This window comes from Mesorhizobium ciceri biovar biserrulae WSM1271 (assembly GCF_000185905.1).
Taxonomy (GTDB): domain Bacteria; phylum Pseudomonadota; class Alphaproteobacteria; order Rhizobiales; family Rhizobiaceae; genus Mesorhizobium; species Mesorhizobium ciceri.
The window spans coordinates 1-112,659 of record NC_014918.1; the positions used below are offsets into that span (position 1 = coordinate 1).

Below are 112,659 nucleotides of genomic sequence, written 5' to 3' on the forward strand. Positions count from 1 at the left end.
CGATCTGAGGGGATGATGTGACGCTGCCCCACAAGCTCAGACAACTGTGAGGCTAAAACTATAATCCGGACGAGGGACGTGGCCGGTGCCTCCACGAGGCGAGGGCCGCGGACGGCTGTTCGACGTCCCCATCGCCTTACAAATGCGTAAGGTTGCAGCCACAATTCCGGGAGGATTCGAGCCAAATTATGTCGATGTTCCCTGGCTATTCAGTATCGCGATCACGCAGCTGTTAAACGTCAGGAAAAATCAAATGGCGGAAACCAGAATTGGCTACTCAACTTCCCAGATTGCGCTTCATTGGATCATAGCTGCGCTGGTGTTATTCCAACTGTTCTTTGGCGAGAGCATGACAACCGTGGTCGATGCTGCCGAAGATGGAGCCGCCGTCTCGTCAGCCGATCAGGCATTGGGCTCTGCCCATTACTGGATAGGAATTTCGACCCTGGCACTCGTGCTGATCCGGTTGCTAATGCGTGTAGTTTCCGGTGCGCCTGAGCCTGCAGAAAGCGGACCTGGCTGGATGCGGATCGCCGCACGTGGTTCACACGGCCTTTTCTATCTGCTCTTGCTTTTAACGCCCATTGTGGGACTGCTCGCTTTCTACATTGGCGACCCATGGGGCGACATCCATTCCCTCAACAAGCCAGTGTTTGTCGTCCTGATTTCGGTCCATGCCGTGGCGGCACTGTTCCACCAGTACTGGCTTCGCGATGGCACACTGAAGCGGATGCTGTCGCCCGGTCGATAAGCGGGTCCGTCACGTTTGTAGCCGCCGCCGATACTAAGATCCGACGGCGCTGACGGTCAGATTATTCTCAGGTGAGAGAGCAGATCGCTCGCCCAGCCAGAGCGGTCTCGCACCAGCCTGAATCCCAGATTGTCGGGAGGCGTACCGACGGCACAGCCTCCGCTTTTTCCGTCACTGACGAAGTTCGACATGTAGGCTCTGTGAAGCCCTTCAAGGACGTGGACACCGCAATTGTCGACCGAACTCGCAACACCGCTTCCATCCGCAGCCAACGTGGTGCGGACATAGCAGGTCGAAGTCCACTCCCAGACGTTGCCAGAAAAGTCGGCAAGGCCCAGGGAATTGAAACCAAACGAGCCACGGCTCTTGGGCATCGGGTCCGGTTTGCGATTGAGGTCCACCTCGGCCTTGTAGCTGGTGAGCCATCGTCTGGCGGGGTTGGTGGCGTCGTTTTCGACACCCTCGAATTCGCCTGCGAACCGCTCAGCAGCGGCAAAGGCCCACTCTTCGTCGGATGGCAGTCGCCATTGGTCGCCGGTCACTTCCGAATACCACCGGGCGTAGGCATTCGCATCGAGATAGCTTACTCCGGTGACGGGAGCTTTGCTTGGGATCGCGCGCGTCTCCTGAGCTGGCTGACAGCCGCCAGCCGACACGCAGTCCGCATAGTCGGCCGCGCCGACCTGGTAGGCCATGATTTCGAGAGGTCTGTCGAGTTGCCGCTCGAGGCGGGGGTTGCCTTGCGGGCGTCCCTCTTTCAGGAACTCGCCCGGAGTCGGATAGATGATCGAACCGGAAAGCAAGACAACCGTCATAGCGATGGGGTGGGATTGTCGATCTCCAAAGACCGCCTCTAGCGAGAGCCCTACCGGAACAGCAGCGGCGGCCAGGGCGACCGGCAGGACCTTCAGGATGAAAAGAGACATGGCTTTTGTCCTTGCCCGGACAGCGGCGCCGTCCGGGCATTTTCGAGTGCCGTCAGTTGGTGGCTATGGGTTTGGGCGCCTCGACCTGCGTCATCAGGTCGGCATCCCACTCGCCTTCGACCATGAAGTGAGCGGTCGCTCCGAGTTCCACGGCCTCAATCAGATTGTGATTCACGTAGGCGTAGACACCTGGCTGCAGGAACGTATACAGCGCCGAGCCCGCCGAGCCGCCACGGATGAACCAGGTTTCCAGGTCCTTGGCCGGCGGGTTGGCGAATTTGCCCTGTTCCCAGACATAGTCGCCGTGACCGCCTATCAGATGCGGCCGGGTATCGCGGTTGGCCTGTGAATGGACGATCAACACGGTCTCGCCGACTTTCGCCTTCATGGCGTTGTCGCCGGTCAGGGAACCTACCTTGCCGTTGAACAAGACATGCGTCGGGATCAGCCCGCGCATGACCTTGACGATGTCATCGTAACCGTCGCCGGCAGATTCGTAGCTCTTGAAATTGCCCTTCTCGTCGCGCGGAATATAGAAGTCGTTCTCGCCGATGTAGAAGATCTTGTCGTATCTGGCCGGCTCGCCCTTGTCGTTCCTGAGCCCATCGCGCGGCAACACCATGATTGCGCCGCTCATGCCGGAGACGACATGCCAAGGGATCATCGCGCCACCAGGTGCGCAGTGGTAGACGAACGTTCCCGTCCGCGTCGCCTTGAAGCGCAAGGTCACCTGTTCGCCGGGATTGATCAGCGTGAGACCGCCACCACCCAGAGCGCCAGTCGCGGCGTGGAAGTCGATGTTGTGGGCGAGTGAGTTGGTGTCGGGATTGATGAGCGTCAGCTCGAGATAGTCGTCCTGATGAACGACCATCAGCGGGCCGGGGATCGAGCCGTTGTAGGTCATCGCATTGAGCGTCGTGCCGTCGGCGTCGATGACAAGAGGCTTTTCCTCGATCGTGATGGTGAACTCGACGATCTTGGGTCCACCCTTGGCAACCTGATCGTGCGGATGGACGAACGGCGGTGCCACGAGCTTGATCTTTTCGCGGGCGAGCCCTCGAATGTCCGCCTTTGTCACAGGTGCCGAAAATGCAGGTAGTGCTGCCACGGCGGCAGCGCCGATCGCTGCCCCGAACAGAGCTTCACGTCGCGTGATCATGTCAGTCTCCTATCTCTCAACCGTTGCGGATGAGCAGAACCTAGCTGACCTGACGCAGCGTTTCTTTGCGCTGGCGCAAATTGGTGGAGTTCATTTTGGAGACCTAAGATTCTCGGACACCGATCTGGCGCGTCATAGTCAAGGTGGAGACGGTCGTGGTCCGGTTATTTTGCCAGCACTTCGCTATCTGCCGATCTTGTCTTCCCGATCGATAAGGATCCGCTCGGCGGCGCCGTCGAGATCTTCGTACTGGCCACTCTTCAAAGCCCACAGGAACCCCCCCAGGCCAAGCGCGCCAAGAAAGAGGGCCACAGGTATGAGGTAGGCAAGGGTTGTCATGAGGATTAGGCCAATTTGGTGATATCGGAACGCCTGTCGCGCCGAACATTTTTCACCGGCGAACTTGGCCTGGAACTCTGCAGACGCAGCGCATTTCCGATCACGAGCAGCGATGAAGCGGACATGGCGATCGCTGCGATAAGAGGCGTGACGTGGCCCAGGATGGCGATCGGCACGGCGACGGCATTGTAGACGATCGCAATCGCGATGTTCTGGCGGATCAGGTGTCCCGCCTTGCGCGAGACATCCAGCGCGAGAGGCACAGCCAGAAGGCTTTCGCGCAGGAATACGAAGTCGGCCGCATAGCGGCCAATGTCGGCGGCGGTGGCCGGTGCGATCGAGACATGCGCCGCGCTCAGTGCAGGCGTGTCGTTGAGGCCGTCACCAACCATCAGAACCTTGTGTCCGTCTTTCGCCAGGGTCTCGATGCGCTCGACCTTGCCGGATGGCAACAGGCACGGAACGAAGTCCTCGATACCCAGCATCTCGGCGGCTTCACCGCAGGCACCCGCAGTATCGCCCGACAGCATCTGCACCGACACCCCGGCGTCGCTCAATAGCTTGATCGCCAAGCCGGCGTCGGCGCGCAGCGCATCCTCGAAATTGAAGGTCGCGACAATGAGCCCGTCTTTTGTCAGCACCGTTCCGCCATAGCCATGTTTGCCTTCACCACCGGTCCGGGCCTTCCATCCAGCCCATCCGCGTCGACCTAGCCGCCAAGTGCTTCCGGCGTCGGTGGCTTCGATGCCAAACCCTGGATGCTCGGTCACGGTATCGAATTTGTGCCGCGCGCCAGGAGCGGCAAAGCCGGCTATGGCCCTTGAAAACGGATGGCGGGAATGCGCGGCCATGTCTCCCGCGACTGCCAGCATGCCCGGATCCATCGAGCCCGCATTGACCAGCCGGGGCTGGCCGAGCGTGAGGGTCCCGGTCTTGTCGAACACTGCTGTATCAATCGTCGCCAGGCGCTCCATGGCCGAACCGTCCTTGACCATGATGCCGTTCTCGAACAGGCGCCGCGCGGCGACCACCTGCACGATCGGCACGGCGAGGCCGAGCGCGCACGGGCAGGTGATGATCAGAACGGCAATGGCGATGGTTGTCGCCCGGTGCCAGTCGCCCGTCGCCGCCATCCAGCCAAGGAAAGTCACGAAGGCGGTGAGATGAACCACCGGAGCATAGAGCGCTGAAACGCGATCGGCGATCCGGCGATAATGCGCGCGACCGCCCTCAGCGGCTTCCATGAGCCGAACCATTTCCGCCAGAAACGAATCTTTCGCGGCGGCTGTCGCCCCAATCGTCAGCGGGCCGGTCAGGTTGAGGACTCCAGCCTGTACGGCTTCGCCTGGCGCTACGCTTCGGGGCGTGCTCTCGCCCGAGACAAGCGAACAGTCCAGGTCCGACGTCCCTCGAGAGACCTTGCCGTCGACGGGTATCCTTTCACCGGCTGCGATCAACAGCAGCATGCCGGGTTCGATCTCGCCAACCGGCAGATAGTCGCGTGCGCCGTCGCCGCGCAGCACCATGGCGCCACGTACGGCCAACTGGGACAGGCCTTTCACGGCGGTCCGGGCACGTTCGCGCATCACGTGATCCAACGTGCGGCCGATCAACAGGAAGAACAGCAGCGACACCGACGCATCGAAATAGGCGTGGTCGCCATGGTTGATCGTCTCGTAGAGGCTCATGGCGTAGGCGAGGGACACCCCGACCGCGATCGGCACGTCCATGTTCATGCGGCCGTGACGCAGCGCGTTCCAGGCCGAGCGGAAGAAGATGCCGCCCGCGAAGGCAAGTGCCGGGATCGCGATCAGCGCCGAGAGCCAATGAAACAGGTCCCGCGTTGCGCCTTCGGCGCCAGACCAGACCGACACTGAAAGCAGCATGATGTTGCCCGCCGCAAAGCCGGCGACAGCAACGGCGCGGATCAGCTCCGAAAGCGTTTTGTCCTTGTTGTCGACCTCGGGGTCGAACAGATGCGCCTCGTAGCCTAGCCGTCCCAGCGCGGCGACGAACGGTGGCACCTGGTTTCCACGCCAGCGGACCGCGACCCGCTTCGTCGACAGGTTGACCCGAGTGCTCTCCACTTGATCGAGCATTCCCAATGCCGTCTCGATCGCCTCGATGCAGGCCGCGCAATGAACCGTGGGGACTGAAAGATCGGTCTGGCGGAGATCATCGCCGAGCGATCGGCTCGCCAGCCTGATCTCCTGGCTGGACGGCAGGACCGATCCGGTGTTGACCAGATCAAGCGCCATTTCGGCGCCCGGTGCACAACAACTCATTGCAGCGCTCCATTGGAAATCATGATCCTGCGGACGTCGCGATACGGCTTTTCCAGACCGGCGTCGGCGTCGACTTCCACAATCCAGACGCCGTCCTTCGGCATGTGCTGGGCTGCGAATTCCTGGTCCGAGGCGGGCGCGAGGATGACCGACTTGTCCTCTTTCTCGTAGGCGGGATGGCGAAACAGCACCTTGACGCCATGCAAGGGAACCGGCTTGCCGGCGGCGTCGGTGAGGCCATAGCGAACTTCGCCCCATGCGATGGTCAGCCTGCCGGTCCAGCCAAGGGCTGCTTGCGCGCGACCCTCCTCGGCCTTCTTGTTGAATTGCTGGCTCGCCACATAGGTGTTCTCGACGACAAGGCCGGTCCAACTGGTGTTGGCGAGCGTGGCCATCGTCAGATTGACCGCGATGACCACGCCGAAGAAGGCAAGGATGGTGAACAGCATGTGCCTGCCGGTGAATTCGCGGGTTTTTTCAGCGTTAGCGGTCATCTGGCGATCTCCGGCGCGTTGAAGGTGGCGGTGTATTCGTCCGCCTCGAAGCTCGACTTGTCCTCGACACGGAACGTGAAGGTTTGCGCTGCGCCACGGATTTGGTCGGCCGGCTGGCGCACGAAGACCTTCAGCATTTTCAGGCGATCGGGCTCGACCGGGATGGCAAAGGAGCGGCCCGCCTTGATGTCGTCTCCGACCACGCTCATTTCGCCTCCTTGCAAGCCCTGCATGGTGACAACAATGATCCGCGGCTCGGGGATCATGTTGAGCAGTTTGACGGTGTAGCCGTTGCGGATGGAGCCGTCGGACAACGTTACGAATTGCGGATTGCGGTCGTGCAGCACATTGACTTGGAGCCTGTCGCGCGTCAGCAGCGAATAGAGCAGACCCAGGCCGATCAGCGACCACAGACCCATGTAGACGTAGGTGCGTGGCCGGAAGATCTTGCTGACATGGAAATGCGCCACCTTGTCGGAGAACAGGCCATCAGCGGTCCTGACCAGCGACGGGTTGACTGAACTGGAGCCGCCCGCGGTCGCCAGCATCATGTTGGCGTTGTAATCGGAGAGCGTTGCGTAGGAAATCAGTCCGCGTTCCCTGCCGAGCTTGCCCATGACGCCGTCGCAGGCGTCGATGCAAAGCGCGCAGGTGATGCATTCGAGCTGCTGGCCGTCGCGAATGTCGATCCCCATCGGGCAGACCGCGACACAGGCATTGCAGTCGACGCAGTCGCCGACCGACTGTCCCGCGGCTTGCACCTTCTTGGCATGACGCGAACGCGGTTCGCCGCGCCAGTCATTGTAGGTGACGGTGAGCGAACTTTCGTCGAGCATGGCCGCCTGGATGCGTGGCCATGGACACATGTAGGTGCAGACCTGTTCGCGCATCAGCCCGCCGAACGTATAGGTCGTGGCCGTCAGCACGGCGACGGTGATGTAGGCAACGGGTGCCGCGGTGCCGGTGAAGAGTTCGCCAACCAGCGTCGGCGCATCGGCAAAATAGAAGATCCAGGCGCCGCCCGTCGCCGCCCCTATGCCCAGCCAGATGGCGTGTTTCGATGCCCGCAGCGCAAGCTTGCGGGCGGTCCATGGGCCGGCATCGAGTTTCATGCGTGCGTTGCGATCACCCTCGATGGCGCGCTCGACGACCAGAAACAGATCGACCCATACAGTCTGCGGACATGTATAGCCGCACCAGGCGCGACCGATAGTCGACGTGATCAGGAAAAGACCGACGCCGGCCATGATCAGAAGGCCGGCCACATAGTAGAATTCCTGCGGCCAGATCTCGATGAAGAAGAAGTAGAAGCGCCGGTTGGCGAGATCGAGCAGCACGGCCTGGTCCGGGGCGAACGGGCCGCGGTCCCATCGCAACCACGGTGTCAGGTAGTAGATACCGAGTGTGATCGCCATCACCAGCCACTTGAACCGACGAAAGTTCCCTGTTGCCCGTTTCGGGAATATCTTCTTGCGCGCGGCATACATCGGCTGGCGCACCTTGGCGGAATTGACCGCTTCGGCTTCGAGCCGCTCTACCTGCGTATTGTCCAGCACATGCATCTCCACTCGCGCAGGCGACAATCTGCCCATGCCCAGGCTGCCAGCGTAGGCAAGTCTTGGCGCGGGGCGGGGGCAGGCGCGTTGATGCAAGTCAATTGCCGGTGCCGAATACAGGTCGAGGCCCGGCATGGCCGGGCCTCTTCGCTTGGCTGGCGAAGGGCCGGGAACAGGTCCCCGCTTCCTATTCCCCACCACCAAGCGAATGGATGTAGACGGCGAGCTCCTTGACCTTGGTCTCGCCCAGGCGTGCGCCCCAGGCTGGCATGACGCCCTGTTTTGGCGCACGGACCTGGGTGGCGATGGCTGTCTCACCGGATCCATAGAGCCAGATCGCATCGGTCAGATCGGGGGCGCCCAGCTCCTTGTTGCCCTTTGCATTGTCGCCATGACAGGCCACGCAATTTTCAGCAAAGACCTTGGCGCCGGGCTCGACGAGGCCGGCATGCTGGACCTTTCCCGACAGGCTGGCGACATAGGTGCCGACCTGAGCGATCTGGTCAGCGGTTATGATGTCGCCAAAGGCAGGCATTTCCGACAGGCGCGTGTCCGGATCGGACGCGAAGCGGATGCCGTGCGTAATCGTCTGCTGGATCTGCTCGGCCTTGCCGCCCCACAGCCAGTCGTCGTCGTTGAGATTGGGAAAGCCCTTGGAACCTTGGGCGCCGGAGCCATGGCATTGTACGCAATTGACCTTGAAGGCGGCACCACCGGCCGCGATTGCGAATTCGCGCAGGCCATCGTCCGCGGCGATCTCCGAGACGCTCTTGGACGCCACCGCCGAGATGTATTTGCCCTTGGCGGCTTCAGCCGCAGTCAGCTCGTTCCTGACTTCGTTGCGGCTGGAATAGCCGAGCAAACCCTTCGTCGCCGAGTGCAGCAGGGGCCATGCCGGATAGGCGATGGTGTAGCCGATGGCCCAGACAATGGTGATGTAAAACGTGATGACCCACCATCTGGGAAGCGGGTTGTTCAGTTCCCGGATGCCATCCCATTCGTGGCCGGTGGTCGAGACGCCGGAGATTTCATCGATATGCTCGTCGCTCATGATCACTCGTCCTCAAGGGGAATCCGGGCAGCTTCGTCGGCCAGCTTGCGGCTGCCGGGGCGGAGCGCGAAGGCAGTCGCGCCGACAAAGAAAAGCGCCATGGCGACCAGGCCCCAGCTGTCGGCAAACTCTCGCATCAAATTGTAATCCATGGGTAGAACTCCCTCAGCGATAGCCCGCGGCTTCGTCGTAGTTCTTGAAATCGACCAGCGTGCCGAGCATCTGGAGATAAGCGACAAGGGCATCCATTTCGGTGACCTGTTGCGGGTTGCCGTCGAAGTCGCCGATCTTGGCTTTGGGGTAGCGGGCTTCGAGGCCGGACGTGTCGGCGTTGGGATCGGCTTGCGCCATCAGGTCGGCATTGGCGCGGGCGATCATGTCATCGCTGTAGGGGACACCGACACGCCTGTTGGCAACCAGATGCGTCGAGAAGTCCTCCACCTCGATCGGCGTGTCTTTGAGGAACGCGTAGCTCGGCATGATGGATTCCGGCACCACCGAACGCGGATCCGTGAGATGCTCGACATGCCACAGATTCGAGTAGCGGTCGCCAACTCTGGCGAGGTCCGGCCCGGTACGCTTCGATCCCCACTGGAAAGGATGATCGTACATCGACTCGGCAGCCAGGCTGTAGTGACCGTAGCGCTCGACTTCGTCGCGGAACGGCCTGATCATCTGGCTGTGGCAGAGGTAGCAGCCCTCGCGCACATAGATGTTGCGCCCGACAAGTTCGAGCGGCGAATAGGGGCGCATGCCTTCCACCTTCTCGATCGTGTTGTCGAGATAGAAGAGCGGTGCGATCTCGACGATGCCGCCGACGGTCACCACAAGAAGAGAGCCAACGAGAAGAAGCGTGGCGTTCTTCTCGATGAGTGCGTGTCTGTCCATCAAGCCCATTGTCTGGCTCCTTATTCGGCAGGCTGAAGGGCGGGAACAGAGCCGGGCATCGGCTCCTCCTCGCGCTGGTATCCGAGGATGGTCATGGCGATGTTCCAGGCCATGATCAGGGCGCCGGAGAGATACATTGCCCCGCCAATGGCGCGCATGAGATAGTAGGGATGCATGGCGGCCACGGTTTCGGCGAAGGAATAGACCAGGAAACCCTGCTCGTCGTATTCACGCCACATCAGGCCCTGCATGACGCCGGAAACCCACATGACGGCGGCGTAGACGACGATCCCCAGGGTCGCCAGCCAGAAGTGCCAGGTGACGAGCCTCAGCGAGTAGAGCCGCTCACGGTTCCAGAGCTTCGGCACCATGAAGTAGATTGCGCCGAACGAGATCATGCCGACCCAGCCGAGCGCACCGGAGTGCACGTGGCCAATGGTCCAGTCGGTGTAATGCGACAGCGAGTTGACCGTCTTGATCGACATCATCGGACCTTCGAAGGTCGACATGCCGTAGAAGGCGATGGCCATCACCATCATACGGATGATGGGGTCTGTGCGCAGCTTGTCCCAGGCGCCGGACAGCGTCATCAGGCCGTTGATCATGCCACCCCATGACGGCATCCACAGCATGATCGAGAACACCATGCCGAGCGTCTGCGCCCAATCGGGCAGGGCGGTGTAGTGCAGGTGATGCGGCCCGGCCCAGATGTAGAGAAAGATGATCGCCCAGAAATGGATGATCGACAGCCGATAGGAATAGACCGGCCGGTTCGCCTGCTTGGGCACGAAGTAATACATCATGCCGAGGAAGCCGGCAGTGAGGAAGAAGCCGACGGCGTTGTGGCCATACCACCATTGCGTCAGGGCGTCCTGGACCCCGGAAAAGGCGGAGTAACTCTTTGAGCCCAGGAACGAGGCCGGCATCGACAGGTTGTTGATCACATGCAGCATCGCGATGGTCACGATGAAGGAGAGGTAAAACCAGTTGGCGACGTAGATGTGCGGTTCCTTGCGCTTGAAGATCGTGCCGAGGAACAAGATGAGATAGGCGACCCAGACGATGGTCAGCCAGATGTCCACGTACCATTCGGGTTCGGCGTATTCCCGGCTCTCGGTGATGCCGAGCAGATAGCCGGTCGCGGCCATGACAATGAAAAGCTGGTAACCCCAGAACACGAACCAGGCGAGATCGCCGCCGAACAGGCGCGCGCGACAGGTGCGTTGCACGACGTACAATGACGTGCAAAGCAATGCGTTGCCGCCGAATGCGAAGACCACTCCGGACGTATGCAGCGGCCGCAAACGGCCGAAGTTGAACCAGGGCTGGATGTTGAGATCGGGGTAGGCAAGCTGCAGCGCGATGACCACGCCGACAAGCATGCCGACGACACCCCAGAACATGGTGGCGATGGCGCCGTAGCGGATTGGACCATCCATGTAAGCGGATGGGTCAATCGGAGCGGCCACCTCGAAATTCGTGTTGCGGATGAGGATGGCGACAAAACCAAGCAACACAAAAAACAGCACCCACATATGCTGTCGAAAGGGCTGGTCCACGCCGAAGCCCGCGGCCACCAGGGCTGCAAATGTGAAAAGGCTCAAAACGAAGATTTGCGTGCCGAACTTCATGAGCTATCCCCGACCTCGGATTCCGATGCGCGGACGCCAATCCGCATAGACACCAATTCAGCAGTCGCGTTGTCGCCGCCTTGATCCATGTCAAAGCCCAGCCCCTTCTGAGTGGGCAGCGTGGTCTTGCACTCGGAGGCCGCCCTTGAGCCGGAAGAAGGGGCTGGGATCGTCGCTGTTCGAAGCAGGCGATGAAAATCCCGCACCGACTGATCGATCCAGCAGGGAAGTGGTCCAGCCGCGGTGATGAAGCGCGCGCACAGGGAAAAGCTGCAGCTCTGCGACGCCCTGGAAAGAATGGCGGGCGCCTTGCCCGGCGTCGATCGCCTGGAGTGTCTCGGCGCGGCCAACGCGATCGTTCCGCTGCTGCGCAACATTGATCAATACGAAGAGACGGTCATCTTTCCCGCCTACGAGGATGCCGTGGTCAGCAGCAATGCGAACCTTGCCTCAACCCGGCGATTGCGGGCCGAACATATGGAAGACGAATGCGTTGGCGGTGAGGTGACCGAAATTCTGCTGGCCATCGGTCATGGCGAGGCGGTCGAAAACCCCGAAGCCCTCGGGTTCATGTTGCGCGGCCTGTTCGAGAATCTGCGCCGGCACATCGTGTTTGAACGCGAGCATGTCCTGCCGATGATCGGGATCGTCGATCGAGACTAGAGTTGACGCAATTCCGGACGGAAAACTGTTTCAGCCTTTTCCTGGAATTACTCTAGGCTCCGGAGCGGCTCGCCAACCGGGCAAGGCTGTCCACAGTCACATGGCGGTTGTTGTCGATCCGGATCACGCCGTCTGTCCGCAGCCGGGTCAACTGGCGGCTCACCGTCTCGATTGTCAGGCCGAGGAAATCGGCGATGTCGGCACGTGTGAGAGGCAGTTCGAAGCTCGTCGGATTGGTGTTTGGATCGAGCGTGGGATCGATGTTTCTGGCAATCATCAGCAGAAAGCTCGCCACTTTTTCCGCAGCGGTCTTGCGTCCCAGCGTGACCATCCAGTCGCGTGCATCGTCGAGTTCGTTCAGCGTCTGCTTGAGCAGGCGGTGCTCGAGATCCGGCGACTCCCTCATCATCCTTTCGACGGAAGCCCTTGGAAACGAACACAGGGAGACGGCCGTTGCCGCTTCCGCGTTGATCACGCTTTCCACCTTGAACGGCCGTCCCAGAAAATCGGGGGCAAACTGAAGCGCGACAATCTGCTGGCGCCCGTCCGAAAGGCTCTTCGTCAGCTTCACGACGCCGGAAAGCACGTTGGAATAGCTGTCGACGGTTTCGGCGTCGCCCATCAGTTCTGACCCCGGTTCAACGGTGTGCTTTGACGAGGTCTTGGCGAGCCCGACCAATTGATCGGGATCAAGGGCACCGCAAATGCCGCGATGCCTTGCCTCGCAGGATTGGCAAAGCACGGGAATACCGGCACTATGAACATCCTGACGCACTGTCATCACGATCGTCCGAGGATCCAGGGTATCGGCAAGATAAGCATCGGCCATTGAAAAAGCCTTGTGGCAGTTTGTCCGGTGCAAAGGCTTTGACCGAAATCAAGGTATCGGCGTGCCGTTGCGGTCATTTTCCGGGCCATGCAACCACAGGAATGGCGAGATGCGACCGGAACTAGCTGCCAGACTTGGCGAGAACGTGCCGCGCTACACGAGCTATCCGACCGCGCCGCATTTCCATCCGGGGGTCGATGCCACTATCTGTCGAGGCTGGCTGGAGGCGCTGGAGAACGGCGACGAGATTTCACTCTATCTGCATATTCCCTACTGCGACAGACTCTGCTGGTTCTGTGCCTGCCACACCAAGCAAACACGTCACTATGAGCCGGTAACTGCCTATCTCCGCTCGTTGCACGCCGAGATCGCCACCGTTGCCCGTATTGTCGGCGGCAAGGCTGGCGTGCGCGCCGTCCACTTCGGTGGCGGCTCTCCGACGATGCTGAAGTCCGAGGACATGGTGGTGCTGGGGAAAGCATTGCGGTCCAGCTTCGATTTCCTTCCGGACGCCAAGATCAGCGTCGAAATCGATCCCAATGATATGGACGACGCCCGTCTTGATGCGCTGGCCGAGATCGGCATGACCCGGGCGAGCCTCGGCGTCCAGGACTTTGACCTGAAGGTACAAAAGGCAATTAACCGCGAGCAAAGCTTTTTGCAGACCAAAGCGGTCATCGATGGCGTTCGTTCGCGCGGCGTCGAATCGGTCAATCTGGACCTGCTCTACGGCTTGCCGCACCAGACCAGGGAGAGCGTCTCCTCAACCGTCGCGCAGGCACTGACCCTGGAACCGGATCGGATGGCGTTGTTTGGCTACGCGCATGTACCCTGGTTCAAGAAGCATCAGACGATGATCGACGAGGCATGGTTGCCTGGTCCGGCACAGCGCCTTGCTCAATCACAACTGGCCGCGTGTCTTATGCTGAACGCGGGGTATGAGCCCGTCGGCTTCGACCATTTCGCCAAGCCCAACGATGCGTTGGCTGTAGCGGCCCGAACCGGCTGCTTGCGCCGGAATTTCCAAGGCTATACCGAGGATCGCTGCGAAACCTTGATCGGCCTCGGCCCATCGTCCATCAGTCAATTTCGCCAAGGCTATGTGCAGAATATGCCATCGAACACGGAGTATGGACGCATGGTCTCAGACGGTGGGCTGGCGGCTGTCCGCGGCATCGCGCTTTCCGACGACGACCGCGTCCGCGGCTGGATCATCGAGAGGCTGATGTGTGATTTCGCCTTCTCAGCCATCGAGCTGGTGGAGCGTTTTGGCAAAGCCGGCCAGAGGCTTCTGCTGAAGGCAAGTTCCACGGTCCTTCATGATCCGGCGCGGTTGCTTGAACTTGATGGTGACCGCTTCGTCGTGCCGGCGGAAAGCCGGCCCTTTGTCAGAAGCATCGCAGCGAAGTTCGACAAATATCTTGAAACCGGCAAAGCCAGGCACTCGGTGGCGGTCTGAGCCGCTCAGAAATGCTCCCACGTCTGAATTGTAGACCGGTTCGCGCGTTCCCATGACGGTTCGATGGCCCCGTTGTTTGTTTTCATGCTGGCGCCCATCATCACCGCCATCGGCTTCTCGGTCGACTATACCAGGGCGGTCCAGACCCGGTCCAACGAGCAGCAGGCGCTGGATGCCGCGGTCCTATCGATCACCGGTATGGACACAACCTCAACGTTGGCGCAGCGCCAGACTATGCTGCAGGATACCTTCATCGCCAACCATGGCCTGGGTACCCCGACACTGAACAGCTTTGTGGTTTCCGCCAATGGCACCGCCACCGCGCAGGCCATGGCAAGTTACTCCATGCCCACCGTGTTCATGCAGATCGCCAGGATCAACACGGTGCCGGTCGCCGTTGGGTCGGCGGCGAGCAAGACGCCGGCCCTGGTGCAGACTACCTTCAAGGTTTCCAAGGTGTCGGGCTGGTGGAACAAGACGATGACGCTCTACGGCACGACATTTGGAGCGACGGTGGCCAAGCCGCTGATGTCGATCGAGTATACCTATAACGGCTTCGGTGATCCGAAGGGCTACGGCACAACGAATGTGTACACAATCACCAACAACGGCGGGGCCGACATCAAGACGCTTGTCCAGTCGCAAGTTTGCACCACCGCCGGCGTGAGCACCTTCACGGGTCTGACCGCAGACGCGATACTCCAGACCAGCGGCACCAAGAAATATTCAACCACTTGCCTCAACACCATGTACCCAGCCAACAGCGCCGGCGCGTCGATCGACGTCAACCAGATGGCTGGCCTCTCGCTGCAGATGTACGTACCATCGGGCAACCCGAAGTACCTAAAGTCGGATGATCCGACCACCTCCAACCGACTCTACAGCGGCGTGGACGCGAACAACCTGACCGAGACCCCGACTGGGCAGAAGGTCGACATCTTCACCATCGTGCCTTGTGGTGTAACCAGCTATCAAGCCTGGGAGGACGGCGGCACAACCGTGCCGACGCCGTCTTCAAATGCCGACTTCTTCTACAGCGTCACCGGCAAGTGCGACTTCAACAAGCGCCCCTCGATAACGGCCCTGACACAGTAGGAGGTGCATCTCTTGCCTTTGGAAAGCGGCACGTGCTGCGCGTGTGACAAGACTTGATACCGGGATCACGCTCATCGGGCAAAGTCTGCCGCGTCCGATAATCCTGGCCCGATAGCATATCAGCGGCTGGTGCATCCGGAAGGCGAGGTGGCGGCGGCGCGCGGCTCCGGAGTGGCGCAAGCGGTGTTCACTTTGGGTACCACGGCGACGGCAGCGATCGAGGATGGCGTGGCGGTGAGCTAGTCTCCAGTCTGGTTCCTGCTCTATCGGCAAAGCAATCGCGGTTTTAATGGCACGGCACTTGGCCAAGCGATCTGTGTAGCGGTCGACATGCCGAAGCCAGGCGATCGCCGTAGGCAGTTCCGGGCAGGATTCAAAATTCCCGACGGCCTCGCAACGCCATACTTCAAGGACCGGAACACCGGCGTGCTCAAAGTTGGCACTGCGCAGCGTCGGCCATGCCGACCTGGGCGGATATTGCCTGGCTGCGTTCGCTTCAACCCTGCCGCTTATCCTGAAGAGCATCCTCGATCCTGAGGATGCTGAGCAGGCGATCGGAACGGGTGTCGATGCCATCGCGGTCTCGAACCACGGTGCGCGTAACCTCGACACCCTCCCGGCAACCATCGACTCCCTGCCCGCCATCGCGGACCGGTGGCCGGACGGATTCCCATCATCCTTGCTGGAAGCGTGAGCCGTCGCGCCGACGTTGAAGATGCTTGCCCTGGTGCAACCGCAGTCATGATTGGCCGCCCCTATGTCTACGCCCTGGCAACCGATGGTGCCGAGGGCGCAACCTGCTTCGCCGAGACTTGGAGATGGCAATGGCGCTGACAGGCCGGGCGCGCATCGGCGAGATCGACCGGCTGGTAATCTGGTCAAGCCCGAAACTATTTTTCAGCAAGTTCAGCATTGCACTTTTCGCTTCACCTCCGTCGCGCCCTTTGTCCGGCCGAGCGCCGACTACCTGGATGTCCGATTAGATTTACAGCTGGCGGTCTGCTGTCGGCCACAATCGTGCCTTCGCATTTTGACTACTGGCGTCGAACTTGCCGTGAGGATGACTCGGACGGAGGACAGGAGCGCGATGCAACTGACTGCCTTTACCGGCTTCGTAGCCGTTTACCGGCCGTTATAGCACAATCGATGCCGGACCGAAGTGCACGGACAATGGCACCGTCGTGTACAATGTCGCACAATGGTATAGAAAGGCGGTGGTTCGCGAGCCGAACGAAACTGCGAACCATGGTGTTGCCGGTCGCTACTTCTGGTGCTGAGTTGCGCCAACTTCCCGCCGCCAAGGCGGGTTTTTTGTTTCTGCCCTTCGTTACGATCAAGGCTCCGATCAGGCAGGCTTCGAGACGATGATGGCCAGCGATGCCAATCTGCCTTCGCTCAGGCTACGGATGTAGTTCTTGCGTCGCTGCACGAATTCGGTGCCGAGCACGATTTCATTGACCTGACGTTGCACAGGCGAAGGAATGATGCCGGAACTGGCCCTTTGCATCGCCAGTTCGACATGTTCGCCGGTCTCGTCGATGACTTCGTCAATATGGAAGCCCGCGTCGGCGAACAGGGTCTTCAGGGTATCCCGGTCAACAAGGTGGCTGGTTTCCGGCGCAACCGCCCAGGGCAAGGGATAATTCGGCTCGCCGGCAGCCAGCACGGCTTCGGTCCAGATCAGTTTGCCGCCCGGCTTCAGAACGCGAAAAGCCTGCCCGATGACGGCGGCCTTGTCGGCGATGTTCATCCCGACATAGAAGCAGATTGCCGCGTTGAATGTGTTGTCGGCGAAGGGCAGTTTCGCCGCGTCGGCTTCGTGGAAGCGAACCTTGTCGCCAAGGCCGCTGAGCATGGTCAGTCGGCCGGATGCCTCGACAAAGACTGGTGTGAGGTCGACACCGTCGACCTGGCAGCCATAGGTGGCGGCCAGGAAGCGCGCCGGGCCGCCAATGCCGCTGCCGACATCAAGGATCCGGTCGGTGGGCGAGGGGGCAAGACGACCTCCATGGTCTCGCGTGGCGATGAGCTCGCGGCCGTGAAGCTGGTCGAACGGATAGAGCTGCGCGGCATTGATTTTATCGGGCTTCGCATCGGAAATCGCGGCCAATATACGCTCGACGATGCCGTCGCTGCCGTAATGCGTGGTGACGTTGCTCATTGCTGTCCTCCTCGAACAGCCAGCTTCCCATCAATAGGTTGTCTCCGCAACGCGCGCTGATTCAGGAGTGTGATTCATGACCCGCTACGCCACCGTCATCACCGATGCTGACGGCCGGGAAATCGTCAGCGCCATCGGCGAATTCGCAGGCACTGCGCCGCACCCACACCTGGGGCGTGGCGAGCAGGTCGCATCCGGCGTAGAAATCGGCATGGTGCAGGATGGGGCCGGGCCGATAGCAAGTTGCGCGGCTACAATCTCGTCGAGCTCAAAATCGGTAACCTGGTTTTAGGGCTGGAACCCCAGACTAGCTTATAGCGCAAGGTCGGCACTCTGTCAGGCGGCGCCGGACTCCTGGCCGCGCTCAGAGCGGGCAAAGTCGCGGGCTGCGGCAGTGCCTGCGGGAAAGCCGCTGCGATCGCTGTAGTCGCGCGGCTTGGTCCCCCTGCGAGAGTGGCGCGCGGTGACGCCTTTCGCACCGATGATGTCGAGCAAAGCGATTCCGGCGACCACGGCAAGCGCAATGCCCACGTTGTCGCGCTTTGGATTGTCATGCCGATAAGCTGACAGCAACGTCGCGATGTCCAGGCCGTCGCCAGCCACCCGGCTCCAAAGCCCAGCCTGCTTGTCCACGGAAAGCGAGAGTATGCCGCTGCTTATCTCCCGCGCCCCATAGGCTCGGATGAGATCTTGCTTGCCGCTCATGCCGAGCGCACCGGCAATCCGCTCGGCACCAACCAGTTCGACGACGCCCAGCGCGATGCTGAACCAGCCGAGCTTGCGGGCAAGGCCATCGAAGGCACCGGCCACACTCGGCCCGGCCTGCAGCACTTTGGGATCGCCAGGCGATCGGGTGATGTTGGTGAGTTTAGCGACCACGTTCATGACGATTCCCTACGGTTTCAAAACTACCTTGATGCAGCTGTCCTGCTTGTCGCGGAACACCTTGTACATCTCGGGTCCCTGCTCGAGCCCGACGGTGTGGGTGATGACGAAGGAAGGGTCGATCTGGCCGTCCACGATGCGGCGCAGCAGATCCTCGGTCCAACGGGTGACATGGGTCTGCCCCATGCGGAAGGTGAGGCCCTTGTTCATCGCCTGTCCCATCGGAATCTTGTCGACCAGCCCGCTGTAGACGCCGGGGATCGAGATCACGCCGGCCGGCCGGCAGACATAGATCATCTCGCGCAACACATGCGGTCGATCATTTTCCATCAGCATCAACTGCTTTGCGCGATCGTAGACGGTGTCGGGCTGGGCCAGCGAGACATGGCTTTCCATGCCGACGCAATCGATGCACTTCTCCGGGCCATTTGCGCCGGTGAGTTCCTGCAGCCGTTCGACGACACTTTCCTCGGCGAAATTAATGGTGATGGCACCGCCGGCCGCCCCCATGGAAAGCCGTTCCGGCAGGCAATCGATCGCCACCACCTGTTTGGCGCCGAGCAGCAGGGCGCTGCGTATTGCCATCTGCCCGACTGGGCCGCAGCCCCACACCGCAACCGTATCCGTAGGCTCTATGTCGCACTGTGCCGCGGCCTGCCATCCGGTGGGAAAAATATCGCCGAGGAAGAGAACCTGCTCGTCGGTAAGGTTGTCAGGCACCTTTACGTGCGTGGCGTCGGCGAACGGCACCCGCAGGTATTCCGCCTGTCCCCCGGGATAGCCGCCCGTCAAATGGGTGTAGCCAAACAGACCAGCGGTGGTGTGCCCGAACACCTTGTCGCCGAGGTTCTTCTTGCGGTTCGTACGTTCGCAAACCGAAAAGTTCTGTCTCTTGCACTGGTCGCACTCACCGCAGATTATGGTGAACGGTACGACAATGCGGTCTCCCTTCTTCAGAGCGCCGTTGACGCCCCTGCCGACCTCCACGACCTCTCCCATCATCTCGTGGCCCATAATGTCGCCTGGCAGCATGGCTGGCACGTAGTTGTGGTAAAGGTGAAGGTCGGAGCCGCAGATGGCACAACTCGTCACCTTGATAATCGCGTCCCGTTCATCCTCAATTTCTGGATCGGAGACCTGATCGCAGCGTATGTCTTCCTTACCGTGCCAGACCAACGCACGCATAGCCCGCTCCTCTGTTGGCAAGGTCGATCGGGACCCGCGCTTGGCAAGCGGGCCATGCTATTCATCGACCGTGCCCGCCGCCTGTCGAACCGCAATGGCCGATCTATGTTCCGGGAGCTTGAGAGAATATTTTGGGCCATTCCAAACGGCGCCTTCGCCTGACCGCGACTCGCTTGCCGCTCCGTCTGAAGTCGGCTCCTCAGTCTTGATGCAGCTACGGCATGTCTTCGTTGTTTGTGCCATGCACGTTGGAGCCGTGCAGGAGGGACTGGATTTCGTCTAGATCGATGTTGCCGTCACCATTCTCGTCGATGCTATTGAACATCCTGCCGACCGCGCTTTGAACCTCAATGACCTGTCCCCATCCGTGTCCAACAGGCCAAACATAAGTCGCATGCCGGCACCGCGCATCATTTGGTGCCCCCGGTGTCGAGCCATTCTGTGTCCTCTGCCCCAGTCACCACGATTTCGCCAATGGTCGCCATGACGGCTAGCTTCATCGGGACGGTCAGCATGCCCGTTGCGGTCGCCCTGGTCGTTGCGGCTATCTTCGTCACGGAAAGCTTCTTCAGAACCGCGATCCTGGTGCATTCTCTCCCGGACAGCTTGCTCAACCATCTCATGGCATGCCTCCATCGAACCATCGGCCGTGTTTGTTTGGGTCAAACTGGGGCTCGGTCAGATTGTTCCCTCAAGGGGATGAGGTCACGGCGAAGTTACAGGCCATGTGCCCGTGGGCGCAGGGCGACCACAACCAGAATGGTGGAGATGGTGTTTGCATTCATGTCGTCGTAGCCGCCTTCTGGAATGGCGGAACGTGCCAAGGTGTTGCAGCGCTGTGGTGAAGCTTGCTTCGCTGCCGCGGCCTGCAGGGCGAGAGATCGCGCATCTCGATCTGCATCCACACGACTGGAAGCCAGAACAGGCCGGTAATGAGGTAAAGCAGGATCGAAAAGCGCAATCCACCTCTCGGTCGGCGAATAGGCGGAATGCCAGGCGAGGGCATGAGCCTCCACCGCGGTTGCAGTGAACACGAATTCAGCGATCACGGCGATGCGTGCGACCGCTACGATGGTCGCGGAATTTGCGGTCTGATGGGCGAGCAGCATGAAGAAGGCGATGCCGGCCGGACGGCGAGTTGTTCGCAGACCGCCTCGGACGGTTCAGTGCAAGGATCAATCCCCCTGCGCCGCTCATGGACGCAGCGCCAGCTCAGGGACCTGATCGGCGGGATCCGCGATGGTCATGGACCCGATTCCCGGCGGAAGTGCGGCATGTGGGCTGGATCGTTTGACAAGCGATCGGAATGTCAGGAAATCAGAGCGAGGCGGCGCGGCACAACCGGCGGCCAGCGCCTTGGCGAAGGTGACGCATGTCGACCTGCTGACCGCACGTCGGACAGATGTAGGAATATCCTTTTTGGGCTCGCCGCTGTAGAGCTTGCCGGGAATTGATCCACCAAGATCAGATAGCTCGTCATATCCATCGACTTGTCTCAAATGTTACCGAACTGTTCTGCGCATATTCCCGTCCGCTCGGTCAAAGTCTAACGATCAGGGAAGCACATTGGAAAGCACATGCGGTAACGGTTGATTCAACCATTGCTGGTATGTTGGTGTGGGTGGCGACTCCGACAGTTGGGCGGGCGCTTCAGTGCCGGAGCCGCCTGCGCAGTCCGGTTGGGGTTTGACCGCGCCGTCCTATAATGGGACAGCGCGGTCAACGATTCGTTAAAATGCTCCGGAGCTAATTAAACGTGTGCTAAGTTGAATCGCAGTGTTGCGAGTCAGCTCATGCGTTTGAAGGTCATCAGGCTATCGCGCAGGAAGGACGAGGCGGTGTTAGCCGTCAGTCATTCTATCTCACGCGCTGACGACCTCTGGCGCCTTCCAAGTCATCACTTGTGACATCAGCCGTTGAATCGAAGCCGGTCCAACCGCCTGCTTCGTATTCGTTTCGCCGGAACCACCGATAGCTTCGCCCGTTGCTAAGCTGCCCCGTGACACACGGAATCATCGATCACTGCTTGATGTATGGCTAGCGACGGTGACTCACCAGAGACATGAACTCAGAAAAGAACCAACGAAGCTGGACCGCGTTTAACGTGTTGACTGGGCAGCCAGCAGACCCGTGGGCGCTACGGCTAAGCTATGCCCGGACTCTTGTTCGCCTTTTGAACGCTGTCGAGTTGAAGCGAAAGGTCACATGCGGCGAAAGATTGAATAAAGAAGCCGGGGTACCGCTTCAGCGGTGCCGACGGGAACCGTCATTATCCAAAGCAGTCCCAGTGCAGCCGCCCATGGCGCGCTCCAGTAGACCGCGAAAAGCCACATCGACGGAAGAAAGATCGGCAGCCATTCGATCGAGTTTGAATTAGCGCGGATTGTCCGCTCAAGCAGCGGATCCCCAGTCATGGTCGGGGCGAGAACGCCCGTCCTCTTGTGGGTTCTGGCGACTGTCAGCGCTATGCCAAAAATCATTAGGCTGCAAAGCAGCGTCACAATAGCCACCGAGAAATACCGTTCCATGCCTGCCTCCTCTCGTCGCGGAACAGGCAGGCAAGCAAAGGTTGTCGCCAGTGGCAAGCTGCATGTGCGTCATCCTGACAACCAATCGCCAGGATTTTGCGGCCGGCTTGAGCCGCGAGCTCTTGTCTCCCCTATGGCGACAGGGTCTTTGCCGAAGGACGCTTAGAGCCGCTTATGCTAAGCTGCTTTCACTGCTATATCTGAAATGCAGGCAGGACGTCCGCAACCCCGGAAAGCCAAGGGATGGATTGGGATCGAGAACGCGACGATCGCGATCACCGTCGAAGGCATTGATCGCGCCGATTCCAATGTGCGCCCTGTCGGACTTCCGGCTTTTAGACCATGCGACAGCTCCCTGACTCGAGAGGCGAACCCACTACGGCCGCACTAGACGCGGAAAGGGAGAATGCTGGTTCAGTGGGGGCCTTTGGGCCCAACGGACCGCACCGGCCACTACGGAAGAGATTTGGACAGCCCGCGGTGCTCAAGCCATAGTTCGATGTGTTCATGGCGCGAGGGGGCGCCTGCTATCTTGACAAGTACGCGGTCACAGTGTGGACCTCCTGAATGGCGAGGACCCGAAACATGGATGGCCAGGCAATTCGCTCGTGTAGCAACGCGTCCGGGGCAACCGAGCCACAGTTGTTCTTAAGCATTTTAATAAAATATCAGCATTGTCCTATATCCGCAGGACACTATACCGCCGGATCATACCGGCTATTGTGCAACTCGGTGGCGCCTTAGCGCGTACTAATATGAGCGGCAGGCGAAGCTTGCTGCACATCGTAAGGCAACCACAGGAGAGTGTCATGGCTAGTATCTTCGCGAGAACTGCCAAAACATTGGCGAGTGGCGTGATCATTTCAGTTTTGTGCATGCCGGCAAATGCCGCCGGAATTGGCGCCGGTGCGGGCGCATCCGTTGGGGGTAGCGGCGGCATCAATGCCGGTGCTGGTGCCTCTATCGGCGGCTCGGGCGGCGTGGACGCCGGAGCGGGTGCGTCTATCGGGGGTTCGAGCGGCGGCAATGCTGGCGCAGGCGCCTCAGTCGGTGGCTCCAGCGGCGTCAATGCCGGTCTGGGCGCCTCCGTCGGCGGCTCTAGTGGCATCAATGCTGGGGCAGGTGCGACGGTTGGTGGCACTAACGGCGTGACGGCAGGTGTTGGCGCAACTTTGGGCGGCACGAGCGGCATTGGTGTTGGTGCTGGACTGGGCGTTGGCAATGGTGTCAATGCCGGTGTTGGCGTTGAAACAAGCCCCTCCAACCCTTCCAATCCGAGCAATCCTTCTAATCCCAGCAATCGTAGACTGGTCAACGTCGTAGCTGACCTGTCGGATACGCAACTCGCACGGATGAAGAAACGTTGTGTGGACGTGCTCGGCAGTCAGGGGACCTACGATCGCGACTTACGCCAGCTTTGCCTGCTGATCTCCCGCCGCTAAAAAGAACAGCCGGGACGGAAGTGCGAACCAGCCGCAAGGCGGTGTGACACTCTCCTGCCTTTGGCCAGTCAGAAAGCCCGTTTCCGCAAGTGACGGGCTTTTTGCCGCCATTAGTTTAAATTGACGCTGCATCATTTCTTCCAATTATTTGGCGCCATGTGAAGAAAACGTGAACGACGTGCTAATATCGAGTGTGCTCCAAATTATTTGATTTGCCGTGAGCGCTGGAGAAATACCATTCCAATGGCGTCAAAAACATTGGAAAGTGACCGACATATCATTGGCGCTAATGTGGAGATTTAAACTAAACTTTAAGACGAAAACCCGACTTCGATTTCTGTCGGGATATCTTACCATGTGAATTGAAGATTAGTATATTTCCAGGAATGTATAATACCTGTGATGATTGGATCGTCATTTCCGGCAATACTTCCTAACTGAATTGCGGATACCATTAGCAACAGCAAATATCCCTTTACGCGTTGAGCTCAGCGGTGTCTGAGATGTTAGTTGAATCTTAACGCAATTTGTGCCAAATGCATTTTGGGTCGGGAGCTTTCGACGGTTATCGCCATTGGCGAGCAGCCGAAAGATAAGGAGCACACTGAATGCGTGCCTGCCTCGCGGCCTTTTTGGCTCTCATTTCCGCGGCATCCCTGACCGACCCAGCCCTTGCGGCGGTCGCGACAGGCAACATGACGGTTCGCATTACCATTACCGCCGAATGCAAGGTTCAGACCGCCAGCGATCTGGATTTCGGCTCAAAAGGCGTAATCGACGCCAATGCCGATCAAACCAGTACCATCGGCGTGCAGTGCACTTCCGGTCAGACCTACAATGTGGGTCTGAGCGCAGGCGCGGGTGCTGGTGCGACCGTAGCAGTTCGCAAAATGACCGGCCCTGGTGCCGCTACGGTTAACTACATGCTGTACAGGGACACTGGGCGCACCCAGCCGTGGGGGATCACAGTCGGCACCGATACGGTTGCAGGAACCGGAAACGGCAACGTGCAAAACCTGACTGTCTATGGGCGAGTCCCGCCGCAAACAACGCCGGCGCAGGCGTCTACACGGATACCGTCGCGATCACCGTGACATATTGAACTTCCCAAACGGAGGATACGACATGCGACCCATGCAGTCATGCATAGGGGCGGCAGCGCTCCTTTTGCTGTGCGTCAGCCTTTCGGCAGCCGCTTCCCTTAGAGTGGCCCCAACCAGCCTGGAGTTGATTGCGCCCGACAGCGCGGCAGTTTTGAATCTGCACAATGATGCCAAGCGGCCGATAAACGTGCAGATACGCGTATTCCGTTGGCGCCAGGCTGACGGCGTAGAGCAGTTGGAGCCGACCACCGACGTGGTTGCCAGCCCGCCATCGACCCAGGTCGGGCCGAATGCCGACTATTCCGTTCGCGTGCTCCGCGTCAGCAAGGCGCGAGTGAAGACCGAGGAAAGCTATCGCCTGCTTGTAGACGAGCTGCCCGACCCATCGCGCAGGAAGGCTGGGACCGTGACGCTGGTGCTGCGCTATTCCGTGCCGGTCTTTTTTCGCAATCCCGACTCCAAGGCACCTGACGTGTCCTTCAGCATGTCGCGGAAGGGCCGCAGCCTTGTTCTGACGGCGCGTAACAATGGTGAAAGCCGGCTGAGGTTATCCAACATCGATCTGACGCAAGGCGGCAAGAAGGTCGCCAGTCGCAGCGGACTTGTCGGCTACATTCTTGGCGGAGCCACCATGCAATGGCCGATCGGCAGCAGCAAATCGCTGGCCGCAAGCTCTGTGGTGCTGAAGGCACAGAGCGATTTTGGACCATTTGATGCTCCGGTTGCGATCAAAGGGCGGTAGAATCGCGGTCGTCGCTGCAGGCACCTTTCTAACTTTCCTGCCGGCGAACGCGCAGGCTCCGCAGACTCAAATTGCGGAACCCGCCCCGGACCAAACAGGACGTCGCGACCTTTATCTCGAGGTGTTCATCAATGACGTTTCGACGGAGCTGATAGGGACCTTCACGCAGTTCCCCGACGGGCGCCTGGCGGCGACGCCGGACGAATTGAAGCAGGTCGGCCTGAAGCCCGTAGATAGCGCAAACGCGGACGGGCTGGTCAGGCTGGACCAACTGCCCGATGTTGCCTTTCGTATTGATGAGCCGACGCAGCGCCTCTTTGTCACGACCACGAACGAGGGGCGCGCCGCCCGCGTCGTCGATGTTCAGGCCGCTGAGAAGGGAGATCGTATTCAGGCGCAGTCGGGTTATGGCGGCGTATTCAACTACTCTCTCTTCGCAAGTTCCAACTCCCTGGTTGAGAACAGGGTTGACCTGTTTCAGGGAATTTCAGGAGCCTTTGATGCGCGCGTGTTCAGCCCCTACGGCACGCTCAACCAATCCTTCATTGCCGGCTATTCCGATGGCGAGTTCGGTGGCTTCACACGGCTTAATACGACGTGGAGCTATTCAGACCCTGAACGGATGATGACCTACAGGGCGGGGGACTTCATTTCCGGCGGGCTGGCCTGGACGCGGCCGGTCTATCTCGGTGGCATCCAAGCACAGCGCAACTTCGCGCTCCGGTCGGACCTGGTCACGCTGCCGCTGCCGTCCTTCGGCGGAACCGCTGCGGTTCCTTCCACCCTCGAAGTCTATGCCCAGAACGTCCGCACCTATACCGGAGAGATTCCCGCCGGGCCTTTTCAGGTCACCAATTTGCCAGTCTTTGCCGGAGCCGGTGAAGCGCAGGTCGTGTTGAGGGATAGCCTCGGTCGCGAGACCACAACGAGGCTCCCCTTCTATACCTCCAGCGACATGCTGGGACAGGGCTTGCTCGATTTCTCGGCGGAGATCGGGTTTCCACGGCGTAACTTCGGCACCGAGTCCAACGATTACGCCAACGGGGTGTTTGGGGTCGCCACCGCACGCTACGGTCTCACCAATTGGCTGACGCTTGAGGGCCATGCCGAGGGCGGCGAAGGATTGATCAACGGTGGTGTAGGCGCCGCCTTTCCGCTTGGACCATATGGCGCAGCCTCAGTCGCCGTCGCCGGCAGCCATCAGGACGGTCGCACGGGTTCGCTTGTCAACGCGTCTCTGGAAATGAGCTACGAAGGGTGGTCGATCTACGGTCGCATCCAACGCGCCTTCGGCGACTATGATGACATCGCCGCGGTGACGGCAGAGCCGACGTTGTCAGAGCCCGGTGACGTGCCGATCTTCAGCACGGGCGTGCCTCGCGCAATAGACCAGCTCACGCTCAGCATCCCGGCGCCGATAGATTTTTCCAGCCTCAATCTCTCCTATACGCATCTTGAAAGTGACGAAGGCCAGAAGAGCCAGATCGTTGGCCTTTCCTACAGCCAAGAGATATTCAAGCGAAGCAGCCTCTATGCCACTGCCTTCACCGACCTTGAGGATAGCGGCAGCTTTGGAGTCTTCGCCGGCCTATCGGTTCCGTTCGGTGACGATATCACCGCTTCCACGGGAATAGAGCAGGGACCGGACGGCCCGAATGTCGTCGCCGACATCGCCAAGTCGCAGCGGTTGGAAGACGGCAGCATTGGCTGGCGAGCACGAACCTCGGAAGGCGACACGCCCAACCGGTCGGCCGCAGCAAGCTATCGCGCGCGCTTCGCCCGCTTCGAGGCTGGCGTCCAACAATACGGGAAGGACGTGCGGGCAACTGCGCAAATGGATGGCGCGATTGCCGTGGCAGGCGGCGGGGTCTTTGCCACAAATCGCATAGACGATGCTTTCGCCGTGGTCGAAGTCGGCGCTCCTGATGTCGACGTCCAGTTCCAGAACAGGCCGGTGGGAAAGACCAATCGGCAAGGGCGCATCCTGGTCCCCGGGCTTAACTCCTACGAACCGAACACGGTCTCCATCGATCCAAAGAATCTGCCAGTGAATGCGGACGTTCCGGCAACCAAGGAAGTCGTGATGCCAGCCGATCGCAGCGGGGTCGTGGTGAAGTTCGGCGTTTCGGAAGCGCCCGAAGCAGCGGTCGTCACTCTGGTCGACAGCACAGGGACCCCTTTGGAAGCCGGCCTGAAGGGGCGCATGGAGGCTGGCTCCGAAGAGTTTGTCATCGGCTACGATGGTGAGGCGTACATTCGAGGCTTAAGCGCACAGAACACGGTCGTGATCGATCGTCTGGATGGCACCTCCTGCAAGGCCGATTTTTTCTACACGCCCGCACCCGGTCAGCAAGTCGCAATCAAGGACGTGGCATGCAGGTGAACATGGGAGAACGAATGCTCCGTCTTGTCATCTTCATGGCCTTTGCCATGTTTCCGTTGTCCGCTTTAGCGCAAAGCTGCAGCTTCAGCGTCTCGAACATGAATTTCGGGTTGGTTGACACTCTCTCGGGCAGTCAGACCAACACGACCGCGACCATCAACATGAATTGCAGCGGCATTGTCGGTCAGCGCATCCTGATCTGTGCGCATCTTGCGGCCGGCACAGGCGGCGCGTCGTCGGCGACGGCCCGCCAGATGTTTAGCGGAGCCAACGCACTCAACTATCAGCTCTATTCCGACTCGGCACGCAGCGTGGTTTGGGGTTCTTATGCCTGGGCCCACGCTTCCCGCCCTCCGGCACTGGCATTGACCCCAAATGTATTGGGCTCAGCCACTGGAACGGCGACTATCTATGGCGCCGTGGCCGGAGGGCAGGGAACCGTTCCACCTGGAACCTACCTTTCGACATTCTCCGGTGCGCAGGTCGAATTTCGCTATCGCTATACCTCCGGCAGCAGTTGCAGTACCGCCTCCGGTACGGTGGCGGCTGATCCGACTTTCACCATCAATGCGACGGTCGCCGCCAACTGCCTTGTATCGACGCAGAACATCGATTTTGGATCAAAGGGGGTACTTGACGGCAATGTTGATGCCACCGGCCAGGTGTCAGTCACCTGCACACCAGCAGCGGCCTACACGGTCTCGCTGAATGGCGGCACGACAGGATCGCCGCCGACAACTCGCAAGATGTCGAAAGGCGTGGAAACAGTGACCTATGGCCTCTACAAGAATGCTGATCGAACTCAGCCTTGGGGCGACGCTTCCGTGCCCGGCAGCACAGTGCCGGGAACTGGAACTGGGGTCCCGCAAGTCTTCACGGTTTATGGTCGCGTCCCGCCGCAGGCCACTCCTTCCGCAGGCGTATACACCGACACGGTTGTCGTCACTGTGACCTATTGAGCGATGAAGGCCTTTCCGACAAGACCTTGGTCCGAATTGACATTTAGCTGACCCGCTCGAATGATCCGGCCAATGCAGGGGCAGGGATCATGCTGGTAACAAGCATCGCGAACGGCACCTTCGAGCCGGAGGAACTGTCTCTTCTCCAGGGGCTGTTCGATATGCTTTGTGAGCTGCGCGGCATTAACCGCGAAAGCCCCGAAGCTACGACGGCTGCCGAAAGCCTGATTGCACGTTACAAAGCCGGCCTTCGCGGCGATGAACTTTTTTCTATCGGTCGCGCCGGAGTAGCTGCTGCTCCAACTCTCTTCAGGCAATCCATCGGGAACCATTAAGGTCACAAAGGGGTTGGGCTCGGTCAAACCGTGCGGGCCAACCATGCAAGAGCTTTCTCCCGAGCAACAGCAGGCTACATCGCGTCTCATTCGGTCGTGGATTACTTCAGAGACGCTGCGCCATCAAATCCGCCAACTGCTGGGAGGTCCAGCAGATTGGGATGTGACCGAGCAGCATCGGTCCATGCTTGACGAGCTGGATCGGAAGCTGAACGAATGACCCATGGCACAGCAGCGGTACGACTTAAGGCAAGAGCCAGGTGGAAGCTGGACGGTGTTCGACGTGTTCACCGGCCTGGCGGCTGATGCGTGGGGCGCGCCGGCTGAAGGTCTGGACATGGGACATGCCGACGATCTGGTTGGCCTGCGAACGGCATTGACCTGAAGCGTAGGGTCGCCCGAGGTGACTTCTAACCGTTGCTTCAATCTTCCCGCCGACCGCATCGACAGATGGTGATTTGGCAGGCTCGCCTATCGTGCTCTCTACCCGCTGCAGGATCGTATCGAGGGGCTCCGCGACCAGGATCTCGGCGAGCGGTCGATAGACGAATCCCAGGGACTCGGCGCGAGCAGACAGCTGAAGGCCCTTGCGATCCTCGGATTTAACTTCGCCGCGTGGGGAGTAACCCGTCCTTTCAGCGTGCGCAGCCCAATGGTAACTCCTGGGCGTCTTGCTCCCAGCGCTACAGCTCGAACCGCAGTTGACGTTGATCCGGCGGCAACACATCGCCTAGCGACGAAGCGTGACGCCATTCGGATGAGTTTCATGCCGCCCGTTCGCCAGTAGCTTCAATTGCCAAAGGGGGTGCGGTTCTATGTCAAAAGGGTAGGTCGGCACGACCAGTTTACCAAGCAAGGGTGACGGTGACCGTGCCGACCGGCACTGGTCATAAGGAGGGACCCAAACAACCAGATCTACAAACTACGCGCAAAACGGTAATCCCGCAACTAAGCCCCATGGCCTAGGCTGCCCGTCAGGGCCATTGCGCGATAGCACCATAGGCACCAGAGTTGGGTATATATTAGCTTGTGCTTGCGGCGGCCCACCCCCGCCCGCCCGGCCGGCGCCTAACGTCCCAACAAACCCGCCACAGGCGCCGGCCACCCCTCCAATCGCTTACCGAGATGTGGATTGTGGGGGATGCGCACCATGTGTCGGCGATGACCAGTCGATGCCCGTCCGCGTGAACGTCTGCGCCCGCCGTCCTCTCGAGTCAACCTGGGGAGAATTCGACCATGGAACACAGTTTGGCTGAAAATAGCGGGTGCAGTGAAGGCCTGTGTTCGGCTTGGGCTGCAATCGGCGGCTGCGGCTTGCAAATGTGAAAGGCTCTTTGCTCATCGGGGTTGGCAGCGGGAGGGCGATCGTCCGCACCCCCCGAATACGATAGCGCGAGTTGCCGGCGCAGCCCGTCCGTCATCTGGTCAACCGAGCCTCTCCTCCTCGTGAGCGCGTGGCAGATTGTTTGCTGCGGCGGCGTGATTGCCGCCGCAGAGAGTTTTAACGGTTAGTTCGTGTGCACTGCCAATCTTCGGCCCTGTCATCCAAGACGGCGCCAAGGGAACGTCTTCGATCACACCCACCCTGCGTGCCCAGGTCGCAAACGCCTTGTGCGCGGCCTCGACCGACTTGCGACCATCATACGCCGAGTAGCATGTATCACAGGCCGCTCCGTAGAGAAGGCCGCGCCTTTCGACCGGCCATTCTTCCAGAAATTCTATGGCATCCATGACGCAACCGATCTTTTTGAGGACGAAACTGTCATCTCGCACGAAAATCGGCTGTTTGAACGTAGCGCTCTCCATCGTGACCTCCCTTCAAGCCCTAAAGCGGCGCTTGTGTCTCTTCGGGTGACGCAGGATGATTCCTCGGCAAAACATGCCGGTCTGCGTGACGCCTTCGGCACAGAGAGGATATTGGAAATGCCTCTTTTCAGTTCAAGAGAGAATTGGCCGGCCGAGCCCAGCAGCCTCTTGGCAATTGGCACCTCATCCCGCTGCCAGCGCGTCTGTCCGCGAGGCCCTCGGCCCACCAACCTGCACGTCGGCGATTTGCCGTCGCGTAGCAAGGCTCTAACCGGCTATTTGGATTTGCGTCACGAGCTGCGTAGCTGGAAGAGCATCAGCGCAGCGAAGGCGGCGTTGTGTTTTCCTTTTTACTCATGTCCATTGCGGCCACTCCACACAGCGCGGGATATAGGTCGTCAAACCGGAGGGCATCGATTTTGGTCTCGCGAAAAAAAGAGCGGGCCCGGAAGGTTCGGACCCGCCAGCGGCTATGATCAGGCTGCAGAGAGCGGTCGGTCATTCGTGAGCCAAAGGCTGGCTGCTGCCAGGGCAGCAACCACAGCGCCAGCGATGGCGTGCGACCACATTGCTGCCGCCAGGCCGGCAAAGCCAAGCACCCAAGATGCGGCCACAATCCACAGGCCGACGACAAGGTTCGCCCATTCCTCATATTTGTGGAACGCCACCAAGGCGCGCGCTGCGATCAGAACGGTGATTACGCCCGCGATGAAGGCGTGCCAGACGGCAACAGCATCGGCAGCATAGCCAAGGAGCCAAGGCGAGAGCGCCAGCGCGATGCCGGCAAGGATGTTTACGACATCAAGCGCCCGCCTGCTGCTGTCGGAAGCGAGATTCTTCAACATCGTCATTCTCCTTTCCTGCGTTTCAGTACGTCAATGTACCGCCCTTGAGTCGAGGGCGGGTGCGGCAGCGGGCCTGTTCGGCCCGATGCCGCAAAGCTTCTTTGGTCCGGATCTGAAACGGACGCCGTCCTTCGGCGAGATCGGCTCAGTCAGGAGGAAGGGTTCGATCTGCCGAGGTTCGAACGCATTGCCGGCGATCTCACTCAGTGCGAGATGCGGCCGGCTCTTCGGGCTGGCCGCCAGCCGGGGCGCTGCGCCGCGCGCCAGTGCGCGCGCCCGCCCTGCTGCCGCGACCGCAAGCGCGAAGGGGTTCGGGATGGTCCGTTGGGCGTCGAAGACGATCAGTGGGTCCATTCTTGCCTCCAATCATGCGGCTATCCGGGATCGTACCGGGCTGAGCCGAGTCTGGAATCTCTGGGTACTGCCTTCCAAGGCCAGCAGAGCGAGCTCAACCTCGCCCAATCGCGTCGGACGTGCATTTTCCGGCATGCCTTCAGCGGTGGCCAAGTCGATCAGGTACTCGTTCCAGGCCCAGTTCTTGAGCACGGCACGTTTCTCGTCGGGTGCGAGTACCGGGTCATCCACCACCTCCATCGGACAGGCGTAGAATGTCTCGGGCTCGGAAAGCGCCGTCTGTATGTGCGCTGCCTGTGCACCAGCGCCATAGTTGTTGCTTGCCTGGAGCCATGCCAATTGTAGCCGTTGCCAAACCACGTCGGAAAAGGCGTGCCTCTCCTCCGATGCTTGCCTGTTGCTGACCTTGGCCTGAGAGCCAGAAGATGGAGCCTGCACCACGTAGCTGAGGCCTTGGCGCTCCGCATAACGGATCGCCGCCTCCAGCGTCGGAAAATCAAGTTGAACCTGGGTCAGGGTGTCCCGGCCGCCCGTATAGCCCATCAGCGGCTCGATGAACGGGGCTGTGCGAGGTTCGAAGATCAATCGCCAGTCCTTGCGGGGCTTTGCCGAGGTCGTGGCCGAGCGGCATGGCTGGTAGATCCGTGCCGTCACGCCGTCCGGAAACACTGACCGCCCCATTGACAAAGCCGGCTCGTCGACACGAGGCCGATTGTCATTGTCCGGCCGGCCGGAGGTCCTGGTTGGGCTTCTGATGTCGCTGCTTTGAACTGTCTCCATTGTCTGTCCCTCCCATCATGAAGGGTGGTATGAGCAGCGGCCGTGACGGCCGCTGCTCATACTGCCGTGCGTCAGTTCTTGCCGTTGATTGCGATCCGCTTGGCCTTCGCCTGCGCCCGCTCGGTCTTGGGCAAGGTCACGGTCAGCACCCCGTTCTTGAAGGCGGCGTTGACCTTGTCTTCCTCGACCTCGTAGCCGAGCGGAATGAGGCGCTCGAAGCGACCGTAGAAGCGCTCGGAGAACTGCCGGTCTTTGTCCTCGGTCTCGGAACGCTTCTCGCCTTTAAGCTTGAGCGCCCCGTTGTCCAGCAGGACTTCTATGTCGCTCTCGTCCAGGCCGGGTATTTCCGCCGTGACGCGGACTTCCTTGTCCGTGTCGGAAATTTCGACGCTGGGCCAAGTGGCGGCAAAAGAGGGACTGAAGGCCGGCAGTCTGGCGCCGAAGCTGCGGAAGGCGTCATCGAACAGCCGGTTTACCTCCCGGTGGAGGGAGACGAAGGGGTCTCGATCTCCATCAGGGAAGAGACTGGGCGCCGAGTTTCCGTTGCCCCGGCCCCATGGGATCAAATCACGTACGCTCATTGTCTTTCTCCTTTCGTAGGTCTGTGAGCCGGGCCGGACGCCCGGCTCAAGCGATGCCTTCATCGTGGATTCTCAGGCCGCCAGCTTCTCGGTCTCGACCTTGGGGGCTTCGATCTTCGGCATGGGAGCCCCGCTGGAGATCTCGACCTTGCGCGGTTTCATCTCCTCGGGAACCTCGCGCTTGAGATCGATGCTCAGCAGCCCGTTCTCAAGGCTGGCGCCAGCAACTTTGACATGATCGGCCAGTTCGAACCGACGCTCGAAAGCGCGCCCGTTGATGCCGCGGTAGAGATACTGGCCGTTCTCATCGCCGGATTGCGACCCGCTCACGACCAGCATGTTGGGCTGGTGAGTGATGGTCAGCTGGTCCTGCGAGAAACCGGCGACCGCCATCGTGATGCGATAGTCATCATCATCAACCTTGGCGATATCGTAGGGCGGCCAGTTGTCGAACGAGGCCACACGGCTCGCATTTTCAAGCATGTCGACCATGCGGTCGAAGCCGATGCTGGACCGGTACAGGGGGGTAAAATCGAGGTTCATAACCACATCCTCCTTTGAGCAACATGGATCATAGGAGGCGCCAAGAGCCTTGCCGCCTCCTGGTCTTGCCGGCCCCATCAGGCGACCGGCGACCATCAATTTAGAATCGCGACTTGCACCTTCAAGAGGTATTAGGAAAATTTTCAGCGGCAATCCGGGCGAAACGCACCCATGCCACCCCCCGCCGGCGGGGTCACTCGCCGACGGGATGGTTCACGAACAATCAGGTCGCGCTTAAATCCGATCGATGAATGGCACGAACCCGGCCACCACCGCGCTGTCACTGCCATCAGGACCGGCAAGCTCGTCCGATTGATCCAATTGTTGCAAGGCATCCATGATCGCATCGAAGCTGACTGGTTCACCCGCCCCCGGCAGCATGCGAAGCGCTGGCACGGATTCTACCGCGCAGGCATCCGACGCCCATGACGAAAGGATGGCGCGCTTCTCCTGACCGTCCAGGGCAACGTCGGCCAAAACGTCGTGGGGATGTTTGAAATGCCGTGCCGGATGCAGCAAGCGGTCCAGAAAAACATCGGGGGCCACGGGTTCAATCGAGGCAAGATGGGTCGAAATGGCTGCTTCCATTGATGGTCCTCCGCTTCAGACAATCTCCTGCGTGTTTGAGTTTGGCGGCTCTCGCGATTCCCGCCAGACGAAATTTTGGGACGTCTCAAGCAAGTTTCAATGGCTTGGCACGGGTCACATTTCCCGTGGTCAACGCCTTAGAACCATTTTATCCAGCCGGTGAAACAATCGGCGAGAATCTCAGTTCTGACGTCGGGCGAAAATCAAGGACCCGAATCCGGCAGGAGAACCAGTCATGTCTTACCTCTCTAGGAACTTGTGCATTGGCTTGATCACAGGAGCCCTGATGCTCTCGACTGGCGGCCTTGCTCCGGCCACCGCACAGGAAATTCCGAACGACTTCAGCGCAATCGTGCGTCAGAAGCTGCCCGCGGTTGTCGCCATCACGACCAGGCAGATCATCCAGGATCAAACGACGCTCAACGACTTTCTCAATCCCTTCGACGGAGGAGGGCGTATCCAGCCCCAGGTGCGGGAAGCACTCGGCTCCGGCTTTGTGATCAGTCCCGAAGGCTACATCGTCACCAATAACCATGTCGTCGCCGACGCAACTGAGATTCACGTCGTGTTCTCCGACAAGGAGACGGCGCCCGCCCGGGTGGTGGGCCGCGATCCGGCAACCGACATCGCGGTATTGAAAGTCGATCCTCGGCCCAACATGACGGCGACGGCCTGGGGGGATTCGGACGCGATGCAACCAGGGGCCTGGACCATCGCCATCGGCAGTCCCTTCGGCCTCGGGGGCACGGTCACTGTCGGCGTCCTTTCTGCACGCTCTCGCGATATCCAGGCCGGTCCTTACGACGATTTCCTGCAGACTGACGCCTCGATCAACAGAGGTAACTCGGGAGGTCCTTTGTTCAACGCGCGCGGCGAAGTCATCGGAGTCAACACGGCAATCGTGTCGCCGTCAGGCGGTAGCATAGGCATTGGGTTCGCGGTGCCCTCGCGCACAGCTCGGACTATCGTCGACCAACTGATCAGCACTGGCCGCATCGAGCGCGGCTTCATCGGCGTGCGTCTTCAGGAGATCACGCCCTCCATCGCCGAGGCGCTCGGAATGCCGGGCGCCAAGGGCGCGCTGGTTGCCTCGGTCGAGGCTGGCAGCCCGGCGCAGAAAGCGGGAATCCAGGCCGGCGACGTGATAACCCGGTTCAACGACAAGGACATCCAAGGCGTCCATGACCTGACGCTGGCGGCAGCAAGCCAGAAGCCGGGATCGAAAGTGACCGTAACAACGAACCGGGGCGGCACAAACCAGGAATTGTCGCTGACTGTCGATCGACGCAGGGACCAGGAGGAACAGACCGGTGCCATTCCAAGCCTGGGGACTGAGGACCAGCGCCTTGGTATGTCGCTGAGCGCCATTCCGGACGAAGCGCGCCAGCAACTCGGCCTGCAGGCCGACACCACGGGCGTGTTCGTCCAGGATGTCGCTCCCAACAGTCTTGCGGCCGAAAGCGGCATCCGGCCCGGCGACGTCATCGTGTCGGCCAACAACCGAAACATGACCCAGCCGTCTGACGTCCGCGAGGAATGGGCGAAATCCCGTCAGCAGAAAAAGCCAGTGCTGTTCCGTATCGACCGGCAGGGACAATCGCTTTTCGTTGCTGTGGCAAACTCCTGACTGACAGGCCAGAGACGGCGTCGCGATCTGTGCTGCTGGGCTGGCCCCCTACCGGAGCGCACCAGAGTTGTGAAGCCGATGAGCGGTATGTTTGAAGTGGCGGTCCGGCTCAACATGCGGCTGCGGGAACTGCTCTGCGGCTTTGCGCGCACGGTCGGCGACTCCGGTCGGCGAGGCGAAAGTCCTTGCGTTTCGGCGCATCCGGCGACCACACAGGTGGACAACAAAAGCCTGCGATCCGCTTCTGAGCGCGTGTGCTTTTATCGATGTAAGGAACTTCGCGCCGCAGGTTTAGACTAGCGATCTCTGGCGTGTCAACGCAAGAGAAGTCGGCGATCTCCGAAATCGGTTGAGTGATCAATGCTGTAGCGTTGTCCAGTGGCCGGCTGAGCCGCACGAGGCCTGTGATGCCTGCTACTCGGCTACGATGGTCGGGAGTCTGGAGCCCACGCGCAAGACCGACTGAACTGAAACGGGCACAAAAGTCGGTTTCACCGAGAAAGTGTCTGCAACGCTGCCGTGGATGACAGGGCCAAATTGCACATTCGATGGGTTTGCTGATTTATTCCAGACGGGTGCCCGGTTCAGCCGGGTCGTCTTCGTCGGGCTTAAGCAGGTCGATAAGCGCGGCCGCTCGTGTTCCCGGAAGCGGGCGCCCCTGTCCCATTAACGCCTCGTCAGCAAAAGCCCATGCCCATGCCTCTCTCAATTCCTCGATCGACGCACCCGTTGCGATGATCTCCGCAACCGTAATATCGTCGGCTGATCCAATGACGGAGAGAACTTCTTGCCGTGTCATCGTTTGACCGCGTTCTGACTACAACTGAACTAGATGGAGATTTCATGGAGCACTTGCAACCGATCTAATGAGGGCTGTCGCAGGATTCCCTTGCGCAAGATCAGGGGCTGCGCAATGGGCGCCATTCACCTAGCCAAACGCGCGCCACATAGGGCGCAGGGCGCAGAAATCGACGGAGCCCATGCGCTCGGCATTTGCGAAGACCCGGCAAGTCATCCAGATGATCGCCCATCACTGAGGCCATTTGGTGGAACTCCCCCTGTATCACCCACGCAGCCGGAATCGGCCATGGGTGTTCTGAACAACCCGGAAACTCGTTTCAGGGGATTATTCTCGAAATCGTAGTCTGCCGGGCGCGATGTGGAGATTACAGGGGAACCCTTCGTCTCGGTGGTCCAAAGTCCCTGAACTAACCTGTTATCGTCGACGCACGGGAAACCCCGTGATTCAGAAGAGCAGATCTCGGGCCACGCACGGCCTATGCCCCGAGGCTGCCCGGCCGAATCTGTTTGCGCGCGGATAACTCCGGTCTGTGAAGCAGCACCCTGTTGCGGCCCGTCTGCTTGGCAAGGTAAAGTGCGGCATCCGCTCGCTGCTGTAACTGCTCCGGCGAGATCGCCTCAGAGGTCTGAACGGCAACTCCAATGCTCAGGGTGACCCAGCGCGACACACGGGATCCAGGGTTGGGCAAAGCGGCAGCCTCGACGCTCTTACGCATTCGTTCAGCCACAGCGGCGGCCTCTTCCTCGTTCACCCCGGGCAGGAGCACGAGGAATTCTTCGCCGCCATAACGGGCAACGTGATCGCGATCACGCCTCACGTTTTCCTTCAAGATAGTTGCGACCCTTACCAAACACCGATCTCCCTCCGCATGGCCGAGGTGGTCGTTTAGCTTCTTGAAGTTGTCAATGTCGCACATCAGCATCGCGGCACCGGCAAGGCAACGTTTGTCACTTCCCCATAGGCGCTCGAGTGTTTCCGTCATCCAGCGACGGTTGGAGATGCCGGTGAGTGGATCGGTCCTCGCCAGGAGTACCAGTCGATCATTCGCTTTCGCCAGTTCGGCGACCCTGCGTCGGTCGCGAAGCTCAAAGAGGAAAGTCTTTTGAGCAAGAATTGTCATGATGCGCCGCGCGGCCACCGTTGCAAAGATACCGCTGGCGAAGAACAGCGTTCCAGCCACTGCACTCCCATGCGCGATGGCCGGGTTCTGCAGTTGAAGCATGAGATAGAGTCCGAGCGCCAGCGCAGCGATCGTCATCGTCCACGCCAGGGGGATCCCGAAGATTATGATGGCTGTGATGGCCACGAACAACATGACGTTCAATTGCCGTTCGTAGAACTCGCCACCAGCGCTTGCTCCGACCAATGCGACTGACAACAAGATCAGGAACATGCCTGCGATCAGCGAAGCTCCTTGGAGCCAAGGCGCCTGCGGTTTACGCCAGGCTAGGACCACGGCCAACGCGACGGGCGGGATGATGGCGCCGGGCAGGAGCATGGACTGCGCTACGCCCCATGGAAGCAACGCCGCGTTCAGTGCCAACGTCAGCACATCCAAAAATGCCACCCAGATCATCCACGCGCGGATGATTTTCGCCGTTTGCGACCAGACACGTGCTCGAAATAGGCGTTCGATCTCGCCACGCAGGCTGATTTCGCGCGTACGGCGCGCCAGAAACCGGTCGACCTCAGCGGCTAGGGCAGGATCATCCTGCACATCGGGGGGCATCAGATCTGACAAGTCGATAGGCCCTACGCTGCTTTCTCCTGAACATCTATCCAAGCCATAGGCGGTCGGCGGTGGGCAAGCATGTCAACTTACCCTGAAGATTTGATTTATAGCTGCGATTTGCGAACACTCAGTCCCAAACCATCCGATGCTCGATGCGCGTTACCCGAATTAACCTTTGTAATTGCGGTGGCGCTGCACCGCTGTTATCCACGCCCCGCCGCCGGGCTCGGCGAAATGTCCCGAGAGCTTCTGAAGTTGACCGCGTGAAGGAACGGGTGATGCCGATTCTTGTCATGTCGACCTTTCGAGTATTGCCTGCAGACCAACAGGATGGATTTGGCCATGAAAGGAAGCCGACCGGTTATTTCGTTGTTGGATTTCGACATACTCTCCCGGGCTCTTACGTCAGCCATCAGGGAGAGCCCGGAATCCGATTCGACGGTCCAGGCCCGCGAGCTTGTGTGCCTATACACCGGGAAAAAGTCAGCCGACCAAAATTTGATCGCGGCCTTGCTTCACGCCAGTCGCGCCCAGCTGGACGTGGAAGCATCCAAGGCCAATCGCCCGGCCAGAATTGACTGAGTGCCTGCATCTGCTCGACGTGACCTCTCACCGGGTTGTCTCCTCGACGGAGCTACGTCCGAGACGAAGCCCAAAGGCGCGACCGACTGAGACGCAGAGCAGAATTCCCGCAGGCGACAGGACGAATATCCTGACCGCGACACGATAGCCAGCAGGTCACCGAATGGACCTTTGGAAGTCATGGCAGCGGGTTGGACTTCGATCGAGATAGCCGAGGCCATCGAGCATCCGGCCGTGGCCGACCGTCGTGGGCGCGAGGAAAACGCTGCTCTAGATCCTGCTGCTCGCACGAGCATTTTTACCCCAGGGCCATAAATTTTGCACTGACCTGAGGAACACGCATCTGCAGTCGAAGTTCGGGATGTGCTTGGTGAGGACGACTCCCTCCTTGAAACGACCAAGCTCTGGTGCGAGGGCCCGCCTCCGGTTCCGAGACCCGGTGGCGGGCCTGTGCAATGCAAGCAAGCGTTAAGTTTTTTCTGCAGGCCTGGACCTCTCTCTGAAATCGAAGTTGGGTCTGCAGCTTGGCTCCCGGGCCAGGTCTCAAAGCAGGGCCCGCCGCTGTTTGTGTCCTCAGTGGCGGGCCCACTTCGTTTCCGCTCAACGCTACATTGCGATTGACTAAAGCAACGAACATCCAATGAACGCAATCTCACATGCATCGATCCATGGCCAGGTCGGCACGATCATTTTTTGGGTGACGGTGACCACGCCGACCAGTTGGTCACAAGGAGAACCAAACGACGAGACCTATAGCTACGGGCACAACGGCAATCCGGCCCTCCGCGATTTGTCGCGTCGGGTGTTCTTTCCTCCCGATTGCCGCAGCGTCGCAGTGCGACGAGCCGGTGAGATTGGCCGAAGGCCTGACGCCGGAAACGCGCGAGCGCGCCAAAACTACTGGATGATGCGCGGTGATGGTGGGATTGCTATCTTTAACTATGCCGATTTGCGGCTCTTGGCCTTTGGCCGGTCTTGGCCGATGCCTTCCTTGGCGAGGCTCTTTCGCAAAACCGAGGCCAGGTCGACCACGTTCTCCTGAGGCTTTGGCGCTGGTTTCGGCGGTTTTTTGCCCTTGCGCTTGGCGTCGATCATGGCAATCAACGCATCCTCGTAAGTATCCTCGAATTTCGAAGGATCGAACTTTGTCACCTTCTTGTCGATGAGAAGCCCCGCGATTTCGAGCAAATCCGAATCGTAATTTGGGCTTTTCACGTCATTAAAGACGGTGTCTTCCGATGTCATCTCATTGTGGGTGCGCAACTCGGTCAGCAGCATTCCTTTTTCAAGCGGCTGTATCAATACTTCGCGGCCGCGCTGATAGAGTACGACGCAGGAACGTGCCGCGACGCGCTTCTTGGCCATCGCATCGCGCAGGACGGCAAAGGCCTCAAGGGAAGCGCCATCTGCCGGGATCAAGTAGTAGGGCTTTTCGAGATAGCGCGTGTCGATCTCGGCAACCGGAACAAAGGAATCGACGTCGAGTGTATGCTGCGACGTCAGTTTCAGTTTTTTGATCTCGTCCGGCTCGACTTGTATGAACTCGCCCTTGTCCGCCTCGTAGCCTTTGATCTGATCCGCGACTTCGACAACATCGCCGGTCCCTTCATCGACATAGGCGCTCTTGACGGGCAAGCCGTTCTTGCGGTTCAGAATCTTGAAGTGGATCTTGGATGCCTCGCTTGTAGCACCAACTATCTTCACCCCGCACGACACGGAACCGACCCTCAGAAAACCCTTCCAGACCGCGCGCGGCGCCACCATGCCGTTTCTCCTAGACGTGCCGATGTCGGCACAACGTCAGCCACACGGTTCTGTTCCGCAATGTGGGCAGCACTCCTTGCCAAGCCCAAGAATTATTCCTCCCGGTAATCCAGCAGCTTCGCATGGCGAAGCTTCTCCTCGCCTTTCAGGAACCGCACGCGACCGACCAGACCAGGCTTGAGCCATTCGGCCTTTTCTTTCTTGAGACCGATCGGCACTGGTCCCCCGACCTTCCCTTGCACGCGATCCCAAAGTCGCTGGCGCTTGTCAGCTTTAAACGCAACGAAAGCGCCGCCGGCATATCGGCCTTTGTCGGCCATGAGCACCATTGAGGGCTTTCCGGCCTCGCGCTGCACGCCAATAATGTCCATTTCCTTTTCGGCATAGCACTTGATCTTGCGCCAGTTCATCGTCGGTCCGCTGCGATAGACGCTGTCCTTGCGCTTCGAGACCATGCCCTCCAACCCTGCCCTGTCGACCAGGTGATAAACCGCGTCACCGGTGCCGGGCATCGCTTTGCTGACCTGAATGCGGCCGACGGCTGGAATCAGTTCCTGCAGGATCTCGCGGCGGTCTTCCACCGGCATGTTGCGCAAATCATGCCCGTTCAGGTGCAGGAGGTCGAATGCCACCAAATACAGATCGCGCGACGGCTCACGACGGGTGACGGCTGACTGCAGGGCCTGGAAGTCGGACAGGCCGGCCTCGTTGACCGTGATTGTCTCGCCATCGATGATGAAACTTTCCGCCTCGATCGCCTCCGCCTCTCCGGCAAGTTCGATATAGCGGCCTGTCCAGTCGTATCCGTTCTTGGTGAACAGCCGGATCCCGTTTTCATCCTTCATGATTTGGGTCCGATACCCGTCGAATTTGATCTCATGGAGCCATTCGTCGCCCTGCGGTGGCGTTTCGACCAGCTCGGGCTCCATGGGCTTGATGAACTTCAGACGCATGCGCTGACTCGCATAGTGCGATTCAATTACCGCACGCTAAAATGGTTCCGGAACATTTTAGGCGAATTGAATGTTTGATGGTTATGACGAAGCTATCCGACCTTGGACCGCCGATTCCCGGCACGCAGCACGGCGGCGAGCCTGCCGACGAGCGCGACAATTTCATGACCTGTCCGGTCTGCGGCCAGCCGTTCGACATGCGCGATTTCCGCCAGGTCGCTTGGCACAATCTGCCTCAGCATGAACCGCTGGAATCGGAGGTTGCCACGGGCCGGAACGCGAACTGGTTGCGGATCCGACCATTGAAATAGCGGCCCTTGGCAAAGGCAGATTTGAAATCGGCGACAATCTCCGGCGGTACATCCAGAAAGTCGTACTTCCTGCCACTCGCTACAAACCACACTGAGAGAACCCTGGTTTCCGGGTCGTATTCGAACTTGCGTATTGAGGTCGACGGCATGGTGCACCAGGTCATTGCCGGTGAGCGACCCGCGAGATGGCCCGCCCAGTGAGGAAGCAGAGAGCGGGCCGACCACGGCTGTACGTCCATGGCCATCATCGCCTCCACGGAAGGACGGTGACAGCATTCCAACTCCCATTGGATTTCGGTGTTCCACACATAAACAAAAAGGCCCGCCACCTCTCGGCAGCGGGCAGTGTAGGTCGCTAGGATCACCCAGCGGTACCTAAAGTACACCCCGCCTCGCCAAAAGGGAAATGTTAGGTATCTCTAATGGATGATTCGGACCCTGGAGCTGACCGTGGGGTATCAAATCCGAGAATATCCTGCGGGCCAGGTGATGGCGGAATACCGAGCTGGGGCCCCGACATCCTATTGGGCCGCCGCACAGGCAACGAAAATGCCCGTGACGCTACACCGATCCGGAAACTACTTTCTTGAGGCGACCGATGCGAGCACGGGAGGGTGTTCGCCTACCAATACACCGATTTGCTCTACTGAGTGGCTTTGAGCAGCGGCTGCTGCTTCACCTCCGGGCCAAACCGGCCGCTCCATTCATAGCCGCAGCGGGCTGTCCTAGGGATAGTTGGACTGGACGGTGTGTTGATTCACCCCTGCTGGATGGCTGAGGTGCAAAACCATGCAAACCACAATGCCCCGATACGCGACAGAAAAGCCGTTGCATCGTCGACTTTATTCAAGCCGGAATTCAACCGCATGCTTGTCGGACTCACGAATGAGGCCACTGTCCATGGCGGCTTCGAACGCCTTGGTGAAATACTGATCATCGGAGGCCTCGTGATCCTGCTGCGCAAGATCGATCGGCAGCGCTCCGATCACGCGGCCCGTTGTCTTCTCGATAACCGTGACGGTCCTCTGCATCATGGTTTGTTGCCCGTGTCGTCGACTGCGTTGGCCGTTGCCTTGACGTCCCGGCCGACGCCTCGGACGGTGTTGGCGCAGGCCGCAAGGGCAAAGGCACAGGCAAGAATGACAATCGGTGTGATGCGTAGCAGTTTCATGGACGGGTTCTCCTATTTGTGATTATCAAGTCCGCTTTGCCGTATCGCACCTGTAACCGCCATCACCTTGTTGTGGGCGGCCGCTTCATCTGCGGTGTCAAAGGGCGTTGCGATGGTCGTCCCATCCAGAGCCAGTATCACAGCCAGGAACGGAAGGCCGATCAGCGGTGGTGCGTAGACAACGTACGCTGGGCGGGCATTCTTCATCGCCCATGTAGCACCATTTGTCGGTCAGGACCTAATCCACCTTAAAATGCCGAAGCGCCTCTATTCTTCACATCGCCGACTTCCTGCACCACCGTGGCAAGCGATTCCTCCTATAGGAAACAGCCATGATTTTCCTTCCGGGTAGTGATTGGGGTATGGTCGTGGAGAAATCTGCTGACAGCAAGTCGGCGACCTGGCCCCAAGTCCTATGCGTGCGAGGATGGCCATGGATCAGAAGCAGAGGCGGCTCAGATCCGCCATGCCGAAGCCTTATCGGCCGCCCTCGGTTTCCAACATTTCAAGCACGAAGTTGTCGAACATCTGCCATCCTCAAAAAGGGCGGTTGTCGGCTTGAAGAACTCCATGAGCATGGATTGGTTCGGGACGTGCCAATCGCGACTGCAGATCGTTTCGGCTCCCGGTTAGCTTTCGCTCAGGGCTCATTCTGGACGCGAATGGCTAGACGGATTTAACGGAGCAGGCCCTCGTCGTCGAACGCGTTCCAGCCCTTCAACTTGGGCCGGGGAGCGTCATCTCTGGGGTTATTCCCGGCACCGCGACCCTTCTCGCTACCCTTTCCCGCCCGCGTCAGGGCAGCCTTGCCGGCGCCACGTCGCCTGTTCTCTGTAACTTGCTGCGCGTCCTCTTCACGCCAAAGGCTTGGCAGATCACGATCAAGGATGTCTTCGATGTGCTTGGGATCGAACACGTGGAAGGTGACGGCCTTGGATCGACCGCGCATCTTCACGGTGCGGGTGCCAATGCTTTGCAGCCGTCCGTTTTTCAGCCACTTGTGACGCTCACGCGAAGAGATCGCAAGGATGTCTTCGGCCTCGCGCGGCAGGACCGGGAGTACTGCGATGGTTTCCAGTGCCTTGGCGATCTTGTTCGAGGCGGCCTCGAACTCTTCGGCATCGTCTTCGCGCATCCGCAATGTCATGCGACCAGTCTCGGCTTTGACGTACTTCCTCACCGCCCAAGGCAGGCGGGCACGTATTTCACGCTCGATACCTTTCGTGCGCACCGACGAGCCAAGCGTCGCTGATGGCGGAAGGGGCCACTCGGTAATCAGTGACAACGAGGTGCTGACGCTTTGGCGAGAGCCGCGATCTCGAGGGGCCACAATTGCCGCAGCCAAGCCGCCAAGAATCTTTCGTGTTTGCGCAAAACGCACCGGCATCTGAGCTAGTCGCTTCCTTGTCGCACGGTTTCTACCGCCAACGACCCGGCCGGCAGGGCCTTCAACAGCTCCACCTCGGGTTTCGTGAGGTGGATCCATGCCGCCCAATCATCCGGGCGCAGAACCACAATCTGGCGATTGTGGATGGGCGCCACGTCCAGGCCGGGTTCCGTCGTCAGCATTGCGAATGTCGGGGGCTTGTTGCCTTCGCCATCGCGCCACAGGCCGGCGATCGCCATGAACGAGGCGCCGTTGAGCGTGAAGCGATGCTTAGCCTTTGGAGACTTCTTTCCCGTGAATTCGAAGAAAGCCGACGCCGGAATAAGGCAGCGCTTGCTGTTGGAGAAGTTCCGTCCTTCCGAGCGGAAGTTGAAGATCGGCCCGCCTTTGGGCCCGGAGGGTGGAAAGGCAAAGGTCATGCGCGTGAGTTCGATCGTGTCGCCGGCGGCGCGCATGATCGGGGCGGGATCACTGATGCGGATGTCATCCGCCTGCGGCAGATCCAGTTCGGTTTGATAAGTGGGAATGTCGAGCGCCAGCAATTGCCTCATCCTGCAATATTCGGCCCAGGCGATATGCTGCTCATAGTCGTTGCACATAGCTGCCCACGCTTTCAGTCAGTTGATGACTTATAACAGATAACGCGGCTTGGCTGCGGCGCCTCCATCCGGAGATTTTCCGCTATGCCCGAAATCTCGCGATCTGCTTGAGCATCGCGCAGTTTGTCCGTGATGACATCGCCGTGGCTCACAATGATGCGCTCAAGGTCCGGTTCATCAGACCATCTGCGGAAAGCCGCGCCCAGCGCCTACCGCCGCCAGGCCAGCGGGCAGTTCTCATGGGGAAAGCACTGAATGGGAACAGTGCAACGGCCGAAGTTTGACAGCGCGATTTTGTTCCACCGTCCGTGATCAGCTTCGCGCCATTTTGGAAAACCGTACAGCAACCCTTTCTGGTCTGTTCGACTTCATGTGGTATGGCTCGCTATGTCTTGGACCTTTCCGACACCGCAGTACTGACCGAGATTCTGGCAGAGTTGGCCCGTTCTGGTGCTGGCTCCCGTCTCGATCTGATATGCAAGGTCTGCGATGCCAAGGGCAACGAATCCAGCAATTCAGGGTAGCGTTACGGGTCCTGAGAACCGCGACGTGATGCTTCACCGGCCAACCTGCCATTGAAAAACCCGCCACTGAGGGAGCAGTAACGGGCCTTCCGGTGTTATGCTCGGCCAGGGAAACCGAGCGCAATCCAAACTTCATTTTCGGAGCCATGTTGCAGTGGGTCCGCCCCTGCTGGCGGGCAGAGGCGGACCCGGCCAAGGCTTGGGACCCAGGCCCGGCAGCGGGGGACGCTGCCGCCGTTTCCAACCTGCGTCGACATATCAGGTTCCACTAATGCACAAAAAGCCCGCCACCTTTGAGCAGCGGGCGTTCCAAAGCTGCAATTCTCTTGATTAATCGATAATCCCGGAGAGCCCGGATGAGTTGGGCGAAGCCGTCACCGACGACAGCCGCTCACGTTTCGTGAATGCCGGCTTCTGATAGCTGTTCTTCATCGATCTTACCCTTTGCCAATCCGCAATGTGCCACTCTTTGCCGTCGGCCAGGCGTGGCAACCGGCCGACAAAAAGCCCGCCATCTTTCGGAAGCGGGCTAGGATGCCTCACTGCTGGTAGGAGCGACTGCTCGCACCAGCGGCATCGGTCCAGGCGAGGCATCCGGCAATGACAGGCGTTGTGCCGACGACCAGGGCGCCGCGCGCGTGCAGGGTCATCAACCCGCGCCATGAGACTCTATCGACGCCCCAGATGGTGCCGCTGGCGTCGACCCACTTGAGGTCGGCGTCGGCCGCTTGAACCGCCTGCATCATCGCGGCCGGTTGCATCCCAGCTCGAAAGACGATGACGGAAGTGGCTGCACCGTTGAAGAGCGGGCCAGCACCCGCAGCCAGTCCTGCAAGCAGGACGATGCTGGTCAGAGCCGCCGAGGCACCTGCCGGTGGTCCACCGCGGTTGGGCAGCACCAGCACCAACAGCAGCGGCACGATTCCGAAGATGACCAGCCACCCAATATCCCAGGGGAGCGGCATGTGGCTGTTCATCTTGATCCGATGCAGGCCGAGCAGCCAATGGAACACAATGGCGTCCACCAGATGCCAGACGCCGAACCCGATGAAGGCCAGCCGAAGGATCTCGGTCGTCGTTACGTCCCGCCTGCCTGCTGCCCTCGCCGCCACCAGCAGCACCGTGCCGGCAACGGCGAACACGTACATGAACAAGTGGAAGAGGCCGTCGGCCATGATCTGGAAGCGCAGGTCGGAACCCGCCGGGTCGGCGAGGCCCGAGAGAAGATGATGCCATTGCAGAATCTGGTGCAGGACGATGCCGTCGAAGAAAGCGCCCAGCGCGAAGCCGAGCAGAAGCCAGCCGACTCTCGTTCTCGGATCGAGTTTCGCGGTGATGGTGTCCATATCAGGACGACTCCGCCGAAACCGGAGAGCCAAGTCTGGTTAGCAGCTCCAGGTGCATCGCCCTGTCCGGCGTCGGGTCGTGGAGATCATGACGGGCCTCGATCCAGAAGGCGGTAATCAGCCCGCCGACCACTGTCGTCAGAACCAAAGTCCCAGCAATGATTGCCAGCATGGATGTCGACCCTTCAACCGCGGGCACGCCGCGCCCGACCCGAACCTTGGCTTCTGCCGTATGTTCCCTCGCGTCGGGCGTTCTGGGGAGGAACAATCAACTTACATCATGGTTCGGATGCCCTGTTGGGGGATGGCTGAAGCGGAGAACATTCATGAGCGAATATTCGGCGGCGGCTCCGAGCAGCCGCGACGACCACAAGCCGCGGGGCATCACCCGCTGGCTGTTTTCGACAAACCACAAGGATATCGGAACCCTCTACCTGATCTTCGCCTTCATCGCGGGGGTCATCGGCATGCTCTTGTCGGTGGGCATGCGAATTGAACTGCAGCAACCCGGGATCCAGGTTTTCCCCGGGTTAGCATCGATGATCTACGGCTACCAAGGCGACGCGGCCATAGATGCCGGCAAGCAACTTTATAACGTGTTCACCACGGCGCACGCGCTGATCATGATCTTCTTCACCGTCATGCCCGCACTGATCGGTGGTTTCGCCAACTGGATGGTTCCGATCATGATCGGCGCCCCGGACATGGCGTTCCCACGCATGAATAACATCTCGTTCTGGCTGCTGCCGCCGGCATTGATGCTGCTTTTATTGTCGATCTTCATGCCCAGCGTCCCCGGCGGATACGGTCCCGGGACCGGCTGGTTCCTCTACCCGCCCCTGTCGACGTCCGGCCATCCCGGTCCTGCCGTCGATCTGGTCATTCTTTCTCTGCACATCGCGGGAGCCTCCTCGATACTAGGCGCCATCAATTTCATCACCACGATCTTCAATATGCGCGCGCCAGGGATGACGTTGCATAAAATGCCTCTGTTCGTGTGGTCGATCCTCATCACCGGATTCCTGCTGCTGCTGGCCCTGCCTGTCCTGGCAGGGGCCATCACAATGCTCCTGACCGATAGAAATTTCGGCACCACATTCTTCGCGCCGGACGGCGGCGGCGATCCTATCCTGTACCAGCATCTCTTCTGGTTTTTCGGCCATCCGGAAGTCTACATCATGATCTTGCCGGCCTTCGGCATCGTCAGCCAGGTGATCTCGACATTTTCGCGAAAGCCGATCTTCGGCTATCTGGGGATGGTCTACGCGATCGTCGCGATCGGAGCGATCGGCTTCGTCGTCTGGGCCCACCATATGTACACCAGCGGAATAGGGCTGGACACGCAGCGCTATTTCACCTTCGCCACGATGGTGATCGCGGTGCCAACTGGGATCAAGGTGTTCTCCTGGATCGCGACCATGTGGGGTGGTTCCCTTAGCCTGCGCGCCCCGATGCTGTGGGCGCTCGGCTTCATATTCCTGTTCACTGTCGGAGGCGTGACCGGCGTACAGCTTGCAAATGCCAGCCTGGACCGCCAATTGCACGACACCTACTATGTCGTCGCACACTTCCACTACATTCTCTCGTTGGGTGCGATCTTCGGCATCTTCGCGGGCTGGTATTACTGGTTTCCGAAGATGACTGGATATTTGTACAATCCGCTTTTGGCTGCAATCCATTTCTGGACGACCTTCGTCGGTGTGAATCTCGTCTTCTTCCCCCACCACTTTCTCGGAATGGCCGGCATGCCACGTCGCTACATCGACTATCCCGACGCTTTTGCCGGTTGGAACATGGTCTCCTCCTTTGGATCGTATCTGTCGGCCGCGAGTGTCCTGATTTTCCTTGCCGGCATCGTGGAGGCTTTCCACCGGCGACGGGCCGCCGGCATGAACCCCTGGGGGCCGGGAGCCACCACATTGGAATGGGAGTTGACCTCTCCACCGCCTTTCCATCAATGGGACAGGCTGCCGAAAATCAAATGAATCCGGCTGGCGAGCGCGACCGGCGGCGGGATCGGCGCTGAGTTGGAAGGCGCGCGCCGCGCTGGCCGTGAATTGACCTATCGGAAGCTGATCACGAGCACGGCGAAAAAGCTGGCGAGGGCTACTGCCCAGCAAAACAACCAGTTGGCGATCAGCAGGACAGATTTCAGCACCGTGGCGTGGCAATAATCTTCGATGATCGATTGCATGCCCAGCCGCATGTGGACGCAGTTCACCAGAATGAAGGCGATGAGGGCGGGTGCGACATAGATCGATCCGACTACGCGGATGACGACATCTCGAGGCTCTCCGCTCAGCCTTATGACGACCGCGACGATGTAGATGACGAGGATCAACAGTGCAGCAGATGTCAGTCGTTCCAGCATGAACGTTTCGGTTCCGTGTTTAGCCGACCCAAGGCCGCGCACTCGAGCTAGCGGAGTTCTGATCGAGCGTCGGTCAGCCATCTTGCTTCCCCAAACTCACCTGGTTCCGTTGCCCGTAACTCAAGCTGTTGCTGTCCAATGCTCGGGCTCGCGTCACGGACGGATAGTGCGCAAGCACGTTCTCCAGTTTGGCGAGGCGAGCTTTTTGGGCGGTTAGCTCGTATCCTGAACGCCATCCAATCTTCCCGGGTCTGCCAGCTTTCCACAACTCCTTTTCAAGGAGCGAGATGCTGAGGCGGACGGCGTCGATCTCTTTGACCAGCGCGGCCTTCACCAATTTCCGACTCTGCATGGCTTTAGTTCCGGTGGGCAAGGGTGGCGCCAAACACAGTGCATTTGGAAATGTTCCCCGGTGGGCGTCCGGCGTTGAAAATATAAATGCTTCGATGCTGCCCTCAAAGCGGTCGCCACAAGCCCACCCGGCACTCGGCACCTGGGATCTCTGTCCCCAGCCTGGTCGGGTCTCGCCTCCAATGGGCCGCGGCTTGCCGGGCTATGCTTAGGAACAAGCAGGCGCATGCTTGGCCCGCCCCTTACGGCAGGTAAGATGACCAGAATCTGTTATTTGGCCAACATATGTTAAACATGCTTTTTGTTTCTCGATCGCGCAAAAATATTTGCGTTTCATCGTCGGGAACGTATCGATCCTCAAGAAGTTTGCGGGGCTAGTCAGGAGAACGGGCTATGTCGGGCAACGAAATTCATCAAGACGCCTCGCGTTTTCGCACCAGCATCCGTGTCGTGGACGCTCGCGTGTTCCGCGGACCTCATCTCTACAGCATGAGTCCAATGGTCCGGATCCAGATTGACCTCGGGGCCCTTGAGGCGTTCCCGACAGACAAGCTGCCCGGGTTTACCGAGGACATCGTTCGCCTGTTGCCCGGCCTTGCGGCCCATGGCTGCAGCTATGGCGTCGCCGGCGGGTTCGTCCGCCGTATGCAGGAAGGAACCTGGCTCGGCCACGTCGTGGAGCACGTCGCCCTGGAACTGCAGAACATGCTGGGCCACCGGGTGACACGAGGAAAGACACGTTCGGTCAAAGGCAGTCCGGGCACTTACAACGTCATGTTCGCCTACAATGATGAGGTTGTGGGGCTGCTCGCCGGACGAGTTGCGCTCGAGTTGGTGGATGGTCTCCTGCCGGCCAATCTGCATGGCCTCGAGGGGCTCGACGAGATTGCCGAAATGGACGGGCCATTCGATTTCGCAGTGAGGCTGCAGCAGCTCAAGGCTCGCGCCGCCGAGCGTGTCTTGGGCCCCACGACCGCCTCTCTGGTGCGCGAGGCCGGGAGACGGGGGATTCCCGCGGCGCGGCTCGATGACAGCAGCCTGGTGCTGCTCGGCCAAGGCAAGCATCAGAAGCGAATCCGCGCCAGCTGCACCGACCTCACTTCCGAGATCGCGACCGAAATCGCCTCCGACAAGGACCTGACAAAATTCCTGCTGCAGCAGGCCGGGCTAACGGTCCCCAGCGGGGAACTGGTGCGATCGGCGCAGGACGCGGTCGCGGCAGCGGCACGGCTCGGGTACCCTGTGGTCACCAAACCACTGGACGGCAATCATGGAAACGGCGTCAACATCGGCCTCGCAACCGAGGACGAAGTCCGCTGGGGCTTCGAAAAGGCGCGAGAACACAGCCGCAGCGTTATCGTCGAGCAGCACTTCGTCGGCTCGGACCACAGGATCCTGGTGATCGGAGGAAAGGTGGTGGCGCTTGCCGAGAGGGTCCCGGCACATGTCGTCGGCGATGGCCGGAGTTCTGTCGCCGAACTCGTCGAGGAGACGAACCACGACCCGCGACGGGGAGAGGGCCATTCTTCGGTGCTGACCCGCATCGACATCGACGAATGTGTCGAGCATTTCCTGTCAAAGTCGCAGCTCACGGTTTCGAGCGTTCCAGCGCCGGGTCAAATGGTGCTCCTGCGACCCACCGCTAATCTGTCGACCGGCGGGACGGCAATTGACCGGACGGATGAAATCCATCCGGAAAACGCGCTGATCGCCAGGCGGGCGGCACAGATCGTCGGTCTCGACATTGCGGGGATCGACTTCGTCTGCCCTGACATTTCCCGGCCGGTCAGCGAGACCGGCGGCGGCATCATAGAGGTGAATGCCGGTCCCGGGTTTCGCATGCATCTCGAACCGTCCTCAGGCCGCGCCCGCAATGTCGCACGGCCGGTGCTCGATCTTCTCTTCAGGGGTGGCAAGGACGGCCGCATCCCAATCTTCGCGATCACAGGGACAAACGGCAAGTCGACCACCGCCAGAATGCTCTCGCACATTCTTCAGGCGAATGGTGCAACGGTCGGGCTCACCTCGACCACCGGCGTCTACCTGAACGGCGAGCGGATCATGACAGGCGATTGCTCGGGTCCGCAAAGCGCCAGGATCGTGCTTCGCGAGCCAGGTGTCGATGTCGCCGTGCTGGAATGTGCACGCGGCGGCATCCTGCGCGAAGGCCTTGCATTCGACGCATGCGACATTGGCGCGGTGCTGAACGTCCATGGCGATCATCTGGGGCTGAGAGGCATCGACACTATCGACGACCTGGCGGAAGTGAAGTCGGTGGTCGTCGAGTCTGTCCGCCGCGGCGGGTGGAGCATCCTCAACGCCGACGACATTCACACCTCCGCGATGTCGCGCGAAGCAGGGGGCAGGATCTGCTACTTCTCGCTGCTGAACAGGAGCGACTGGCCCGATTTCCTGTGCAGCCACGTGGCGGAAGGCGGCCGCGCCGTGACGCGGGAGCGCAGCAGGGACGGTTGGGACATCGTCATCCACGAGGATGGGGAGTCGATGTTCCTGATGGACGTCGACGAAATTCCCGCGACCTTCGAGGGGGCCGCTGAATTCAATGTTGCCAACAGCTTGGCGGCCGTTGCGATGGCACATTGCCACGACATACCTGCGGCAACTATCCGCGCTGCATTGGCTGAGTTCACCACCTCGTTCGAGCATTCTCCCGGTCGCCTCAACGTCTTCGACGGACATGGTTTCCGCACGATCGTTGACTACGCGCACAATCCCGAGGGGTTGAAGGCGCTGGGAAAGCTCGTTTCCCATATGAAGCGCGGGTATCAGCGCACGATCGGCCTTGTCGCAATACCGGGCGACCGCCGCGATTGCGACATACGCGAGATGGGCGCGGTGGCTTCGCGAATATTCGACGTCATCGTCTTCAAGGAGGATGAACATGAACTGCGCGGCCGAGCCCCCGGAACGATCGCCGGCTTGCTGCGGGAAGGCGCCTTGAACGCCGGCTGCGCTCCAGGGCGCATACAAGCCGTCTGTCCCGAAAAAGAGGCCGTCGACGTGTGTCTCCAGCTTGCTCGGGAGAAAGACCTTGTCGTGCTCACCGTCGACGACGTTGAGGCGGTCTGGAGCCACGTGACCGGGTTTGAGGGCGCGGCACCTTCTCGGCGAGGGCCCGATCAGACCCGTGTTCGCCATCTGAGGACTGGCTGATGTGGTCGCTCATCCTGCACGGCGGCGCCAAGGAGATCGATCCAGAAGAGGAGGAGGCGCATCGCAACGGGTGCATCAAGGCGCTTGAGGCCGGTCGCGCCGTCCTGGCCGGCGGCGGAACTGCAGTCGACGCGGTAGAAGCCGCCGGTCGTGTCCTCGAGACGGACCCGACGTTCAATGCAGGATATGGCAGTGCCCTAAATTCGGACGGCGAGGTCGAAATGTGCGCAGGCGTCATGGAGGGCAGGAACTTCAATGTGGGCGCCGTCGCTGTGATCAAGGGCGTGCGCCATCCCATCAGTGTCGCCAAGGCCATGCTGCATGAGGAGCCAATCCTGCTGGCGTCGGACGGCGCCAGGCGTTTCGCGGCCGATAAACAACTGGAGCTTTGCGATCCGGCTGATTTGGTCACGCCGCAGCAACGCGATTTGGCCAGCAAGTCGGAGGCGAAGGATACAATCGGCGTCGTTGCCCTTGACCAGTATGGGGATCTCGCCGTGGGCACTTCGACCGGGGGACTGGACGGCAGCGCTCCGGGCCGTGTGGGCGATTCTCCGCAACCCGGTTGCGGCTACTACGCCGACAACCAGCTGGGCGCCGTGGCCTTTTCGGGAGACGGCGAGCATATCGCGCGAAAGGCTCTCGCCGCTCGCGTCATGCAGGAGCTTTCCGCGCGGCGCGCGCTTTCCTCTGGACAGGCAGCTATGGCGGGCGTTGAGGAGGTGCTGGAGCCCTCCCTCATGGAGGTTGAGGCGATCGGCGGTGAAGCGGGAGCCATCGTGCTTACCCCAACCGGGAAGTCCGGGTGGGCGCACAACAGCCGGGAGTTCGCAGTCGCGTTCATGACCAGCGAGGACAACCATCCGCATGTCTTCGTGCGCAAGAGAGACGAGGGCAGATGACCGACAGGAAGAAAAGGCGCCCCTCCAATGGCAAAGCCGGAACGCTTGTCATTATCGGTGGCCACGAGGACCATGACGGCGATCGCGTCATATTGAAGGAGGTCGCAAGTCTGGTTCCGAACGGGCGCCTGGTCCTTGCGACCATCGCTTCGCATGAGCCGGATGGCTATCTCGAGAAGTATCAGAAGTCCTTCGGCGAGTTGGGCATCAAGGAAGTCGTCGAGCTCTACGTCAACGACCGTCTCGAGGCGGCGCATGAAAAAAAAATAAGCGCGCTCGCAAACGTGAGCGCTGTGTTCTTCTCCGGTGGCGACCAGCTCCGCATCACCAGCCAGATCGGCGACACCCCCATCGACGAGCGGGTGCACGAAATCTATGAAGCCGGAGGCATAATTGCCGGCACCTCCGCGGGCGCGTCGGTCATGAGCGATACCATGATGGTGAAGGGGCCGAACGCTGCGTCCTTTCGGATCGGCCATATTCGCATGGCGCCGGGGTTGGGCCTGCTGCCGAATGTCATCATCGACCAGCACTTTGCGGAGCGGGGCCGCATCGGGCGGCTCATCGGAGCGGTGTCGCAGAACCCACGGGTCCTGGGCATCGGCATCGATGAAGACACGGCGATCGTGGTGAATGGCGAGATGTTCAAGGTCATCGGCAGCGGCGCTGTCTATCTGGTCGATGCAGCCGGCGTCACGCATTCCAACATCGCGGAAGGTGAACCTGATGCCGCCCTTTCCATCCATGATCTGAGGGTTCACGTGCTGAGCTCCGGCGATGCCTTCGATCTCGCGATGCGACGCCCGGTCGGGGTTCCGTGAGGCTTCGATACCCTGATGGCAAAGATGCGGCGGGACAGGCTGACCGAAATTGGCGACGTCGATGCCGATGCACAACCGCGACGCGCTCAACGGTGGGCCACCGTGCAGACCCAGCGCAGGAGTCAGTATGTTTTCAAACCGGATAAAACTCGCCACACTGTTTGCGGCTGCCGCCCTGTCGCTGGCGGCATACAATAACGCACGCGCCAGGAAGGCCTTGGCTCCCCGTTCGAGGGGACGCACTCTGAGGATCGATGGGGTGGACCTGAGTATCATCGAGAAAGGCAGCGGGCCTCCTTTGCTCCTGTTGCATGGCAATGGCTCGGTTGCGGAGGATTTTGCGGTCAGCGGCGTGCTCGACCTGGCGAGTGCCAACCATCGGGTCCTCGCCTTCGACCGGCCAGGTTTCGGCGGAAGCTCGCGACCGGCTCGAAAGCGCTGGTCGGCGTGCGAGCAGGCCGATCTCTTCCACGAGGCCGCCGCCAAAATAGGCATTCACAAGTACCTCGTGCTCGGACATTCCTGGGGCGCGTGGATCGCGCTGGAGATGGCCCGCAGGCACGCTCCCTCGGTCGCCGGCCTGGTCCTCGTCTCTGGATATTACTATCCCTCACCGAGGCTGGATCTCGCTCTTGCAGCACTACCGGCCATACCGCTGATGGGCTCGGCATTTCTTCACACCTTGCTGCCGCTCGCAGTAAGGCTCGGCTGGCCGTCGGCCATGCGAAAGATATTCCGGCCCGGGCCGATCTCGAACGTTTTTTCAGTGAGCACAAAGGAGGTCGCCAGCCGCCCCTCTCAGTTGCGCTCAGTCTGTGTGGAGACAGCCCTGATGCTCAGCGCGGCGCTGTTTACGAAGCCTAGCTATCGGGACATCGACGTGCCGACCGGAATCGTGGCTGGAGCAGGGGACAGGCTGTTCGACGCTCGGCGTGAAGCGGAACGCTTGCATGCCGAAATTTCAGGGTCACTGATGGAAATAATCCCGAATTCCGGGCACATGGCCCACCACAGTGACCCGCAGGCGGTGCTCGGAATGATCGACAAGGTCACCTGTATGCCTCGTCCACCAAAAGAGGGTGGCAGCAGCGACGCGCTCTCGCCAGCTGCGCGCTGACCATCATCGATCAGGGCAGCCTGCGCCTTGTCGTATTGGCAGCGCAGGGTACTTGCGCCGAGCCGGTTCGCCGGGCGTCGCCCATTGCCCCCAGGCTGAGAGCGCCCGACACCAAGCGGCCGAACTGCCTCCTGAAGGCACGGGTCACGCCGGCGATGGATCCGCAGCAGAGATCGCCGAATGAAAGGACTGCGGGAAACGCGGTCGCTGATTTGCTCAGGCCTGCCGGTAGATGTGGCCTTCGTCGACGGTGGTCAAACGGCGCGTATCTCGACTGCGGCCGGACGGCGACCTCGCCGAACCGCTCGGCAACACGATCGAGGCCCCGCGGCATGCGGGAGCGCCGTGCTCGGTGACGACAAGCTCGGGCTGCAATGCCGCAAGTTGCCACCGAAGTCGCCGACGATGCATTTCGAAGCCGTGCACGGGCGACGTGGATAGACGTGTCGTCGGCAATCAAAGTCCCGTCAGCCTCCCGCCACAGAGGTGCTCCGGCGATGGCCGGGAACCTGTGCAACCATAGCCACCCGGTATGTAGGAACGGAACGAGGCAGTCTGCGGCTGGCTCCATCGCCGCCCATTTGTTAGGCGCAACGATGTTGCAGACCGTGACGAGGGAGACGAAGTCCGGTGCTACAAGGCGAACCAATCGATCGAAGGCCGCGAAATCATCAGCCAGAAGATGGCGAGAACAGCCGCGAAGGCAGGAAAGCCGAACGCGAACCAGAGCCGAAACAAGGTGTCATAGCGTTGTGGTGGAGGTTGCTTCGCTGCCGCGGCCTGCATAGCGAGATTGCGCATCTCGATCTGCATCCACACGACTGGAAGCCAGAACAGCCCGGTGATGAAGTAGAGCAGGATCGAAAGCACAATCCACCCCTCGGTCAGCGAATAGCCGGAATGCCAGGCGAGGAATGCACCGGTGACAGGTTGGGCGACGACGGCGGTTGCAGTGAAGATGAAATCGGCGATCACGACGATGCGTGCGACCGCCGCGATGGTCGCGGAATTTCCGGTCCGGTGAGCGAGCAGCATGAAGAAGGCGATGCCGGCGCCGGTGCCCAGCAGCACGGCCGCGCCGACGACATGCAGGAACTTGAGCATGAAGTAGGTCATCAGCGTTCCTCCAGGACCGCCAGCGCGACAAAATGCAGAACCAGGATCGGCAGGATCTTCAGGAATGGGCCGAGCGGCTCGTTCCACAGTTCTGGTCGCAGCATGGTCCCCGCGATCGCATAGAAAAGAGCCACCGCAATCGCCCCGAACAGCCCCAGCCGACTGGTCGGTCGCCAGGCGATCAACGCGCCGACCGCCATGTCGGCCAGCGCTCCGGCGATGACCGCCGGTTCCGCCAGCGGACCGATGGCCGTGCCGACCAGCAAGTCGACCCCGCGGCGCCAGCCGGTGGTCACGGAAATGATGCCGGTCATGATCCAGAAGAAGGGCAGGACAGTAAAGATCGCCGGCTTGACAAAATAGAGACGGGCGAACCATCGCTCCTGCACCGTCGCGGGATTGAGCTTTAGCGCCGCTTCGAGGCTGGATGGTTGGATCCCTGTCGCTGTGATCCACGCCTGCGGGTCGCCGACAGCGCCCCGCACGATTTCCTTGGCCGCATTGCTGCGCATCGGCGGTCGCCAGCCGAGCAGAGCCGCCGCATCGCCGACCCGGTACAGGCCGGCCGCGACGCTACCGGGCAGAGTGAACTCTCCAGCCGGTCTCGACCCGAGCCAGCGGCGGTAGAGGCCGACCACCTTGCTCATCGGCAGCGCTTCAGGTCCGGCAAGGTCAAGCGCAAGGTGCGATGCGCTATCGGGCCGGAGAAAATGCAGGACAGTGGCGATCACGTCATCCAACTGTACGACCTGAAGCCGACCCGTGCTGGGCATCACCGGCAACAGTGGCAATGCGGCCAGTCCGCGAAACAGCGCACTCGCGCCGAACGCCGGCCGGCCCAGCACGACCGACGGGCGCAGGATGACCCAGTCCAAATCGCGCGCCATCAACGCCTGGTCGCCAGCCAGCTTGGTGGCCGAGAAGGCGGACGGCTGCAGCCGATCGACCCCGATTGCCGAGAAGTGAATGACTTTTCTCACGCCTGCCTGCTCACAGGCGGCAAAGAGGGCCGATGCGCCGCCCGCATGCACTCCGCCAGTGCTTTCTTGCGTGCTGTCCTGCAGCACGCCGGCGCAGTTGACGACTGCATCGACGCCTATGAGGTGCGGGCTCCAGTCCTGCGTCCGCAGCGCCTTTGCCATGTCTAGCAAGACAGGCGGCAAGCCGGTGAAGGGCGCAGTGCCGGCACGATGCAGCACGCGAACGATTTCATATCCATCGGCGGCCAGGCGCGCGCAAAGCGAAGCTCCAATCAGACCCGACGCGCCGGTGACGAGAACCCTCACCTGGCACCTGAAAACTGCAGTGACAGTCGCGCCTCATCCTGTCTGCACGCGGAGCCGGACGAAACAGCGGTGTCGCTGCGATCGGGCCGCACGATCGAGCGATTCCGCGCGCCTCGCCGAGGGCAGATGGAAGCGAGCGTCGCGGCGCTGCTGGCGCGTCCGGCCAGAGCTCCGACAGTTTCGAGCAACGATATCGAGCGGAAGCTCGGGTTGATTGTTCCTTTGGTTTCTACCATGGGCGCTGATCCCAAGCTGCCACGGATGTTCCTGCAACCATTCATGGGCAAGGCGAGTTGTTCGCGCAGGAATGATCGCCTCGGACGGTTCGGTGCAACGACCGTATCAACTATTTGCTCATGCACGCAGCGCCAGCCAACCTGATCGACGGTGTCGATGGACTCGATCTCCCTCCCGCCCAACGCGTTCAGCTAGATCTAAGCGGCATCTTGCAGCGCCCTTTCATTTACGTTGGTTTCTCCAAGCTGCGTCAACGCCTCGTCCGTTGCCTTCTCTTCGTCGAGCGTCTGCTGCAGCAGCGGAACCGCGTCATTCAAGCCGAGCAGCCTTGCCCAGGTTACCAATGTCCTATAACGGGCGATCTCATAATGCTCGACGGCCTGGGCAGCGGCAACAAGCCCGGCGTCGAGGGCCGGCGCCGCCTGGAACTCCTCCAGTATCTCCCCGCCCTCCTCAATGATGCCGTCGATCGCGGGACAGGTCTTGCCCTGCGCGCGCTTGCCGAAAATCTCGAACACCTGCTGCAGCCGCTCAACCTGACCCTCAGTCTCGTCGCGGTGCTTCTCGAACGCGGCGGTCAACTCTTGCGATTCGGGACCCCTGGCCATTTTCTTGAGGGCACTTAAGATCTTACGCTCCGCGTAGTATATGTCCTTCAAGGCTTCGTAAAATAGATCTTCCAGGCCCTTTGTGCTGCTCTGGGCGCTTTTCTTCGTCGCCATCTCCATGTCCCACTTCGAGTTCAATGCTTCGCGGCATATGCAGCTCTAACAACCAAGGCCATCGGTTGTTCCTCGCCCTCAAAGACATGGTGGGAACACGAGCAAGGACCGTGATCTCGCTCCGTTCTGGTCGGCACAACCGGCGCCATGTCGCCTCTGCGCCTGGCTAGCCTCGCGGCCGCTTGTCAAGCCGCCTGCCGCGCCTTAACCGGCGTTCTCGCCTATCGAAGTCGATTGCTGGTCACGCTTTCGCCGATCAATGTTGATAAGACGGCGGTCGGGGCCCGCGGCGCCGGAACGACCTCTTCAGCGTTTTGTGGGCAAGCTGCTGTGAGACCAGATCGCGCGCTTTTCGGCACATATTGCAAGCCACAATGGTCGCTCGGCTGCCTCTGCCGGTCTAAACGGGACCCGGCCCGCGGCATGCCCGGATGGTTGAAGCGGATTGTTGAAAAGGTGTGTCGGGGTGAACTAGATCATCCGCCGCCATCGGTTGCGACGATCGAGCGACGATTGCTCCTACCGGCCGCCCGACCGCCGTTTCGCTTCTTCATCGATCCTGCGACCTGAGAATCTTGAGTGCCTCGTCCTTGGTGAGGCCGCACTTTCGGGCAAAGTAGTTCGCTTCGATGGCCCTTTCGCGATCCGTCCGAGACGCGGTGTTCTGCTTGGCCTTCTTGCCCATCGATGCTATCGCCTCGATTATATCGCCTGCTGGTGATCAAGCGCCTACGCCGTGGGAGGGCTCACGCGGGGATCGGGTCACCAATCTTGCAGCTCCGCTGCCTGGCTCGAACTGTGGTTTGGCGCCTGGCGCCGGACTTTGCTGTGGCCATTCGGGATCTGTCATCCCATCGCTGTGACCTGCAGACGAATGCAGAGCCTCAGCAGTTTTTTCGCCGCTTTCATCGTGGGTTAGTCCCGACAACATGTTCGTTCCAGTACCCGGAGGAAAACGTGCGCGACCAGTCTTTTCCCATCTGGAGGCGCTCATTGATGTGCGTCCCGACACGAATTTCACCCCTAGCGCGCCATGGCCTCGCGGATCGGCCACTGCGTCACTCGATGCAATATGGAACAATCCTCGCAGGCGGATGTTGGGCAACCCAACCCCCTGGAGGATTGCCAATGTTCATGCACAACAAGCGCCTGCAATACACCGTCCGCGTTTCGGAGCCTAATCCCCGCCTGGCCTGCATGATCATGGAACAATTCGGTGGCGCCGATGGTGAGCTTGCCGCGGCGATGCGCTATTTCACGCAAGGCCTCGGCGAGGATGATCTTGGCCGTCGCGACATGTTGCTCGACATAGCCACTGAAGAACTCAGCCACCTTGAGGTGGTGGGATCGATCGTCACCATGCTGAACAAGGGGCTCAAGGCACAACTTGCCGAAGGCCAGATGAAAGAAGCGGACCTTTATGTGATGATCGGCGCCAGCGGTACGACAGCCAAGGAATCCATCCTGTTTGGCGGTGCTCCCGCGCTGTGCGACTCAGCCGGCGTTCCCTGGACCGCGGCCTATGTCGACTCACGCGGTGAACCTACCGTGGATTTGCGGTCGAACATCGCCGCTGAAGCGCGCGCCAAGATCGTTTACGAACGCCTCATCCACATCACCGATGATCCGGGCATCAAGGACGCGCTCGGCTTCCTGATGACACGCGAGATCGCTCATCAAAAGTCATTTGAGAAAGCACTCTACGCCATCGAAAACAATTTCCCGTCAGGCAAGCTCCCGGGCATCGAGAGGTACGCCAGCATGTACGTCAACACCTCTCAAGGTGACGGCGATACCAATGGTCCATGGAATTCCGGCGAAGAGTGGGATCGGATCGATGACCTTGAAGAGGTGATGCCCGTCGACGGCGGAGACGGCTTGGCAACCGTCAAAATGGGCGCCAGAGACATGAAGGTGGTGGCCAAGATGGCCGACCGTACTCTTTCTGATCCGGCGTCCGATCCGATCACGGGCGCTGATCTAGGTGCCGGTCCGGGAGCTGGCCGAACCAAGAACGCGGATTTTGGCGGCGCGGCAAGCATTCAGGAGGCCCCGGCCGTGGCCGAGGCTGCTGTCAAACGCGCACGTAAGCGTTAGTTTGGACTGACCTCATTGCGGGCAACTATGTTCGGGTCAGGAAGCTAACGACGAAAGCAGGGCATCCGACTGGCAGCAGCGGACTGGCCGGAGTGCTCGCTATTTGTTGAGTGGGTGAAGCACATATGGCCACCGCCGCACCACGATCAGAGTCGGAACATGCGGGGCAGTCGGAGAAGGTCCGTGCCTACGGTTGCGAGAACCGGTGCATTGTCGCAATCGGAGCCTCGGCGGGGGGCCTCGACGCGCTGAAGAGACTTGTCAGGGATATTTCGCCGGACATTCCGGCGGCCCTCCTCATCGTACAGCACGTCGGTCTCACGAGTTACCTCGGCGACATTCTCGGTCGCGCTGCCAACATGCCGGTAGCGAATGCCGCCAGCGGCACGAAGGTCAGAAACGGGCACATCTTCGTTGCACCGCCCGGAGCTCACCTGCTTTTACATGATGATCACATGCTGCTGCGGCGCGGGCCGCGGGAGAATTTGGCGCGCCCTGCCATCGATCCCCTTTTTCGATCAGCGGCCTGCAGCTTTGGCGGCAGCGTGATTGGTGTCGTGCTCACGGGCAGCCTCTCCGACGGGACCGCCGGCTTGCGCGCCATCAAGATTTGCGGAGGGGTCAGCGTGGTCCAAGATCCCGACGACGCTGCAGTACCCGATATGCCGCTGAGCGCCTTGCAGAATGTGGAAGTCGACCATTGCGTCGCCCTGTCCGAAATGGCTGGCCTGTTGCGCAGGCTTGCGTCCGAACTCGCAGGGCCGACACCAGAAATCCCGCCTGTCATCCGCCTTGAGGCTGCGATTGCTGCTCAGGAGCACAGCACAATGGAACAGACAGAACGCCAGCTTGGCATCCCCTCGATATTTGTCTGCCCCGAATGTCACGGACCGCTTTGGGAGATCGAAGACGGGCCGATTACCCGTTACCGTTGTCACACCGGACATGCATTCGGAGCGGACGTTTTGATGCAGGCCCAGGCGGACGATGCGGAACAGGCCCTTTGGAGCCTTCTAAGAGCGCACCAGCAGCGGGCCGAGTTGGCGAAACGGACGGCGAAACGAGAAGCCGCTCGGGAAAGACATAGCTTGGCCAGCCAAATGGCTACGCGGGCCGCGGAACACGAAGCCGACGCGAAGCTTATTGAAGAAATTATCCATCGTCGAAGGCCGTGACAAAACATACGCCCCGACAACCATGAACTTATTTCGGTCCGGGGCTCACGGTTACCGGGTTGGCGGCGTCACTTGCCGGAGACCATGATCCCACAGAGACAGCAAGGGTGTCGGCAAAGAACGATATTAGGTCACATCAGCGTCAGGCGGACGTCGCGCAGGGCATTCAACAGAAATTCCGAACCATCTCCACCCCGCTCCAAAACGCCAACTTCAGCAGAAATGCTGGGAATTGCCAAGCCTCGGCTATCCGGAACAAAATACCCGACAGCAGCTTTGGCCACGAGCTAACGCTCGTGTCGCGGGTTCACCAATTGAAGTATGGCGCCGCCGACGAATGCGGCCTCGGCCGCCTGGAGAAACCCGATGTTTACAGATAAGATTGCTGCAAGAGGTCTGCAATGCTGGTCGAGCAATATGTCGAATCCAGAAAAAGGCGACATGACGTCATTTCTACCTCGACGGCAGAAGCCGCCATTCGGGAGGGTGCTCCCGAATGGGCAGATTTCCGGAAGAGCCTTTCAGATAATTGCGGGAAACCGTGTGCAAAAATCGCACACGAAAGTTTCTTTTTTCGTTCCCACGACACTGCAGCCGACAGTCATTCGGACATACTTTTGCCGACGACATTGGCCGCTTTTTCGCCGACGTTCGCTGCGTTATCCGTGGGGCCGCAATGTCGCCGCCAATTCCCCTGGGGTTCCTGGAAGCTTTTCGAACTTTCTGGGTCGCGCGGCAGCCCAAATTGCGGGTGCTCATGGACAAAGTAGGATTGATTCGGCTTTCCATGGCTTTGAAGGATCAACCCCCTGGCACGTCGCGCCCGATAGCGCAACGCCATTACTTCCACCCGCTCGCGCTCGACGCCGCCCGCTCGCCGCTCCGTCTGAAGTAAGTCCTCACCTCTAAACAGCTACGGCATGTCTTCGCTGTTTCGGCCATGCATGTTGGAGCCGTGCATGAAGGACTGGATTTCGTCCAGATCGATCTTGCCATCACCATTCTCGTCGATGTTGCTGAAGATCCTGCCGACCCCGCCTTCAACCTCGTTCTGGGACAATGAACCGTCGCCATCCGTGTCCAACAGTCCAAACACCAGTCGCATGCCGGCACCGCGCATCATTTGGTGACCACGGTGTCGAGCCATTCTGTGTCCTCTGCCCCAGTCGCCACGATTTAGCCAATGGTCGCCATGACGGCTAGCTTCATCGGGGCGGTCAGCATCCTTGATGCGGCCGTCCTGGTTCATGTAGCGATCTTCCTCATCGCGGAAACCTTCCTCAGAACCGCGATCCTGCTTCATTCTCTCCCGGACCGCTTGCTCAACCATCTGGCGGATCATTTCGCGTGTTGGTCCGTCCGCTTGTCGGTTGATATCCGGCAACTGCCCGCCGACCGGCTGTTCGGTGGCCGGAGGGGGTGCGGGTGTCGAGGGGGCCGGTGTTCCGCTTGTCTGGGCCAACGCGGGGAAGGTCAGAGCTATGAAAGCGGCCGCGGCCGTCGTGACGTGTGAATGTCTCATGGCGTGCTCCATCTATCGCGCCTGCTTGCTTGGAAGGCCAAACTGGAGCTCGATCTGTTTGTTCCCTGAGGGGACTAGGTTCCGGCGAAGGCAAGCTGCTCGTGAGCCCTTGGGCCAAGCCTCGAATGCCTGTGATTAATGAAGCGGCTAGTTCGGCTTCCGCAATGCGTCAAACGATTGCCCCGGCGATCGCCGCGATTGGGCGGTCAAGGGAATTCAGCACCGGGGCCCCAAAGCAGATGATCCCGTCCGCAACCTGCTGGTCGTCGCAGCTGAAGCCATTCGTGCGGATATCGCGCATTTCAGCAATGAGGTCGTCAATAGTTTGCACGCTTTCTGTGTTCGAGGCTCGGGAAGACCATCGGCATAGAGCCGCCGTACTTCGAAATCGCTCATCTGGCTGAGAAAGGCTTTGCCGGTGGCCGTAAAGGCTGCGGGCAAACGCATTCCTGGACGGAACTGGATCAGCGAATGGCTAACGCTCGAATTGCGTGCGGCGAGATAGAAGACCTCTCTCCCTTCGAGCACCGAAAGGATAATTGTTGCCCCCGGGCAACTCCGTCTCGCCAACTCCGTCGCCACGTCGGATTGCTGGGCAAAGGCGTTCGACCATCGCATGACGGGGGGCCTAACTGGAAGGTCTGGTCGCCGCGGCGTATCAAGAGCTCCAAGTGTACGAGCGTCGAACATAGCGCATGCGCAGAAGAACGCGCGATTCCAAGCTCGCGAGCCAGATCCGATAGCGTTGGGGAAGTTCGTGATCTCGCGACGATGTCCAAGATACGCACCCCACGGTTCAGGGCAGGGGGAAGGGCCGCTTTCGCGCCTCGTTTTGATTGATCTCGGTGTCAGCCATGGCCCCTCCCAAGCGCGTCACGCCTAAACCTTGAGGTGACAGGGCCGCAGATAGCGAGCCATCGGGCAAAAATCGAAAGGCCGGAAGGGTTGCCGTACGGTTTACAAGGCAACGACGCTAGGTCGTTCGAACAAAAACCGCGCTGTCGAGATTGGGTCATTGCACTGTTCCCATTCGGTGCTTTCCCCATGAGAACTGCCCACTGGCCTGACGGCTGGCGGGCTTTTTTGTATCGGCGGAACCTTATTACTCATGCTCAGTTCTTGGCGGCAGCGCCCCGCACGCTGCTGGCCAAGGAAAGGCAACCCTTGGCCGGGCCCGCATCGGTCCTCACCCAAGCGGTGCGGGCCCACTGTCGATGCTGCCGAGCCCGTCTTCACACCCTTGGGCGTATCTTTCGAACAGTTCCACCTTTTCTGGATAAGGAAGGCGGTGTAAACGCTGGCAACCTTCGCACCGATAGTGGGCGGCAACGATGAACCAACGCCCTGGCTCAACCGAAGATAGTTTCTGGGAGAGCGGCATCAGGTCGCGTAACTCAAACTGCCGACGCCAGAATCAGCGTTATCCCCACCACCGTCGACCTTGTCGGACGTGTGAAGACCTTGAAGCGAGAGGACAAGCTAGGCCACGCGACTTTGCGGGCGATCCGTGAGGCGAAATCGTGAGGTTAAATGAAGTAAGCCCGCCGCTGAGCACACAACAACAGCGACGGGCCTTGCTCGCCTACGCTTGGTGGGGATTGATAACCAAGCTGAACTTAACTTGGATTTCAGAAACAGGTTCCAGCGCTACCAAAAGATTTGATCGCAGGTGGCCCGGCACCGGGTCTCGAAATCGGTGGCGGGGCCTTGCTCGGCTGTTTCAAGGAGATTTCCTTACCAATCGCGTCCCGAACTTCCATTTCAGAGACATGTTCCCTGGTCGTGGGACAGACACTTCAGCCTTTACAGGACGGCTTGATTTGGGGGGCCTTGGGCGTCGCTAGTGCTTGAAGCGAAGCTTCTGCAAAGTCCGACCGTAGATGAGCGAACAGCAGAGGCGTCCCTGACTTCCATGCGGACGCAAGCAAGCTCGTCAAGCAAGACACGCCCGCTGGCGCATAAGGTTGGCACGGATCGCACGCGAAAGCTCGATGTCGCTGAGGCGTTGGGAATGGGAAAAGTCAGCCCGATGTAGCACCTTCGTTTATTGATCACCTAATTGCCCACTGCTGCGGGCGTAGGCGGAGATCGATCAGGTCCCCGCAGATCTGACAATGCCCGCTATGCGGATAGCGACGGCATCAAGTCCGCCCTGGCAATCTCGTCAGGACGTGTGCCGCCGCTTCGGCCGTGTGGGCAGTGCACCCGAGAAGGTCGCCACCGCCTAACCTTGCCGGGTATTGGCGACGCCGGCCTATTGGCGACGCAATCCCAAACTCCCCACGATCCGTCGCTCAATATGACAGTTGAATCTGTGCTGGTGATTTTCCATGCAACCTCGAGGGGAGAGATGGTTCTGCTTGGAATGGGAAGCGTGGTGGGCTGGGTGGCGTAAGGCCAAGGTATAGTATGCCAACGACGTTGATCTCCCTGAAGGATGTCGATCTGAAGCGCCGGATTGCGAGATGATCTCTAATGGCAACCGGTTGTGCTCACCAATGATCTAAGTCAGGTCTGGAGACGAGCGGATGTCTCCAAGCAGCCTCACGTAGTCTGCCTCCGGCTGACCGTAGGTGCCATTTGCAGATGCCAGAAGGCCGCTGCGGTCCCGGATACGCACTTCGCCACGTCGGGAATAGATGAACCCGCGTCCTTCCAGCACCTGAAGCCCAACGGTAACTCCCGGACGCCTCGAGCCCAGCATGATGGCTAGAAACTCATGGGTGATCACAACGCGTCCACCGTGGACCCGATCATCACACATTAGAAGCCATCGCGCCAAACGCTCTTCAAGGTTTGCGCGCGCGTTGATCAGCGCCGTATAGCTGGTCTGGATGTGGAGATACTGGACATAGCGCAAGAGTAAGAGGCGCAGCGTCGGGCTGTTCGCGAGTGCCGCCTTGAATGGCTCAGCTCCGATCCTGAAAGCGTTGCCGGGCAGCTGGACAAAACATTCATGCGCGGCATAGTCAGCCCCCATCACGAGCGCCGCACCAGTCATTCCCTCAAAACCGATAAGCGCAACCTCGGCTTCCCTCCCCAAGGTCCTCGCAACCACAGAACCGATGCCGTCCTCCAGGAAGTACACCGTAGTGATCTCCGAAGCGGCTTGCTCCAGATTCATTCTCAAATTGAGGGCACATGGCTCAAGGTGTGGCTGCAGAAGCGCTAGGTCATCGGGGTTGAGCCGACACAGCAATCCGTTTTTATAGGAATTGTTCTTTGGATTGGTCATGGCTCAATCCCGCCTGGGGCAAGAGCTTTCCAATCTCCTTGCCGTCCGCGCCCGTAAAAACGTGCAGACGATCTTGTGACGCTACGCCTCTTGGCGCGACAATCATAGGAGAATGCGAATCGATGCACGGCGAGCCCCCGCCACCGTGATTACAAAAGACTTGGAAGAAATGTCAGAGTTGGAAACGTACCGAGCTCGGGTTTGTACTAAACCGACATTCTGACGCCCCGGCCTGCCCGTCTTCATTTTGCCTGACCAGCGGAAGCGGCAACGGCCTAGTCTTGGCTTCTGACAGCAACGATGCGAGGCATGGCCGAGCCTCGCTTCGACTCCCGTGCCCGTCTCGCCATCTTGTACCTTCGTCGCGACCTGACTGCTTCCTCCGCCTGCTCGCGCGACATCTCCCCCGCGCGGCCAAACGGCTTCTTTTCTGGCATTCGATTGTCGTTGGCACGTTGGGTCACTGCCATGTCCGTCTCCGTTCGGAGCCGAACTTCGATTTGCCGGAACTATTCCATGCAGCACCCGCTGGTAATGAGCGTGTTTTGAGCTGAGGTGAGGCGTTGTGAGGTCAAATTCCGTCGCGCTGCATTTCTAGCCTTGCCTTAGAAACGCCATCCAGAATCCGGTGATAAAGCACGTCGAGCAAGTGGAGGTATTCAATCAATCTTGCCGGGCCGACCGGCCTTGGATTCCTCCAAGTCCAACTGGGCGCGACTGGCATGAACCAATGCTGCGATCAAATTTTCGTCGGCTGACTTTTTGCCAGTGTAGAGGCGCACAAGCTCGCGCGCCTGGACCTTCCAATTGGAGTCCGGGCTATCCCGGACGGCTGACGTAAGAGCCCGGGAGAGTATGTCGAAATCCAACAACGAAATACTCGGTCGGCTTCCTTTCACGATCAAATCCATCCTGTTGATCTGCGGCGTTCGCGACACTCGAAAGGTGGACAATGACCAGCATCGGCATCACCCAAAATAGGTCCATTCCTTCACGTGCTCAAGTTTCGGAAGCTCTCGCTGACCGATCATAGGACGCAGCGGCGCAGCGTAAATACCGCAGGGCAGCACCACTGCAATAACAAAGGTTAAGCGGTAGGCACAAAGCCGACTAGCTGCGGTTTCCAGCTTGCCTCTTCGGCAGCCCTGCCGATGACCGAACGCGTCAAAGATAAGCGGAACCTAATCTCCCGGCGTAGCTTGTCTCGATATGAGCGATCATGCCGAGAAACTAGTACCTCGCCCTCCACCAAGGTGGCAGAACCCGAAAGGAATTCTGATCTCGGCCGCTGTCGCTGTGCTTGCGTTCTGTGCTCTTCGCGGCTCGTGGAACTTTAGATGAGCACACGCGGCATCAACTTTCTGCACAAGTGGATTGCTAACGACATCCCAGAGACGGCGCCTCCCGACGCGGTCTCAATCGGTGAACTCACCCACAAGCTGCTAGCCGACGCCAAAGCGGTCGGCATCAAGAGAATAGAGCTGGATGAGGATGTGGATAGCCTTTACCGCATTTTCGTCGAAGCCATCGCTCACTTCGACGCCGGAATTCCAGAGTAGGTCCGCGGAGCTACGGTCTCATTCAAAAAGCGGATGCATCCGCTGGTGGGATTTTTATCAGATGGCGATGCCGTTCGAACAACACCAGCTTGTCTGGGTAGCCGAGACGAATCTTGGCATTGCAGGCCTCGCAACGAAACATGGATATTACCTTGAACCATGATCCTCGCCTTACAATAGGATGGCAGCATTTGGGGCAGTCGAAAACGAGCTCCGCATCTCCCAACTCGTCAGGTATGGGCATTGAAAGTCCTTTGTGGGGAGTTTGATCCATCCGGCAAACTGCGGTCAGGGTAAGCCCCGTGACGGTTGTAGAAGATTGGGTAGTCATAGGTCCATCCCACGCTACAATCCCTTTCAAGGCTAGGGTTCGCCCCCCGTGCGAACCGACGACCGCGGGGAGGGACGTAGCTGTGGCCGCCCACGCAACATCGATCTCCCGAGACAGTTCCTTACCGGAAGCCAAGCTCGGACCAATGCGTTTTGGCGGCGGGACTTAGGTCCGGCCCGTGAACTCCGCCACGTTTGTATCTGGCTTGGTCTTCAGCGAGCTACCCATCCGGTAATGCTGCCCGCAGGTGTCGACGGGGTGGCGGGCTAGTCAGTCTTTTCATGAGCAGCTCGGAACTGCCCCTCCTCGAAGCACCTCCGCGCCTCTTGAGCCGTCGCCTCACCGGCCATAGCGGCCATGCAGGCGCGGACAGCTTGGTTCCACTTAGGGCCACGCTTTGTCCATTTCACCAGATATTCGGAAGCGACCTCCACGCTGTTGACGTTGTAGGTCATGCCGGGTCGCCCCCCGATGACGGGAACCGGGGGTGAACCAGTGGGTTGCCATCATACGACCCTCCCTCGCGACAATCGACGCTTGAGGTCTTCGGCATTCAGTATGCCTACCAGATCTTCGGCGTATTCCTGATCCAAATATTCCGCCGGTGCCCCCCATGCATCGGCTGGCTGGCCGGTAAACACGTCGAATACCGTCCAGCTCTCGTCCGAGTCTTGCCTTAAGCCGTATCGCAGTTGCACCACGCGGCTAATTTAGGAGATCGGAATGTCTGATGCAAATGTCTGAGCGAGGGGATCGTGTGACTGGGGGGCACGTCAGCCAGGAGCTGCCAGCCCTGCTTGTGAATTGAGAAGGTTTGCGAGGCCCGTGATGATCTGGGGCATAACGAACGGCTTGGTTATCATGAGGCTGTTTGGCACTCCAAGTGACGGCCAGTCCTCCGCACCATCGCCACTCATGTAAATGACTGGCAAACTGGGGTTGACGGTCCGCATGTGACGGGCGACGTCCCAGCCAGTGGGGCCTTCTCCGATCCTTATATCGGTCAGGAGGGCTGCGACACCATCCGGGTTACGATCAAAGGTCGCGATGGCATTGTCCCCTTTATAGACGGCAATCACCTCGAACCCGGCTTCACGCAGCGAGTGTTCGATATCCAGGAGGATAAGGCTCTCATCCTCCACGACCAGGACGGCACCTGAGTTCATTCGACGCCAGCTTCGCTCGTTGGTATCCGGGCATGCAACGGTGGCCGGCTGCGAATGTTCCTCGACGCCCCTAACATTGCTAATCGGGCAGCAGCATTTCCTCCTCCTCAGCCGCATCCTCGAAGAGTACACGGAAGTCGTTGGTCGGCATCTTGCCATCCATCGCCGTCAGGCAGGCCTCCGCCGCCAGTCGCCATTTGGGGCCACGGTTGGACCACTTCAGTAGTTCCTCGGCGGCAGTGTCGATACGGCTGATCCCAAGGCGGAATCCCGGTCTGTCGGTCTTGACGTAGACAGGCGGGTTGAACCAACGAAGGGGCATCAGGATTCGCGCACGTCGAACGCAACGAAAAGCTCCCGTTTCGTGGCACAATCGACGATCATCGCGACCAACTGGCAGTCCGTCTCATGGAGATAAAGGCCGCGCTCGCGCACTGCTGTAATGGTTGCTTTCACGGAAATTATGGCGCCCGGTTGAGGGCCCAAAAGGCTCTCTCGAACCAGCTCCTTGGCCGTCGTCTGCGCAGGCCGGACAGGTGTTTGAATGTCCATCCCATCCTCCCAGAGAGACAGAACCTCAATCGTCTATTCTGTGGCGCACTTTCTGAAAAAGACAAGTACCAGAAGCGTACAAAGCGGGTAGTAACGGGCGCGACCTTCTTGGGTCTGTGCGCTGTCATCAGACCATCCATGGGCGCTCATGGTCATCCAAACACAGCGCGGAAGGTCGGCCACCCCGAAGGAAGAATGTGCCTGTTCGGACATACATCGTCCGGAAGATGGTGGGATTACGGTCGCAGGAGCGCGCCGCCAAACTGCGCCCATAAGCGTTCGCACTCTCTCGCCCTTAGGCTCGGCGTCGCCGGTTCGCCGTAGAAGACCATGGCTCGGCGAACGTCGTATCCAGCACCGATGCGTTCGCCACGAATTGAATGGCCATTCCCAAGGTGATGGGAGCGATTTTGGCACCCGCTTTGGTCGTGAGGTCAACCACACCGAACACTTCCGCACTGGCACGCCTGCCAGCCAAAACGGCCCTCGAGATGGCACTCTTCACGGCGAGGAGCATTTCGGTCAGTCGTCCGCTGAAACGGCTCTACAAACTCTCAAAAGCAAGGTTTGTTCCCGGTCACGCGGCATCTCCCCAAGTGCCGGCTGCAAAAACCAAACTGGATCACGCGGCCTTTCTCATACCTGTGTAGTTGATATCAATCTGCTCGACCGGAAGGTCAGGCCGCCTAGCCCAGTTCCTCTCAGCGTCAAGCAGTTCATTCGGCCCAGTCAAGCCGTTCATGAACAGCCTGAGCACGTGCGCAGCTATGCGCTCTCCTCTCTCCGAAGCGAGAGGTACGCCGCGCTCGTTGCAGACCGTGTGACAAACGTGGGCCAGCATCTCAACATCGCTCGGCTCCAAAAATCGGCCCGGATACAACATACCATTTCCTTGTTAGACGATTGCGATGGATGTCCCTTACGCAAGGTCAGCGGCAGCCACAATCAACTATGATAGTGACGTCTCGACGCTGGCAAGAAAGCAGGTCGGTCGCGCTGGCTGGCCACGGGCCGTCTGCTCTGGGCAGCGCGGCGGAACATTAGCGCCCGCTGTAAGTTGGGCGCCAACCCCAACAGGTTCTTCATGGCGCAGGTTCCTTCCTCGAACATTTTGATCCGCAAGCTCCAGACCATCTCGGAACTCGCAGAACCAGATATTGCAATTTTGGGAAATGCCCGGATTGAGGAGAAGCAATATCAGGCCAACGCAGACATTCTGCGCGATGGCGACCAGCCGACGCTTTCGTTTGTTGTTCTTGACGGCATGATAGGCTCGACCAAAATGACAGGCGACGGCAAACGCCAAATCACCTCCTTTTTTGTTCCCGGCGACATTCCCGACCTTCATGGACTGCATCTGTCGGTCATGGATTGCACCTTTACGGCTCTAATGCCCTCTCGGGTGGGCTTCATGCGGCACGACGCTCTTCGCTCTATTTGCGACCAGCACCCTTCGATAACCACAGTGTTTTGGCGCTCGACGCTTGTCGATGCGGCGATCTATCGAGAGTGGGTCACCAACGTCGGAAGACGCGACGCCTATACTCGCATGGCTCATATTTTGTGCGAACTTATTGTCCGCCTCCGCGCAGTCGGCCGCATAGAAGATCATGTGGCCCGCCTTCCGATAACGCAGGCTGCGCTCGGTGATGCGCTCGGCCTTTCCACCGTACACGTGAACCGAGTTCTTCAGGATCTTAGACGCGACGGCCTGATATCCACCGTGGGCTCGCATTTTCATGCAACCGACTGGTCAGGGCTCGTTCGCGCCGGGGATTTTGATGGGATGTATCTGCACCAAAGGGCCGCTGACGTGTTGCGCCAATAGAGGTGTTCCATGGCGAGATATTTCTTTGACAGCAGTGTCCGCGACGAGCTCATAAAAGACGATGAGGGGATCGAATGTGATGGGATCGAGGAAGCATGCCGAGAGGGCATGGACGGGCTCAGAGATTTGGCGCTTGAATTCTTCAAGGACCCCGATGGGCAGCAATTGGCGATCTATGTCAGGGACGAGGCTGGTGAAAGGCTGCTGAGCTTGAGCATCACCCTTCAGGGAAGCTGAGTGGCTTTGAGCTTACCCGGTTTCGCTGTGTAGCCGCGCAGGGGCTCCAGCGTGCGAACCCGCCGTACGCATCGGCGGGGCCTTACGACAGACCGCCGGGACCGTTGTGCCGCAACCAATGAGCCGGTCGGTTTGCGAACGTCAATAGCGCCGAGGAAGGCTAATCGGCGGGTCGCGCGGGACTCATGGTGGTGCGCGGTCTCAGCGCCCAGAAGACCTCGATCACGAGTAGACGCGCGTCTTGCATGGGCCTGGCCTGCGCGAGGCTGTTCTTTGGGCAAGAAAGTGTTAAGACCGGAACATCCGTGCGCGCCCAGGGTTGGATTGCAATCGGGTCGCATCGCGGCTTCCGCAGCCGTTTCGTGTCACCGGCAATGTGGGCGGGACGGGCTGTATTGCTGGCGCGAGGCGCAGGTGCTTGGATCACTGCGGTCTACGTCCGGCATGCTTGGAGCGCTATAATCGAACTTAGAGCGCTATAATCGAACTAGCCGAACGTAATCGGCTTCTGGCTTGCCGTAGGTGCCGTTTGCGCAGGCCGCAAGTCCGCTGCGGTCCCTGATGTGCACTTCGCCACGTCGAGAATAGATGAAACCACGTCCTTCCAGCACTTGCAGCCCAACGGTAACGCCTGGGCGTCTTGCTCCAAGCATGACGGCAAGAAACTCATGGGTGATCGCAAGGCGCTCGCCGTGGACCCGATCGTCACACATTAGGAGCCAGCGCGCCAACCGCTCTTCAAGGTTTGATTTTGCGTTGATCAGGGCCGTATAGCTGGTCTGGATGTGGAAGTAGTGGACATAGCCCAACAGGATACGCCCTCTGGCGCGCGATTGACAGTGAAATGCAACCTGATGCACGGCGGCCCCTCGGCCGCCCAATTACAAATCAGGGGTGTACAAAGTTAAAGGGTTGGAATCGTACAGACTCTGCTCCGTACGAATCTGACTATTTCCTGATCGAGGCAAAAGCGGGCATGATGTGCATCTTGCAAGGATGTCGACATTATCCGGTGGAATAAGGAACCAGCTCTCCCCTTAGGGCTGGATAGCGCCTGCCTTCTCGACTAGCCGCTGTAGCAGCTAGTGGGACTCAGCAATAATGCGGCGCGTTGACGTGATGTTCGGAAAGGATGATGTCAGCCTCAGCGACCGCATGCCGCTGGCGTTGGTGCGCAGCCATAATGAATAGCTAGGGCCGCGTCTTCATCTATCGGGCGGCTCACGCACCAAGTCGACCGTGACCTTCACGGTGAATAGGAGCTTGCTGGTGTGATCGCGGACATGGATGGCAACCTCTCTGAAAGTGCCGTCCGGCATCCGGTCTTTGGCCATTTCAAGCAACGCTCTTGCTGCCTCATCTTCAGCGGCTTCCCGGCTCGCAATTTCGGTTCCTTCAGGATCGGGAAAGACTTCGCCATCGTCGGTTAAATCAAAGAAGAAGCGGGCCATGCGACCCTAATTCCGAATCCCCAAAAAGGTTTCCTTGTAGCGCTACTTGCTGGTGATCCAATCCCCCAGGCCAGTTTCCATCTGCTCGCACCCGGTGAATTCATGTACCAGGCTCGTGGCCAGATCACGCCATTGATACTCAGGCACACCCGTTTGCCTGACCAACTCTCGGAATGCCGAGCGGAGAATGTCGGCGTCAAAGGCGGAGACGGCGACGCTTGCCACGCCCGGATCTTCCCACCCTCGCGCCATGTCATCGTGGTGACGTTGGCGAAGGCGTTTGAGCAGTTCGCGCGATGTCTCGATTGCGCGCCTTGAACGATCCACGTCTTGGCGAAACTTGGCAGTTCCGATCATGGAATTATGCCGAACAAGATAGCCGGTTGCGATTACGGCTTGTGCAACTTCTAAATGCGTTCGAACCATCGCGGCCTCCCTTCCAGCGAAAGGAATTGTTTACCCTGTTGTCCAGCATAACCCCAACGGATTCGCTGTACGTTTTCAACCAATCGGCTATTCGGCGATTGTCGGCCAATTGCTGGGTTTTAGCTCCGGTGAGCGGCATTTCACCTCAAAGTGCCGTGGCGGCCGGCGCAGAGGTGCGCGAACCTTGGCGCCGACCAACAGAATCTGAGCGGTCATGCCTCGCGCTGGTGGAGTATATCGGCCCTTCGGGAACCACAGTGACGCCAAACGCAAGACCCGGAGAAGTCGGTGCGCACAGTTCACCATTCATTTACAATATTAGCGCAGGCTGAAAATCGGACATGCAGGGTAGCTCGTACATGGCCCTTAACCCCGGTGAAGACCCAGCGCCAGCGCTTTTCTGTTTCGCTGCTGGGTAGGCCTGTCCGCACTCCTGCTTGACTGCGCGACTGCGCGCCTCGCGGTTCCCAATCCTTGCAAACAGTTAGATCCGGGAGCTAAGTGCGGCATAGGCTGGTAGGGCAGGCGACCAGAGCGATCTTTCGAAGAACGAAGTCGTCCTCTCGCACGATTCGGCTGCTTGAACGTACACTTTCCATAGAAAACTCCCTTCTGACCGCCGAGCAGGTTGCCGCTTCGCAAGTACACTCAGAGAGAAATATTGGAGGGTCTTGTCCCAGCTTGACGCATCAAGGAACTCAGAGGGGGTGGTCTCTAAGGCGACCCTACGCGACATTAGCGGCTGCTATTGCGTTCGCCAATTCTTCTTCAGTAAACGGCTTGCTGAGAATTTTGGTGTCGCGAGTCCCCGGGAGTTCGGCGTAGCCCGTTGCTATAATGACGGGTACGTTCGGCCACTGGCCTTTGATCGTATTCGATAGCTGCAGGCCCGTCATTTTCGGCATAGCATGATCCGTTATGACGAGGTCGAACGGCTGCTCCTCCAGCAACCTGAGGGCTGCCGCCGCAGAATGCGCCTCCGCGACAGTATGGCCGAGATCCTCGAGCATTGCCGCGGTATTCAAAAGGACCAGCGCGTCGTCATCCACTGCCAGAATCCGCAGCGACGCCGTCTCAATGGCTTCCTCGGCAAGAACATCCGGCCCGCGCGCGACTTCCGAGCTCGCGATGGCCACCGGCAGCCACAGTTCCGCCGTCGTTCCTGCTCCCTTGCGGCTCCTAAGCGTCAGGCGCCCGCCCATTTGTTCTGTCATCCCATGGACCATAGACAGACCGAGACCCGTACCTTTGCCAACGCCTTTTGTGGTGAAAAACGGTTCCGTCGCCCGAGCCAGCGTTTCTTCGTCCATTCCTTCGCCAGCGTCTGCTACCGAGAGGCAGACGTAGGGGCCCGGGGCCAAGCCAGCCTCTTTGCTTTCGCCGACCTGTTCCATCCGAGTGGAGATGACGATCGTTCCGCCGCCAGGCATCGCGTCCCTGGCATTGACGCACAGATTGAGCAATGCGAGTTCGATTTGACTTTCATCAACCATCACACGATCAAGCGAGAGCGGAAATTTCGTCTCTATGATCGCCCTTGAGCCCAGCGATCGTTCCAAGAGATCCTTCATTCCGTGTATGAGCCCTATCAAATCGACAGGCTTTGGATCGAGTTGCTGCCGCCGGGCAAAGGCCAGCATGCGCTGCGTCAAGGACGCTCCCCGTCGCGCGCCGAGCACCGCGTTGTCGAGAAGACGCAGCAATTGTGGATCGTCGGGAAGCCGTTTGCGGAGCAGCTCAAGACTACCCAGAATCGCCATCAGCAAATTGTTGAAATCGTGAGCGACGCCGCCCGTCAGTTTGCCGATCGCATCCATTTTTTGGGAGTGGAAAAGGGCCTCACGTGCCTGATCCAAAGACTCCTGCGCCTTCTTCCGCTCCGTAATGTCGCGTGTGATCTTCGCGAACCCCAGGAGTTCGCCATCCTCGTGCCGAATGGCGTCGATGACCACGTGGGACCAGAACGCAGTGCCGTCTTTGCGTATACGCCAGCCTTCGCGCTCAACTCGCCCTTCACGGGCGGCGATCTCCAGGGCACTTTGCGGACTGCCTCGCTCGCGATCCTCGGGCGTGTAGAATTGAGAAAAGTGCTTGCCGATTATTTCGTCGGCCGAGTAACCTTTGATGCGTTCTGCACCCGAGTTCCAGCTCGTGATTACGCCTTCAGGATCAAGCATGTAGATCGCGTAGTCCGTCACGCCCTGAACCAGACGCTGGAACTGCTCCTGATTTTTCCGGATTTCCTCCTCCGCTTTCTTGCGCTCGGTAAGATCACGGGTGACTTTGGCGAAGCCGGTTAGTTGGCCGCTTGGATCGAGTATAGGATCCACCACAACGTGAGCCCAGAAAGGAGTCCCGTCGCGACGAACCCTCCAGCCCTCGGTCACAAATTTGCCATCGCGGACTGCTGTCTCCAGAGTCCGCGATGGAAGACCAGCTTCGCGATCCTCCTCCGTGTAGAAGCACGAGAAATGCTGACCGATGATCTCGCTGGCGGAATAGCCTTTGAACCGCTCGGCCCCCGCGTTCCAACTCGTCACGGTTCCCGAACGGTCCAACATATAGATCGCATAATCAGTAACGGCCTCGACGAGAACGCGGTAGCGATCCTCATCGGCTTTATCGACGGTTCCTTGAATCATACCCCATCCGTTCATTTGTTAACTCTGTGAAACTGCTGGCGTCTTGGATGGTTCCACAGACGATGGGAAGGCGTGCGCGCTGTGGCACAGGCCGTGACTGCCGTGGCCTGCAACGAGCTACTTGCCTGACGGGGGCGCGGCCATTACAGAAATTGGAATTTCAGATACCGGGCCGGGCCGCCGATCGCTCCACCCAGTTCTACTTCGAACCTGTGATACTGGCGGCTTGCGATTCCTGTTTGGAGACGATGGCGGAATGACCGAGCGAAAGAAGCAGCCCGTTGTAAGTTCCGGCATTGCCGGCTTGGACGAAATTCTTCGCGGTGGATTGCCCGCTTCAAATTTCTATATCGTGCAAGGCGATCCAGGCGCAGGCAAGACGACGGCGGCGTTGCAATTCCTGCGCGCTGGTGTGGCAGCCGGTGAACGCTGCATCTATGTCAGCCTTTCGCAAACCGCCGCCGAACTGCAAGCGATTGCGTCCTCACACGGCTGGACGCTTGATGGCATCCGCGTTGAGGAATTGTCCGCTTCGGAGACCCTGAGCGGAGCGGCCGATCAGACGATTTTCCAGACTGCGGACCTTCGATTGGATGAGACGCGCAAGGCGATTGAACGCGCGATTGAAGAACACAAGCCACACAGGCTTGTTTATGACTCGCTGCTCGAGATCCGGCTGATTACCGGCGACACACCGAGGTTCCGGCGCGAGCTGATTGGTTTCAAGGCCTTCCTGGCCAAGCGGGGCATTGTGGCGGTGTTGCTCGACACCCAGACCAGCGGAGGCGATCACAATGGCGAGGAAATCGAGGGCATTGCCCACGGCGTGATCCGGCTTGATAAATCTCTCGAGGATTACGGCGGCGTGCGCCGGCGTGTTGAAGTCAGCAAAATGCGCGGCGTGCCGTTTGCAGACGGTTATCACGATATGGCTATTCGCGAGGGTGAAGGCGTTGTGGTGTTTCCGAGGATTGTGCCCGGGTCGCCTGCCGAAGTGACCAAGCCGCAACTGATCAAATCAGGGGTAGCCGCTCTCGACGAGATGTTCGGCGGCGGCCAGGAATCGGGAACCATAACGCTCGTGATTGGTCAGTCGGGGACAGGCAAGTCGACGATGTCGTCGCTTTACGCCACTGCCGCGCTTCAACGGAGCGAGAGCGTGGCCCTGTTCCTGTTTGAGGAGCGGCTGGAGACTTTCTTTCGCCGGTCCGAAGGCCTTGGGATGGATCTTCGGCAGTTCTACAAGGACGGCCAACTCGTCATCTACGATTTTAGTCCAAACGAAATCTCGCCCGGAGAGTTCGGCCAGATTGTGCAGCAAGTCGTCAGTCGCAACAATACCCGGGTAGTCGTGATTGACAGCTTCACCGGCTATCTGAATTCTCTTCCCCACCGGGAAAAGGCGGTGCTGGACATCCAGTCTCTCCTGAAACATCTCGCTCGCGCTGACGTGCTAACCATGCTCATTGTCGCCCAGCATGGTTTGCTCGGGCAGAATGTTGGGATCGACGTGGACGTCAGTTTTCTCGGCGACACCGTGCTTCTGCTGCGCATGTCCGAGCATGAAGGCCGCCTTAGGCGCAATATCACGGTCGTCAAGAAACGCCACGGTCCCCACGATCTCGATGTCCGGGAACTGTTCATCGCGAGTTCCGGCGTTTCCGTGGTTGCCTACAATCCTCTGCCCGAGACGTGAGCGACGTCGAGCGAAACGGGCTGGGAACACTGGATTGGGTGCTCATTTTGGCGCCTTACCGCAAGGATGCTGGTTACACCGCCTCCCTGCTTCAGGAACGTGGTTTACGGGCTCGAGCGGCGAGCCCCGAGGACTTAGAGGGATTGCTTGCACTGTCCCCTGGAGTGCTGGTTGTCACCCACGAAGCCTTGAATCCTCAGGCGATCGCAACAGTTGAAGGTTTCCTTCAGGCGCAGCCCAATTGGTCGGAAATTCCAATCGTTGTTTTGTTGGACCGTGGGGCACAGCAGTCACGCATCCAAGCGGCGCTGAGTGCTGCCTGGCCACGTTCGCGCCAGATATACTATCAGCGTCCAGTGGCTGCGCTCGAACTGATAAGCGGAATCCAGTCGGCACTCCTCACCAGAATTCGCCAGCGCGACGTGCGTGACTATCTTGAGCGGGAGACGGAACTCCGCCTTGAGCTAAATCATCGAGTGAAAAACATCCTGGCGACCGTCATATCCATCTTCGATATGACCAGGCGCGGTGCGATCTCGGCAGAAGGGCTTGCAGAAGACTTCAAAGGGCGATTGAGAGCCTTGTCGGATGTTCATTCTGCAGTTTTTGCTGCCGGTGGCGAGACCGTGGCCTTAACGGATGTCGCAAAATCGGTCCTCGCGCCATACCTTTCCAAGCAACAAACTGCCATCACGATCGACGGACCCGAGGTGCTGCTTTCGCGCGATGCCGGTACAACTCTCGCCCTCTCGCTTCATGAACTAGCAACAAACGCCATTAAATATGGCGGCTTGTCCCGCCCCGAAGGCAGGATACGATTGGAATGGAATATAACGGCGAGTTCGGAACCAGTGCTGACGCTGAGATGGATCGAATCAGGAGGACCGTCGGTAGTTCAACCCTCGCGAGTAGGGTATGGAACACGCTATATGCGCGCCGCATTGACCAGCCTATTTGGAGAGGCTCCAGATCTTGTTTTCGCGTCGGATGGCCTGCGTTTCTCTATTCGCGGCCTACTGTCCCGCCTTGCACCCGATGAACGGCTAGGCTGATCGCGGCAGCGCTACAATTTGGGCAGCGGAAATTCTAAGGTCGGTTGAGACCGGTGACCACTCCCTTGGCATTCAACGACCGCGCAATCTGAAGCTCGGTCCGACCAGCCTTCGCGTATTCATGGTAGATCCAGCGCACCGTCGCAATTTCATCAGGTGGTCCAGGCACGAGGATGCCCCGATCCGTCTGGAGGCCCTTGTACTCTTTGAGAGCGAGCATGGTCTTTGTGCGCCCAAGCTGGTCGATGAACCGGCGCCTCAGGCCCAGGCCGGCCGACCCTCCCTGCCGGTGTCACCATTCGAACGAGCCTGCACTGGCCGGCAAACACCTTGACCGACAACACCCGGCTGTGCTCGGCACGCTATCGTGCGCTTTATCGCCTTGAGCAGGTCTGATCCGATGCTGCCATCGTTTGCGAACTGTTCGCCAAAATATTCAATTCAACGCCGGCAACACGACACCGATACTCGTACGACGCACTCTCATCGGGGTTCGGGAATCGCCCCCAGCGGCTCACATCGTAGACGATGACGATTCGAAATCCGCGTTCTTCGTTTCGACATCCGCCAACAGCCTTTGCTTCGAGGTTCAAGCGCTGCGACCGGCGTCCTCGTATGTGGCCACGGTGTCGTAGTTCATCGCATCCGCGAATTCACGGATTGCATCCTTCTGATTGTCGGCCGAATAGCTCTGGTGGTCGGTGGACATTCGCAGGTATTGAGCTGCGCGCACGCGCTGTGCGTTCTCAGCAGGTCGACGGACCGTGTGCGCCTGTTCCATCATTTAGCGCCTGGAAGGCAGATTGAACGTCCGCTTGAACCGGACGATCCTAGCGGTATGAGGCTTCAATCTCGTTACACAATGATCGACACTTTGTACCGAATGGGACTTGTCGCCATAAAACGAGAAGCGACGAAAATAGCAGGCAGGCTTCTATCAACACCCGAGAAACCATGTCTTTTATCGTGACGGCTCGTGCCCCCGTTCCGCCGCATTGCAGCCGCAGGTGGCAAGCCATAGGGATATCAGGCCTTCAAGGGAGACCTTACATGAACGTTCACAAAGTCATAGCCGCCGTGCTGATGACCGCGGCACTGGCCGGGTGCGCGCAGACCGAAGGCCAGCAGCGGGCCGGAACTGGCGCTCTGATCGGCGGCGCTGGCGGCGCCCTCGTCGGTCAGGCCATCGGCGGCAACACCGAAAGCACGCTCATCGGCGCTGCCGGCGGCGCCCTGCTCGGCGCCGTCGTCGGCTCGGCCACTACGCCGCAGCGTCGCGGCGAACAGATGTGCCGCTACCAGGACCGCCGCGGCCGCATCTACACGGCGCCGTGCGACGACAGGTACTACAACGGCGATTATTAAGCAGGGTTAGTCTGCTCATCCGTTGTCTGAGTGGGAAATGGGAACGGAAGCTCCACTGTGGGGCGGTGGCCCTGCTGGTACATTGTTTCTGATCGCGCCGCCGGCGGCGGCGCTGCGTTGTCATCTTTTGCCCATAACATAGTGCTACCAGCAAGGACGGCGGGTCTCTGGAGGTCGTGATGACTGAGAGCCTTGCCGGCACCCTGAAGAGCCGTGGCAAACAGGCAGCCAAGCGGAATCGGTGGCCCTGTTCGCGCCTACGGCCTGTGGCGGGATCTCAGTAACGACGAGGAATACCCGCTGATGGTCTGGGCGTTCGCTAAGAAGGGATGAGTGGCGGAAGCCGCGCTCCATCCCGGTCATAGCCAGGGTGTCTGGCTGGACACTTGACCGGATCCGCCGCCAGTGACCTACTTCGAAATCCGAGGAGCCGTTCGCGAATGGACATTCGAGCCACATTGACGGAGCTTTGCGAGGCCTTCAATGCGCACGATCTGGACCGCATCATGGCGTTCTTTGCCGACGACTGCGTTTTGGAGATGCCAAGGGGGGCCGAGCCTTGGGGAACGCGCTGCGAGGGCAAGCGCAGCGTACGAGACGCGCTAGCGACACGCTTTGAGGGTTTGCCCGATGTGCATTACGGCAGTGGACAGCACTTTGCGGACGAGGCTGCCAACACCGGCATGTCGAAATGGACCCTCACCGGCACCACCCGCGAGGGCGTCAAAAAGGAAGTTCGAGGTTGCGATTTCTACACATTTCGTGACGGAAAGGTGATCCGCAAGGACTCATACTGGAAGATCGTGGAGTAGGGGGTTGGCATTCCTGTCGGATCTTTTCGTTGTCCCGCATTCCAAAACAGGTGGATTACGCGATGCGCGTTTGCATCGCTGCACTCGCCGACGAAATGCCAACCTCAGAATTCCGGAACGCATTCAAAGTAGCTGCCAAGGATGAAACCACGTCCAGCTATTCCATGTCCGGCACGTCGCCACCCGCAAACAGAGTCGTCGGCTCGCCATAAGCCACCGAAGGGTTACCCTCGCGCGACCACGCAATGAGGCCAGCATGCTTGCCGGTTTGCAGGTCGCCGGTCTCATGACGGTGGAAGGCCGTGACCACGATCAGCCTGGTGCTTTCTGTTGGGAGAGTAAACTATTCAACCTGGAGGGTGTTTTTCCGCTGACCAACAGCCGGTTGAAGTTGAACGGCGCAGGGGGAAGCATCTCTGTCATCTCGAATAGAGGCACAGGGCCTTCCGGGTCCGGTGCTTTCTGCTTGGCCTTCAGGTCCGTGATCTCCTCGTCGCGCCGCGCAATCCGGCTTTCCAGATTGGCAATGCGCTCCGCAAGGAAATAGCGCCCCACGGCAAATCCACCGGCGCCGAACAATGCGGCAGACGTAGCAAAGGCCAACGGGTTAGCCGCCACCAGCGCAGAGTTGCTTTGTATGAAAGCGATAAGGTCATGCATGGCTAAAAAGCTCTCCTGTCACGCCGGGAACGATTCAACCTGCCGAGGTCGCGCGAGGGGTCGCAATACCAAGTCTCCTCCGATCAGTTTATGGGCAACTTCGTTTCCCCGCCTCGCCCTGCCGTGCGGAGCGCCGCGAGTGCGTCAGCACAAGCTGCCTCAGAGGTCGTTCCGTTCATCCGCGCTATCCTAGCCGCAGGGCGGGACTTCGCAATGTCCACGCCGGTCATCCTACAACAGGGGGCGTATCGTCGTAGCCAATGGAACCTATCCCCGGATGCCTGGGCTATGGCGAGTATCTGAGTCTCTGGCTCGCGGTTGTAGGCCATCAGCGCCTTCACGGTCTCAAGCGGGCTTTCGTAGCGGGCGACAAGCTTCACGGCTTCAGAGTGCAACTCGGCTTTGACCTCGGCATCGAAGTACATCGTTCCCATCGCGGTTCCTCCTAGCGTGTCGCACGCGTGATGGAGGGAGCACATCAAGTCGCTCCTAAGTTGGCCGTTGAGCAGGTTCATCCCTTTGAGCGCCTTACGTGATGATCGGCATGAGCATGGCAGTTGGCCTTTCCGGCAGGCTCGGGAAGTGAACAGAACGGGAACATAAATGTCAAGCAAGAATTGACTCGGGCGAGGGGTTAATTCCTATTTTTGGCCATGCCGGACGCGGCAGAACTCGGTCGGCTATGTCCTGGCATGCTGCAAGCCACCCTCAAGGCGCGGCTCCACTCGGTCCTTAACCCCTAGGCCGGTTGAGCATTGAAGCCAACGTGCCCGCGTTCGACGTCCCCGTGCCTTTTACCTCGGAGGCGGCCAGTGGATCGAGCCCAGCAGGGAGTCGTCGAGGATCAATAAACCGAAAGCAGCATTCCGCCAATTTCCCAGCCGATGAATGCTCGCGGCGGGAAGCGGCCGGTCGCTGCAGCCCAGGCGCGCTTCACTCCTCCCGGAATGCTCGCTGGATCTGATCGGCCAGGGGCTTGACGAGATAGGACAGCATCGTGCGGCTGCTGGTCGTGAAGAACACCTCGACCGGCATGCCGGGCGCCAGGGTCAGTCTTTTGAGTCTGGCAAGTTCCGTGCGCGGCAAAACGATATGCACGGTGTAATAACCGGCGCCGGTGCGCTCGTCGGTGCTGAGATCGGCGGAGATCTTGCTGACGCTTCCGTTGAGTTCAGGCGTGGTCCGCTGATTGAAGGCCGAAAGCCGCAGCGTCGCCTCCTGCCCCTGTTTCAGCTGATCGATGTCCTGTGGAGCGACACGGGCTTCGACGGTCAGTCGGTCCGCGACCGGCACGATGAGCATGACCGGTTCGCCCGCAGTGATGACACCCCCAATCGTATGTACGGCAAGCTGAAGGACGACGCCGGCCTGCGGGCTTCGAATGTCGATGCGCTTGAGCTGGTCCTCGGCCGATACCTTGCGTTCGACTAGCTCCGAGAGTTTTGCCTGGACCTCACGCAGCTCCGTGGCGACTTCGCTGCGCAGATCCTGATCGATCTGGATGATCTGCAGGCGGATTTCCGACGTGTGACCTTTCGACTGCGCTATCGCCGCGATCAACTGCCCGTGTTCAGCCTCCAGCCGCACGGCCTCGCGCTCGAGCGCGGTGATGCGATCGATCGAGACCAGCTTGCGCTCCCATAATGTGCGCATGCCCGCGAGCTCGGTTCCGATCAGCTTGATTTCCTGGCTCTTGGCGTCCTTTTGCTCGGTCAGGCCGGAGACTTCTTCGGCGAGCTGGGAGATACGTTCCGCCAACTGCGCCTTCTGGCCAGCGCGTGCCTGCCGGCGGAACTCGAAGAGCGACTGCTCTCCGGCCATTGTTCCGCTGACATCCGGATCGTCCCGCCGAGACATCAGCGACGGCGGAAAACCGATGGCGTCCGCACCATCGCGCTCGGCCTTGAGACGTGCCAGGCGGGCATCGAGTTCATCCGCGCTCTTGGTGACAATGGCCAGATTGGCGCGGGTGACGGTTTCATCCAGATGAATCAGAACCTGTCCCGCTTGCACGGCATCGCCTTCGCGCACGAAGATTTGGCCGACCACGCCGCCCGTCGGATGCTGCACCTTTTTGACACTGGAATCGACAACCAGCTTTCCCGATCCAATGACCGCGCCAGAGAGGTCGATCACGGCGGCAAGGCTGCCCGCTCCACCGACCAGTAGGATGGAGGTCGCAATGCCGCCAAGCAGATAACGTCGAATGGCCCGGTCGATCACCGATGTCGCCCTCTCCGGCATCAGAGCGCCGCCTCTTCAGGACTTGGGACAACTTTCAACGGAACGCTGATGGGACGGGTCACCTTGGTCATGATCTCATTCTTCGGGCCAAAGGCCTGAATGCTGCCGTTCGTCATGACAAGGATCTGGTCAAGACTTTGCAATGCACTCGGGCGATGCGCCACCACGATGGCCATGCCGCCTCTGTCGCGCACGCCTTGGATCGCCACCGTCAAGGCGGCTTCGCCATCGGCATCGAGATTGGAATTCGGCTCGTCGAGTATGACAAGAAACGGATCGCCATAGAGAGCACGCGCCAAAGCGACCCTCTGTCGCTGGCCCGCCGAAAGCGCCGACCCGGCCTCGCCAATGCGCGTTTCATAACCTTCAGGCAGGTGAACCACCAGATCATGAACACCGGCGGCGCGCGCAGCGGTCAGTATTTTGTCCGAGGGGGGCCGGGGTTCGAAGCGAGCTATGTTCTCGGCAATGGTGCCGTCGAACAGCTCGACATCCTGCGGCAGATAACCGACATGCTTGCCTAGGTCTTCCGACGACCACTGGTCGAGTGTCGCACCGTCGAGCCTGACGGTACCGCGCACTGGCAGCCAGACGCCGGCGATGGCTCTCACGAGCGAGGATTTTCCCGAAGCGCTCGGACCGATGATGCCGAGGCCGGCGCCCTTCTCCAGCACGAAGCCCGCATCCTGGACGACAAGGCGGCGCTCGCCCGGCGGCGCCACACTGATGCGCTCTACCGAGAGGCGAAACGACGGCGGCGGCAGCGAGACAGTTGTTGCAGCCTCGGGCAGCAGCCCCAGAAGGTGGGTGAGGCGGGCCCAGGCCTGGCGGGCGCTGACGAAGCTCTTCCAATGCACGATCGCGAGTTCAATCGGTGCCAGCGCCCGGCTCATCATGATCGAGCTGGCAATCATGATGCCTCCTGTTGCCTCCTGATGGATGACGAGCCAGGCGCCGATCGCCAGGATGCCGGATTGAAGCATCATGCGCACGACTTTCGAAATCGTTCCGAGCGTCCCCGCCAAATCGCTCGCCTTGGCATTCGTCTTGAGATAGTCGTCGTTGACGGCAGACCAGCGATCGGCAATGCGTGGGCCAAAACCCATTGCCTGAAGCACCTCGACGTTGCGGCGTGTCGCTTCCGCCAGCGTGTTGCGCGAAGCGGCCTGGCTGTTAGCACGTTTCGCCGTCTCCCTCGTGCGCAGTTCCGCCAGTAAGGTCAGGGCAAACAGAATGATGGCGCCCAAGAGCGCGGTCATGCCGATCCAGAAATGGAACAGGAAACAGATTGCGAGATAAAGCGGCATCCAGGGCAGGTCGAACAGCGCGGTCGGCCCAGCGCTCGACAGGAACGATCGGACCTGATCGAGGTCCCGCAATGACTGCAAGCCATCGCCGGGAAGCTTCGTGCGCAACGGCAGACGCATCAGTGCGGTGTAGACCTGCCCGCTGAGCCGCGCATCGAGCGCCATGCCGATACGCACCAGCAGCCGCGATCGGATCAGCTCAAGAACGCCCTGGAAGAGGAACAGCGTGCCCGCAAACAAGCAAAGGCCGACAAGCGTCGGCACGCTGCGGCCGGGGATGACGCGATCGTAGACCTGCAGCATGAAGAACGAGCCGGTCAGCGCCAGGACATTGACGACCCCGCTCATCAAGGCGATGCCGGCGAATGCCCGCCGAAAGGAAGCCAATACGGCCGTGAGCGTTGTTCGCGGCGGCTCAGAAGGGTGGGAGTGAGACATCGTCCTTCACCTCGGGCCTAGTGCGGCGGCAAGCGGCAATGAACGCGTTCGAGACCAGTTGGTGAAGGATGTCGGTTTCACTCCATCTTCCAGCATGGCACCTAGATGAACCAGTCATTCAGCGCGTAGGCATGAACATAGTCGACGTGCATTTCAGAAGGGGTGGCAAGCCCGTCGGCGGGCGCTCCCGCCATGCCGCCGACAGCCTGGTCGACCAGCATATACATTGGCTTGTGCATGTCGGCAGGCGTTGGTGCGCGGGCAACTTCGACATCGTCGAAATACCAGACCAGTTCGCTTGGGGTCCAAAGCACCCCATATTTGTGGAACCCTGCGGTATCCGCTGCGTATACGGTCGAGGTCACTTTTGTATGCGACCCCGTCGCGCTCGAGTGGCTGGTCAGGGTGAGCTTGTTGGGATCCTGGCCGATCATCTCCACTGCGTCCAGTTCCGGCGGCCAGGAGCCATCCGCCGGAAGAAGCCAGAAGGCCGGCCATGCACCCTGCTTTTCGGGCATGTCGGCTCGAGTTTCGAAATAGCCGTAGGTCTGTGCGAAGGAATGGTAGGTCGTCAGCAGACCTGACGTGTAATCATAGTTGTTTATGTAGGGCTTGATCGCATCGGGAGCCCGGGCGGCCGTAATGGTGAGAACACCGTCCTGTACGCTGAACGGGTTGACCGAACTCGTGGGGGCGTAGCTGGTGTCGATATACCACTGAAGCTCGCTGTTGGTGGTGAGCGAGCTGCCGTTCGGAGCACCCCACCAGAAGTTCGTATCCCAGGTCCCGCTAGAACCGCTGTGCAGGTTCAACGTATTGAACTCGTCCGAGAAGGTGAGCGTCAGATGCGACTTGTCCAGGGCGAGATCGAACTGGTTGGCGCTGAACTGGTCGATGGTCTTGTTGGCGAAGACGAGAAACTCGGTTGGCGACAGGGTAAATCGGACGTTGGCTCCCGACTGTACCATGTTGGCGTGCACCTGGTCGAAGGAGGTGAAGCCGTAGCCTCCGACGCGCACGGTGTCGTCGGCGCCGAAGTCGAGAATGAGATCGCTGCCATTGCCTGGTTTGACGACAAAAATGTCAGCGCCGGAGCCACCCTTGAGAACATCGTCGCCCTTCAAGCCGTCGAGCGTCTGCTGGCCGGAACCGCCGATGACGATATTGTTCAATGCGTTTCCGAAGGCATATTGTTTATCGCCGGTGACCGTCAGATTCTCAAAATTCGCCGGCAGCCTGTAGCTCATCCAGGTCGAGATCGTATCGATTCCCTCGTTGGGCAGCTCCACCGCTTTGTTTTTCGCGGAGTACAGGTAGTAGATATCGTCGCCCTGGCCGCCATACATCGTGACGCTGACGCTGCCGTCGCCATATAGCGAATCGTTGTAGATGCTGCCGTAGAGGGCCGGGCCCGAATTCGTCGCCGAGTACCACCTTGCGGAAGACCCACTATAGGGGAGCGGAACACCCTTGGCGTTGGTTACGGTGGCCATTTTACTCACAGCTCCGTTGGTTTGTTCCAAGCCCTAACACGATGCAAGGCAAAAGGAGCCGATACGTTTCGTCTTCCAATTTAGGAGGGTTACCAAAGGGTAAATGCCCGAGGGGCCGGACGCGTTCGTCAGGCGAAGCTGGCTTGTGCGTGAAGTGGGGGCGACTGGGGCCGGTTGGGCGAAGAGCGCGCACCAACGAGAATGCTGCCGAACGTGGCAGGCTTCTGAGCGGAACCTTGGACCCGAATCGCAAGTTTGGCGGGACACCCGCGAGAGCCCTGCCCATCGGGCGCGGATGCGGGACCTTCCCCCTAGCCGCCGAACGCTTGCGGCCATTCCTCGCAGATCAGAGGCCGAGGGTCTGACCCGTTTCCATCTGAAGGAAATCTGCCGACGAATTCCGCAACACCGAGTTCTGGAACGCGTCGAGGGCAGAGCCGTGGGTGATATCGACCAGCACGGCCGCTGCGGCTTCAACCTTATCGGCCGCTTCGTCTACCTTGTCGAAACGCATCAGCATTCGATCGTGGAGCATCGACAACCGCGTGGCGTGGTAAAGCACGCTGCGCTTATGGTAATCCGAGTCCAGCGGCTCAAACAGTATTGTCATGACGGCAACTCCTCGCCATTTCATGTCCATTCGGGGGTGATTTGGAGGCCGCCCGCGTATAGATATTGGTCTGGCGCTCCCGAGGCCTCCGTCACGCGCTGTTGAGCTGCCCGGACCCTGCAGCACAGGGCGATATTCACCACGCCATTTTTCCTGTCCGTTTCTTCCTTTGCGCGCCTCAACGATTTCTCAGCACGTTTGAAGCGCAACCTTGAACTGAAGTTCGAAATCAAGAATTTCAACCATCGTTCCGCTTCCTATGCGGTTGCTTCCCTCGGCTGATAATTACGGCTGTTCTGTTTGGTTCCGGCCACTCGCGACCGGCTCCCAGATTTTACAGAGCCAGGCCGATCTGGCGCTGCCGATTTAAATCTCTCCGGCAATGGGCTTGAGCGCATCTTCTGTCGCAAGCTCCAGCGGGACGCCGGCGACGTTCCGGAGCATCAAAGCGGCGCGCTGAAGGACGGACTGCAAATCCGCCCCGGATATATCCGCGATGCGATCGACCGCGCTTCAACCTCTTCCGCGATAAATAGGCGCGCCGATGATCATTCCTTCGACCATGTCCTCTCCGAGGAGGTTTCAGCTTGTTTGGGAATGGCATGTGCTGGCCAAGTGGTCTATCTCACGCACCACCAGAACCTGTGCGAAATTGCCAGGACGGTTGTGCACGGCGTGACGGCCACGAACTCGGATAGCGATCCAGGGGCCGCTGGAGGTCAAAAAATTGCGCCGTTCGCAACCGCGGTGGAGGTAGGTCCGGAGAGCCAAAAACGTCGGCTGCGGTCGAATGAACAGCCGCCTTGTGTGCATGCGTTATGAACCATCGGATCGATCTTTGAATGAGCAAACTGGCCAAAAGGCGCGCATTGCTGCTCCTCAATCCAAAGGCGCGGCGCGGCCAGGAGCTGATCGCCCCGATTGTGGAGCGGCTGGAGCGCGGCCGGCTTTCTGTCACTGTCGAAAAGTTCGAGGCGTTGCCGGAGATCGCTCGTGACATCGTTCGCTTGCGCCAAACGGCGGACCTTGTGGTCGTGTGCGGTGGCGATGGTTCGTTGTCGGCGGCGGCGATGGCTGTAGTGGAAAGCCGCCTGCCGATGGGCATTATTCCTATGGGAACGGCTAATGACCTCGCTCGCACACTCGACATCCCTATGGATCTTCTGCAGGCCGCTGACGTGATCGTGCGGGGCCGACTCCGGCAGATCGATATCGGCACGGTCAATGGCAATGCCTTCTTCAACGTTGCGAGTATCGGACTCAGCACTGAATTGGCGAAGGGTCTGGATCCCACTTTGAAGAAGCGTTTCGGCAGGCTCGGCTATGCGCTGGCGGCGGTGAAAGTGTTGACGCGGGCCACGCGGTTCCACGCGAAGATTATCGAGAAAGGCGCGTCGACCGACGTCGAAACCTACCAGATTGCGGTGGGAAACGGTCGCCATTACGGCGGCGGCAACGTGGTGGAAGAGACGGCCGAGATCGATGACGGACATCTCGATCTTTATAGCTTGGAAATGACGAACCTCTGGAAGCTGGCACTGATGCTCCGCTCCTTCCGGTCTGGAAGGCATGGCGCCTGGCGAGAGGTGCGCACGGCTAGGTGCGTCGAGTTCGACATCGAGACGGAGAAGCCGATGCCGGTCAACACCGATGGTGAGATCGTCACCTCGACACCAGCCCATTTCAAGGTCCATCCAAAGGCGATCTCGGTCTTCGCGCCTCCGCCCGTCGACGACGCTGACCTCCACTAGGCAAGCAATTTGGCCCCACGATCGTCCCGAGGTCATCAAAACGGCGACAACGACCGGTCCATACGAGAAGCGGCGAGCTCCACAAATTATGATTTCCTTGGTCTGTTGCTAGCAGGTCGACATGCGCGACTTGGGGCCGTGGCCGCTTGGCACGACCGGCCTGAAAAGAGTCCTTGGCCGGAGCTTTGCGTCATGAGCCGGAATGCAAACGGTTGCTGCGGCTCGTTACAACGCGCCTTGGCAAAGGTGCCGAACGCGGCCCTTAGGCGTTCCCGAAGGCTGGTTCAAAATGAACTGATATGTGATGCAGGCAAAGGATTGTTGCCCTTTGCCGTTCGAATATTAGCAACCTCTTGACGACCGCCGGCCGCGCTCCAGAATCTCTCACATGGCGCAGAGACAGACTGGCATCGACTTTGGGCTCGAGGTGACGGCAGGCGGCGTCACTCATCTGGAACTGCGCGACGACCGTCGGGCAAGCAACGCGCCGGAGAAGGCAAAGGCGCCGGGCCACGCCACGCCGGTCGACTATGAAGCTGGCAAGGCCACGGTCGGCGGTTTGGTCACAGTCGAAGCGGGCTCCCATCAGGGGATGGAAACGCGCCGCGCCGGTGCTTCGCGATGAGAAAATCCGGGACTGACAATCTCGTCCCGGCCATCAAGAGCCCCGGCGATGCGCCGTCGATGAAGGGCGCAGAGCAGTTCGAGATTTTCCCCGACTACGGCCCGACGATCAACAGGCGCCACATGGTAGCGGCAGCGGTGGTGGCAGTCCCGCTCCTGTTCGGTTTCACTGGCCTTGCCATCCGTTATGCCGCTGTTGCTTCAACATTGGCAGAGCCAGGCTTCGAGTCTTATGCTCGTGCGCTCTGCCGATGGGATTGCCACTGGTATGTGGACATTTCCGAACGCGGCTACGAGCGCTTTCCCATCCCGAACCAAAGCAATGTCGGACGATGGGGCTTCTTTCCATTCTACCCGCTGCTGGTAGCGGTGATCCGAGCGATTTTTCCTTTCCCCACGATAGTGGTCGCAACCGTCGCTTCACTTGCATGCAGCTACGCCGCATGTCTGGTGGCATGGCCGCTGCTGAAGAAGAACATGCAGGCCTATGTGCTGTACTGCGCTTTTTTGCTTAGTGGCCCGTTCTCCTTCCACTTCACCACTTTCCTTTCCGAACCTCTTTTCGTGCTCCTGACCTCGAGCGTTTTCCTGGCACTCAAACGCTCCAGCTATCCCGCCGCTGGCATCTCGTCAGCGCTCCTCTCGGCAACGCGGCTTGTTGGGGTCCTTGTCGTCTTTGCGACCGTCATTGAAATGTTCCAACAGCATCGGAAAGGGGGCGGCTCACCACTCTCCTTTCCTCGTTGGGTGCTCGGTCGGCCGGATCTGCTCGTCGCTATCTTGATCTCGCCTGCCGGCTTGTTCGCTTACATCCTGTTTTTGTATGTCACTGTCGGCGACGGCTTTGCGTTCCTGCACGTCCAACGCGCCTTTGGACGAGTGGCTGGGAACCCGATCCTGTTTCTGTGGGACGGCCTCTCAGCGTTTCCCAAGACCGGGTGGCTGCCCACGGCGCCGCAATGGAGTGCGCTCGCGGCAATCGCCGGGCTGGCGCTATCAGTCGTGCTGATGGCTCGCAAGCAATATGGCGCTGGTATCTTTTGCGCGATCAGCATTGTCGTGCCATTGATTACGAATCTGGCCTCCATGGTCAGATACGTCATTGGGCTTGCGCCTCTGATACTGTTGATGGCGTTCTTGCTGTCGGCATCGAAACTGACCTGGATAGCCGCTTTGTTTCTCTTTCTGGTCGCCTGCTATTTCATGACAGTGGCATGGATTGGGGGCTACCTTGCTTTGGTCTGACGTCGGCAACCCCTACGCACGCGCGATCTCGCTTGGGTGTTACGCGCTCGCCGCGGCTTTGGCCGTGTCAGAAATCCTCATCCTTGCGCTGGCTCTCCATCCGAATGTCCACCCCGACTATCGGGCCTATTACATCGACCGCACGACAACCTGCCTCAACCGCGATACCGTTGGCATCTACTCACTCGGCCAGACAGTGTCCTTCCGGTCCGACGGCGCCAAACGGGCTTCCGGCATGAAAGTTTGTGGCTGGTCGGGGCCAGCAGCCGACGGCACGCATTCGCTGGGTGAAACCTCGCGGCTCCGCCTGCAGATACCGCCGCTTCGCGACGGCCTAAAGGCAACGCTACAAATGGCCGCTGTCGTTCGTCCGCCACAGATGACCCAGAGGGTGATTATCTCAGTCCATGGCGTATCCGTGCATAAGGTTACGCTGTCGGGCAAGCAACCCATGACCGTCTCGTTCTTCATTCCGCACGCAGCTTTTTCGAACGCCAGCACGTTCGAGATGACGTTTGACTATCTCGACGGGATCCCGCCCAGCAAGGCCGCCAGCAGCATTTACAAACGCTCCATCAAATTGGTGTCGTTTCGACTGGACGCCGTTTAAGTATTATCGCCGCTGGCGGGAGCGGTTGCCCTGCCGACCGGGACAGCGATCGGCAAAAACCCACCGGTCAAGGACGAAGAAATTGATGGTGGGAACGAGCAGGCACGTAATCAGGACGGGAACGACGAGCGGCAAGCCCAGCTTCACCGTCATAAGTGCCGGCGCGCCATAGGCAATGGCAAAGCCTGTTGCCGCCAGCAGGAGAAAACGTGGCGCTGCGGTTCGATGCGACCGGCCCGACACGAACGTCAGGTATTTGTGCGCGAGATACGAAAACAAGGCGGCTGCGGCATATGCCCCAAGCGAAGCCTGGATGGGCGTGAAACCGAGCAGTTGCGATTTGGAAAAAGCGGCAACCAAAGCGGCATACAGAATTGTGGCAGAGATGCCGACCATGCCGAAGCGTGCCAGCAGCGTGAGCGCGTCGCCGGGAGGCAGGTGCTCAGGCACGCGCACTAGACACATACTGTGCTCCCAACGGCACGCGGGCGAGCATGCGCTCGACGTTTCGGGCAAACGGTCTGCCTGACGGCAGCAGCAGGAAGTGCTCGGACCGGATGTTCGTGAAGCCTGTCATCTGCAAGAGTGACGCTGTTTTGGCTGCGCTGAGCAGCACGGCATCTCGGTCGAAGGGACACCGGAACACAGCCAGACGCGTCAGCGGGTTATAGGGATTATGCTCGATGATGCAGGCGACACCGCCCGGGCGAAGGACGCGCCGCATCTCGCGTACGAACTCAAGCCAGGAAGCTGGCGGTACATGATGGACGACGCAGCTGGCGAAGGCCAGATCGAAGACGCCGTTGTCGTATGGCAGGGTCAGGCTGGAGCAGACCTTGTACATGACGCCAGGATTTTCCTCCCTGGCACGCAGGATGGAGTCCGGCGAGATGTCGCAGCCGTCCAGGGACGCGAAGGCGCCTTTGAGAAATGGATGGAGAACGCCTACGCCGCAGCCGACATCAAGCGCCCGCACACCCGAGCCATCAGGGCCCAGCCCTCGTTCAACCACAACGCGTCGCAGAAACTCGGCCTTGGCCTTAAGAAAGAAGTCGTGCTTAAGCCCCGAAAATCGGATCGATCCCTGGACTGTCTCGTCATAGATCGATCTATAACTGTCGAAGAGTTCGGACATTGGCCGGCACTCCAATCCGGGATTTTCGAGACGATCGTCGGTTCTTGACGGGAACGGCAGGCATCGCCCGGTCGAAGCCGGTGAGGCGATCGATCACGTAAAGTGGGCGCCGTTTCACTTCAGCGTGGATGCTTCCGACATACATCCCGACTACGCCGGTCATGAAAAGGTTGATGCCGCACAGGAGCGATACAATCATCACGGTCGAGGTCCAGCCGGCAACAACGCCGGTTTCAAAAGCCCAGGCATAAATTGCAAACGCACCAAAGGCGACGGCCAGCGCAGAAATGGCCAAGCCACCCCAGAGCGCCAGGCGCAGCGGCCGTTCCGAGAAGCTGACGATGGCGTGAGCAGCAAGATGCACCATCTTCCAGAATGGATATTTGGTCTGGCCAAGGGCTCGTGCTGGACGTTCGAACGGCACCGCCGCCTGCTTGAATCCCATCCAGCCAAACATGCCCCTGACGAAGCGATCCTGTTCGGGCATCTGTCTGAAAGTTCTCAGCGCTTTGGGGCCGACCAACCGGAAATCTCCAACGTCGCGCGGAATGTCGACGGTCGTCATCTTTTCCAGTAAGCGATAAAAGAGACTTGCCGTGAAGCGCTTGAACAAAGATTCGCCTTCGCGTTTAACGCGCCGGGCATAGACAATCTCGAAACCTTCCTTCCACTTCGCCACCAGATCGAGGACCACCTCGGGTGGGTCTTGGAGGTCGGCATCCATGACGATGACAGCATCCCCCTGGGCGGCGTCCATACCGGCTGTAATTGCTATCTGGTGCCCAAAATTGCGGGAAAGCTCGATCAGCCGAAAACGAGGCTCGGCGGCAACCACGCACCGAAGGTATCTGACGCTGCCGTCGCGGCTTCCGTCATCAACGAAAATAGCCTCGGTCTCACCGTCCAGCTGGTGGATTAGCAACCTGATGCGCTCGACCAGGCGAGGCAGCACTTGTTCTTCGTTGTATATCGGCAGAACCAGTGAGTAGCGCAGCGACACGTTCGCTCCGGTCCCGGTACCTTGGATCACAGTGGCCTCCATGCCGATGAAATGAAACGCCAGCCCCAAAGTTCCATAAGACGTTACTAATTTAATGGTTGTCGTAGGCGGGTGGCGAACTGTACGTTCTGAACGTCTTCGGTCTGATTAGGAGTGAGATATCGTTTCGCGCACCGGCGGAGCAATGCGCTGTTTTCGTCATTTCGCAATCCATTGTCGGGTAAGGCCGCCTTGCCAGCTCTTGTCAGCGCGTCGGCGCGCGATAATTTTTGTGGGGAAGGGACTTCGATCAAAAGGAGCCGACGATGGAACACAAAACTCTCAGCCAACTGCAGACAATTGCAGATGTAGAACCCCTGTCGACATACCCGATCATGACCCGCCAACAGCGCATCGAGCGCTGGGCAGAGTTGCTGGAACAAAGTCCCGAGCGACGCCTGAGAGCGCTTACTGGCACTGAGTATTTGAAGCGCGAAGCTCGCGACGCGGCGCGCGGTGAGGGCTCGCCGATTACAGTGGCCTTCGAGGACCCGCTACTGCGTGCGTTAGGCCTGAAGGATGACACCTATGGGGAAGCAAAGCGCTTCTTCGAACTGTCCGACGGGGAATTGCATGACATCGTCTGCAGTTGCCATGTCGGAACCACGTTCAGAGGGCAGTGGGCTGCCGCTCGAGTCCGCCGGTCAATCGGAGGGAACAGGCTTCTCAAGTGGCTTAGAGAGAGAATGTGGCATTGAGGTCGCCAAGGACGGCGATTGAAGCTCGTTCAGAGCGAGGTGGATGAACGATTGGCGCGCCAGCGCTCCGCCGTGGTGACGACGGGGTTCGGCCCCAAAGGTTGTCACGCAAACGGGTGGGCGCTCTACTTGCGGTGCGTTCCAGGCAAGGCTGCATTCCCAGGGGCAGGATTCTGGGCTTCTCTTTGCGGCTGGCATCACGACGTGAAGACGTCGATCGCTCGGCCCTCTGTTGCGCTAACCTCGGCGGCGCCTGGCCTGAATGGCAGCAAAAGTCACTGGGCGAAAATCCCAGGCGTCGACCCCGACATCGTGCTGGCGCGTCATTGGCTTCAGCCGGCCATGAGAATGGCCGTGCAGGTTTATTGATTTCTTGCCGATCTGGTTCCAGGTGCGGAACGGGTAGTGGCAAAGAACCAGGAAACTGCCCTCGACAGTTAGCTCCTTGTAGTGTTGCACGCTAGCCCAAGCCGAAGCGCCGAGCGTTACCACGCCGTCGTTGTTGCCGATGATCAGGTGCTTCGTGCCGTGGAGGCAGGACAGCAGCGAAGACACTGTCTCGGCAGATCCCTTGGCGAAGTCGCCGAGGTGCCAGACCTCGTCGCTTGGAGCAACAGTCTCGTTCCAAAGTTCAATCAGTGCTTGGTCATGCCCCGCCAATGAACTGAAGGGGCGGGGGCCGAGCCGCAGAATGCGGGGATCGTTGAAATGCGTGTCGGAGGTGAAGAAGATCATGCCGCCGCTGGCTGTGACGAGCGATCGACGATCGCTTCTAAGTTCGGTTGCCGGAGCTTTTTTTGGGTCCACCATCGATCCTGATTTGGGCTTCCCTGAGCATCTTGAGTGCCTCCTCCTTGGTGAGGCCGCACTTGCGCGCAAAGTAAAGCGCTTCGATCACCCTTTCACGATCCGCCGTGGCTTCTGAGGGCTGTTTGGGCTTCTTACCCATCGTTCCCAATCACCTTTTGATGCCACCGAACCATCACCGTGCCGGGTTTGTTCCCCCCTCGGATCTGCTAACCTGCCGAGCGTCGCCGCCTGATACGCCGATGAAACAACATCCGAGCCCTGCAACCGGCATCATCTCCAACAACGAGCGAGCAGGTCGGCCCTTAGGTGTATAAATTCCAGGCCGGCGTGGGGAGGGACCGGCGGTGCGCTTTATGGGTGAGCCAGTCTACAGGCGCTTCTAAGCGCCACGCGACCAAGCCGGCGGGCGAAGCATTGTCGTTGGTTCAAAGATCCGTTCTGGTCCGCCCTCGCTCAAAAACCGGAACGTCTTCATCATCTCCTTCGCTTCGTCCGGTAGGGATGTCTTCAGCGAAGCTGCGGGTCATCTCTTCGGTGTCGCTCAACCCGTCGACCGTTTCATTTGCGCCGGCTCCCTCGTCGTGACGGCCCGTGATCTCGCTTCGAGGCTGCGCGCCGATCGGCTGCTCGATGTCGGACCCCAAAACGCCCGGTTCCGCACCGTGTCTATCCTCGTGGCCTGCGATGCTCTCCAGTACGGCCGCATCCTCCTCGGGGATGGGCTTGTCATTGGCAAAGTCGCTCTTTTGCTTCCGGGTTGTTATCGGCATGTTGTGAACTCCTACGCAGTGAATCGCACAACGTACGACTACGGCCGAAGTTGCGAGGCGGCTGCTTTGATTTTAAGGAACCCCGACTTCGGGCAAGCGGTCGCAAAAATCGAGACAGTGGCGCACGTGCTGAAATGGAACAATCAAGCGCGCAAGTTGGCACGATGGCGGGATTTTGAACGAAGCACTCCTCTCCTCGCTATCGACTCCAGTCGGGTAAGGCCCGCTCCGAGCCACGGTTCTTGCACGCCCTTTGCAAAAGGCGCCAATCGAGGCCGAACGAACTGCGCTCGGAATTGCTTTACAGCCGCCAACAGGCTGCGCGGTCGCGTCGTTTTTCGTCGCTTAATGGCACAGCGATGGCGAAGGTGGCGGACGAGCCTTAAGCACCAGCTTACGAGTATGCGTGCCTCGCTGGCGAGCTTGCCCACATTCGCGCGAACTAGAGACGCTGGCGATACGTGCGGACAGCAGATAGCCTGACACACAGCAAGGGGCCTCCGAATGTGATGAAGCAGCCCACGCTAGGCGCGAGTTGGGCGCAGTCACTCAGCAGCTGCCGGTGTGATCATCACCGACGAAGCCTGTCGGCGAGACGGAGCCCAAGGGCCAAGATCGTCAAGGTGGGATTCGCCTGGCTGGATGTTGCCAGAACCGAGCCGCCCGCGATGTGCAGGTTCATCAGTCCATGAACTCGGCATTCAGCATCAACAACCCCGTCGGTCGGGCTCGCAGACATTCGCGTGGTACCGAGATGATGACCGTCCATGGCGCCTGATTTGCCTGCCATTTCGACCACATGGCCAGGTTCAAATCCTGAAATGGTAGCTCCGATCTTCTCCAGCTTCCAACCGAGCAGTCGATAGGCGCGCGCGACGCTTTGGAGATCGTTGTTCGTGATTTTCCAATCGACGCGCAGCTTCGGCATACCCAATCGGTCGCGTTCGCTCACCAACGTCAGTCTGCTTGCGGGGTTCGGCTCCTGTTCCGAATGAAACTCAAGATTGACCACATTAGCGCGCGGACCCAATACGATGGAGGGCAGCTTTCGCCGCGTGAACGTTCTGTTCGCCATCCAGCCCAAACCGAAGCGCCCGAGGCGCACTGGCGACGATACGACGTTCTGAACGTGCGCGAGCTTTTGGTCCAGCGTCACTGAATGCTGCTGCCGACCTCTGAGGTGTTTCGGGAGAAATGTCCTTTTCACGAGATACATCGCCGAGAGGATCGGGTCGTTGTGTCTGGGATCGGCTGGATCTGGCAGATGGGTGCGGAAGATCTGGTTGAGCAAGCAATGCTCCCGCTGCGCTTGCTCCGTGAGCGACAGCCGCCTTCGGCAGTAGATGCCGGCCGCGTCCCGCTCGTAGCCAAAAGCCACCGCCTGCTGGGCGTTCGGCAACTTTAGTGCTCCGACTGTGGCTCCCAGATGGGCCATATAGAAACGACCGAGCTGATCTCGGGCATTGCCGATACCAGCCGGCATCACATCATTCGAGGCAAGTAGCAATCGGGTGGTCTCAAAACCGCCGGCGGCTACAATGTAATGGCAAGCCGTGACCTCACGCTTTGTGCCCTTCAAGTCAACACAGTCGATGTGGTGGACGCAACGCCCGTTCGGCGCCAGGCGAATTCCCGTCGCCGCAGCGTTTAACCAGATGTGGATATGACGCGAAGTCCGCAGCAACCCGGAAAGCCGTTTCCACACGTTGGTTGGTCGACTAAACCGCTCCAGGCGGGTCCTGAACAAATCGCCGTCGACGCCCTCGAATAGCTCAACGCGAGAACCAGGCAACGCGCTTGTTGGATCGTAGTCGTAAGACCCGACCTCGATCACCTCGTGCGCCCGACGGTAGTAGGGCAGCAGGGTTTCATAGGTGATCGGCCAGCCCGAATTGCACACCCATTCGCGCTTCTGGAAGTCGATGCTATCGAACGGCACGCAGCGGCCACCCCATGCTCGGCTCGATCCTCCCAGCGCTCGTATCCGGAAATTCTGGACAGGCGGGTGGACGAGGGGATCTGCGACAATGCCGTGGTAGAGCTCCTGCGATCTATTGGTCTGCCACCTGCCGCCCGCTTCCAGAACGCAGACGCGTAGCTTTGCATTTTCGAGCGCGGCGGCAATGGCCAGGCCGACAGTGCCACCTCCGACAATGCAGATGTCGTAGGCAAGTCCGTCGCCCGCTGCGGTGAATTGAGCGATCAACGTTCACTCCGGATTTGTTCGATCCCCGAAGGCACGCTCCCACCCTTCGCGCCCGGCTTGGGCGAAGCAGGTAGCGCGCGAGGAGCAGTTGGCAACCACCCAATTGATCGCATTTGAAGCGCCGGCCCAAAAGAGGTGGCTTTGGTGACGAGGTCCGTGACGACTTCAAGGGGCCCGAACCGGAAGAGTTTTTGTCGCGACCACCCTCAAAGGGGCATGGTTATGGTGAACGCTACTTCTCAGCCTGAGTTCGGTGGTGGTATTCCGGTTCGATCCGCGAGATTTCCCGCCCATGGCTCGCCGACAGACACGCTGTTGGCTCCGGCTGAAGCCTTGCCTCTGCTTGCGAGGTTGCCATGGCGATCCGGAACCTCGAGGCATGTGGAGAGTTGTCCAGCAGCCCAGCGGAGATCCAAGCCATGGCGCCACCAGATGCCAGTTCCGGCGCCGCCGCGCAGCCGAAACGCTCTGGCGTGCCGGCAACCCCATGGCCGGCAGGGCACAAGGCTTCCGGAGCAGGATTATCGATAGACGGGCGCCCAACGATATGAAGGACAATGGCCCATGAACGTCGCCAACCTGCAACTGGAAGGTCTGCTTATGGCGGTCGCTGCCATCAATAACGCCCTGGTCCGGAGGGGCCTTCTTTCGGTTGATGATATCGACATGGCTTTGAAGACCGCGGAGGCCTCGTTCACGGCTGATGAGCGCCTCTTCGAGGACATGTCGCCCGCCAACCGGGACGCAGTCTGTTTTCCTTTGCGGCTTTTGCGGTTGGCTAACACCAAACAGTTCGAAGCGGGTGTGCCACCGTTTGCCGAGCTGGCCAGGCAAGTCGGGATAACCAAGCAGCCCTACAACGATCAGCTGTGAAGGGAGGAAGATAGGCAGGTGCAGGGAATCGTCGTGGTCAACAAGGTGGTCGAATTCCGGGGAGAGGCGGTGACCGCATACCGTGACGGTCACGCACACTGCTGCATGCCGCCGCTTTCGGGGAGGCGGGCCGCGACCCTGGACGCGAGACCATTCCCGCATTGAACCCGTAGCTCTGGCGAAGGCACTACATGGAATATTTTCGAGCACAAGGAACATGTCAGCCCACGGGTGTTTAGGCCGGAATGACAATCATCGCCGTCACGACAATGAACTACCCTCTCGCCGACTTCCCTGGCCCGAAGCGACGCAGGCTCTCAGCAATTGCGCGACTGGAACGAAGCCGCGGCAAGTGGCTGGCGCAGAACCGGATCCACATGACCGGTAAGCAGAAACAGGAGCCGGTCGCTGGCAGCGAACCACAATGCGGCTGCCATGAGCCGTGCGGTTCCAGATGGTTGGCTGCATTCCAAGATCGACAGCAACCGAAACAACAAGCGCCTTTAGGGTCTGCCTGCGCGCGTGGCCTCGAAAGCCTTGGCCATGAACGATGACCCTGTAGATTCGCTCGCCAACGCAATTCACCACCGCAGCGCAATTCTGTTTGTTGGGGCAGGGGTGTCGATCAGTGTTGGACTCCCTTCTTGGGAGAAGCTGATAGAGCGGATGGCAAAGGAGCTCGGTGTCGACGACGAATTTTCCATGCGACGCGATCGTTTTCAAACCCTGGCCGAGTATTATCGGATCAAGCATGGCAGCATCGGGCCACTTCGCAGTTGGATGGACCGAAATTGGTCTGTCCCCAAGGACCGGATCGAGAAATCCGAGTTGCATCGTCTCATCGTGAAGCTCGATTTCCCTGTCATCTACACAACCAATTATGACCGGAACCTGGAACTGGCTTACGAAATATACGGTCGGGACTACGTGAAAGTGGCCAATGCACGCGATGTAGCGCAGGCCCGCCAGGGCGTTACCCACATCGTCAAATTCCATGGTGATTTCGACGAGGATTCTTCCCTCGTCCTCACCGAAACGGACTACCTTGATCGTCTCTCCTTCAATTCTCCGCTGGACGTGCGTTTTCGCTCGGATGCACTCGGCAGCACGATCCTCTTCATTGGCTATAGCCTTTCCGACCCAAACATTCGGTTGTTGCTGCACCGTCTCTGGCAGACGTGGCATCGGTCCGGCTATGAGAAAGATCGCCCGCCGTCGTTCATCTTCATGACCAGCCGAAACCCTGTGGAGGAGGCCGTGCTTGGACGTTGGGGCATTTCGGTCGTCGTCGGCGAAATCGACGAGCCGCAAGCTGCTTTGGTGGACTTCCTCAGCCGGCTGGCGGAGATGGTTGGGGACGGAGCCGAGCCTGGAGAGACGACCCATGAGGGAACCGTCGTCAGACAAAGAGCGATTGAAACAGTCAGGTCAAGGGGCAGCTAGGCGGGCTCTCAAGGAACGCCCTACGGCAGAGAACGTCGTTCCAGAGGCGATCATAGCCAGTTTGTGTGGCCAGTTTGAAAATCGCATCCCATAGAGCATGCGATCTCCCATGTGAGCTTTCAACTATTCTGGCGGACGCGCTGGAACATTCTCGCATCAACGAGCTTCGAAGGGGGCACTGTTCCCGTTCAGTGTGTTTTCCCCCTGTGAGACTGCCCGCCGCCGAAAGGTGGCGGGCTTTTTTGTTGGGACGCAACCTTGGACATTATAGCGACCTTGGCCGGACACGCGCAGCGTCGCTTCCCATCATCGGTGCCCGAAATTGGCGACAGCTTCGAAGTCCTCCCGATGCGATCGCAATTTTTGGGATAGATGTTCGTGTGGTGCCTGTCGGCGACCTGGACGCTGCCTACCAGAACCGGCCTCCTCCGGTCCGAACCACGGCGCTGGAACCCTTGTGAAAAGATCGATGTTCGGCATGCAGCTTGGCCTGCACAGCCAAGCGGTCTGGTGCGGCCCGTCGCCGCCTGGTCCGTTCAGCGGCGGGCCTTTGTGTGGTGATGACGCCACCGGCATTATTTGGCCAAGCTGGGAGTGTCGCGAATCAAAGTTTGGGTGGCAGCTTGGCTTACAACCCCGGGCCAAGTGGTCTCAAAGCAAGACCCGTCATTGCTGATCAATGACGGGTCTTCGCTGTGCATCGATCGATTGACCAACATCCCGAAGCTCAGCGCCGCGCCCCGTCCTTCGCACAGAGCGTTGGCGTCACACGCCTGTCATGGGACGAGCTTATTCGCTGAAGAACCGGCCTGCGGCCAGCGACCTGCGTTTTTAGGATGGCTCGACGCCGAGGTCGGTCCGCTCCTGCCTACCTGGCTGCCGTTGCCGGTCGGAGGGCGGGAGAGGAATGACCTCCTGCTCACTGCGCCCGGCAGCTTCGCCGAGTTTGTATGCCGCATATAAGGCGCCGATTCTGACTAGCCAACGGATCATCGCGATCTCCTTTGGCGCCAGAACACAGCGGCTTTCGATATGTTCCACATGCTGGAAGCGCCACCCTCCGCATCGTGCAGAATGGCGAGTGCTACAGACCATCGCGGCATGCCGACGTTTGGCATGTCTATCAGTGTCGATGCTCTCATCAACGCCTCGGCAATCTTTATCATTTCATCTCGGCCATCGTAATCTGTGCGCCGCGGCAAGGTGCTTGCAGCGGATGAAGGCCGCTCGATCATGTGGCGGCCGCTACGGGACGCCGTCCTAAACGTGAAGCCAGGCTCAAACGAACCTCCTCGGTTTTATGAACCAAAGCTCTGCCGTCGTCGCTGTCATGCAACGAGATGGTCAGAAAACGAGTGATCGAACCAAGCATCAGCCGGACGTGCTGGCAGGCGAACACTCTTCCGCTGCCTCGTCGGTTACCCTTCCCGTCCCGGTGGAGCGTCACTGGCCTTGTCGTTGCCTTGTAAGCTGGGGCACTCGCGCGGCCTCGTTGTCCCTCGCTGCGAGACTGTCGTCAGACGCTTGGTATATCTGTCGAACAATTCCACCTTTTCTGGATAGGTAAGGCGGTGTAAACGCTGGCAACCTTCGCACCGATAGTGGGCGGCAGCGATGAACCAACGCCCCGGTTTGATGAAAGCCGTTCCGCATGCCGGACATTCGAGCGTCATCTCAATCGAAGACAGTGTCTGGGGGAGCGGCATCAGGTCCCGTGGCTCAAACCGCCGCCGCCAGAAGCAGCGTTATACCCACGACCGTCGACCCACAGATCGTCGCTAGAAGCACAATCGGCCGCGGATACTCGGTGGGTGCTGCGCTGGTGAGGTCGGAACCTCGAAATCTCACGGCGCTGGGCGACTGGACGTCGGCAGCGGTAGACTTGTCATTGCACGCTAGCACAGAAAGACGCTGGGCGATATCGGCGGCGATGAGAGGATCGTCCGACACCAACTTCGACCAGTCCGAAACAGTGCCGATTTCGTGATGCAACATCGTTCCCTCCCAGGTGATCGCACAACTGCGAGATCTGACCTTTGTTCCTTTGATTTTTGCGAGGGGGGAAGTCGCGCCCGCTGCCTCGATGGACGGCGGGTCACATGCGACTGATCGCTATTTCCGGGGCTCCGGGAACTTGATTATCGTCGCGCTGTCTTCCGGCTCCAGCGGCTCGTGGCCAGGCCGTTCGTGCCACATGACTTGCCGCAAATCGGTCTGATCGACTTTCTGGCCGCAAGATGGACACGCGTAGAAGCGGTCCTTTTCGCGAATGCAATTACCCCCGTTGCGGGGGATGCGAGGTCCAAGGTCAGACAGTTTTGTCATGGCGACGAAAATCACCGCCGGAGGAAAAAGTTCCCGCCATTTCAGCAAAAACCAACGGAACACTCTTTGGCGCCCGAGGTTCGATGAGCTGAAAGCATCGTGACTGCATGGACGCTTCCGCCAGCCCATCGACAGCCTCTATGGCACGATCCACGATGCCATCTCCACTACGATCCTGGTTTGACCGGATGATGCTCGCGGCCGCAGGTTCCTCGACGATTGGATCGCGAGCCATCTGCCGTTTCCAGAACCGGCTCCCCCCATGGCTGCCAGCGACCTTGCGGACCAGCCGCCGGTGATGCCGGTACCAAGCCTGACGAGGTCAATGAAGAAGTCAGGAGCGTATCCGAAGTAATGTTCAAACGATGCATACAGCAACGACGCCTCACCGGCTTGACCGGTTTCTTGGCTCGCCCCTTTAGGTGGGCCGTGGGTCAAGTGGATTGCTAATACGAGGCTCAAGGACCTTTATCGTTATGCTTGTCTCTGCCGGCTGCGCCACATTCTATTGGTGGTGGAGAGACTGCTATGCCCTTCAGGGCGGGCTAGCGATGGAGCGCCTTCGAAGGTGAAAGCAATTCCCGCGTCCTCAAACGCCTGACGCATGGCCGCGATCTTGTGGGGACGCGGATTTCGAATACCGTTCTCAAAATCTCTGATCGTCATTTCGCTAACGCTCGCTTTTGCGGCAAGCCGTACTCGCGGCCAGTTCAGCAGGGCGCGTGCTGCTCTCGATTGAGCTGGTGAAAGTTGGGTTCGGTTGTCCATAGGATTTGAACATTCGATACGTCTAAAATGTTCCTTCGATCTATGCGACGATCGAAGGATCGAGCAATTCCCGTCGCGGGGGACGTCACGAGCGATGTCTCAGCAATGCATGCGACAGGCAATAGGCGGGCACCGGGACGGGGGGCAAGCAGTGGGCGCCTGAAGCGAGCGCTGCGGGTTGGCGGGCGTCCGCCGCTATCGCAACCAACCCTGTTGCGGCTCGTTGACCTATGCTGGTTGGTCCCAGCACACTCCAGAACCTGCCCGCCACTTCGCGGTGGCGGGCTTTTTGTGAATCAGCGGAACCTGATATGTCGCGGCAGGTTGGAAAAGCGGCAGCGTCCCCCGCTGCCGGTCGAGGTCCCCAAGCCTCGTCCGGGTCCGCCTCTACCCGCAAGTGGGGCGGACCCACTAAATATGTTGCGGATCAAGGCGACCTGGTTTCCGAAAGCCGTTATTACTGGTCGTTGACGGGCGTTCAAGCTGGCGCTGCTACACACCTCCTGGCAAGCACTCTATCTTGTCTGGGCCCGACTAAAGCCCGACATGGAATCGCAAAGGTCTGACCTGTGAAACAATGAAGCCTTTTCCACATTTGGAAATGTGACCGTCGATCATCGTCCCTTCATCGTCGGTTGGTTGATACCCGCCACGGCTCGCTTGGCGTGGCGGGTACTCATTCATGGAGAGCGTATGCAGCCTGGTGAGATCATCGCGAATGTGTTTGCAGCGGGGTTGGTAAGCGTCCTGGTAGCAGTCGTTTTCCTGATTTTCGGGAACCCGCTCTGGCCTGAACGACACGTCCGGATGGTCATCATCCCGCCTGTCCATAGAATGACAACCACCGCTATCAAAAATGCCTGGCCAAACCTGCCGGACAAAATTGATTTGAACGTTTCGCGCCCGAGGCCGGCCACCGATGAGCGGATCTGAAGCGTCCTTCGAAGCGCACTGACCTGGAGCGCTATGGCGCGCGCCCTGTGCTAGGGTGGCCGGTCAGCTTTCCGGTCTAGACTGAAGTGCATTGTGGATATGTGTTGCTGCGGTGGCGGCATGGCCAAACGCAACGGCAATTTGATTGAGGCCCTCAGCCACGTCTCCAATGGCATAGAGACCCGCAGTCGACGTTTCGAGGTGTCGGCTGACCAGAACATATCCTTGCGCGTCACACTCTGCACCGAGTGCGACGGCAAGTTCAGAGCGCACATCAGACCCCATTGCGGGGTACACCACATCCAATTCCCGCATTGGCGCACCGTCGGCCATGACAACGCCGAACCCGGTTGCTCGAGCAACAAGATCCTCGACGGTGTCCCAGATTTCGATGCCGCCTGCCGAGGCCATGCCGCGGGCGGCATCGGAAATATCCTCCGGATAGTTGGCAAGCAAGGTAACCTGACCGCTGTACTCCTTCAAAAACAGGGCTTCCTTGAGCGCCAGATGCTCTGGGCCGACGACGCCGATGCGCTTGCCCACGGCCTCATAGGCGTCGCAGACCGGACACAGTCGGACGGTGCCGGCCGCGACGGCCTCCTCCAGCCCTTCTATTGCCGGGGCCTTGTCCACGATCCCGGTTGCAAGAACCACGCGCCTTGCTCGGATGGTCCCGAAGGTGGTCGTCAGCACAAAGGTCCCGTCGCGCTTCTTGGCGCCCGCTACACGACCGTCCACTACGCCTGCACCGTATCTCTGTGCCTGGGCTTTGAGACGGCCGAGCAACTCTGACCCGCCTACGCCGTCCGGGAAGCCAGGACAGTTATGCGATTTTGGAATGAGCTTGGCTCGTGCGTCGCCAGCGTCGACCACGATCACCGAATGCAGGAATCTGGCCAGATACATGCCTGCCGCAAGTCCTGCGGGGCCGCCGCCGACAATAGCCACGTCGAATTCATGACCGGGGGAAGAAATTGGCATTTCGCCCAACATTGCAAACAGGATCTTGTTCCCTGCTTTGGCAGAGGGGATGAGCGACGGTCAGGCCTCCAAACGTGATTTACGCGGCAACTCGTCGAGGTCCCTTTCACCGGGCGATGGCGCGCGCCTCAATCTGATTTGCGCAGTCTTCGCCATCAAGCGATTCCAGCTTCTGCAAATCAGGCTTCAATTCGAGGTGCCCGAAAATGCCGACATGGCATTTCACAGGCCAACTTGTTAGACCTGCGACCGTGCGCATTTCCCAAGCCGACGCGATTCGAATCGGATCGACCTGCCGGGAAAACCCACCTGATAGCCCCGTCCTTCCGATCCGGAGGGCGCAATGCCGATCGTCTGAAGGGCCGCTCAAATTTACTGACCCAGTCGAGGTGCAGACTATCATAGTTGATTGTTGCTGCCGGTGACCTCGCGTAATCAAAGGCTCACGAGGCTTTCCAACAGAGGACGGTATGTTGTATCCAGGTCGATTTTTGGAACCGAGCGATATTGTGATGCTTGCCCGTGTTTGTGCGACGGTCTGCGAACAGCGCGGCGTACCTGTTGCTTCGTGGGCCGGAGAACGGACAGCTGCGCACGTACTCAGGCTGTTTCTGAACGGCTTGACTGGGGAGAATGAGCTGATCGATGCTGAGAAGAACTGGGCTCGCGGGAGTGATCTGGCTTTCGAGGGGGCTCCTGTCAGCTACGAAAACAAAAGAGAGGCCGCGTGATTCAAGCTTCCTGAGAATCGAATGTAGCCAAGAAAACTGCTCGCCCACGGGTCAGGCACCAGAGGCACCTCCCTGCATATCGGGGGTGTTGCTGTGGCACTTCAGGTGAGAAAAAGATCTCCGCACGCCGCCCGATCCGTGGTCTCCGGGCGGTTTTCCAGGTGGACTCGACATGAGGCAAGCGCATCCTTTTTGATCCCGGCTCGGCCTTCCTGGTTTGGGGCTGAAGCGTCGGATTGGTCAGAGCACATCGATGTCTGTCAAAGTCCGAAGACCGCTTCGTAAAATCCGTTTCTAAACGCTGCCGATCCGCTCCTGGCCCAACGCCGCCGGACCGCTTTGCGCCCCGCAATGAGCGAAGCAACAAAAGGGGCGGTTTGGGGTTTCTCATTAGTCGCACTGGCGCCGGGGCCTTCGAAGACATGACTACGCCGCAAATTTTGTCGTTTGCCGTAACCTTCGTGATGATGGCAGCGTTCGTGTGGGGTCGCTATCGATATGATCTGGTCGCGGCTGTGGCACTGTTGCTTGCTCTCGCGGTTGGCATTGTGCCTTTTGACGAAGCCTTCAGCGGGTTCAGCGACGATATCGTGGTTATTGTCGGCAGTGCTCTGCTGGTGAGCGCAGGGATAGCACGCTCGGGAATCATGGAGGCAGCGATCAAGCGCTTTGCTCCGAAATTATCGGGAGTTCGGTCGCAACTGGCGCTGCTGGTGATCGTGGTCACGATCCTCTCTGCCTTTGTAAAGAATATCGGGGCGCTCGCTATCATGATTCCGATCGCCTTCCAGTTCGCGCGCCGGTCTAACATTTCACCCTCGATATTCCTGATGCCCATGGCATTCGGGTCGCTGCTCGGCGGACTAATGACGCAGGTGGGAACATCACCCAACATCGTAGTGTCCCGAGTGCGAGAGGAGCTGATCGGAACCGCCTTCACAATGTTCGACTTCACACCTGTTGGAGCTGCCATAGCCGCTGCCGGAACGATCTTCCTGCTGTTTTTCTATTGGTTGTTGCCGGTGCGCGAAAAGCTTGGCGGGTCGCTGAATGAAGCCCTCGACATCAAGAATTACCTTACAGAGGCTCGAATTGTCGCCGACTCCACGGTGCTCGGGAAAACCGTCGCAGACCTCATGAAGCTCGCCGGCGGCGATGCAATCGTGACGTCGATCCTGCGCAATCGCACGATGCGGATGACGCCACTGCCCGACGTGGTCCTCAAGGTGGATGACATCCTGTTGCTCGAGGGCGACCCAGAAGCGCTGGATCGCCTTGTCTCCCAGGGCAGGCTCAGCGTGACCGGGGATAGGGGCGGTGGTGACGACACCACCAACGAAATGGTCGCTATCGAAGCCGTAATCGGTGAAAGCTCCTCTTTGATCGGCTGGACCGCCCAGCGCCTTGCCCTTTACGATCGCTTCAATGTCAACCTCCTGGCCGTCAGCCGTCGTGGGGAGCGCCTCGACCGCAGGCTGGCCGCAGTCGAGCTGAGGCTCGGGGACGTTGTCGTCTTGCGGGGCAGTGCAGCGAGGATGCCCGAGATACTTCGTGAACTCGGCTGCTTACCGCTGGCAGAAAGGGCTATCCTTCTTGGCAGCGTCCGCAAGGGTATCGTGCCGGTAGTGGTCCTTGCTCTCGCCATGGTGGCGACGGCGTTTGGGCTGCTGCCAGTCTCCGTCGCTTTTTTCGCGGCCGCGGTCGCGATTGTGCTTTTCAAGGTCATTCCGCTCCGCGATGTTTACCAATCGCTCGATGGGCCTATCCTCGTCATGCTCGCCGTTCTCATTCCAGTGAGCGATTCACTACGCAGTACAGGAGCTACGGGAGTAGTTGCCGGCGAGCTTGCCAGACTGGGGACCCTCCTTCCGGCGTCCGGCGCACTGACGCTCATCCTTGTCGCCGCCATGGCCGTTACGCCATTCCTCAACAATGCCGCCACCGTCCTTGTCATGGCGCCTATCGCCGCCGAATTTGCTGGTGATCTGGGCTACAGGCCCGAACCGTTCTTGATGGCTGTCGCCATTGGCGCCGGCTGTGATTTTCTCACCCCGATCGGACACCAGTGCAACACGCTTGTCATGGGGCCGGGTGGCTACCGCTTCAGCGACTATCCGCGTCTGGGACTGCCCCTGTCTTTCCTCGTAGTCATTGTTGCTGTGCCGATGCTTATGATCGTCTGGCCAATGAACTGACATCCGATATTCGGATGTCTTCTTGGAAATCCCACACGACACCACATTCGTGAATGAGGTCGCCGCGCAAGCCTGACGCGGGCTGGCCAACCTGCGGTCAGTGTCGCCAGCAGTTCCCCTCTCGTCCCGCCCGCGGCAACAGAAACTGTGTTCCGGCCGCTCTATCGGGGCAAAGGGAAAGCCAGCAAACAAACCTTAGGCCATGGACTATACACCGCAGCGAGATTGTCAGGGGCTTGGCGGAGTATTGACGTCGTTTCTCACCTAGGAAAAGCCGGTTCACCTTCGTGATGACGACAGGCCGATAACTCTTTCTTCGAGAATACGAGGCCCTTTCGGGCTGCGATCAGCATCACAAGTCGTGTGTTGCTCAGCGGCAGGGCCCTGGTGAACTGCAAGTCGTCGCGACGACCATTCGACCTTGGTGCTACCTGAGATACCAGCGTTGCACATCGCGCAGGAAGGACGAGGGCGGCTGTTAGCCGCCCAGTCATTTCATCTCACACGTTGCGACGACCTCTGGCGCTTTCCAGGTCATCACCTGTGTAGACTTCATCCGTTGGATCGAAGCCGGTCCAACCGCCTGCTTCGTATTCGGTTCGCCGATGGGCTATGTCGACGGAATTATATTGCTTCAGTATCTGTTCCGCGTCGGGGACAAGGTCGTCTTCGACCCTGGCTATAACCATTGTTCCCCCGCGCCGAACGCCTTCGGCATAAACATGTGCGTCGCTTTCCGGCACACCGGACTCTGTCATCGCGCCGATGATGCCGCCAGCTGCGCCACCGACCACGGCACCGCCGACAGCGCCGACCGCAGTCGCTGCCAGCCAGCCCGCGGCAACCACGGGGCCGAGACCAGGTATGGCCATCAGGCCAAGGCCGGTGAGCAGGCCGCCGGCCCCGCCGACTACGGCGCCGACACCAGCCCCTGCTGCCGCATCCTCGCCAGCCTCCGACGCTTCGCCCGTAAGCCGGCCGCCCGAATTACCCGCCACGATGCTAATATCGTCGTGCGGAACGCCCGTGGCTTCAAGCTCGCCCACAGCGTCGCTTGCTTGATCATAATTGTCGAAGAGGCCTGTTACGGTTTTCATCTGATTTGTCCTTGGTTGGTGATCAATTCTTGCCGGCAACGACGTTGCCTTGAAAGTCGAGGGCGATGGGTGCTGCTTTGCCGTCCTTGCTCGCCGTTCCACGCCAGATGCCCTTGTCATCCTTCGTCAGGGCGGAGACGTCCGAGTAGCCCGCCTTCTCGATGGCGTTCTTGGCCTGGTCCTCGGTGAAGCTGTTGGCGCCAGGCACCGGTGCCACAGAATTTGTGGCGTCCGCATCGGACGCGGCTGGCGCGGAACTGTCGGGGGCAGGAGCGACAGCCGCGACCTTGCCAATCATCTCCTGATGCATCTTGAGTGTCGGCAACGTCTCGCTTGCAAACGACTTGAGAGCGGAATTGTCGCCTTCCTTGGCGTAGCTTTCAAACATGCTTACAGCATCGGCATGCGCCGTCTTCTGCATGTCGGCATAGGTTGCATCGACTGGCGCCGCAGCTGACTGCAACTTGTCGACTTCGTTCTTGTGGGCAGCGTCGAGGTCGGCGGGCACCTGCAATTTCTGTTCGCCGGCAATACTCTCGAGTTTGGCGTTCGCAGCACCGTGGTCGGAGATCATCTTCTGCGCGAAATCCTTAAGGGTCGGATCCTGGAGCTTGCTTTGAGCGACCTTGCTGGACTGCACTTCGAACATCCCGCCGATCGCGGCCTTCGTGACGAAGTCCTGGGCCGTCTCTGCTGACAAGGCAGGCAGTACAGCGGTCATTGCGGTCGCGATCGACAGCGATGCCATGCGTAGTTTGGTTCTCATGCTTAGGTTCCTTGTTGAGGAGGACGATGAACTCCAATCTCCCGGCGCCATCTTTGTTCCGGGCCTTGATAAATGTCGGATATTTTCGGGGCGCCATTCCCGCCGTCACGAGCTGGGCGGAGTGACACCGATCCCAGATTGTCCAGGAACCCCAGACCCATCGAAGAGTTGCCATTGCTCGCAGAGGGGACCTGATGGCGGAAAAAATCCAACGGTGAGTTTGGTATGCTTGCCGGCAAAGAGCCTGAAGCAGACGGGACGGCCGACCAGAAGATCACCACACGGCGGAAAGACGTCGGTAGCGCCACAGATTGCGCTTACCCAGGCATCCCGGCGGCGTCAGCAGGTCGACATGCGTGACCTTCGCCAAGTAAATTGCCGGCCAAGGCTCGTTTCTGAGGGTTAGCTTATGAAAGCCCGCCGCCCCATTTGCGAAGCGGCGGGCTTCATCCGCCCCAACTTGTCAATGCAACTTTGATGCCAAACCTTTTTGGCTCTTGATAGGACAGTGGCCCCTCCG

At 59.6% G+C, this 112,659-nt stretch carries 109 protein-coding genes and 5 pseudogenes; 40 read left to right on the forward strand and 74 right to left on the reverse strand.

Annotated elements, in window-relative coordinates; genetic code table 11:
• The first annotated feature begins 253 nt into the window (after positions 1-253).
• Positions 254-751 (forward strand): cytochrome b, encoded by a 498-nt coding sequence (locus tag MESCI_RS30145; protein ID WP_013524992.1) that lies wholly within the window; start codon positions 254-256, stop codon positions 749-751.
• A gap of 56 nt (positions 752-807) precedes the next feature.
• On the opposite strand, the gene MESCI_RS30150 is transcribed toward MESCI_RS30145, so the two are convergent.
• The 10 genes from MESCI_RS30150 to ccoN all read right to left on the reverse strand — a co-directional run bounded on the left by MESCI_RS30150 (position 808) and on the right by ccoN (position 11,080).
• The gene (locus MESCI_RS30150; RefSeq protein ID WP_013524993.1) at positions 808-1,677 is read right to left on the reverse strand and encodes an SUMF1/EgtB/PvdO family nonheme iron enzyme; all 870 of its coding nucleotides are present in this window, start codon (positions 1,675-1,677) and stop codon (positions 808-810) included.
• Positions 1,678-1,729: 52 nt separating this feature from the next.
• The gene (gene nirK, locus MESCI_RS30155; RefSeq protein WP_013524994.1) at positions 1,730-2,836 is read right to left on the reverse strand and encodes a copper-containing nitrite reductase; all 1,107 of its coding nucleotides are present in this window, start codon (positions 2,834-2,836) and stop codon (positions 1,730-1,732) included.
• A gap of 183 nt (positions 2,837-3,019) precedes the next feature.
• Complete coding sequence (ccoS, locus tag MESCI_RS30160; RefSeq protein ID WP_013524995.1) at positions 3,020-3,175, reverse strand: cbb3-type cytochrome oxidase assembly protein CcoS; 156 nt, start codon at positions 3,173-3,175, stop codon at positions 3,020-3,022.
• A gap of 5 nt (positions 3,176-3,180) precedes the next feature.
• Positions 3,181-5,460 (reverse strand): cation-translocating P-type ATPase, encoded by a 2,280-nt coding sequence (locus tag MESCI_RS30165; protein ID WP_013524996.1) that lies wholly within the window; start codon positions 5,458-5,460, stop codon positions 3,181-3,183.
• On the reverse strand, positions 5,457-5,954 hold the full coding sequence (locus MESCI_RS30170) for a FixH family protein (RefSeq protein ID WP_013524997.1): 498 nt from the start codon (positions 5,952-5,954) through the stop codon (positions 5,457-5,459). The genes MESCI_RS30165 and MESCI_RS30170 overlap by 4 nt, the downstream gene beginning before the upstream one ends.
• The gene (ccoG, locus tag MESCI_RS30175; protein ID WP_013524998.1) at positions 5,951-7,516 is read right to left on the reverse strand and encodes a cytochrome c oxidase accessory protein CcoG; all 1,566 of its coding nucleotides are present in this window, start codon (positions 7,514-7,516) and stop codon (positions 5,951-5,953) included. Before ccoG ends, MESCI_RS30170 begins: the two co-directional genes overlap by 4 nt.
• A 181-nt stretch (positions 7,517-7,697) precedes the next feature.
• On the reverse strand, positions 7,698-8,561 hold the full coding sequence (gene ccoP / locus MESCI_RS30180) for a cytochrome-c oxidase, cbb3-type subunit III (protein WP_013524999.1): 864 nt from the start codon (positions 8,559-8,561) through the stop codon (positions 7,698-7,700).
• Positions 8,562-8,563: 2 nt separating this feature from the next.
• The gene (locus MESCI_RS30185; protein WP_013525000.1) at positions 8,564-8,713 is read right to left on the reverse strand and encodes a CcoQ/FixQ family Cbb3-type cytochrome c oxidase assembly chaperone; all 150 of its coding nucleotides are present in this window, start codon (positions 8,711-8,713) and stop codon (positions 8,564-8,566) included.
• Between the two features lie 13 nt (positions 8,714-8,726).
• Positions 8,727-9,458 (reverse strand): cytochrome-c oxidase, cbb3-type subunit II, encoded by a 732-nt coding sequence (gene ccoO, locus MESCI_RS30190; RefSeq protein ID WP_013525001.1) that lies wholly within the window; start codon positions 9,456-9,458, stop codon positions 8,727-8,729.
• A gap of 11 nt (positions 9,459-9,469) precedes the next feature.
• A complete protein-coding gene (gene ccoN / locus MESCI_RS30195; protein ID WP_013525002.1) occupies positions 9,470-11,080 on the reverse strand; it encodes a cytochrome-c oxidase, cbb3-type subunit I in 1,611 nt (536 codons plus the stop codon).
• 246 nt (positions 11,081-11,326) lie between these two features.
• Between ccoN and MESCI_RS30200 the strand changes: the two genes are divergently transcribed.
• The gene (locus MESCI_RS30200; protein WP_013525003.1) at positions 11,327-11,743 is read left to right on the forward strand and encodes a hemerythrin domain-containing protein; all 417 of its coding nucleotides are present in this window, start codon (positions 11,327-11,329) and stop codon (positions 11,741-11,743) included.
• 52 nt (positions 11,744-11,795) lie between these two features.
• Here the strand turns inward: MESCI_RS30200 and MESCI_RS30205 are convergent, their stop codons facing one another.
• The gene (locus MESCI_RS30205; RefSeq protein WP_164920110.1) at positions 11,796-12,524 is read right to left on the reverse strand and encodes a Crp/Fnr family transcriptional regulator; all 729 of its coding nucleotides are present in this window, start codon (positions 12,522-12,524) and stop codon (positions 11,796-11,798) included.
• 157 nt (positions 12,525-12,681) lie between these two features.
• Here MESCI_RS30205 and hemN point away from each other — a divergent pair, with 157 nt between their 5' ends.
• The 5 genes and pseudogenes from hemN to MESCI_RS32930 all read left to right on the forward strand — a co-directional run bounded on the left by hemN (position 12,682) and on the right by MESCI_RS32930 (position 16,109).
• Positions 12,682-14,031, forward strand: a complete 1,350-nt coding sequence (gene hemN / locus MESCI_RS30210; RefSeq protein ID WP_013525005.1) for an oxygen-independent coproporphyrinogen III oxidase — start codon at positions 12,682-12,684, stop codon at positions 14,029-14,031.
• Positions 14,032-14,094: 63 nt separating this feature from the next.
• Positions 14,095-15,126 carry a TadE/TadG family type IV pilus assembly protein gene (locus tag MESCI_RS30215; RefSeq protein WP_013525006.1) on the forward strand — a complete coding sequence of 344 codons (1,032 nt, stop codon included), beginning with the start codon at positions 14,095-14,097 and terminating at the stop codon, positions 15,124-15,126.
• A 147-nt stretch (positions 15,127-15,273) separates the two neighbouring features.
• Entirely contained in the window at positions 15,274-15,369 is a 96-nt protein-coding gene (locus MESCI_RS32920; RefSeq protein ID WP_245265417.1) for a hypothetical protein, read from the forward strand.
• Positions 15,370-15,562: 193 nt separating this feature from the next.
• Positions 15,563-15,960: pseudogene (locus MESCI_RS32925) on the forward strand (alpha-hydroxy-acid oxidizing protein).
• Positions 15,951-16,109 (forward strand): hypothetical protein, encoded by a 159-nt coding sequence (locus tag MESCI_RS32930; protein WP_245265420.1) that lies wholly within the window; start codon positions 15,951-15,953, stop codon positions 16,107-16,109. The pseudogene MESCI_RS32925 and the gene MESCI_RS32930 overlap by 10 nt, the downstream one beginning before the upstream one ends.
• A gap of 362 nt (positions 16,110-16,471) precedes the next feature.
• On the opposite strand, the gene MESCI_RS30225 is transcribed toward MESCI_RS32930, so the two are convergent.
• Entirely contained in the window at positions 16,472-17,287 is an 816-nt protein-coding gene (locus tag MESCI_RS30225) for a class I SAM-dependent methyltransferase (protein WP_013525007.1), read from the reverse strand.
• Between the two features lie 76 nt (positions 17,288-17,363).
• Here MESCI_RS30225 and MESCI_RS30230 point away from each other — a divergent pair, with 76 nt between their 5' ends.
• A complete protein-coding gene (locus MESCI_RS30230) occupies positions 17,364-17,579 on the forward strand; it encodes a hypothetical protein (RefSeq protein WP_013525008.1) in 216 nt (71 codons plus the stop codon).
• A gap of 44 nt (positions 17,580-17,623) precedes the next feature.
• Here the strand turns inward: MESCI_RS30230 and MESCI_RS30235 are convergent, their stop codons facing one another.
• The 5 genes from MESCI_RS30235 to MESCI_RS30255 all read right to left on the reverse strand — a co-directional run bounded on the left by MESCI_RS30235 (position 17,624) and on the right by MESCI_RS30255 (position 21,885).
• The gene (locus tag MESCI_RS30235; protein ID WP_013525009.1) at positions 17,624-18,172 is read right to left on the reverse strand and encodes a hypothetical protein; all 549 of its coding nucleotides are present in this window, start codon (positions 18,170-18,172) and stop codon (positions 17,624-17,626) included.
• A 9-nt stretch (positions 18,173-18,181) separates the two neighbouring features.
• Positions 18,182-19,357 (reverse strand): zinc-dependent alcohol dehydrogenase, encoded by a 1,176-nt coding sequence (locus MESCI_RS30240; RefSeq protein ID WP_013525010.1) that lies wholly within the window; start codon positions 19,355-19,357, stop codon positions 18,182-18,184.
• Positions 19,358-19,767: 410 nt separating this feature from the next.
• Complete coding sequence (locus tag MESCI_RS30245; RefSeq protein ID WP_013525011.1) at positions 19,768-19,980, reverse strand: hypothetical protein; 213 nt, start codon at positions 19,978-19,980, stop codon at positions 19,768-19,770.
• A gap of 93 nt (positions 19,981-20,073) precedes the next feature.
• Positions 20,074-20,466 (reverse strand): hypothetical protein, encoded by a 393-nt coding sequence (locus tag MESCI_RS33435; protein WP_245268663.1) that lies wholly within the window; start codon positions 20,464-20,466, stop codon positions 20,074-20,076.
• Between the two features lie 1,092 nt (positions 20,467-21,558).
• Positions 21,559-21,885, reverse strand: coding sequence for an MAPEG family protein (locus MESCI_RS30255; protein ID WP_013525012.1), 327 nt, complete (start codon positions 21,883-21,885; stop codon positions 21,559-21,561).
• Between the two features lie 809 nt (positions 21,886-22,694).
• Here MESCI_RS30255 and MESCI_RS30260 point away from each other — a divergent pair.
• From MESCI_RS30260 to MESCI_RS30280, 5 genes and pseudogenes are all read left to right on the forward strand, one after another.
• Positions 22,695-23,327 carry a hypothetical protein gene (locus MESCI_RS30260; protein ID WP_013525013.1) on the forward strand — a complete coding sequence of 211 codons (633 nt, stop codon included), beginning with the start codon at positions 22,695-22,697 and terminating at the stop codon, positions 23,325-23,327.
• 608 nt (positions 23,328-23,935) lie between these two features.
• A pseudogene (locus MESCI_RS30265) lies at positions 23,936-24,429 on the forward strand (Csu type fimbrial protein).
• A gap of 23 nt (positions 24,430-24,452) precedes the next feature.
• Positions 24,453-25,172, forward strand: coding sequence for a fimbrial biogenesis chaperone (locus tag MESCI_RS30270; RefSeq protein ID WP_013525015.1), 720 nt, complete (start codon positions 24,453-24,455; stop codon positions 25,170-25,172).
• Positions 25,144-27,555 carry a fimbria/pilus outer membrane usher protein gene (locus MESCI_RS30275; protein ID WP_013525016.1) on the forward strand — a complete coding sequence of 804 codons (2,412 nt, stop codon included), beginning with the start codon at positions 25,144-25,146 and terminating at the stop codon, positions 27,553-27,555. Before MESCI_RS30270 ends, MESCI_RS30275 begins: the two co-directional genes overlap by 29 nt.
• A gap of 14 nt (positions 27,556-27,569) precedes the next feature.
• Positions 27,570-28,514 (forward strand): Csu type fimbrial protein, encoded by a 945-nt coding sequence (locus tag MESCI_RS30280; protein WP_164920111.1) that lies wholly within the window; start codon positions 27,570-27,572, stop codon positions 28,512-28,514.
• Here the strand turns inward: MESCI_RS30280 and MESCI_RS30285 are convergent.
• Positions 28,508-28,894 carry a hypothetical protein gene (locus MESCI_RS30285; RefSeq protein ID WP_027163554.1) on the reverse strand — a complete coding sequence of 129 codons (387 nt, stop codon included), beginning with the start codon at positions 28,892-28,894 and terminating at the stop codon, positions 28,508-28,510. The two genes, MESCI_RS30280 and MESCI_RS30285, sit on opposite strands and share 7 nt — an antisense overlap.
• Before the next feature lie 178 nt (positions 28,895-29,072).
• Here MESCI_RS30285 and MESCI_RS30290 point away from each other — a divergent pair, with 178 nt between their 5' ends.
• On the forward strand, positions 29,073-29,234 hold the full coding sequence (locus MESCI_RS30290) for a hypothetical protein (RefSeq protein ID WP_245267645.1): 162 nt from the start codon (positions 29,073-29,075) through the stop codon (positions 29,232-29,234).
• A 1,040-nt stretch (positions 29,235-30,274) separates the two neighbouring features.
• Here the strand turns inward: MESCI_RS30290 and MESCI_RS30295 are convergent.
• The 7 genes from MESCI_RS30295 to MESCI_RS30325 form a co-directional block, all read right to left on the reverse strand.
• Entirely contained in the window at positions 30,275-30,655 is a 381-nt protein-coding gene (locus MESCI_RS30295) for a DUF982 domain-containing protein (protein ID WP_013525019.1), read from the reverse strand.
• 476 nt (positions 30,656-31,131) lie between these two features.
• Positions 31,132-31,506: an SPW repeat protein gene (locus MESCI_RS30300; protein WP_420845292.1), complete on the reverse strand. Its 375-nt coding sequence runs from the start codon at positions 31,504-31,506 to the stop codon at positions 31,132-31,134.
• A 24-nt stretch (positions 31,507-31,530) separates the two neighbouring features.
• Positions 31,531-31,854, reverse strand: coding sequence for an RNA polymerase rpb6 (locus tag MESCI_RS30305; RefSeq protein ID WP_013525021.1), 324 nt, complete (start codon positions 31,852-31,854; stop codon positions 31,531-31,533).
• Positions 31,855-31,866: 12 nt separating this feature from the next.
• On the reverse strand, positions 31,867-32,634 hold the full coding sequence (locus MESCI_RS30310; protein WP_013525022.1) for an NADH dehydrogenase ubiquinone Fe-S protein 4: 768 nt from the start codon (positions 32,632-32,634) through the stop codon (positions 31,867-31,869).
• Positions 32,635-32,705: 71 nt separating this feature from the next.
• The gene (locus MESCI_RS30315) at positions 32,706-33,215 is read right to left on the reverse strand and encodes an Hsp20/alpha crystallin family protein (protein WP_013525023.1); all 510 of its coding nucleotides are present in this window, start codon (positions 33,213-33,215) and stop codon (positions 32,706-32,708) included.
• Positions 33,216-33,287: 72 nt separating this feature from the next.
• Positions 33,288-33,758: an Hsp20 family protein gene (locus tag MESCI_RS30320; RefSeq protein ID WP_013525024.1), complete on the reverse strand. Its 471-nt coding sequence runs from the start codon at positions 33,756-33,758 to the stop codon at positions 33,288-33,290.
• Positions 33,759-33,992: 234 nt separating this feature from the next.
• On the reverse strand, positions 33,993-34,346 hold the full coding sequence (locus tag MESCI_RS30325; RefSeq protein WP_013525025.1) for a hypothetical protein: 354 nt from the start codon (positions 34,344-34,346) through the stop codon (positions 33,993-33,995).
• Between the two features lie 286 nt (positions 34,347-34,632).
• On the opposite strand from MESCI_RS30325, the gene MESCI_RS30330 reads away from it, so the two are divergent.
• Positions 34,633-35,973, forward strand: coding sequence for a Do family serine endopeptidase (locus MESCI_RS30330; protein WP_245265418.1), 1,341 nt, complete (start codon positions 34,633-34,635; stop codon positions 35,971-35,973).
• A 562-nt stretch (positions 35,974-36,535) separates the two neighbouring features.
• Here the strand turns inward: MESCI_RS30330 and MESCI_RS30335 are convergent.
• The 11 genes from MESCI_RS30335 to MESCI_RS30385 all read right to left on the reverse strand — a co-directional run bounded on the left by MESCI_RS30335 (position 36,536) and on the right by MESCI_RS30385 (position 47,316).
• Positions 36,536-36,772 (reverse strand): hypothetical protein, encoded by a 237-nt coding sequence (locus MESCI_RS30335; RefSeq protein ID WP_013525027.1) that lies wholly within the window; start codon positions 36,770-36,772, stop codon positions 36,536-36,538.
• Between the two features lie 478 nt (positions 36,773-37,250).
• Complete coding sequence (locus MESCI_RS30340; RefSeq protein ID WP_013525028.1) at positions 37,251-38,504, reverse strand: GGDEF domain-containing protein; 1,254 nt, start codon at positions 38,502-38,504, stop codon at positions 37,251-37,253.
• A 1,524-nt stretch (positions 38,505-40,028) separates the two neighbouring features.
• Complete coding sequence (ku, locus tag MESCI_RS30345) at positions 40,029-40,853, reverse strand: non-homologous end joining protein Ku (protein ID WP_013525031.1); 825 nt, start codon at positions 40,851-40,853, stop codon at positions 40,029-40,031.
• A 92-nt stretch (positions 40,854-40,945) separates the two neighbouring features.
• Complete coding sequence (locus tag MESCI_RS30350) at positions 40,946-41,806, reverse strand: ATP-dependent DNA ligase (protein ID WP_013525032.1); 861 nt, start codon at positions 41,804-41,806, stop codon at positions 40,946-40,948.
• A gap of 235 nt (positions 41,807-42,041) precedes the next feature.
• Positions 42,042-42,482, reverse strand: coding sequence for a KTSC domain-containing protein (locus tag MESCI_RS32935; protein WP_245268664.1), 441 nt, complete (start codon positions 42,480-42,482; stop codon positions 42,042-42,044).
• A gap of 477 nt (positions 42,483-42,959) precedes the next feature.
• Positions 42,960-43,151, reverse strand: a complete 192-nt coding sequence (locus MESCI_RS30360) for a hypothetical protein (protein WP_013525035.1) — start codon at positions 43,149-43,151, stop codon at positions 42,960-42,962.
• On the reverse strand, positions 43,148-43,288 hold the full coding sequence (locus MESCI_RS30365; RefSeq protein WP_164920091.1) for an EncA/B family entericidin: 141 nt from the start codon (positions 43,286-43,288) through the stop codon (positions 43,148-43,150). Before MESCI_RS30365 ends, MESCI_RS30360 begins: the two co-directional genes overlap by 4 nt.
• Positions 43,289-43,964: 676 nt before the next feature.
• Positions 43,965-44,675 (reverse strand): hypothetical protein, encoded by a 711-nt coding sequence (locus MESCI_RS30370; RefSeq protein ID WP_024505780.1) that lies wholly within the window; start codon positions 44,673-44,675, stop codon positions 43,965-43,967.
• Between the two features lie 5 nt (positions 44,676-44,680).
• A complete protein-coding gene (locus MESCI_RS30375; RefSeq protein ID WP_013525037.1) occupies positions 44,681-45,274 on the reverse strand; it encodes an SOS response-associated peptidase in 594 nt (197 codons plus the stop codon).
• Between the two features lie 1,063 nt (positions 45,275-46,337).
• A complete protein-coding gene (locus MESCI_RS30380) occupies positions 46,338-47,144 on the reverse strand; it encodes a DUF2243 domain-containing protein (RefSeq protein ID WP_013525039.1) in 807 nt (268 codons plus the stop codon).
• Position 47,145: 1 nt separating this feature from the next.
• Positions 47,146-47,316 carry a hypothetical protein gene (locus tag MESCI_RS30385; RefSeq protein WP_013525040.1) on the reverse strand — a complete coding sequence of 57 codons (171 nt, stop codon included), beginning with the start codon at positions 47,314-47,316 and terminating at the stop codon, positions 47,146-47,148.
• A 154-nt stretch (positions 47,317-47,470) separates the two neighbouring features.
• Between MESCI_RS30385 and ctaD the strand changes: the two genes are divergently transcribed.
• A complete protein-coding gene (ctaD, locus tag MESCI_RS30390; protein WP_013525041.1) occupies positions 47,471-49,129 on the forward strand; it encodes a cytochrome c oxidase subunit I in 1,659 nt (552 codons plus the stop codon).
• A gap of 77 nt (positions 49,130-49,206) precedes the next feature.
• On the opposite strand, the gene sdhD is transcribed toward ctaD, so the two are convergent.
• A complete protein-coding gene (sdhD, locus tag MESCI_RS30395; protein WP_013525042.1) occupies positions 49,207-49,596 on the reverse strand; it encodes a succinate dehydrogenase, hydrophobic membrane anchor protein in 390 nt (129 codons plus the stop codon).
• Positions 49,597-50,259: 663 nt separating this feature from the next.
• Here sdhD and cphA point away from each other — a divergent pair.
• The 4 genes from cphA to MESCI_RS30415 all read left to right on the forward strand — a co-directional run bounded on the left by cphA (position 50,260) and on the right by MESCI_RS30415 (position 55,880).
• Positions 50,260-53,040 (forward strand): cyanophycin synthetase, encoded by a 2,781-nt coding sequence (gene cphA / locus MESCI_RS30400; RefSeq protein ID WP_164920092.1) that lies wholly within the window; start codon positions 50,260-50,262, stop codon positions 53,038-53,040.
• Positions 53,040-53,942, forward strand: a complete 903-nt coding sequence (locus tag MESCI_RS30405; protein WP_013525045.1) for an isoaspartyl peptidase/L-asparaginase family protein — start codon at positions 53,040-53,042, stop codon at positions 53,940-53,942. Before cphA ends, MESCI_RS30405 begins: the two co-directional genes overlap by 1 nt.
• Entirely contained in the window at positions 53,939-54,763 is an 825-nt protein-coding gene (locus MESCI_RS30410; RefSeq protein ID WP_013525046.1) for a cyanophycinase, read from the forward strand. The genes MESCI_RS30405 and MESCI_RS30410 overlap by 4 nt, the downstream gene beginning before the upstream one ends.
• Positions 54,764-55,022: 259 nt before the next feature.
• On the forward strand, positions 55,023-55,880 hold the full coding sequence (locus MESCI_RS30415) for an alpha/beta fold hydrolase (protein WP_224673125.1): 858 nt from the start codon (positions 55,023-55,025) through the stop codon (positions 55,878-55,880).
• A 633-nt stretch (positions 55,881-56,513) separates the two neighbouring features.
• Here MESCI_RS30415 and MESCI_RS30420 read toward each other — a convergent pair.
• Both MESCI_RS30420 and MESCI_RS30425 read right to left on the reverse strand, forming a co-directional pair.
• On the reverse strand, positions 56,514-56,996 hold the full coding sequence (locus MESCI_RS30420; protein ID WP_013525048.1) for a DUF2269 family protein: 483 nt from the start codon (positions 56,994-56,996) through the stop codon (positions 56,514-56,516).
• The gene (locus MESCI_RS30425; protein ID WP_013525049.1) at positions 56,996-58,282 is read right to left on the reverse strand and encodes an SDR family oxidoreductase; all 1,287 of its coding nucleotides are present in this window, start codon (positions 58,280-58,282) and stop codon (positions 56,996-56,998) included. Before MESCI_RS30425 ends, MESCI_RS30420 begins: the two co-directional genes overlap by 1 nt.
• Here MESCI_RS30425 and MESCI_RS30430 point away from each other — a divergent pair.
• Positions 58,187-58,663 carry a hypothetical protein gene (locus MESCI_RS30430; RefSeq protein ID WP_164920089.1) on the forward strand — a complete coding sequence of 159 codons (477 nt, stop codon included), beginning with the start codon at positions 58,187-58,189 and terminating at the stop codon, positions 58,661-58,663. The two genes, MESCI_RS30425 and MESCI_RS30430, sit on opposite strands and share 96 nt — an antisense overlap.
• 53 nt (positions 58,664-58,716) lie before the next feature.
• Here MESCI_RS30430 and MESCI_RS30435 read toward each other — a convergent pair whose 3' ends face one another.
• A complete protein-coding gene (locus tag MESCI_RS30435; protein WP_013525050.1) occupies positions 58,717-59,241 on the reverse strand; it encodes a YciE/YciF ferroxidase family protein in 525 nt (174 codons plus the stop codon).
• A gap of 1,128 nt (positions 59,242-60,369) precedes the next feature.
• Here MESCI_RS30435 and MESCI_RS30440 point away from each other — a divergent pair.
• Positions 60,370-61,338 carry a manganese catalase family protein gene (locus MESCI_RS30440; protein WP_013525052.1) on the forward strand — a complete coding sequence of 323 codons (969 nt, stop codon included), beginning with the start codon at positions 60,370-60,372 and terminating at the stop codon, positions 61,336-61,338.
• A gap of 125 nt (positions 61,339-61,463) precedes the next feature.
• Complete coding sequence (locus MESCI_RS30445) at positions 61,464-62,513, forward strand: chemotaxis protein CheB (RefSeq protein ID WP_013525053.1); 1,050 nt, start codon at positions 61,464-61,466, stop codon at positions 62,511-62,513.
• Positions 62,514-62,644: 131 nt separating this feature from the next.
• Here the strand turns inward: MESCI_RS30445 and MESCI_RS30450 are convergent, their stop codons facing one another.
• The 6 genes and pseudogenes from MESCI_RS30450 to MESCI_RS30475 all read right to left on the reverse strand — a co-directional run bounded on the left by MESCI_RS30450 (position 62,645) and on the right by MESCI_RS30475 (position 68,181).
• Positions 62,645-62,797, reverse strand: coding sequence for a hypothetical protein (locus MESCI_RS30450; RefSeq protein ID WP_155925010.1), 153 nt, complete (start codon positions 62,795-62,797; stop codon positions 62,645-62,647).
• Between the two features lie 629 nt (positions 62,798-63,426).
• On the reverse strand, positions 63,427-64,035 hold the full coding sequence (locus MESCI_RS30455; RefSeq protein WP_013525054.1) for an EF-hand domain-containing protein: 609 nt from the start codon (positions 64,033-64,035) through the stop codon (positions 63,427-63,429).
• A gap of 169 nt (positions 64,036-64,204) precedes the next feature.
• A pseudogene (locus tag MESCI_RS33440) lies at positions 64,205-64,408 on the reverse strand (IclR family transcriptional regulator domain-containing protein); the annotation flags it as partial.
• A 91-nt stretch (positions 64,409-64,499) separates the two neighbouring features.
• The gene (locus MESCI_RS33395) at positions 64,500-64,835 is read right to left on the reverse strand and encodes a helix-turn-helix domain-containing protein (protein WP_082827633.1); all 336 of its coding nucleotides are present in this window, start codon (positions 64,833-64,835) and stop codon (positions 64,500-64,502) included.
• A gap of 1,703 nt (positions 64,836-66,538) precedes the next feature.
• Positions 66,539-67,270 (reverse strand): Crp/Fnr family transcriptional regulator, encoded by a 732-nt coding sequence (locus tag MESCI_RS30470; protein WP_013525055.1) that lies wholly within the window; start codon positions 67,268-67,270, stop codon positions 66,539-66,541.
• A gap of 659 nt (positions 67,271-67,929) precedes the next feature.
• Positions 67,930-68,181, reverse strand: coding sequence for a hypothetical protein (locus MESCI_RS30475; RefSeq protein WP_024505862.1), 252 nt, complete (start codon positions 68,179-68,181; stop codon positions 67,930-67,932).
• A 426-nt stretch (positions 68,182-68,607) separates the two neighbouring features.
• Here MESCI_RS30475 and MESCI_RS30480 point away from each other — a divergent pair, with 426 nt between their 5' ends.
• Positions 68,608-68,829: a DUF768 domain-containing protein gene (locus tag MESCI_RS30480; RefSeq protein WP_013525056.1), complete on the forward strand. Its 222-nt coding sequence runs from the start codon at positions 68,608-68,610 to the stop codon at positions 68,827-68,829.
• A gap of 597 nt (positions 68,830-69,426) precedes the next feature.
• Here the strand turns inward: MESCI_RS30480 and MESCI_RS30485 are convergent.
• The 4 genes from MESCI_RS30485 to MESCI_RS30500 all read right to left on the reverse strand — a co-directional run bounded on the left by MESCI_RS30485 (position 69,427) and on the right by MESCI_RS30500 (position 70,878).
• A complete protein-coding gene (locus MESCI_RS30485) occupies positions 69,427-69,615 on the reverse strand; it encodes a DUF982 domain-containing protein (RefSeq protein WP_013525057.1) in 189 nt (62 codons plus the stop codon).
• Positions 69,616-69,933: 318 nt separating this feature from the next.
• Positions 69,934-70,326, reverse strand: a complete 393-nt coding sequence (locus MESCI_RS30490; RefSeq protein WP_013525059.1) for a response regulator — start codon at positions 70,324-70,326, stop codon at positions 69,934-69,936.
• A 79-nt stretch (positions 70,327-70,405) separates the two neighbouring features.
• Entirely contained in the window at positions 70,406-70,648 is a 243-nt protein-coding gene (locus MESCI_RS30495) for a DUF982 domain-containing protein (RefSeq protein WP_013525060.1), read from the reverse strand.
• Positions 70,648-70,878 carry a hypothetical protein gene (locus MESCI_RS30500; protein WP_013525061.1) on the reverse strand — a complete coding sequence of 77 codons (231 nt, stop codon included), beginning with the start codon at positions 70,876-70,878 and terminating at the stop codon, positions 70,648-70,650. The genes MESCI_RS30495 and MESCI_RS30500 overlap by 1 nt, the downstream gene beginning before the upstream one ends.
• Positions 70,879-71,962: 1,084 nt before the next feature.
• Here MESCI_RS30500 and MESCI_RS30505 point away from each other — a divergent pair.
• Both MESCI_RS30505 and MESCI_RS30510 read left to right on the forward strand, forming a co-directional pair.
• A complete protein-coding gene (locus MESCI_RS30505; protein ID WP_013525063.1) occupies positions 71,963-72,706 on the forward strand; it encodes a Crp/Fnr family transcriptional regulator in 744 nt (247 codons plus the stop codon).
• A gap of 9 nt (positions 72,707-72,715) precedes the next feature.
• A complete protein-coding gene (locus tag MESCI_RS30510) occupies positions 72,716-72,943 on the forward strand; it encodes a DUF6894 family protein (RefSeq protein ID WP_013525064.1) in 228 nt (75 codons plus the stop codon).
• Between the two features lie 476 nt (positions 72,944-73,419).
• Here the strand turns inward: MESCI_RS30510 and MESCI_RS30515 are convergent.
• The 4 genes and pseudogenes from MESCI_RS30515 to MESCI_RS30530 all read right to left on the reverse strand — a co-directional run.
• Positions 73,420-73,755, reverse strand: a pseudogene (locus MESCI_RS30515) (Crp/Fnr family transcriptional regulator); the annotation flags it as partial.
• Between the two features lie 393 nt (positions 73,756-74,148).
• The gene (locus MESCI_RS30520; protein WP_013525065.1) at positions 74,149-74,394 is read right to left on the reverse strand and encodes a DUF6894 family protein; all 246 of its coding nucleotides are present in this window, start codon (positions 74,392-74,394) and stop codon (positions 74,149-74,151) included.
• 42 nt (positions 74,395-74,436) lie between these two features.
• Positions 74,437-74,820, reverse strand: a complete 384-nt coding sequence (locus MESCI_RS30525; RefSeq protein ID WP_013525066.1) for a hypothetical protein — start codon at positions 74,818-74,820, stop codon at positions 74,437-74,439.
• Positions 74,821-75,545: 725 nt separating this feature from the next.
• The gene (locus MESCI_RS30530; RefSeq protein ID WP_164920093.1) at positions 75,546-77,462 is read right to left on the reverse strand and encodes a hybrid sensor histidine kinase/response regulator; all 1,917 of its coding nucleotides are present in this window, start codon (positions 77,460-77,462) and stop codon (positions 75,546-75,548) included.
• A 256-nt stretch (positions 77,463-77,718) separates the two neighbouring features.
• Here MESCI_RS30530 and MESCI_RS30535 point away from each other — a divergent pair, with 256 nt between their 5' ends.
• Together MESCI_RS30535 and MESCI_RS30540 are read left to right on the forward strand one after the other, a co-directional pair.
• Positions 77,719-79,158, forward strand: a complete 1,440-nt coding sequence (locus MESCI_RS30535) for a DUF7125 family protein (RefSeq protein WP_013525068.1) — start codon at positions 77,719-77,721, stop codon at positions 79,156-79,158.
• Positions 79,155-80,210 carry a sensor histidine kinase gene (locus MESCI_RS30540; protein ID WP_013525069.1) on the forward strand — a complete coding sequence of 352 codons (1,056 nt, stop codon included), beginning with the start codon at positions 79,155-79,157 and terminating at the stop codon, positions 80,208-80,210. The genes MESCI_RS30535 and MESCI_RS30540 overlap by 4 nt, the downstream gene beginning before the upstream one ends.
• Before the next feature lie 34 nt (positions 80,211-80,244).
• On the opposite strand, the gene MESCI_RS32940 is transcribed toward MESCI_RS30540, so the two are convergent.
• Positions 80,245-80,430, reverse strand: coding sequence for a recombinase family protein (locus MESCI_RS32940; protein ID WP_245268667.1), 186 nt, complete (start codon positions 80,428-80,430; stop codon positions 80,245-80,247).
• A gap of 369 nt (positions 80,431-80,799) precedes the next feature.
• On the reverse strand, positions 80,800-80,994 hold the full coding sequence (locus MESCI_RS32945; RefSeq protein ID WP_245268668.1) for a recombinase family protein: 195 nt from the start codon (positions 80,992-80,994) through the stop codon (positions 80,800-80,802).
• 266 nt (positions 80,995-81,260) lie between these two features.
• On the opposite strand from MESCI_RS32945, the gene MESCI_RS30550 reads away from it, so the two are divergent.
• The 3 genes and pseudogenes from MESCI_RS30550 to MESCI_RS30555 all read left to right on the forward strand — a co-directional run bounded on the left by MESCI_RS30550 (position 81,261) and on the right by MESCI_RS30555 (position 82,387).
• Entirely contained in the window at positions 81,261-81,575 is a 315-nt protein-coding gene (locus MESCI_RS30550) for a YMGG-like glycine zipper-containing protein (RefSeq protein WP_013525070.1), read from the forward strand.
• Positions 81,576-81,812: 237 nt separating this feature from the next.
• A pseudogene (locus tag MESCI_RS33400) lies at positions 81,813-81,908 on the forward strand (SAM-dependent methyltransferase); the annotation flags it as partial.
• A gap of 107 nt (positions 81,909-82,015) precedes the next feature.
• Positions 82,016-82,387, forward strand: a complete 372-nt coding sequence (locus MESCI_RS30555; protein ID WP_013525071.1) for a nuclear transport factor 2 family protein — start codon at positions 82,016-82,018, stop codon at positions 82,385-82,387.
• Between the two features lie 312 nt (positions 82,388-82,699).
• Here the strand turns inward: MESCI_RS30555 and MESCI_RS30560 are convergent, their stop codons facing one another.
• The 6 genes from MESCI_RS30560 to MESCI_RS30585 form a co-directional block, all read right to left on the reverse strand.
• Positions 82,700-83,047, reverse strand: coding sequence for a hypothetical protein (locus MESCI_RS30560; RefSeq protein WP_013525073.1), 348 nt, complete (start codon positions 83,045-83,047; stop codon positions 82,700-82,702).
• An 83-nt stretch (positions 83,048-83,130) separates the two neighbouring features.
• Positions 83,131-83,562, reverse strand: a complete 432-nt coding sequence (locus MESCI_RS32950; RefSeq protein WP_224673141.1) for a hypothetical protein — start codon at positions 83,560-83,562, stop codon at positions 83,131-83,133.
• Between the two features lie 418 nt (positions 83,563-83,980).
• Positions 83,981-85,291 carry an HlyD family type I secretion periplasmic adaptor subunit gene (locus tag MESCI_RS30570; protein WP_013525075.1) on the reverse strand — a complete coding sequence of 437 codons (1,311 nt, stop codon included), beginning with the start codon at positions 85,289-85,291 and terminating at the stop codon, positions 83,981-83,983.
• Positions 85,291-87,036: a type I secretion system permease/ATPase gene (locus MESCI_RS30575; protein WP_013525076.1), complete on the reverse strand. Its 1,746-nt coding sequence runs from the start codon at positions 87,034-87,036 to the stop codon at positions 85,291-85,293. The genes MESCI_RS30570 and MESCI_RS30575 overlap by 1 nt, the downstream gene beginning before the upstream one ends.
• 101 nt (positions 87,037-87,137) lie before the next feature.
• On the reverse strand, positions 87,138-88,529 hold the full coding sequence (gene eglC, locus MESCI_RS30580; RefSeq protein ID WP_013525077.1) for an endo-1,3-1,4-beta-glycanase EglC: 1,392 nt from the start codon (positions 88,527-88,529) through the stop codon (positions 87,138-87,140).
• Between the two features lie 346 nt (positions 88,530-88,875).
• Complete coding sequence (locus MESCI_RS30585; protein WP_013525078.1) at positions 88,876-89,139, reverse strand: hypothetical protein; 264 nt, start codon at positions 89,137-89,139, stop codon at positions 88,876-88,878.
• Positions 89,140-89,439: 300 nt separating this feature from the next.
• Between MESCI_RS30585 and MESCI_RS30590 the strand changes: the two genes are divergently transcribed.
• The 5 genes from MESCI_RS30590 to MESCI_RS30610 all read left to right on the forward strand — a co-directional run bounded on the left by MESCI_RS30590 (position 89,440) and on the right by MESCI_RS30610 (position 93,369).
• Positions 89,440-89,961 carry a hypothetical protein gene (locus tag MESCI_RS30590; protein ID WP_164920094.1) on the forward strand — a complete coding sequence of 174 codons (522 nt, stop codon included), beginning with the start codon at positions 89,440-89,442 and terminating at the stop codon, positions 89,959-89,961.
• Positions 89,962-89,981: 20 nt separating this feature from the next.
• Entirely contained in the window at positions 89,982-90,890 is a 909-nt protein-coding gene (locus MESCI_RS30595) for a lipid kinase (RefSeq protein ID WP_013525079.1), read from the forward strand.
• Positions 90,891-91,278: 388 nt separating this feature from the next.
• Positions 91,279-91,515, forward strand: a complete 237-nt coding sequence (locus tag MESCI_RS30600) for a hypothetical protein (protein WP_013525080.1) — start codon at positions 91,279-91,281, stop codon at positions 91,513-91,515.
• Positions 91,512-92,759: a hypothetical protein gene (locus tag MESCI_RS30605; protein ID WP_013525081.1), complete on the forward strand. Its 1,248-nt coding sequence runs from the start codon at positions 91,512-91,514 to the stop codon at positions 92,757-92,759. Before MESCI_RS30600 ends, MESCI_RS30605 begins: the two co-directional genes overlap by 4 nt.
• Positions 92,746-93,369: a hypothetical protein gene (locus tag MESCI_RS30610; protein ID WP_013525082.1), complete on the forward strand. Its 624-nt coding sequence runs from the start codon at positions 92,746-92,748 to the stop codon at positions 93,367-93,369. Before MESCI_RS30605 ends, MESCI_RS30610 begins: the two co-directional genes overlap by 14 nt.
• A 3-nt stretch (positions 93,370-93,372) precedes the next feature.
• On the opposite strand, the gene MESCI_RS30615 is transcribed toward MESCI_RS30610, so the two are convergent.
• The 3 genes from MESCI_RS30615 to MESCI_RS30625 are packed head-to-tail and all read right to left on the reverse strand — an operon-like array spanning position 93,373 to position 95,546.
• Positions 93,373-93,819 carry a GtrA family protein gene (locus tag MESCI_RS30615; protein ID WP_245268669.1) on the reverse strand — a complete coding sequence of 149 codons (447 nt, stop codon included), beginning with the start codon at positions 93,817-93,819 and terminating at the stop codon, positions 93,373-93,375.
• Positions 93,812-94,504, reverse strand: a complete 693-nt coding sequence (locus MESCI_RS30620) for a class I SAM-dependent methyltransferase (protein WP_013525084.1) — start codon at positions 94,502-94,504, stop codon at positions 93,812-93,814. The genes MESCI_RS30615 and MESCI_RS30620 overlap by 8 nt, the downstream gene beginning before the upstream one ends.
• Positions 94,479-95,546, reverse strand: a complete 1,068-nt coding sequence (locus MESCI_RS30625) for a glycosyltransferase family 2 protein (RefSeq protein WP_164753819.1) — start codon at positions 95,544-95,546, stop codon at positions 94,479-94,481. The genes MESCI_RS30620 and MESCI_RS30625 overlap by 26 nt, the downstream gene beginning before the upstream one ends.
• A 263-nt stretch (positions 95,547-95,809) precedes the next feature.
• Between MESCI_RS30625 and MESCI_RS30630 the strand changes: the two genes are divergently transcribed.
• Positions 95,810-96,241, forward strand: a complete 432-nt coding sequence (locus tag MESCI_RS30630) for a hypothetical protein (RefSeq protein WP_013525086.1) — start codon at positions 95,810-95,812, stop codon at positions 96,239-96,241.
• A 237-nt stretch (positions 96,242-96,478) separates the two neighbouring features.
• Here MESCI_RS30630 and MESCI_RS30635 read toward each other — a convergent pair whose 3' ends face one another.
• The 3 genes from MESCI_RS30635 to MESCI_RS30645 all read right to left on the reverse strand — a co-directional run bounded on the left by MESCI_RS30635 (position 96,479) and on the right by MESCI_RS30645 (position 100,027).
• The gene (locus MESCI_RS30635) at positions 96,479-97,051 is read right to left on the reverse strand and encodes a metallophosphoesterase family protein (RefSeq protein ID WP_164752934.1); all 573 of its coding nucleotides are present in this window, start codon (positions 97,049-97,051) and stop codon (positions 96,479-96,481) included.
• Positions 97,052-97,476: 425 nt separating this feature from the next.
• Positions 97,477-97,821, reverse strand: coding sequence for a hypothetical protein (locus MESCI_RS30640; RefSeq protein WP_013525089.1), 345 nt, complete (start codon positions 97,819-97,821; stop codon positions 97,477-97,479).
• Between the two features lie 571 nt (positions 97,822-98,392).
• Entirely contained in the window at positions 98,393-100,027 is a 1,635-nt protein-coding gene (locus MESCI_RS30645) for an FAD-dependent oxidoreductase (protein WP_013525090.1), read from the reverse strand.
• A 564-nt stretch (positions 100,028-100,591) separates the two neighbouring features.
• On the opposite strand from MESCI_RS30645, the gene MESCI_RS30650 reads away from it, so the two are divergent.
• Together MESCI_RS30650 and MESCI_RS30655 are read left to right on the forward strand one after the other, a co-directional pair.
• Positions 100,592-100,900: a hypothetical protein gene (locus MESCI_RS30650; RefSeq protein WP_013525091.1), complete on the forward strand. Its 309-nt coding sequence runs from the start codon at positions 100,592-100,594 to the stop codon at positions 100,898-100,900.
• A gap of 543 nt (positions 100,901-101,443) precedes the next feature.
• Positions 101,444-102,343: an SIR2 family NAD-dependent protein deacylase gene (locus MESCI_RS30655; RefSeq protein ID WP_013525092.1), complete on the forward strand. Its 900-nt coding sequence runs from the start codon at positions 101,444-101,446 to the stop codon at positions 102,341-102,343.
• Between the two features lie 1,719 nt (positions 102,344-104,062).
• Here the strand turns inward: MESCI_RS30655 and MESCI_RS30660 are convergent.
• From MESCI_RS30660 to MESCI_RS30675, 4 genes are all read right to left on the reverse strand, one after another.
• Positions 104,063-104,338 (reverse strand): hypothetical protein, encoded by a 276-nt coding sequence (locus MESCI_RS30660; RefSeq protein ID WP_013525094.1) that lies wholly within the window; start codon positions 104,336-104,338, stop codon positions 104,063-104,065.
• A gap of 313 nt (positions 104,339-104,651) precedes the next feature.
• Positions 104,652-104,903: a hypothetical protein gene (locus tag MESCI_RS30665; RefSeq protein ID WP_024504642.1), complete on the reverse strand. Its 252-nt coding sequence runs from the start codon at positions 104,901-104,903 to the stop codon at positions 104,652-104,654.
• Between the two features lie 239 nt (positions 104,904-105,142).
• Positions 105,143-105,436, reverse strand: a complete 294-nt coding sequence (locus tag MESCI_RS30670; protein ID WP_013525096.1) for a helix-turn-helix domain-containing protein — start codon at positions 105,434-105,436, stop codon at positions 105,143-105,145.
• A gap of 996 nt (positions 105,437-106,432) precedes the next feature.
• Positions 106,433-107,362 (reverse strand): NAD(P)/FAD-dependent oxidoreductase, encoded by a 930-nt coding sequence (locus MESCI_RS30675; protein WP_224673150.1) that lies wholly within the window; start codon positions 107,360-107,362, stop codon positions 106,433-106,435.
• Positions 107,363-108,503: 1,141 nt separating this feature from the next.
• On the opposite strand from MESCI_RS30675, the gene MESCI_RS30680 reads away from it, so the two are divergent.
• Positions 108,504-110,276 (forward strand): SLC13 family permease, encoded by a 1,773-nt coding sequence (locus tag MESCI_RS30680; RefSeq protein WP_013525100.1) that lies wholly within the window; start codon positions 108,504-108,506, stop codon positions 110,274-110,276.
• Between the two features lie 500 nt (positions 110,277-110,776).
• Here MESCI_RS30680 and MESCI_RS30685 read toward each other — a convergent pair whose 3' ends face one another.
• Both MESCI_RS30685 and MESCI_RS30690 read right to left on the reverse strand, forming a co-directional pair.
• Positions 110,777-111,373: a hypothetical protein gene (locus MESCI_RS30685; protein WP_013525101.1), complete on the reverse strand. Its 597-nt coding sequence runs from the start codon at positions 111,371-111,373 to the stop codon at positions 110,777-110,779.
• 22 nt (positions 111,374-111,395) lie between these two features.
• Positions 111,396-112,139 carry a DUF4142 domain-containing protein gene (locus MESCI_RS30690; protein ID WP_013525102.1) on the reverse strand — a complete coding sequence of 248 codons (744 nt, stop codon included), beginning with the start codon at positions 112,137-112,139 and terminating at the stop codon, positions 111,396-111,398.
• Between the last annotated feature and the right edge of the window lie 520 nt (positions 112,140-112,659).

Bases quoted from the DNA above. Each gene is read 5' to 3' on its own strand.
- MESCI_RS30145 (WP_013524992.1), top strand. From the start codon at position 254: ATGGCGGAAACCAGAATTGGCTACTCAACTTCCCAGATTGCGCTTCAT.
- MESCI_RS30150 (WP_013524993.1), bottom strand. From the start codon at position 1,677: ATGTCTCTTTTCATCCTGAAGGTCCTGCCGGTCGCCCTGGCCGCCGCT.
- nirK (WP_013524994.1), bottom strand. From the start codon at position 2,836: ATGATCACGCGACGTGAAGCTCTGTTCGGGGCAGCGATCGGCGCTGCC.
- ccoS (WP_013524995.1), bottom strand. From the start codon at position 3,175: ATGACAACCCTTGCCTACCTCATACCTGTGGCCCTCTTTCTTGGCGCG.
- MESCI_RS30165 (WP_013524996.1), bottom strand. From the start codon at position 5,460: ATGAGTTGTTGTGCACCGGGCGCCGAAATGGCGCTTGATCTGGTCAAC.
- MESCI_RS30170 (WP_013524997.1), bottom strand. From the start codon at position 5,954: ATGACCGCTAACGCTGAAAAAACCCGCGAATTCACCGGCAGGCACATG.
- ccoG (WP_013524998.1), bottom strand. From the start codon at position 7,516: ATGCATGTGCTGGACAATACGCAGGTAGAGCGGCTCGAAGCCGAAGCG.
- ccoP (WP_013524999.1), bottom strand. From the start codon at position 8,561: ATGAGCGACGAGCATATCGATGAAATCTCCGGCGTCTCGACCACCGGC.
- MESCI_RS30185 (WP_013525000.1), bottom strand. From the start codon at position 8,713: ATGGATTACAATTTGATGCGAGAGTTTGCCGACAGCTGGGGCCTGGTC.
- ccoO (WP_013525001.1), bottom strand. From the start codon at position 9,458: ATGGGCTTGATGGACAGACACGCACTCATCGAGAAGAACGCCACGCTT.
- ccoN (WP_013525002.1), bottom strand. From the start codon at position 11,080: ATGAAGTTCGGCACGCAAATCTTCGTTTTGAGCCTTTTCACATTTGCA.
- MESCI_RS30200 (WP_013525003.1), top strand. From the start codon at position 11,327: ATGAAGCGCGCGCACAGGGAAAAGCTGCAGCTCTGCGACGCCCTGGAA.
- MESCI_RS30205 (WP_164920110.1), bottom strand. From the start codon at position 12,524: ATGACAGTGCGTCAGGATGTTCATAGTGCCGGTATTCCCGTGCTTTGC.
- hemN (WP_013525005.1), top strand. From the start codon at position 12,682: ATGCGACCGGAACTAGCTGCCAGACTTGGCGAGAACGTGCCGCGCTAC.
- MESCI_RS30215 (WP_013525006.1), top strand. From the start codon at position 14,095: ATGGCCCCGTTGTTTGTTTTCATGCTGGCGCCCATCATCACCGCCATC.
- MESCI_RS32930 (WP_245265420.1), top strand. From the start codon at position 15,951: ATGGCGCTGACAGGCCGGGCGCGCATCGGCGAGATCGACCGGCTGGTA.
- MESCI_RS30225 (WP_013525007.1), bottom strand. From the start codon at position 17,287: ATGAGCAACGTCACCACGCATTACGGCAGCGACGGCATCGTCGAGCGT.
- MESCI_RS30230 (WP_013525008.1), top strand. From the start codon at position 17,364: ATGACCCGCTACGCCACCGTCATCACCGATGCTGACGGCCGGGAAATC.
- MESCI_RS30235 (WP_013525009.1), bottom strand. From the start codon at position 18,172: ATGAACGTGGTCGCTAAACTCACCAACATCACCCGATCGCCTGGCGAT.
- MESCI_RS30240 (WP_013525010.1), bottom strand. From the start codon at position 19,357: ATGCGTGCGTTGGTCTGGCACGGTAAGGAAGACATACGCTGCGATCAG.
- MESCI_RS30245 (WP_013525011.1), bottom strand. From the start codon at position 19,980: ATGAGATGGTTGAGCAAGCTGTCCGGGAGAGAATGCACCAGGATCGCG.
- MESCI_RS33435 (WP_245268663.1), bottom strand. From the start codon at position 20,466: ATGCTGCTCGCCCATCAGACCGCAAATTCCGCGACCATCGTAGCGGTC.
- MESCI_RS30255 (WP_013525012.1), bottom strand. From the start codon at position 21,885: ATGGAACGGTATTTCTCGGTGGCTATTGTGACGCTGCTTTGCAGCCTA.
- MESCI_RS30260 (WP_013525013.1), top strand. From the start codon at position 22,695: ATGGCTAGTATCTTCGCGAGAACTGCCAAAACATTGGCGAGTGGCGTG.
- MESCI_RS30270 (WP_013525015.1), top strand. From the start codon at position 24,453: ATGCGACCCATGCAGTCATGCATAGGGGCGGCAGCGCTCCTTTTGCTG.
- MESCI_RS30275 (WP_013525016.1), top strand. From the start codon at position 25,144: ATGCTCCGGTTGCGATCAAAGGGCGGTAGAATCGCGGTCGTCGCTGCA.
- MESCI_RS30280 (WP_164920111.1), top strand. From the start codon at position 27,570: ATGCTCCGTCTTGTCATCTTCATGGCCTTTGCCATGTTTCCGTTGTCC.
- MESCI_RS30285 (WP_027163554.1), bottom strand. From the start codon at position 28,894: ATGGTTGGCCCGCACGGTTTGACCGAGCCCAACCCCTTTGTGACCTTA.
- MESCI_RS30290 (WP_245267645.1), top strand. From the start codon at position 29,073: ATGGCACAGCAGCGGTACGACTTAAGGCAAGAGCCAGGTGGAAGCTGG.
- MESCI_RS30295 (WP_013525019.1), bottom strand. From the start codon at position 30,655: ATGGAGAGCGCTACGTTCAAACAGCCGATTTTCGTGCGAGATGACAGT.
- MESCI_RS30300 (WP_420845292.1), bottom strand. From the start codon at position 31,506: ATGACGATGTTGAAGAATCTCGCTTCCGACAGCAGCAGGCGGGCGCTT.
- MESCI_RS30305 (WP_013525021.1), bottom strand. From the start codon at position 31,854: ATGGACCCACTGATCGTCTTCGACGCCCAACGGACCATCCCGAACCCC.
- MESCI_RS30310 (WP_013525022.1), bottom strand. From the start codon at position 32,634: ATGGAGACAGTTCAAAGCAGCGACATCAGAAGCCCAACCAGGACCTCC.
- MESCI_RS30315 (WP_013525023.1), bottom strand. From the start codon at position 33,215: ATGAGCGTACGTGATTTGATCCCATGGGGCCGGGGCAACGGAAACTCG.
- MESCI_RS30320 (WP_013525024.1), bottom strand. From the start codon at position 33,758: ATGAACCTCGATTTTACCCCCCTGTACCGGTCCAGCATCGGCTTCGAC.
- MESCI_RS30325 (WP_013525025.1), bottom strand. From the start codon at position 34,346: ATGGAAGCAGCCATTTCGACCCATCTTGCCTCGATTGAACCCGTGGCC.
- MESCI_RS30330 (WP_245265418.1), top strand. From the start codon at position 34,633: ATGCTCTCGACTGGCGGCCTTGCTCCGGCCACCGCACAGGAAATTCCG.
- MESCI_RS30335 (WP_013525027.1), bottom strand. From the start codon at position 36,772: ATGACACGGCAAGAAGTTCTCTCCGTCATTGGATCAGCCGACGATATT.
- MESCI_RS30340 (WP_013525028.1), bottom strand. From the start codon at position 38,504: ATGCCCCCCGATGTGCAGGATGATCCTGCCCTAGCCGCTGAGGTCGAC.
- ku (WP_013525031.1), bottom strand. From the start codon at position 40,853: ATGGTGGCGCCGCGCGCGGTCTGGAAGGGTTTTCTGAGGGTCGGTTCC.
- MESCI_RS30350 (WP_013525032.1), bottom strand. From the start codon at position 41,806: ATGCGTCTGAAGTTCATCAAGCCCATGGAGCCCGAGCTGGTCGAAACG.
- MESCI_RS30360 (WP_013525035.1), bottom strand. From the start codon at position 43,151: ATGATGCAGAGGACCGTCACGGTTATCGAGAAGACAACGGGCCGCGTG.
- MESCI_RS30365 (WP_164920091.1), bottom strand. From the start codon at position 43,288: ATGAAACTGCTACGCATCACACCGATTGTCATTCTTGCCTGTGCCTTT.
- MESCI_RS30370 (WP_024505780.1), bottom strand. From the start codon at position 44,675: ATGCCGGTGCGTTTTGCGCAAACACGAAAGATTCTTGGCGGCTTGGCT.
- MESCI_RS30375 (WP_013525037.1), bottom strand. From the start codon at position 45,274: ATGTGCAACGACTATGAGCAGCATATCGCCTGGGCCGAATATTGCAGG.
- MESCI_RS30380 (WP_013525039.1), bottom strand. From the start codon at position 47,144: ATGGACACCATCACCGCGAAACTCGATCCGAGAACGAGAGTCGGCTGG.
- MESCI_RS30385 (WP_013525040.1), bottom strand. From the start codon at position 47,316: ATGCTGGCAATCATTGCTGGGACTTTGGTTCTGACGACAGTGGTCGGC.
- ctaD (WP_013525041.1), top strand. From the start codon at position 47,471: ATGAGCGAATATTCGGCGGCGGCTCCGAGCAGCCGCGACGACCACAAG.
- sdhD (WP_013525042.1), bottom strand. From the start codon at position 49,596: ATGGCTGACCGACGCTCGATCAGAACTCCGCTAGCTCGAGTGCGCGGC.
- cphA (WP_164920092.1), top strand. From the start codon at position 50,260: ATGTCGGGCAACGAAATTCATCAAGACGCCTCGCGTTTTCGCACCAGC.
- MESCI_RS30405 (WP_013525045.1), top strand. From the start codon at position 53,040: ATGTGGTCGCTCATCCTGCACGGCGGCGCCAAGGAGATCGATCCAGAA.
- MESCI_RS30410 (WP_013525046.1), top strand. From the start codon at position 53,939: ATGACCGACAGGAAGAAAAGGCGCCCCTCCAATGGCAAAGCCGGAACG.
- MESCI_RS30420 (WP_013525048.1), bottom strand. From the start codon at position 56,996: ATGACCTACTTCATGCTCAAGTTCCTGCATGTCGTCGGCGCGGCCGTG.
- MESCI_RS30430 (WP_164920089.1), top strand. From the start codon at position 58,187: ATGCAGCACGCGAACGATTTCATATCCATCGGCGGCCAGGCGCGCGCA.
- MESCI_RS30435 (WP_013525050.1), bottom strand. From the start codon at position 59,241: ATGGCGACGAAGAAAAGCGCCCAGAGCAGCACAAAGGGCCTGGAAGAT.
- MESCI_RS30440 (WP_013525052.1), top strand. From the start codon at position 60,370: ATGTTCATGCACAACAAGCGCCTGCAATACACCGTCCGCGTTTCGGAG.
- MESCI_RS30445 (WP_013525053.1), top strand. From the start codon at position 61,464: ATGGCCACCGCCGCACCACGATCAGAGTCGGAACATGCGGGGCAGTCG.
- MESCI_RS30455 (WP_013525054.1), bottom strand. From the start codon at position 64,035: ATGAGACATTCACACGTCACGACGGCCGCGGCCGCTTTCATAGCTCTG.
- MESCI_RS30470 (WP_013525055.1), bottom strand. From the start codon at position 67,270: ATGACCAATCCAAAGAACAATTCCTATAAAAACGGATTGCTGTGTCGG.
- MESCI_RS30475 (WP_024505862.1), bottom strand. From the start codon at position 68,181: ATGGATTTGATCGTGAAAGGAAGCCGACCGAGTATTTCGTTGTTGGAT.
- MESCI_RS30480 (WP_013525056.1), top strand. From the start codon at position 68,608: ATGAGCACACGCGGCATCAACTTTCTGCACAAGTGGATTGCTAACGAC.
- MESCI_RS30485 (WP_013525057.1), bottom strand. From the start codon at position 69,615: ATGACCTACAACGTCAACAGCGTGGAGGTCGCTTCCGAATATCTGGTG.
- MESCI_RS30490 (WP_013525059.1), bottom strand. From the start codon at position 70,326: ATGAACTCAGGTGCCGTCCTGGTCGTGGAGGATGAGAGCCTTATCCTC.
- MESCI_RS30495 (WP_013525060.1), bottom strand. From the start codon at position 70,648: ATGCCCCTTCGTTGGTTCAACCCGCCTGTCTACGTCAAGACCGACAGA.
- MESCI_RS30500 (WP_013525061.1), bottom strand. From the start codon at position 70,878: ATGGACATTCAAACACCTGTCCGGCCTGCGCAGACGACGGCCAAGGAG.
- MESCI_RS30505 (WP_013525063.1), top strand. From the start codon at position 71,963: ATGGCGCAGGTTCCTTCCTCGAACATTTTGATCCGCAAGCTCCAGACC.
- MESCI_RS30510 (WP_013525064.1), top strand. From the start codon at position 72,716: ATGGCGAGATATTTCTTTGACAGCAGTGTCCGCGACGAGCTCATAAAA.
- MESCI_RS30520 (WP_013525065.1), bottom strand. From the start codon at position 74,394: ATGGCCCGCTTCTTCTTTGATTTAACCGACGATGGCGAAGTCTTTCCC.
- MESCI_RS30525 (WP_013525066.1), bottom strand. From the start codon at position 74,820: ATGGTTCGAACGCATTTAGAAGTTGCACAAGCCGTAATCGCAACCGGC.
- MESCI_RS30530 (WP_164920093.1), bottom strand. From the start codon at position 77,462: ATGATTCAAGGAACCGTCGATAAAGCCGATGAGGATCGCTACCGCGTT.
- MESCI_RS30535 (WP_013525068.1), top strand. From the start codon at position 77,719: ATGACCGAGCGAAAGAAGCAGCCCGTTGTAAGTTCCGGCATTGCCGGC.
- MESCI_RS32940 (WP_245268667.1), bottom strand. From the start codon at position 80,430: ATGCTCGCTCTCAAAGAGTACAAGGGCCTCCAGACGGATCGGGGCATC.
- MESCI_RS32945 (WP_245268668.1), bottom strand. From the start codon at position 80,994: ATGATGGAACAGGCGCACACGGTCCGTCGACCTGCTGAGAACGCACAG.
- MESCI_RS30550 (WP_013525070.1), top strand. From the start codon at position 81,261: ATGAACGTTCACAAAGTCATAGCCGCCGTGCTGATGACCGCGGCACTG.
- MESCI_RS30555 (WP_013525071.1), top strand. From the start codon at position 82,016: ATGGACATTCGAGCCACATTGACGGAGCTTTGCGAGGCCTTCAATGCG.
- MESCI_RS30560 (WP_013525073.1), bottom strand. From the start codon at position 83,047: ATGCATGACCTTATCGCTTTCATACAAAGCAACTCTGCGCTGGTGGCG.
- MESCI_RS32950 (WP_224673141.1), bottom strand. From the start codon at position 83,562: ATGAACCTGCTCAACGGCCAACTTAGGAGCGACTTGATGTGCTCCCTC.
- MESCI_RS30570 (WP_013525075.1), bottom strand. From the start codon at position 85,291: ATGCCGGAGAGGGCGACATCGGTGATCGACCGGGCCATTCGACGTTAT.
- MESCI_RS30575 (WP_013525076.1), bottom strand. From the start codon at position 87,036: ATGTCTCACTCCCACCCTTCTGAGCCGCCGCGAACAACGCTCACGGCC.
- eglC (WP_013525077.1), bottom strand. From the start codon at position 88,529: ATGGCCACCGTAACCAACGCCAAGGGTGTTCCGCTCCCCTATAGTGGG.
- MESCI_RS30585 (WP_013525078.1), bottom strand. From the start codon at position 89,139: ATGACAATACTGTTTGAGCCGCTGGACTCGGATTACCATAAGCGCAGC.
- MESCI_RS30595 (WP_013525079.1), top strand. From the start codon at position 89,982: ATGAGCAAACTGGCCAAAAGGCGCGCATTGCTGCTCCTCAATCCAAAG.
- MESCI_RS30600 (WP_013525080.1), top strand. From the start codon at position 91,279: ATGGCGCAGAGACAGACTGGCATCGACTTTGGGCTCGAGGTGACGGCA.
- MESCI_RS30605 (WP_013525081.1), top strand. From the start codon at position 91,512: ATGAGAAAATCCGGGACTGACAATCTCGTCCCGGCCATCAAGAGCCCC.
- MESCI_RS30620 (WP_013525084.1), bottom strand. From the start codon at position 94,504: ATGTCCGAACTCTTCGACAGTTATAGATCGATCTATGACGAGACAGTC.
- MESCI_RS30625 (WP_164753819.1), bottom strand. From the start codon at position 95,546: ATGGAGGCCACTGTGATCCAAGGTACCGGGACCGGAGCGAACGTGTCG.
- MESCI_RS30630 (WP_013525086.1), top strand. From the start codon at position 95,810: ATGGAACACAAAACTCTCAGCCAACTGCAGACAATTGCAGATGTAGAA.
- MESCI_RS30635 (WP_164752934.1), bottom strand. From the start codon at position 97,051: ATGGTGGACCCAAAAAAAGCTCCGGCAACCGAACTTAGAAGCGATCGT.
- MESCI_RS30640 (WP_013525089.1), bottom strand. From the start codon at position 97,821: ATGCCGATAACAACCCGGAAGCAAAAGAGCGACTTTGCCAATGACAAG.
- MESCI_RS30650 (WP_013525091.1), top strand. From the start codon at position 100,592: ATGAACGTCGCCAACCTGCAACTGGAAGGTCTGCTTATGGCGGTCGCT.
- MESCI_RS30655 (WP_013525092.1), top strand. From the start codon at position 101,444: ATGAACGATGACCCTGTAGATTCGCTCGCCAACGCAATTCACCACCGC.
- MESCI_RS30660 (WP_013525094.1), bottom strand. From the start codon at position 104,338: ATGTTGCATCACGAAATCGGCACTGTTTCGGACTGGTCGAAGTTGGTG.
- MESCI_RS30665 (WP_024504642.1), bottom strand. From the start codon at position 104,903: ATGGCTCGCGATCCAATCGTCGAGGAACCTGCGGCCGCGAGCATCATC.
- MESCI_RS30670 (WP_013525096.1), bottom strand. From the start codon at position 105,436: ATGGACAACCGAACCCAACTTTCACCAGCTCAATCGAGAGCAGCACGC.
- MESCI_RS30675 (WP_224673150.1), bottom strand. From the start codon at position 107,362: ATGTTGGGCGAAATGCCAATTTCTTCCCCCGGTCATGAATTCGACGTG.
- MESCI_RS30680 (WP_013525100.1), top strand. From the start codon at position 108,504: ATGACTACGCCGCAAATTTTGTCGTTTGCCGTAACCTTCGTGATGATG.
- MESCI_RS30685 (WP_013525101.1), bottom strand. From the start codon at position 111,373: ATGAAAACCGTAACAGGCCTCTTCGACAATTATGATCAAGCAAGCGAC.
- MESCI_RS30690 (WP_013525102.1), bottom strand. From the start codon at position 112,139: ATGAGAACCAAACTACGCATGGCATCGCTGTCGATCGCGACCGCAATG.